A 113,872-nucleotide genomic window follows, 5' to 3' on the forward strand; every position below is an offset into this window, starting at 1 on the left:
GCGAGGTGGCGAAGAGCTTGCCCTGGCTGTCGAAATGCACGCCGACGATCGCCGCCTTGTTGACCCGCACCGCGGCGGGGACCGCCGGCATTTCGCGGATCTGGTGCTGGAGCGAGCCGCTCACGCGCGCCGCCCAATCGCTCCGCTCGTCACCGGCAGCGCGCGCCGGGGCGGCGGCGATCCCGAGGACCAGGGTTGAGGCGGCGACGGCACCGATGAAGGTGGCGATGGGTTGGCGAACATTCTGGCTGGCCTTGGCAAACATTGGGGGTTCTCCCTGAACCTTGGTGACTTTCACTGCCACTCTGCGGTGGTCGAACCATACTTTGCACGGCCCGTGCCAGTTTCATCGGCGACGGATTTCGGAGGGTTTCTGACGGCTTGTTCATCAATGATCCGAATTCGGTTGCGAAGGGTTGGCGTAATCCGCCATCATGCGGTGCATGGAGCGAACCGCCCCCGTCATCGGCCAGTCGACGGCCTTTCTCGATGCCCTTGAGCGTGCCAGCCGCGCCGCCGCGCTCGACCGTCCCGTCCTCGTCATCGGCGAGCGCGGGACGGGCAAGGAACTGGTCGCCGAACGTCTCCACCGCCTGTCCGGTCGCTGGACGCAGCCGCTGGTCATCATGAACTGCGCCGCGCTGCCTGAGACGCTGATCGAGGCCGAGCTGTTCGGGCACGAGGCGGGCGCGTTCACCGGCGCGGCCAAGGCGCGGGCGGGGCGGTTCGAGGAGGCCGATGGCGGCACCCTCTTCCTCGACGAACTCGGCACGTTGTCGATGGCGGCGCAGGACCGGCTGCTCCGCGCGGTCGAATATGGCGAGATTACGCGGATCGGCTCGTCTCGTCCGCTGCGCGTCGACGTCCGCATCGTCGCGGCCACCAACGAGCATCTGCCCGACCGAGTCGCCAAGGGAACGTTCCGCGCCGACCTGCTCGACCGCTTGTGCTTCGAAGTCGTCACTCTCCCGCCTCTCCGCGTCCGCAGCGGCGACATCCTCGTCCTCGCCGACCATTTCGGGCGGCGGATGGCCGCCGAGCTGGGCCGCGACCGCTGGCCGGGGTTCGGGCCGGAGGCGACCGAGATGCTGGAGACGCATCGCTGGCCGGGCAATGTCCGCGAGCTGCGCAACGTCGTCGAGCGCGCGGTCTATCGCTGGGAGCGCGAAGGACCGGTCGACATGATCCAGATCGATCCGTTCGATTCGCCGTGGCGGCCTGCCAGCAGCGGCGGCTTCGTGGCCGCCGGTACGGAAGAGCCGGCGGGCGAGGACGCCGTGGCAGCGCGGACTGCTCCGTCGGAGCCGCCGATCGAGGGCGATTTCCGCACGCGCGTGACGACCTATGAGCGCCGCCTGCTGACGCGCGCGATGGCCGAGCACCGTTACAACCAGCGCGCGACCGCCGAGGCGCTGGGCCTCACCTACGACCAGCTGCGGCATGCGCTGAGGAAGCACGGGCTGCTGTCGGGTTAGTCGATATCGGCGCTCCTCCACCGTCACCCCGGACTTGATCCGGGGTCCCGCTTTCTCTTGGCGGCGGAAAAGAAGCGGGATCCCGGGTCGAGCTTGGGATGACTGACGGGGTTGGGACTATGCTTGCCGGAAAGTTACGATAGGGTGCCGGCCCTCAGGTAAAGGGTGGGCGTGTGACGGATCGGAAGCTCAAGGGGTTTGCGCTGTTCAAGGCGGCGCTGACCAACCGCAAGACGGCGGCGATGCTGATCCTGGGGTTCGCCTCCGGGCTGCCGTTCACGCTGCTGATCGGCACGCTGAATGCGTGGTTGGGCGAGCTCAAGGTCAGCCTGGCGACGATCGGCGTGCTGTCGTGGATCGGCCTTGCCTATGCGTTCAAGTTCCTGTGGTCGCCACTGGTCGACCGGCTGCGGTTGCCCGTCATCGGCCGCTTGGGGCGGCGACGGTCGTGGCTGGTGCTGTGCCAGGCGCTGCTCGCCGCGGCGCTGTGGGGCCTGGCCGCGATCGATCCGCTGACCGCGATCGGGGCGTTCGCCGGCATCGCGGTGGTCGCCGCCTTCCTGTCGGCGACGCAGGACGTCGTGATCGACGCCTGGCGGATCGAGATCGCCGACGAGGAAGCGACGGTCGAGTTCCTGTCGGCGGTCTATCAGCTCGGTAACCGGCTGGCGGCGCTGGCGGGCGGGGCGCTGGCGCTCGTACTCGCCGCGCGGCTCGACTGGCCGAGCGTCTATGTCGGCTTCGGCTTCGTCATGCTGCTCGCGGTCGCGGTGACGATCTTCCTGCCCGAGGCAAAGCTCGATGCGGCCGATGCCGCCCGGCCGCTCGCGGGGCATGCAGTACCCGAGCGCGCCAAGCGCCGCATCGCGCTGGCGGTGGTGGCGATCTGCTGGGGCTGGGCGATCGTGACGCTGGGCGCGTTCATGGTCTCGGCGCTCCAGCCGCCGGTACCGGGCGTGCCGGGCCCCTCGGCCAGCGACTTCACGCGGATGACGGGGCCGTGGATCATCGTCGCGACCGTCATCATCCCGGCGCTGATCGCCGGCTGGACCCGCCGTCTGCCGCAGCATGAGGGCGGGGGCGAGGCGATGGGCGGCCTTCGCGCCGCCGCCGACCACAGCTATCGCGCGCTGATCCTGCCGCTGGCGGAGATCGTCGATCGCCTGAAATGGGGCGCGATCCTCGTGCTCGCGGTGATCCTCCTCTATCGCATCGCCGATTCGATCTGGGCGCCGTTCGCCTTTCCCTTCTATCTCGACTTCCTCGGCTATTCGAACGACGAAGTGGCGTTCGCGTCCAAGCTGTTCGGCGTGTGGATGACGATCGGCGGCGTGGCGATCGGCGGGTTCCTGCTCGCGACCTGGGGGCGGATGCCGACGCTGGTCGCGGGCGGCGTGGTCGCGGCGCTGTCCAACCTGCTCTATGCCGACATGGCGCTGGGCGGCGCCGGGATCGACGGGTTCGCGCGGCTGGTCGGGCTGGACAGCATCGGCGTCGATCCGCGGTTGATGCGCCTGCTGATCGCGATCTGCGGAGAGAACATCGCCGGCGGCCTCGCCGGCACGGCTTTCGTCGCCTACATCTCCTCGATCACCGCGCGCGAATACAGCGCGGTCCAGTACGCGCTGCTCTCCTCGATGACGTTCCTGGTCGGCGCGCTGGGACGCGCGGCGACGGGGGAGGCGATCGACGTCTATGGCTATGCCAACGTCTTCTTCGTGACCGCGGGGCTGGGCGGGATCGCCGTGCTGCTGGTGCTCGCCGAATGGTGGCGCGGCGCGGCGCGGGGGCCGGTCAAGGCGGAGGAGCCGGCGATCAGTCCCGTCTGACCGGCAGACCCAGGTCGGCGAACGCGCCGACCACGCCCGCCAGCGTGCAGGCAAGGTCGTCGGCCTGCCGCACCCCGATCAGGTCGGCGAGCAGCAGCGCCGATCGCACAGGATTCTCGCCGATCCCGCGCATCGCCTCGATCAGTATCGCCTCGGCATTGGTCATGCGCGGGCAGCACCATGGCGCGATCTGGATCGGCCGCGCCGCCCGCAGCGACATGTCGTGCATCAGCACGCGCAGCAGCATCAGCGGCCGGCGAAAATCGATCCCGAATGCGGTCAGGAAGGCGTTGGCGGCGGCGGCGTCGTACAACCCCTGCGCCCCCATCTGGCGAACGCCGAACAGGATCAGCCGCGTGGCCGGATCGGCCGGCTGAAGGTGTGGCAGGGGCGACGAGAAACTCTCAAGCGTGCGCGTCAAGGCAGGGTCCTTTCGCTGACCCAACCCTTGTCGCCACTCAGTTATTGCAAGTCAATATCAATAACTCGTCACGTCGGCGCTTCGTCGTTCAGAGCGAGCACCTGGCCGGCAAGGTAGAGCGAGCCGAGGATCAGCACGTCCCCGCGCCACCCGGACGCGCTCAGGCTGGCAAGCGCCGCGGGGACATCGACCGCCGACTCGGCAGGGAGGTCATGCGTCGCGGCGAGCCTCGCCAGCATCGCCGGCGCGTGATGGGGATGCGAGGGGACCGGCACCGTCCGGACAAGCGCGACATGCGGCGCGAGCGCGTCGAAGATACCGTCCGCATCCTTGTTGGCGAGCACGCCCAGCACCAGCGCCGGCTTCTCCTTGCGCGCGGCGAGCCAGGCCGCGGCGGCATCGGCGGCGTTGCGGTTGTGTGCGCCGTCCAGGAACACGTCGCCCGCGACACCGTCGGTCAGCGGCCCGCTGCCGAGCCGCTGCATCCGCGCCGGCCAGCGAACGCTCCGCGCCGCCTCCACGATCGCGTCGTCGGGCACCGGCAACCGGTCCTGCGCGCGCAGCATCGCCGCGGCGAGCGCGAGATTCTCGTGCTGGTGGGCACCCGCCAGCGCCGGCAGCGGCAGCGACAGCGACCCGCGCGCATCCTCCAGCTCGATCCGCTCGCCCTCGGTCCGCGAGTGCCACTCGTTCCCGCGCCGCTTGAGCACCGCGCCCGCCAGTTGCGCGGTGCGCGCGATCACCTCGGCACAGGATTGCGGCTGGTCGAGTGTGAAGAGCGGGATGCCCGGACGCGCGATACCGGCCTTCTCGCCCGCGATCGCCTCGATCGTGTCGCCCAGGAACGCCTGGTGGTCGAGCCCCAGACGCGCGATCCCGCCGACGAGCGAGGCTGGGATGACGTTGGTCGCGTCCAGCCGCCCGCCAAGCCCAACCTCGATCACACAGGCGTCGGCAGGCTCGCGCGCGAACGCCAGGAACGCGGCGGCGGTCGTCACCTCGAAGAAGCTGGCGCCGATATCGCCGCCGGCATCGAGGACTTCGCAGAGCAGCGCCGCCAGGCTCCGGTCGTCGATCAACGTCCCCGCCACGCGGATCCGCTCGTTGAAGCGGACGAGGTGCGGGCTGGTATAGGCGTGGACGCGGTACCCCGACGCCTCCAGGCTCCCACGCAGGAACGCGCAGGTCGATCCCTTGCCGTTGGTCCCGGCAACGTGGAATACCGGCGGCAGCGACAGATGCGGATCGCCGACCCGGTCGAGCAGCCGGGTGATGCGGTCGAGCCCCAGCGTATCGGCGCCGGGCCCGAGCGCGTTCAGCCGCTCGAACTGCCCCTGCACGAACGGATCGTCGGAACGGGCGTGATCGGCCATCAGCCCAGCGCCTCGACGATGCACGCCGCGGCGTCGACGGGCGCGATCGCGGTGGTATCGATAGTCAAGTTCGAGGGCGGCATCGCGGCGGTACGGGCCGTCATGCTCGGACGCAGTTCACGCAGCAGCGCGGAATCGGTCAGCTTGCCGAAGCGCGCCCGGTCCGTCGCCACCAGGCGGCGTTCCTGCTCCGCATCGTTGATCGTAAGCGCGACCGCCAGCACCCCGCCGCCGCGCGACCGTACCGTTTCGACCAGGCTCTCGATGAAGCCAGGCGTCACCGAAGCTTCGGGCGCATAGGTGAAGATCGTGTCGCGATCCGCTGCCGCCGCTTCGCCCAGCAGCGTCATCCACATCGCCTCTCGCAGCCGGACGAACGGCTCGCTGCCGAACGGGAACAGCGCCGCCACCGCGTCGACGACGAGATGGTTGTGGAACAGCGCGAACCCGGTCCGCTCTCCGACGATCCGTGCGATCGTCAGCTTGCCGCTGGCCGGCGGGCCGTGCAGCAGGACGAGCTTCAAGCCGCTGCCCGGTCGTGCGCCAGATAGTCGATCAGCCGCGCCAGCGTCGCGCGCAGCTCGCGCCGCTCGACCACCATGTCGATCAGGCCGTGATCGCGATAATATTCGCTGGTCTGGAAGTTCTCGGGCAGCTTCTCCCGGATCGTCTGCTCGATCACGCGGCGACCGGTAAAGGCGAGCGTCGCCTTGGGTTCGGCGATCTGGACGTCGCCCAGCATCGCATAGGCCGCCATCACCCCGCCCGAGGTCGGATCGGTCAGCACGACGATGTAGGGCAGACCGGCATCGTGCAGCATCTCGATCGCCACCGTGGTCCGCGGCATCTGCATCAGGCTGAGGATGCCCTCCTGCATCCGCGCGCCGCCCGACGCGGTGAAGATGATGAAGGGTGCGCGCGCCGCGATCGCCGCCTCGACCCCGGCGATGAAGCCTTCGCCCACCGCCTGGCCCATCGACCCGCCCATGAAGGCGAAGTTCTGGACGCCGACGACGGCCCGGCGCCCCTCGATCGATCCGCGCGCGGACACGAACGCGTCCTGGTCGCCGGTGTCGGTCCGCGCCGCCTTCAGCCGCGCGGCATAGGGCTTGGAATCGCGGAACTTGAGCGGATCGTCGGCGACGCGGGGCGAGGGAAGCGCCTTGCACGTGCCCTCGTCGAACAATTGCTCGAACCGCTGCTTCGGCCCGATGCGACCATGATGGTCGCACAGCGGACAGACGTAGAGGTTCTCCTCATATTCCTTGGTGAAGATCATCTGCCCACATCCCTTGCACTTGTGCCAGAGATTGTCGGGGGTCTCCTTGGCCGTGACGACCGAGGCGAGCGCGTTGCGAACGCGGTTGAGCCAGCTCATGCGGGAATCCTGGTGGTTTCGATCGCGCTCTTCAACGAGCGCACATAGTCGGCGACGTGGGGCGCTGCGGCGGCGCCATGCGCCGCCACGATCTCGACGATCGCCGAGCCGACGACGACGCCGTCGGCGACGCGGGCGATCGCCGCGGCCTGGTCGGGGGTGCGGACGCCGAAGCCGACCGCAATCGGCACGTCGGTCGCCGCCTTCAATCGCCCGACCGCGTCCTCGATCGACGCCTGCGCCGCCTGTTGCAGCCCGGTGATGCCCGCGACCGAGACGTAATAGACAAAGCCCGACGCGCCATCGAGCACCGCCGGGAGCCGCGCGACGTCGGTGGTCGGCGTGGCGAGGCGGATCAGGTCGAGGCCGGCGCTGCGCAGCGCCGGGCCGAGCGCATCGTCTTCCTCGGGCGGCACGTCGACACAGATCACGCCGTCGACGCCCGCCTTGGCGGCGGCGTTCGCGAACCACTCGGGCCCGCGGCGGAGCATCGGGTTGGCGTAGCCCATCAGGACCAGCGGCACGTCCGGGTGCCGCGCGCGAAAGCCGGTGGCGAGCGACAGGATGTCGGCTGTGGTCGTGCCCGCGGCCAGGCTGCGGATGTTCGCCGCCTGGATCGCCGGGCCGTCCGCCATCGGGTCGGTGAACGGCATGCCGAGCTCGATCACGTCGGCCCCGCCCGCGACCAGCGCGTCGAGGATCGCCGGGGTCGCGGCAGCGGTGGGGTCGCCAGCGGTCACGAACGCGACCAGCGCGGGATGATCCTGGGCAAAGGCGGAGGCGAGGCGGGTCATATAGCCCTCTCCCCTTCAGGGGAGAGGGTTGGGAGAGGGGCAAGTGTCACGGCGATGGCCGCCAGAACGCCCTCCAGGTTCGTCATCACGTCCTTGTTGGTGAAACGGATCACTCGATAACCTTGTTCTTCTAGAAAACGGGTTCGGCGCTCGTCATAGTCGATCTGCCCGGCATGGCTATCCCCGTCCAGTTCGACAACGATCATGGGATCGCGGGCGGCGAAGTCGACGATGTAAGTACCGACCACCTTCTGCCGACGAAACTTCACGCCATCGAAGCGCTTGCCACGTAAGGCGAGCCAGAGGCGCTGTTCAGGTTCGGTTGCTCGGCGGCGCATCGACTTCGCGTGGTGGATCAATTCGGCGTCGCGCATGCCCCTCTCCCAACCCTCTCCCCTGAAGGGGAGAGGGCTCTTTTAGATCGCCACCCCCAGCGCGTCGGCGACGGTGAAGATGTCCTTGTCGCCCCGGCCGCACAGGTTTGCCAGGATCACCTTGTCCCGCCGCATCTCGCGGGCACGCTTGGCAACGGCGGCGATGGCGTGGCTGGGCTCGAGGGCGGGGATGATGCCCTCGGTGCGGCAGAGCAGCTGGAACGCGTCCAGCGCCTCCGTGTCGGTGATCGACGTGTATTCGACGCGGCCGATTTCCTTCAGCCACGCATGCTCTGGGCCGATGCCGGGATAGTCGAGGCCCGCGGAGATCGAGTGCGCCTCGGCGATCTGGCCGTCCTCGTCCTGCAGCAGATAGGTCTTGTTGCCGTGGAGCACGCCCGGTGCGCCGCCCGCCAGGCTGGCGGCATGCTGCTTGTCCAGGCCGTGTCCCGCTGCCTCGACGCCCAGCATCGCGACCTCGTCGTCGAGGAAGGGATGGAACAGCCCGATCGCGTTCGACCCGCCACCGATCGCCGCGACGAGCAGGTCGGGCAGGCGACCGGTGCGCGCCAGCATCTGCGCGCGCGCCTCGCTCCCGATCACCGACTGGAAGTCGCGGACGAGCTCCGGATAGGGATGCGGCCCGGCGGCGGTGCCGATGATGTAGAAGGTGTCGTGGACGTTCGCGACCCAGTCGCGCAGCGCCTCGTTCATCGCGTCCTTGAGTGTCGCGGCGCCCGCGGTCACGGGCCGCACCTCGGCACCGAGCAGCTTCATGCGGAACACATTGGGCTGCTGGCGCGCCACGTCGGTCGCGCCCATGAAGATCGTGCAGGGCAGGCCGAAGCGCGCGCAGACGGTGGCGGTCGCCACGCCGTGCTGGCCCGCGCCCGTCTCCGCAATAATCCGCGTCTTGCCCATCCGCATCGCCAGCAGGATCTGGCCGACGCAATTGTTGATCTTGTGCGCGCCGGTGTGATTGAGCTCGTCGCGCTTGAACCACACTTCCGCGCCCATGCCGGGCTCCGCGCTCTCGCGAAGCGCCTCGGTCAGCCGCTCGGCATAGTAAAGCGGGCTTGGCCTGCCGACATAATGTTCGAGCAGGTCGTCGAACTGCGCGGCAAAGGCGGGATCGGCCTTGGCCGCGCGATACTCGCGCTCGAGCTCCAGGATCAGCGGCATCAGCGTCTCGGCGACATAGCGGCCGCCGAATACGCCGAAATGGCCGCGCTCGTCGGGTTGCTGGCGCAGGCTGTTGGGAGCGTTCATCGCCGCCACTTAGCGACGCGTGCGGCCTAGGGAAAGGGTCAGGCGGCGGCCACCGCGGCGAGGAAGGCGCGGATGCGGGCGGCGTCCTTCACCCCGGGCGCACGCTCGACGCCGGAGGAGACGTCGACGATCGGCGCGCGGGTCCGCGCGATCGCCTCGCCGACATTGTCGGGATCGAGCCCCCCCGACAGCGCCCACGGCGCCGGATGCACGAAACCGCTCAGCAGCGACCAGTCGAAACGAAGGCCCATGCCGCCTGGCAGCGCCGCCCCCTCCGGCGTTTTGGCGTCGTAGAGGATGCGGTCGGCCAGGCCGGCGAGCGGGCGGGCGGCGTCGAGGTCGGCACGCGTGCGAACCGGCACGGCGGCCCAGATCGAGAGGCGGGTGCGCGCCTTGATCGCGGCGACGCGCTCGGGCGCGGTCTTGTGGAGCTGGAGCGTGTCGAGGCGTCCCGCCGCGATCGCCTGGGTCAGCAGCGCATCGTCGGGGTTCACGAACACGCCGACCCGGCCGACCCGGTCGTTCGATCGCGCCGCGAACTCCGCGGCGCGATCGAACGACAGGTTCCGGGGCGAGGGGGCGAAGAACACGAAGCCGACATGGCTCGCCCCGCCGCCGATCGCGGCGTCGAGCGTCTCGGGCGTCGAAAGGCCGCAGATCTTGGCGGTGGTCATCGTGCCGTGGTTAGCGCGACTTTTCGGCGCCCGATAGGGGCGGTTCATCGGGCGTTAGCTTGGGCCTGCTATGACCGGCGTCGCAGAGGAGGTTCGTGATGCGGTTCCACCCCATCGCCCGCGCCCGATCACGCGGGTTTTTCATCGTCCTGGTTCTCGGCAGCTTCGCGCTCGCCGCGCTGTCGCTGCGCGCGGCCGAGGCGATCGCCAACTACGCCGCGGCGGTCTGATCTCAGCCGTCGATGCTCGCGCCGACCGCGGCGTTGACGAGCCCGCCGTCGACGGTGATCGTCTCCCCCACCACATAGTCGCCCGCGCGAGAGGCGAGATAGATCGCCGCCGCCGCCATGTCCTCGGCCGCACCGATGCGGCCCGCGGGGATTGCCTTGGCCACGCTGTCGCCATGGTCGCGCGCCGCCTTGTTCATGTCGCTGGCAAAGGCGCCGGGCGCGATCGAGGTGACGTTGACGTGATCGCGGATCAGCCGCGCGGCCATGCGTCGTGTCAGGTGGATCAGCGCCGCCTTCGACGCCTGATAGCTGTAGGTTTCCCACGCATTGAGCCGCAGGCCGTCGATCGAGGTGATGTTGATGACCTTGCCCGGACGCTCGGCACTCGCTTTCGCTTTGAGCAGCGGGTGCAGCGCCTGGGTGAGGAAGAAGGGCGACTTGACGTTGAGGTCCATGACCTTGTCCCAACCCGCCTCCGGGAAGCTGTCGAACCGTTCGCCCCAGGCAGCGCCGGCATTGTTGACGAGGATGTCGAGCGCACCTTCGCGTTCCTGAAGCTCGGCGGCGAGCGCGCGGCAACCCTCGACCGTCGACACGTCGGCAGGAAGCGCCACGGCGTTCGCGCCGATCTCTGTCGCGGTCGCCTCGCACGCGTCGGCCTTGCGCGAGCTGACATAGACGCGCGCGCCCATCCCGGCGAACCCGGTCGCGATCATCCGCCCGATGCCGCGACTGCCGCCCGTCACCAGCGCGACGCGGCCGTCCAGGCGAAACAGGGTGCTCGTGTCCATCGATGGAGTCCTTCTCGGAGGGTTCAGCGCGCCACGCGCGCGGCGTCGTTGACCTCGATCCGGTGCCCGTCCGGATCGCGGATATAGAGCTGGCGCACGCCGTCGGTGCGCAGCCGCTGGATCGTCGAGGGGCGATCCTGGAAATCTGTGAAGGGGATGCCGAGCGCCGCCAGGTTGGCGACGAACGCGTCGAAGTCCCCGACTGCAAACGCGATGTGGTTGGCGCGGTCGACCCCGACCGGCGCGGTCTTCTCGGGGATCAGGTGCAGCGCGAACCCGCCGCCCAGGTCCAGCCACCGGCGATTGACGACCGGCGCCCTGAGCTCGGCGAACCCGAACACGCGCTTGTAGAACTCGGCGCTCTTGTCGAGGTCGGTGACGGCGAGCGCGACATGATCGCCGCGCGCAGCGAACGACCGCGGCGCGGGTGTCTGCGCCATCGCGGTCGCCGGCAGGATCAGGGCCGCCACCGCGACCAGACAGGATTTCATCGGCATCATCCCCCTCGCTTCATCGTCTCGCGCGCGATGATGAGCTGCTGGATCTGGCTTGTCCCCTCATAGATGCGGAACAGGCGGACGTCGCGGTACAGCCGCTCGATGCCGTAATCGGCGATATAGCCCGCGCCGCCATGCACCTGCACCGCGCGGTCGGCGACGCGGCCGACCATCTCGCTGGCGAACAGCTTGGCGGCGGCGCTTTCGAGGACGACGTCGTCGCCGCGGTCCTTGGCAGCGGCGGTTTCGAGGACGAGCGCGCGCGCGGCGAGCGCCTCGGTCTTGGAATCGGCGATCATCGCCTGGATGAGCTGATGCTCGGCGATGGCTTTTCCGAACTGGCGACGTTCGGCGGCATAGGCGACGGTGTCGGCGATCAGCCGCTCGGCCACGCCGACGCAGACCGCCGCGATGTGAAGCCGCCCGCGGTCGAGCACCTTCATCGCGATGCGAAAGCCTTCGCCCTCCTCGCCCAGCCGGTTTGCGGCGGGGACGGGGACGTCGTCGAAATGCACGTCGCAGACATGCGCGCCGCGCTGGCCCATCTTCTTTTCGGGTGCGCCGACGCGGATGCCGGGCAGGTCGCGGGGCACGAGGAAGGCGCTGACCCCGCGCCCGCCCGCCTCCTCGCCGGTGCGTGCCATCACCGTGAACAGGTCGGCCTTGTCGGCATTGGTGATGTAGCGCTTGGTGCCGGACAGCCGGTACGTGTCGCCTTCGCGGGTAGCGCGGGTCCGGACGCTGCCCGAATCGCTGCCGACATCGGGTTCGGTCAGGGCGAAGCTGGTGACGATCTCGCCGCTGGCGATGCGCGGCAGCCACTCGGCTTTCTGTTCAGGCGTACCGGCGATGACGAGGCCCTGGCTGCCGATCCCGACATTGGTCCCGAACGCCGAGCGGAAGGCGGGCGTGGTCCGCCCCGTCTCCATCGCGACGCGCACTTCCTCGGCCATCGACAGCCCCAGGCCGCCAAATTCGGGCGCGATCGACAGGCCGAACAGTCCCATCTCGCGCATCTCGGCGACGATGTCGGCGGGGATCGCGTCGTCCGCCTCGACCGTCGCCTCCAGCGGGCGCAGCCGCTCTGCGACGAAGCGGCGCACGGCGTCGATCAGCGCATCGAAGGTGTCGGCGTCGAGCGCCATCGATCCTTGCTCCCACTCGCGCGCAAGCGGTACGGAGCCCGCGGCGTGCGCTTTCGTTATCGGCGCACAGGGCTAGGGCAAGGCGGGGTTGGATGGCAAGCCGAAACACATACCCGATCTTCCAAACTCGATACCGAACGGGTGCCAGCCGGTGAGCGGCGCGATACCCGACGCGCGAACCGGCGATCCGCACGCGCTGCCGCCGGTGCGCCGCGTGGCGACGGCGACGACGCTCGCCTATGGCTTCGGCGCGGTCGCTTACGGCGTGAAGGACAATGGCTTCGGCACCTTCCTGCTGCTTTTCTACAACCAGGTGATCGGGCTGCCGTCGGCGCAGGTCGGCTTCGTCGTCATGTGTGCGCTGCTGCTCGATGCGGTGATCGACCCAATGATCGGCGTCGCGTCGGACCGGACGCGCAGCCGCTGGGGACGGCGGCATCCGTGGATGTACGCCGCCGCATTGCCGATCGCGCTCGGCTGGGTCGCGCTGTGGAACCCGCCCGCGCTCGCCTCCGGCTGGACGCTCGCCTGGCTGTTCGGCGCCGCGGTCGTCGTGCGCACCGCCGTCTCCGCCTATGAGGTGCCGAGCCAGGCGCTGACGCCCGAGCTCACCGCCGACTATGACGAGCGGACGCGGATCACCGCCTATCGCTATATCTTCGGGTGGACCGGCGGGCTCCTGATGCTGCTCGCCGCGTACCAGCTTTTCCTGGTGCCGGAGGCGGGGCAGACCAACGGCCTGCTCAACCGCGAGGGCTATCGCGGCTTCGCGATCGCCGGCGCGGCGGCGATGTTCGTCGCCATCCTCGTTTCTGCCGCCGGTACCCACCGCGAGATCGCACGACTGCCCAAGCCCGAGATCGAGCCCGGCGGCGTTCGCACCGCGTTTCGCGAACTGACCGGCGCGGTGCGGAACCGGCCGTTCCTGATCCTGATGGCGGCGGGGCTGTTCGCCTATACCAATCAGGGGATCAGCTTCGCGCTCTCCAACTATCTCTACACCTTCGTGTGGAAGTTCGAGACCGCGACCTTCGCGTGGCTGGCGGCGGTGCTGTTCGCGGGCGTCGTCATCGCCTTCGTCGGCGCCCCCGCGATCGCGCGGCGCATCGGCAAGCCGCGCGCGGCGGCGTCGATGATCGTCTCGGCCGGGCTCCTTCAGGCGACGCCGTTCGCGCTGCGCCTCGCGGGCATCTTCCCCGAACCCGGCGAGCCGGCGATGCTGCCGATCCTGTTCGCCATCTACACGCTCAACACTGCGGTCAGCGTCGGCACCGCGATCCTGGGCGCATCGATGATGGCCGACGTCGTCGAGCATAGCGAGGTGCGGACCGGCAAGCGCAGCGAGGGCGTGTTCTTCGCCGGCGCTTTCTTCGTCCAGAAATGCACCAGCGGGATCGGTATCTTCGTCTCAGGCCTGATCCTCGCCGCGGTCGGCTTTCCGGAGGGCGCGAAGCCGGGACAAGTGGGCGCCGACACGCTCGACTGGCTGACGATCCTGTTCGCCGGCGCCTATCTGGTGCTCAGCTTCAGCGCGGCGTGGCTGTTCCTCCACTTTCCGTTCGGCGCGGCCGAGCACCGTGCGCGCGTCGCCAGCCTCGCCGCCGCGGACTGAACCATTGCCGCGGCGGCAGCGACGCAATAGGCAGAGCCCATGTGTGCTGTCCGCCGGCGAAGCTGGTCCGTTGCCGCCGCCGGCCTGATCGCGCTGACGCCCGCGGCCGCGTGGGCGCAGGACGGCGCGCGCCCTGCCGACGACGCCTTGCTCGATCCCGGCGATCCGCTCGCGCCCATGCCCGAGCTCGGCCTCGACTGGCCCGATCTTCAGGCCGATCCCGCCGACCCGACGGCGCCGGCCGACAGCGGGGTCCAGGTCGCTGCCGAAACCCGCTATCGCTACCGCGTCGAGGGAATGGACGCGATCTGGACCGACCTGATGCGCCAGCGCTTCAACGAGGCGTCGAGCCTGCGCCAGGGCGAGAACAAGCCCGCCAACGCCGCCCAGCTCGACCGCCGCGCGCGCGAGGATGCGGGCCTGCTCGACGAACTGCTCCGTGCCGAGGGCTATTACGACGCCGAGGTGCAGACCCGGGTCGAGGCGGCGGCGGGCGAGCTGACGGTGTTCCTGACCGCGGTGCCCGGTGACGTCTATCGCTTCGCCGGCGTGACGCTGGAGGGCGTCGAGACCGCCGGCGGAAAGGCCGACGAGCTGCGTAAGGCGTTCGCGGTGGAGCCCAAGGACCCCGTCAACGCCGACACCATCGCCGCGGCGGAGGCGAACCTCAGGCAGCGGATCGGGCGGGAGGGCTTTCCCTTTGCCGAGGTGGGCGAGCCGCGCATCGTCGTCGACCACGCGACCCGCACCGCCACGCTGGCGGTCAAGGTCGCGCCGGGCGAGGCGCTGCGCTTCGGCAAGATCACGACGCGCGACGACCGCGTGTTCGACGGCAAGCACGTCCAGGAGATCGCCCGCTTCGTCCCCGGCGAGCCCTATGACCAGGGATCGGTCGACGATCTGCGCCGCGCGATCGTCCAGACCGGCCTCGTCTCCGCCGTCCGTATCGAGCCGGTGAAGGGCACCGAGCCGGGCACCGTCGACCTGGCGGTCCGCATGGCACCGGCGCCGCCGCGGACGATCGCGGGCGAGATCGGCTATGGCACGGGCGAGGGCGCGCGCGTGGAGGCGAGCTGGACGCATCGCAACCTGTTCCCGCCCGAAGGCGCGCTGACATTGCGCGGCGTTGCCGGCACGCGCGAGCAGCTCGCCGGCGTCACCTTTCGCCGCAACAATTTCGGCCAGCGCGACCGTGTGCTGACGCTCCAGGCGACCGCCGCACATCTTCAGCGCGACGCCTATCAGGCCGACACGCTGCTGCTCTCGGGCACGCTCGAGCGGCAGACCAACATCTTCTTCCAAAAGGCGTGGATCTGGTCGCTGGGCGCCGAGCTCGCCGCCAGCCGCGAGCAGGACGTGATCGTCGCCACCGGCGAGCCGCGCATCCGGACCTATTTCATCGGCGCGCTGCCGACGAGCCTGACCCATGACGGCACCGACGACCTGCTCAATCCGACGCAGGGCTTCCGACTGGGCGGGCGCCTCTCGCCCGAGGTGTCGTTGTCCGGCGAAACCTTCGGCTATGCGCGGACGCAGATCGACGCGAGCGTCTATCGTCCGGTCGGCGAGCGGCTGGTCATCGCCGCTCGCACGCGGCTCGGCACCATTCTCGGCGCACCGCGCGACGCGATCGCGCCGTCGCGGCGCTTCTACGCCGGCGGCGGCGCGTCGGTGCGCGGCTATGGCTTTCAGTCGATCGGGCCGCGCGACGTCAACAACGATCCGATCGGTGGGCGCAGCCTGACCGAATTCTCGATCGAGGCGCGGGTGAAGGCGTTCGGCAATTTCGGTGTCGTGCCGTTTCTCGATGCGGGCAACATCTACACCTCGCCGCTGCCGCGCTTTTCCGGCTTTCGCTACGGCGCGGGCGTCGGCGTCCGCTATTACTCGAACTTCGGCCCGATCCGCGTCGACGTCGGCACGCCGATCAACCCGCAGCCCGGCGACTCTCGCATCGCCGTCTATGTCAGCCTGGGGCAGGCCTTTTGAGCGAGGAGGTCGCGCCCACGCCGGAGCCGCGCGCGCCGCGCCGTTGGTGGCGCTGGCTGCTGGGGCTGGTTGCGGCGCTGGTGCTGCTGGTGGGCGCAGCGCTGCTGCTGATCGACACGCAGCCCGGCCACCGCTTCATCGCCGACCGCATCGCCGCGCTCAGCCCGCGCGACGGCATGAAGTACCGCATCGGCCGGATCGAGGGATCGATCTATGGCCGCGCCACGCTGATCGACGTGACCATCCGCGATCCCAAGGGTCTGGTGTTCAGTGCGTCCCGTGCCGAGCTCGACTGGCGGCCGCTCGCCTGGACGCGCAACCGGCTCGACATCCGCAGCCTGGTCGTGCCGGCCGCGACGCTCCACAAGCTGCCGCAGCCCAACCCGACTGGACGGCGCGGACCGATCCTGCCCGGCTTCGACATCCTCGTGGGACAGCTTCGCGTCGACCGGCTCGAACTGACGCCGGCAGTCGCGGGACAGCGGCGGATCGCGCGGCTGATCGGCCGCGGCGACGTTCGCGACCGGCGCGCGCTGATCGACCTGGCGGGGCTGGTGCAGGGCAGCGACTTCGTCCGCCTCAAGCTCGATGCCGCCCCCGATCGCGACCGCTTCGACCTCGCCGCACGGGGCCGCGGTCGTCGCGACGGTGTCCTCGCGCGCGCGATCGGTGTGCGCAGTCCCGTCGCGTTCGCCGTCGAGGGCGACGGCAGCTGGGCACGCTGGCGCGGCGCCGCGCGGGCGCAGGTCGGGGCGGCGCGGATCGTCGACCTCCGGCTCGGCGTGGATGCCGGCCGCTATGCGCTCGAAGGATCGGTCGCCCCCGCCACGCTCCTGCGCGGTCGCCTCCAGCGCCTGTCGCAGCCATCGATCCGCGTCGTTGGCAATGCGACGCTCGCCGATCGGCGCCTAAACGGCCGGCTGTCGCTCCGCAGCGCCGCGGTGGCGATCGACAGCGTCGGCGGCGTCGATCTGGCGACCAGCGGCTGGCGCAATCTCGTCACCGACATCCGCCTGCTGCGTCCGCCCGCTTTGTTCCCCAACATGACCGGCCGCAACGTCCGTGCGCGGGTGGTGCTGGACGGCGCGTTCGACCGCGCCAGCTTCGACTATCGCCTGACCGCCGACCGCGCCGCGTTCGACCAGACCGGGTTCGAGGGGGTGCGTGCCGCCGGTCGCGGGCGATTGTCGAAGGCGCCGGTGATCGTGCCCTTGTCGCTCACTGCGGCGCGCGTGACGGGCGTGGGCGACGTCGCGGGCGGCATCCTGCGCAACCTGTCGGTTTCCGGACCGCTCAAGGTCACGAGCACGATGCTGACCGCCGATGCGCTTCAGGTGCGATCGGATCAGCTCAACGGCCGCATCATGCTGATGCTCGACCTGCGCACCGGCCGGTACGAGGTCGGGTTGGCAGGCGGCCTTCGGCGCTACCGCATCCCCGGCCTGGGCGTGGTCGAGGTCGATACGCGGCTGTCCGTGGTGCCGGGCGCGGGCGGGCAGGGGACGCGCATCGTCGGCACGGGCAGCGCGCGGATGCTGACGTTGGAGAACGCCTTCTTCCGCTCGCTGACGCAAGGATTGCCGCGGATCGTCACCCGGCTGGAGCGCGGGCCGGACCGCATCCTCCGCTTCACCGACCTTCGCCTCAGCTCGCCGGGCCTGAACCTTCGCGGCAACGGCTATCGCCGGATCGACGGCACCTTCGTGTTCGAGGGGCAGGGCGTCTCCAGCCAGTACGGCCCCGTCGTCCTCAGCCTGGACGGGCGGATCGACCGTCCGGCGCTGCGCCTGCGTCTCGCGCGGCCGCAGGAGGCGCTGGGACTCAGCGACGTGCGCGCGGTGCTCGATCCGGTGGCCGAAGGGTATCGCTACACGGCGGAGGGCGGGTCGCGGCTGGGGCCGTTCACCGGCGCGGGGACGATCCTGCTGCCGCGCGGCGGCACCGCGCGCATCGTCGTCGACCGGCTCGACGTCGCGGGCACGCGCGGCCAGGGCGCGCTCGACATCGTCGAGGGCGGTTTTTCGGGCGCGATCGACGTGGCCGGCGGGGGCCTGTCGGGTCGGATCGGCTTCGCGCCCGTCGGTGGCGTCCAACGTATCGACGGCGACCTCACCGCGCAGGCGGCGAGCCTGGCGGGGACGCGCGTGCGCACCGGTCGGCTGCGCTTCGGCCTCGCGCTCGATCCCGAAGGCACCGACCTCACCGCCGAAGCCTTTGCCCGCGGTTTGACGCGCGGCGCGCTCAGCCTTGCCCGGCTCGACGGACGGCTGCGGATGCAGGGCGGCGAAGGCACCGCATCGGTCACGCTGGCGGGATCGCGAGGTCGCCGGTTCGCGCTCGATTTCGCCGCGGCGATCGCGCCCGACCGCTATACGCTGACCGGCGGCGGGCAGGTCGATGGCCGCCCGCTCAAGCTGGTCACGCCCGCGGTGCTGACGCGCGAGGGCGATGGCTGGGCGCTGGCGTCGACCCGCCTGACCTTTGCCGGCGGTGAGGCGCAGCTCTCGGGCCGCACCGGCACCGACACCACCGCGATCGAGGCAAGCCTGACGCGCATGCCGCTCGGCGTGCTCGACATCGGCTATCCCGGGCTCGGCCTAGGCGGTTCGGCGTCAGGCAAGCTCAGCTTTTCGGCGAGCGGCAGCGGCGCGCCCACCGGCAGCATCGACATGACCGTCCGCGGGCTCAGCCGCGCCGGCCTCATCCTGTCGGCGACGCCGATCGACGTCGGCCTGCGCGGCGTGCTCCGCCCCGACCAAGCGGGCTTCCGCGCGGTCATGGCGTCGGGCGGCCGCGTCGTCGGGCGCGCGCAGGCGCGGATGGCACCGCTCGGGACCGGCACGCTCGTGGCCCGCCTCGCCAACGCCCCCCTGTTCGCCCAGCTTCGCTACGGCGGGCCCGCCGACACGCTATGGCGGTTGACCGGGATCGAGCTGTTCGACCTGTCCGGCCCCGTCCAGATCGGTGCCGACGTGTCGGGGCGCCTCGCCGATCCGCGCATCCGCGGGCTGGTTCGCAGCGACAATGCGCGGATCGCCAGCGGCGTGATGGGCACCGTTCTCACCCGGGTTCAGACGGCCGGCCGCTTCGACGGCTCGCGCCTGGTCATCGATCGCTTCGCCGCCAGCGATGGGCGGCAGGGGACGATCACCGGCGCCGGCGCCTTCGACCTTGCCGCCGCGCGCGGCTTCGGCATGGACCTTCGGCTAGAGGCGAAGAACGCGCTCGTCATCAACCGCGACGATATCGGCGCGTCGATCAGCGGCCCGGTGACGATCCGGAGCGACGGCGCCGGCGGCACGGTCGCGGGCGAGGTGACGCTCGACTCCAGCCGCTATCGCCTGGGCCGCGCCACCGCCGCCGCGGCGATCCCGCGGCTCAACATCACGGAGATCAACCTGCCCGAAGGCGAGGAGGAAACCCGCGCCGTCACGCCGTGGAAGCTCGACCTGCGCGCGCGGGCGCCGGGCGGCATGGCGGTCACCGGCCTCGGCCTCGACAGCGAATGGTCGGCGGACCTTCGCATCGACGGCGAGCCGACCAACCCGCGCATCCGCGGCCGCGCCGACCTGATCCGCGGCGATTACGAGTTCGCCGGGCGCGACTTCGACCTGGAGCGCGGTGTGATCCGCTTCGACGGCGCCGTCCCCGCCAACCCTGCGCTCGACATTCAGGCGAACGCCGATACGCAGGGCCTCAACGCGACGATCCGCGTAACCGGCACCGCGCTGAAGCCGGAGATCGGCTTCTCCAGCGTGCCTGCGCTGCCCGAGGACGAGCTGCTCTCCCGCCTGCTGTTCGGCACCTCGATCACCAGCCTGTCCGCGCCGGAGGCGTTGCAGCTCGCCGGCGCGGTGGCGGCGTTGCAGGAGGGCGGCGACGGCCTCAACCCGATCAATGCGCTGCGCCGGGCCGCCGGCCTCGATCGCCTCCGCATCCTCTCGGCCGATCCGCAAACGGGCCAGCAGACCGCGATCGCCGCGGGCAAGTTCATCACCCGCCGCGCCTATGTCGAGATCATCAGCGACGGCGCGGGCTACTCCGCCACCCGCGCCGAGTTCCAGTTCACGCGCTGGCTGTCGGTGCTGTCGACCATCTCGACGATCGGGCGGCAAAGCGTCAACGTGCGCGTCTCGCGCGATTACTGATCAGGAGTCGTTCCCATGCAGACCCACGTCCAGCGCATCGAAAAGACCGGCGGGCCGGAGGTGTTCAGCTTCGTCGGAACCGCGCTGCCGGAGCCTGGCCCCGGCGAGGTGCGGCTGCGCGCCACCGCGATCGGGCTCAACTATATCGACACCTATCACCGCTCGGGCCTCTATCCGATCGATCTGCCCGCGGTGCTGGGATCGGAGGGCGCGGGCGTGATCGACTCGCTCGGCGACGGCGTCGAGGGCTTTGCCGTCGGTGACCGGGTCGGCACCTTCACCACGCGCGGCGCCTATGCGACGCATCGCACGGCGCCGGCCGACCAGCTCGTCCGCCTGCCGGAGGACGTCAGCGACGAGGATGCGGCGGCGCTGATGCTGAAGGGCTCGACCGCGGCGATGCTCATCGAGGATTGCGCCAGGGTGCAGGCCGGGCAAACCGTGCTCGTCTATGCCGCGGCGGGCGGCGTCGGGCTGATCCTGACGGGCTGGCTCAAGGCGATCGGCGCAGAGGTGATCGCAGTCGTTGGGACCGAGGCCAAGGCGGAGCGCGTCCGCCAGGCGGGTGCCGCGCACGTCGTCCTGCACAAAACCGAGGATATCGCTGCGCGCGTGCGCGAGATCACCGGCGGCGCGGGCGTGCCGGTGATCTTCGACAGCGTCGGGCGCGCCACCTGGGCCGCATCGCTCGACAGCGCCGCGCCGCGGGGGCTGATCGTCAGCTTCGGGAATGCGAGCGGTCCTGTCGAGGGCGTCAATCTGGGCGTGCTGTCGGGCAAAGGCTCGCTGTTCGTCACCCGCCCCACGCTGTTCCACTACGCCACCACGCCCGAGGCGCGGCAGCGCTACGTCGACGACGTGTTTGCGATGCTCCGCAAGGGCGCGATCGGCGCAGAGATCGGCCAGCGCTTTCCGTTGGAAGCGGTGGCTGAGGCGCATGAAGAGTTGGAGGCGGGGACGACGGTCGGAAGTACGGTGCTGGTACCTTAAGGCTTATCCGTCACCCCGGACTTGTTCCGGGGTCCACTGGTCCGCGTAATTAGCGCGGCTTGGTTTGCGGAACGGTGGACCCCGGTATAAGTCCGGGGTGACGAAGAATTTAACCCGGATACGGCGCGTCCCTCAAAAGTCCTGCGAGGTGCGCGGCGTTCGATGCCACCATCTTGGCCGTCTTCGTCACCGTCTCAGGTGTCTCGTCCAAGTCTTTGAAATCGGTCGATCCCATTGCTTCACCGACCCAGTAGCAGGCAGCGACAGCGGGGATGGTGAAGCCCACGTCGTTGAGCGATTGAAAGAGCTGCGCCGAGGACCAGTGCGCGCCGTCCTCGTTACCGACGATCGCAGCGATCGCGACCTTCGAATAGCTCGGCATCCGGCCCTGATCGTCGGTCTCGTCGAGGAAGGCATCCATCCGCTCCAGCACGCGCTTGGCGACGCTGCCGATCTGGCCCATCCAGATCGGGCCGCCAAAGATCAGGATGTCGTGCGCCAGGATCTTCTCGCGGATTGCCGGCCAGGCATCGCCATCGCCCTCATCGCTGGTCACCCCGGGCTTCACATCGTGCGCGGCGACGCGGATCGTCTCGCTGATCGTCACGTCGTGCGCCTTGAACGCGTCGGCGAGCACCGCGATCATCGCGTCGGTCGAGGATTGCTGCGACTGATCCGCCTTGAGCGTGCAGTTGAGCGCGAGTGCGGTGAGGGCCATCCGATCTTCTCCTGAGACAGACAGCCACGACAATTCAACGGCTTCGCGGTTCCCGCGACAGGCGCGTCAGGTACGCGGCGTTCCGCAACGCCTGCCGCGGCAAACTGGAGAGGTCGAGCCATTCGCCCTCGGCATGCGCCTTGCCGACGACCGGGCCTAGCCCCGCCAGCGTCGGGACGATCGCCGCGACCCAGCCGGAATCCGCCGCCCCGCGCTTGGCCGGATCATATTCGGGCATCTCGGGCAGCTTGAGGTCGCGATTGACAGCATTGAGTGTCGCCAGGAGCGCGCGATTGCCCTCGCTCGGCGCCATCGGCGGCATGCCGTCGAAGAAGGTCAGCGTCGCGCCGGTGCGCGGCAGGTGCTTCTCGACGATCGCCGTCATCTTGCCTCGCACGCGCGCGTCCTGCTCGGGCGTCAGCGTGCGAAGGTCGCCGCGCGCGACGGTGGCTTCGGCGACGATGTTGGTCTTGCCGCTGCCGGTCGCGGTCACGCCGGCCGCGTCGATCGCCGCGGGCGTGCCGCCGGCCATCACCCCGACATTGTAGGTGAGGTTGGGCTCGGGCAACTCGCGACGGAAGCCATCGAGAATGCGCGCCATCTCGTAGATCGCGCCATAGCCGAGCGCGTCGCCGAAGACGCCGCTCGAATGACCGGTGACGCCGGTGGTCTTCAGCTCCCAACTGGTCGAGCTTCGGCGTGCGACGGTGCCGTATTCGGTGCCGTTCTCCGTCGCCAAATTCTCGTACTCGAGCGCGATGTCGCTCGCCTTTGCCGCGGCGACCAGCCCGGCCCGAGCCTTCTCCGCCGGCGCGCCGGCCCGTTCCTCGTCACCGGTGAGATAGACGGTGATGTCGGCGTTCTTCAGCGTCCCCGCCGCCTGCATCGCCCTCAGTGCGCCGATGATGACGACGATCCCGCCCTTGTCGTCGCCGACGCCCGGCCCGATCGCGCGTCCGCCCTCACGCTTGAAGCCCGTGAAGGGGGAGGACGGTTCAAACACCGTGTCGAGATGACCGATCAGCAGCAGCCGCTTGCCGCGCCCGCTGCCCTTGTGCCGCGCCACCAGATGCCCGGCGCGGCCGACCGCCGACTGATCCTCCCAGTTCACGGTAAAGCCGAGTGGTTCGAACTCGCTGCGAACAAGCTCGCCTACTGCCTTGACGCCGGGGAGGTTAAGGGTGCCGGAGTTCTGGACCACGAGCCGCTCGAGCAGCGCTTCGTTGCGGCTCGCGTCGGCCGCGACCGCCGTGCGCATCGCCGCGATCTCGGTGGGCGTTTGCGCGAACGCGGGAAGGGGCAGGGCGGCGAAGGCGATCGCGAGGGTCAGCTTGTGCATGACCGTACGCTAGGCGGAGCGCCGCCGCGCTGCCAAGCCGCTTATGCCTTGGCCGGCTTCGACATCAGCCGCTCCATGACGATCGCGGTCACGACCGACTGGAGGACGTGGACCGCCCAGCGCTCCGACGCCTTGCGCGGACCCGCGTTCGTCTCACCCTCGGTGATACCAATCAGCGGCGCGATCCCGGCGATGTTGACGAGGTAGAGGCCGGTGCCGAACAGCGCGCCCAGCGCCGCGGGCGGGGCGTCGGGGAATGCCTCGCGCAGCTTGGCATACAGACCGGCGAACGCAGCCGAGGCGCCAAGGTGGTTGCCGAACTCGACCAGGCTGGTGCCGGTGTCGCCGATGACCTCACGCGACCCGGTGGTATCGTCGATCCAGTCGACGGCGTCGCGATCGAGCGTCTTGCCGAGCACGCCGGACTTGCGCCCCGCCCACATCGCCGCGGTCGTCACCACGCCCGCCACCAGTCCGCCCACCATCGCCGCCGTCCGCGCCTGCATCGCCTGTCCTTTCAACGTTCAGGCGCGGAATGGACGGGGGCGGGCAGGGGTTCCCATGGGTTTGAGTGCCCATGTGGATGAGCGCCAGCGAAAAGGGCGCCCGGTCTGGCCGGACGCCCTTTCATTTGGCTCGCCGCGACAGAGCCGCGTCGTCGGTCGCTGACTTCGCCTGCGCTGGCCGACAGCGCCTGTCGCGCTGCGACCGGCGAGGACGCAGCCGCGCCTCAGGCGCTGTAGTACATGTCGTACTCGACCGGGCTCGGCGTCGTCTCGAAGCGGATGACGTCGGCCCACTTGATCTCGGCATAGGCCTCGATCTGGTCCTTGGTGAACACGTCGCCCTTCAGCAGATAGTCGTGATCCTCCTGGAGCGCGATCAGCGCCTCGCGGAGCGAACCACAAACGGTGGGCACGTTGACCAGCTCGGCGGGGGGCAGGTCATAGAGGTTCTTGTCCATCGCCTCACCCGGATGGATCTTGTTCTGGATGCCGTCCAGGCCGGCCATCAGGATCGCCGCATAGCAGAGATACGGGTTGGCCATCGCGTCGGGGAAGCGGAACTCGACGCGCTTCGACTTGGCACCCGTGCCGTACGGGATGCGGCACGACGCCGAGCGGTTGCGGCTCGAATAGGCGAGCAGCACGGGCGCCTCGAACCCCGGAACCAGCCGCTTGTAGCTGTTGGTCGTCGGATTGGTGAAGGCGTTCAACGACCGCGCATGCTTGATGACGCCGCCGATGAAGTAGAGGCAGGTATCCGACAGGCCGGCATAGCCGTCGCCCGCGAACAGCGGCTTCGAGCCTTCCCAGATCGAGAAGTGCGTGTGCATGCCCGAGCCGTTGTCGTCCTTGATGGGCTTGGGCATGAAGGTCGCCGACTTGCCATAGGCATGCGCGACCTGGTGCACGACATACTTGTAGATCTGCATGCGGTCGGCGGTGGTGACCAGCGTGCCGAACGTCAGGCCCAGCTCATGCTGCGCGGCGGCAACCTCGTGGTGGTGCTTGTCGCAGGGCAAGCCCATCTCGAGCATGGTCGAGACCATCTCGCCGCGGATGTCGACGGCGCTGTCGACCGGCGCGACGGGGAAGTAGCCGCCCTTGGCGCGCGGGCGGTGGCCCATGTTGCCGCCTTCATATTCCTTGGACGAGTTGCCCGGCAGCTCGATATCGTCGATCTTGTAGAAGCTCGACGAATAGGTGTTCTCGAAGCGGACGTCGTCGAACATGAAGAACTCGGCCTCGGGGCCGACATAGACGGTGTCGCCGATGCCCGTCGTCTTGACGTACGCCTCGGCGCGCTTGGCGGTCGAGCGCGGATCGCGGGCGTAGAGCTCGCCGGTCGAGGGCTCGACCACGTCGCAGAATAGGATCAGCATCGGCGTCGCCGAGAACGGATCGGTATAGACCGCGTCCAGGTCGGGCTTGAGCACCATGTCCGACTCGTTGATCGCCTTCCAGCCCTCGATAGAGGAGCCGTCGAACATCAGGCCGTCGGTCAGCTGGTCCTCGTCAAGCGCCGAGGCGACCATCGACAGGTGCTGCCACTTGCCCTTAGGGTCGGTGAAGCGCAGGTCGACCCACTCGATCTCTTCGTCCTTGATGCGCTTGATGATGCTGCCGGCGTCCGTGGCCATTCAAATCCCTTTCGTGTTCAGCAAGTCTGCGCGGCGAATCGCGCAAGGAAATGTCGGGGTCGTTTTTACCAAAGCGAGTTCGCTGCGCCGCGTCAAATCGCGTCGTCGTTCCGTTCGCCGGTGCGAATGCGAAGCGCGGTTTCGACGGGGATGACGAAGATCTTGCCGTCGCCGATGCGGCCGGTCTGCGCCGCCGCGGCGATCGCCTCGACCACGCGCTCGGCCAGACCGTCCTCGACCACCACCTCCAGCTTCACCTTGGGCAGGAAGTCGACGACATATTCGGCGCCGCGATAAAGCTCGGTATGGCCCTTCTGGCGGCCGAAGCCCTTGGCCTCGGTCACGGTGATGCCGGAGACGCCGACGTCGTGCAGCGCTTCCTTCACCTCATCGAGCTTGAACGGCTTGATGATGGCCTCGATCTTCTTCACGCGACGAATCCCCGCCAGTTGGAATCAATGGACCCAACATCCCCTGCGCGGGACTTTGCATCAAGTGTGCCAGCCGAAAACCACGCAAAAAGGAGGCAGAGCGCGCGCATCTCTGCGCCAACCTGCCTCAGAAAGATGCAACTGGCCCGCGGATGCCCGATCCGCGGGCAGTCGATCAGTCATAAGGCGGCTGGTGGAAGCCTGCGGGGCTGACGGTGAAGATCTCGCAGCCATCCTCGGTGATGCCGATCGAATGCTCGAACTGGGCCGACAAGCTGCGGTCGCGCGTCACCGCCGTCCACCCATCCTCGAGCAGCTTTACGTCGGGACGGCCGATGTTGATCATCGGCTCAATCGTGAAGATCATGCCGGGACGAAGCTCGGGGCCGGTGCCGGGCTTGCCGATGTGCACCACCTCGGGCGCGTCGTGGAACAGGCGGCCGACGCCGTGGCCGCAGAAGTCGCGGACCACGCCATAGCGGTGCTTTTCGGCATAGCGCTGGATGACATGCGCAACGTCGCCCAGCGTGTTGCCGGGCCTCGCCTGCTCGACCCCGAGCATCAGGCACTCGTAGGTGACCTCGACCAGCCGCCGCGCCTTCAGGCCGACGTCGCCGATCAAGTACATGCGGCTGGTGTCGCCATGCCAACCGTCCAGCAGCGGCGTGACGTCGACATTGACGATGTCGCCGTCCTTCAGGACGCGATCCGATGGAATGCCGTGACAGACGACGTGGTTGATCGAGATGCACGAGCTGTGCGTGTAGCCGCGATAGCCGAGCGTTGCGGGCACGGCGCCGCCCGCCAGCATCTTGGTGCGGATCGCATCGTCGATCGTCCGCGTCTCCGTGCCGGGCACCATCAGCGGCACGATCGCATCGAGGATCTCGGCCGCGAGGCGACCCGCGCGATGCATGCCGTCGAACGCGTCGCGGCCATAAAGGTGGATTGCGCCGCTGCGCGAAAGCGGCGTGTCGGGGGCAACGGTCACATAGTCGGTCATCGGGCGGACATAGCCTTTCGACCGGGATTTTGCGAGGGGGCGGGTCCGCGCTATGCCCGGGCCATGAGCGAACGCATCTGGACCGCTGCCCTCGTGGTCATCGGCGACGAGATCCTGTCGGGTCGGACACAGGACAAGAACATCGCCCAGCTGGCGACCTGGCTCAACGTGCAGGGCATCCGCCTTGCCGAGGTGCGCGTGGTGGCGGATCGCGAAGCGGCGATCGTCGAGGCGGTGGATACGCTGCGGCACCGCTGCGATTATTGCTTCACGACGGGCGGGATCGGGCCGACGCACGACGACATCACCGTCGACGCGATCGCCAAGGCACTGGGCGTCGCGGTGGTCGTTCATCCGGAGGCGCGCGCGATCCTCGAACGCTATTATGCGACGCGCGGCGGGCTGACCGACGCGCGGCTGCGGATGGCGCGCGTGCCGGACGGCGCCGAGCTCATCACCAATCGCGTGTCTGGCGCACCGGGCATCCGCCACGGCAACCTGTTCATCCTGGCCGGCGTGCCGCACATCACCGCAGGGATGCTCGAGGCGCTGACCGGCACGCTGGAGGGCGGGCGACCGCTGATCGCGCGAACGATCGGCTGCTGGGTGGGCGAGAGCGAGGTCGCCGAACTACTACGCGCGACCGAGCGGACCTATCGCGGCGACGGCGACGTCGCGGCGGTCGCGATCGGCAGCTATCCCTTCTTTCGCGAAGGGCGAACGGGCGCGAACTTCGTCGTTCGCGGGACCGATCCTGCAGTCCTTGATGCCTGTCTGGCGGCGCTGGTCGATGCACTGGAGACGGCGGGGCACGATGTGGTCGACGGCGGCATCTGAGCGTCCGCCGCGCCTGAATCGGACGGCTGAATCGAAAAGGGCACCCGCCGCGCGGGTGCCCTTTTTCAATCTGTCTCTGAAAGGCTCGGATCGACCCGCCAGGCGCGTCGATCCGAGACCCATTCAGGATTCAGAACGGACGAATGGTCTCGCCGTACACTTCCCGGAACAGGACGTCATACATGTTTTTTCTCCCAGCGGGGACGATCAGGCCCCGTCGACGTCCTTAACAAGAAATTAATCTTTCGTAAAGCGAACGACTTCGCTGGTCGGTGCCGTTGCGGCACATCTTTTGGGGTTAACCAGTTCTCAACGCCCTTGCCTTTATCGGGGAGGGGCAATGCCGCCCGACGCCCTCCCGACGCCGATCGTCGCCACCTCGCCCGTCGGTCTGCCGGCATGGCAGTTGCTGCTGCTGGCGCAGATCGGAAATTTCGGGGCGCTACGCCGGCATCTTGGCCGGTCACGAGCCGATTTTCTGGCGGACGACGTCGCGTCGGTGATGGCGCGGATCCTTCCGGGCGCGCGGATCATGCCGGTCGGGCGCACCACGCTCGAGATCGCGTTCGAGGGCGCGTTGCCGACCGAGGCGGACAGCGCCATTCGCCGTCTTCGCGACTGCTTCGCCCAGCCGCTCGACATCGACGGCGAGCCGCACCTTCTCGAACTCGTGATGGCGGGCGCGGCAATGCCGAGCCATGATCGCGATGATGTCCGCCTGGTCGAGGCTGCCGAGGCGGCGCTGGCGCAGGCGCGTACCGATCAGAAGGACGTCGTGCGCGACCTCAGCCGCGCCGAGCACGCATATGACCGGCTGTCGCTGATGCGCGACTTGTCGCGAGCGATCGGCAATGGCGAGATCTTCCTCCAGTACCAGCCGAAGGTGCATCTGCGCCGGCAGGAGATCACCAGCGTAGAGGCGCTGGTCCGCTGGCAGCATCCCCAGCGCGGACTGATCCTGCCCGGCGACTTCATTCCGCTTGCCGAGGAATGCGGCAAGATCGGCGCGCTGACGCTCTGGACGATCCGTCAGGCGATCGCCGACCAGCAGCTGCTGGCGGGGGCAGGGCACGACATCCCGATCTTCGTCAACATCTCCGGCGTGCTGCTCGCCGACGCCGATTTCGTCGATCAGGTCTGCACGATGGTGCGCGGCGTATCGGCGCAGGTCGGCTTCGAGATCACCGAGACCGCGGTGATCCGCGATCCCGAAAGCGCGATCCGGCATCTGCGCATGTTCGCCGAGATCGGCGTCACGCTGGCAATCGACGATTACGGCGCGGGCCTGTCGAGCCTTGCCTATTTGAAGCAATTGCCCGCGCGTGAGCTCAAGATCGACAAGATGTTTGTCCTGGAGTTGACGAGCAGCAACCGCGATCCGCTGATCGTCCGATCGACGATCGACCTTGCCCACGCGCTCGACATGGAAGTGACGGCCGAAGGCGTCGAGACGCCGGCGGCGATGGCACTGCTCAGCGTCATGGGCTGCGACATGGCGCAGGGCTTCCTCATCAGCCGCCCGATCGTGATCGGCGCGCTGCGACAGTTCCTCGACGAGGAGCGCCATCTGACCGCGACGGCGGCGATGCGGCCGAGCTTCGGCCGGCCCGAGAGCTTCTGGAAGCGCGCCTGACGCTCCCGTTGACGCGACCGCAAGGTTTTGCGGCGCAGAATGCGGCAATGCGCGCCGCGATTCGTCTCCTCCTGATGTTCGCCTGCCTGGTGAGTGGCGGCAGCGTGGTCGCGCAACCGACCGCCGTGAAGTTGCCGAATGCGGTCGCCAGTCCGCTCGCTTCTGCGCGCGCAGCGATGCTCGCCGATCCGGAAAACGCCTTCGCTCAAGCACAGGTGGCTGAGGGCGCCGCCATTGCCCTCGGGGATACGCGCCTTCGTCGTCTGGCGCTGGCGAACGCGCGCTGGCTTGGCGGAGAAGCGCTCATTCGGCTGGATCGCGCGACGGCGGCGGACCGCCTCGCGGCCGCCGCGAGCGAGCTGGCGCAAGGGATGGGCGACACCAAGCTGCTTGGCGACATCCAGCTTACCCGCGGCGGCATCCTCGCGCATCAGGTCAAGGTTGCCGACGCGCTCGCCGCCTATCAGCAGGCTTATCAAGCCTTCATCCGGTCCGGTGATGCGCGGGGGCAGGCCATTGCGCTGCAAAGCATCGCCAATCTTTACACCGATGGCCGCGATTTCGCGAACGCCGACCGCTACTATCGCCAGGCTGAAGAGGCCTATCCCGATGATCCGGTCCTGACGCTCGCGCTTTACAATAATCGCGCAACCGCGCTGATCTCACAGGAACGTTATCGTGAGGCAACGGTCGAACTAACCCGCGCTCTAAGTCTTGCGCGTGAGCGCGGGGTGGTGCCGCTGCAGGCGAGGATTCTCGGCAATCTTGCCAACGCCTATATCGAGTTGGACCAGCTGGAGGCTGCGGAACGTGCGCTGGGCGCGGCCTTGCCGCTGATCGCGCGTCCCGAAGCGCGAGCGGCTCGGTCGCAGATCGAAAGCGTCGCCGCGCAGCTCGCCCTGCGCCAAGGAAACCTGCTGGAAGCACAACGGCGGATCGCCCCCGTCTTCGAGGGCGTCGACCTGACCACGACCGCCGCCAGTTTCCGCGACGCGCACGTGGTCGCGTACGAGGTCTACAAGGCCGCGGGCGATGCGCCGCTCGCGCTGGCGCATCTTCAGGCGCTGCGGCGGCTGACCGATGAGGAAACGCGGCTCGCGGCGTCGACCAACACCGCGCTGATGGCGGCGCGGTTCGACTTCGCCAATCAGGAACTGCGGATCGCGCGGCTCAAGGCGGAGGAGCTGCGCGCCAGCGTCGCGCTCGAACGCTCGCGCGCCCGCTTCCAGCGCACCCTGACGATCGGCATCGTTTGCGGCGCCGCGGTGATCGTCGGCCTGCTGAGCTTCGGCCTCGTCACCATTCAGCGAAGCCGCAACCAGGTTCGCGCCGCCAATGTCGAGCTCGAGGCGACCAATGCCGCGCTCGGCAAGGCGCTCGCCGCCAAGACCGAGTTCCTCGCGACGACCAGCCACGAGATCCGCACGCCGCTGAACGGCATCCTTGGCATGACGCAGGTGATGCTCGCCGACCGCGGCCTGCCGCCGGCGCAGCGCAGCCGCGTCGAGGTGGTGCATGGCGCCGGCCTGACGATGCGCTCGCTCGTCGACGACATCCTCGACGTCGCCAAGATGGAGACCGGCCATCTGGAGGTCTTGCCGGAGCCGGTCGACCTGCGCGCACTGCTCGACGCCGCCGCGCGCATGTGGAGCGAGCAGGCGCGGACCAAGGGGCTGGACTTCAACCTTGACCTCTCGACCGCGCCGGGCTGGATCGTCACCGATCCGGCACGGGTGCGACAGGTCGTGTTCAACCTGCTGGGCAACGCGCTCAAGTTCACCAGCGAAGGCGCAATCGGGCTGTCGGCGCGCCGCGTGGGTGAGCGGTTTGCGATCGCCATTTCCGATACCGGCATCGGCATTCCCGCCGACAAGCATGCCGACATCTTCGAATCGTTCCGACAGGCCGATTCGACCACCACACGGCAGTTCGGTGGCACGGGCCTGGGCCTCACCATCTGCCGCAGCCTGGCCGAGGCGCTGGGCGGCACGATCGCGGTGGAGAGTCGCGAGGGCGTCGGGTCGACCTTCACCGTGACGCTGCCGCTAATTCCCGCCGAAGTGCCGGTCGCGGTCGCCGCCGCGGCGGAGGGCGGGGTCGGCGGACTCATCCTCCTCGAACGCAACCCGATCGCGCGCAGCATGCTCAAGACGCTGCTGGAGCCGCGTGCGGGCCGCGTTGTCCCCGTCGACGATGTCGACGCGGCGATCGCCGCCCTGGTGGGGGCGGAGCGGCTGCTCGTCGATGCGGGCCTGCTGGGTCCCGACGACGCGGAGCGCCTGTCCAATCTGGCCGACCTCGCGGCACGGGCGACGGAACGCGGCGCCCACACCTTTGTTCTTTGGAAACAGCCGGGTGACGGCGTCCCCGAGCTGGCGGAGAGGAACGCTGGCGTGACGGTGATCTTGAAGCCGATAGCAGGCCCTGCGCTTGCCGAGCGTCTCTTTGGAGTGACGACGGGCGATCCGCCCCTTGTCACCGAGGCGGCTTAGGCAGATAGGGCACCTATGGTCGCAAACCACATCCGTAACGTTTGTCAGCCGGAGAACCGGCGATGAACATCCTGTTCATCGAGGACGACGCGATGAATCGACGCGTCGTTCGCGATATGCTCGACGTCGCCGGCGCTCAAATGGCGGAGGCGGATCGAGCCGAAGAGGGACTTCGCCGCATCGATGACGAGGAGTTCGACGTCATCCTCGTCGACTTGCGCATGCCGGGCATGGACGGGTTCGAGGCAATCGAGCGCATCCGCGCACGCGGCGATGCCAAGGGCGAGTTGCCGATCATCGTCGTTACCGCGGACACGGCGCCCGATCTGACCGAGCGTTGCAAGCGCCTGGGCGCGGACGAGGTGCTGTTCAAGCCGGTGGCAATGGACGCGCTGTTCGAGGCGATCGGCCGCATCGTCGCGTCGAAGCCGGGCGAAGGCGACATCATCCTCGACTGACGCCCATTCCCGGCGGATCGCGGCGCTGGCGACTTGCCACGCGCCGCTTTCGCCGCTAGGGGGCAGGGCAACGTGCGAGGGGTATCCTTCGGCGACCCCATTGGCATTGCATTATTCAGTTCGGAGCAAGACGGCCTTATGCAAATCATCGTTCGCGACAACAACGTCGACCAGGCACTGCGCGCGCTCAAGAAGAAGCTGCAGCGTGAAGGCGTGTATCGCGAGATGAAGCTGCGTCGCCACTACGAGAAGCCCAGCGAGAAGCGCGCGCGTGAGCGCGCCGCCGCGGTCCGCCGCGCGCGCAAGCTCGAGCGCAAGCGCCTCGAGCGCGACGGCGCCCGTTAAGACGCTCCGGCCGGCCCGTCGCGGTCGGCCGTTTCGTTTCCCGCGCTGACCGGTTCGGCGGCGCGGCCTGTCGCCAGCCCCTTCGTTTCTGCTGGAAGCCCGAGTCATGTCGATCACCGCCGTCCCGATCGCGCCCGTCAAGCGCGGCTATCTCGTCTGGCTGTGGATCGGCATCGCCGCGGCGGCGCTGGTCGCGCTCGGCCTGGCGTGGAAGGGCACGGCGGCTGTCTTGGCCGATACCGGCACTAATGCGCAGTTCCTTTCCTGGAACGCCGGCCAGCCGGGCGTGACCCAGACCGCGAGCGGCCTTCAGTACCGCGTGCTCGACAAGGGTCGGGGCGGCGCGACGCCGACCGACAACGATCTCGTGCTCGTCAACTACAAGGGCACGCTGCGCAACGGCACCGTCTTCGACGAGAGCCGCCAGCCCACGCCGATGAGCCCCAAGGGCGTCGTCCCCGGCTTCTCCGAAGCGGTCAAGCTGATGCCCAAGGGCGCCAAGTACCGTTTCTGGCTGAAACCCGAGCTCGCTTACGGCGCGTCGCCGCAGACGAACCCCCAGACGGGCCAGGAAGTCATTCCCGGCGATTCGCTGCTGGTCTTCGACATCGAGATGGTCGACTTCGTGCCCGAGGCAGTCGTCCGCCAGATGCAGATGCAGCAGATGATGCAGATGCAGCAGGGCCAGGGCGCGCCGGGCGGCGCCGCACCGGGCGGACCGCCGCCGCAGCCCTGAGGCTGAGCGCAGCGGTGCTTTAGCGCGCCGATCGCGTTATCGTTCTATCGTGGATTGCCAGTGCTGTGTTCCCGTGAAAGCGGGAGCCTAGGGCGTTGGCGACGCACTCTGTTTCACCTTGCGTCGCGTCAATGCACGGCGACGTGGACGGGCAATTCGCCAAGCAGATCGGCGGCACGGTGACGATCGCCCGCAATCGTCACATGCGTATCGCCCCACCAGTCAGCGTCGACCATCGGCGTGTCGCCCACGGCGGATGCCGTGCGAAGCGGCGTCACCACCACCAGTGCTCGGTCACCAACCCGCCGTTCGAAGGCGAGCAGATGCTTCGCACGCTCGCCGGTAATGTCGAGTGGCGAAAGCGGCGCCTCGAACAACGTCGGTTCTGATGCGCGCAGCGCGAGCGCATGGGCGATCAGCGCCTGCTTGATGCGCCCGCTCGCCCAATCCGACAGGATCGAGGGATCGCCCCAAACCGCGATCGGCTGCCGCGCGGCATAATCGACGGGGCGCCGGTTGTCGGGATCGACGAGGCTCAAGTCCCAGAACTCGGTTCCCTGATAGCAATCCGGAACCCCCGGCAGCGTGCATCGCAGCGCCGCCTGCACCAGTCCGTTGAGCGCGCCGGCAGCCGCGATTTGCCCCCCAAGGGCGCCAACGCCCGGCGTACCGATCAGCGTCTCACCCACCGCGATCGCGCGCGCCTCATACGCCTCGTCGGGCTGCGTCCAGGATGAGCGCAGCTTCGCCTCGCGCAGCGCCTTTCGCGTCCAGTCGGCGATCCGCTCGGCAAAGTCGTCGGCCGGCGCGCTCGCCATCGGCCAGGCGCCGACGATCGTCTGGAGGATCATCAGCCGGTCGCCGGGGTCAATGTCGCTGTCGTCAAGGCCTTCGACCAACGCAGCCCAAGCATCGGGCACCTCGCTCAGCACCGCGAGCCGCGCGCGTACGTCCTCGCCGCGCTTGTGGTCGTGCGTGGCGGTGGCGAGCATTGCGTGGGGGAAGTTGCGCGTGCGGGCAGCGATGCGATCCAGGAACGCGGCGGGCGTTTGCGCGAACCGCGCCGGGTCGAAGCCCACGTCCGTGCGTGAGAGCAGGCGGCCGTAGCGATAGAAGGCGGTGTCCTCGACCGCCTTGGCCGCGAGTGGTGCGCTCAGTTGCTCGAAGCGCCGGGCGGCGTCGCGCGCCTCAGGCCGGGTCAGCATCCATTCGGCGAGGCGGCCGGGTAGCTCGGCCTCACCCGGCGCCGACGCGTCCGCCGCCGCGCGCGCCGCGGTTCGTAAGCGTTCGCCATTGTCTGCCTCGCTGCCGGCGTAGCTGCGGTAGGCGTCGAAGTGCAGCAGCATCCCGAACAGCGCGCGGCGGATCATGCCTTGCGTCAGGTCGCGCGTTTCTGCGTCGCTCATAGCGATCCCGTGGAACGCCGCCGCCGCCGCGTTGAGCTGGCCGGGGAAGGTGCGCTCCAGCGTCTCGATGCGGGCGCGATGCTCCTCGCTCGCGAAATCGCCCGCTCGGCCGGACACGCGCTGCCACAATTCGGTGAGCGGCGCTTCACCCGCGGGATCGTGGAGCAGCGCCGACACCTCGTTCATGAAGTCATAGCCGCTGGTGCCGTCGGTCTGCCAGCCGATCGGCAGCGCCTCGTCCGCGGCAAGGATTTTCTCGACGACGAGGTACCCGCCGGGTCGCAGCGCATCCATCGCCGCGCGGAGGCGCCGGCAGTAGCCCGCCGGGTCCGCAAGCCCATCGACATGGTCGATGCGCAGCCCGTCGATCAGCCCCTCACCATAGAGGCGAAGCGGCAGCGCGTGGACCGCGTCGAACACCGCCTGATCCTCGACCCGCAGCGCGGCGAGCTCGGTGATGTCGAAAAACCGCCGCCAGTTGATCTCGTCGCCCGCCGTGCGCCACCAGGCGAGGCGGTAATGCTGGCGCTCCAGCAGCGCGTGCAACTCGGCCGGGTCGTCGAAGCGGCGCGGATCGGCTTCGGTTTCGGCGCGGTCCTCGGGACGGATCGGAAAGCGATGCGCGTCGTGCGCGATCACCGCGGTGCCGTCGTCGCTCAGCTTCAGCGCGCCCGCCGCCAGCGCCTCGCCATAAGGCTGACCAAGGAAGGGGGCGAGGAGCTTGCCCGTTGGTTGCCAGTCGATGTCGAAGAAGCGGGCGTACGCGCTGCCCTCGCCATGTTCGAGCACGTCGAGCCACCAGCCATTCTCGTCGCCGCCGACGCCCATGTGGTTGGGCACGATGTCGATAATGATGCCGATCCCGCGCTCGCGCAGGGCTGCCGCCATCGCGCGGAAGCCGTCCTCGCCGCCGAGTGCGGGGTTGATCGTGGTCGGATCGACCACGTCATAGCCGTGCATCGACCCCGTCCGCGCGGTGGAAATCGGCGAGGCATAGAGGTGGCTGATGCCGAGATCGGCGAGATAATCGGCCTGCGCCGCGGCATCGGCGAAGGTGAAGCCGGCGTGGAACTGGATGCGATAGGTCGCGCGCGGGATCATGAGGGGCGTTGGTCCTTGATGCGGGCAATGCGCCGGCGAACGTCCGGGCGGGCGAACAGGTCGACGGCGGGAGCGGGCAGGCGGCGGCGCCAATTGGGATGCTCGTCGACGGTCCCGGGGAGGTTGGGCGCCTGATCGAGCCCGAGCAGATCCTCGATCGGCACGATCGCGAGCTGGCACGGGGTGGCGGCGACGAGAGCGATGGCGGCGTCGACGGCGAGATCCGGATCGTCCGGTGTGTCGCCGTCGGCGACCTCCGCCTCTGTCGCGCAGGCCGAGAGGCGCTCGCGATCGTCGGCGCGCTGCTCGCGCTGGCCGGTCGCATCCTCGCCACCGAGTTGCTCGCGCCAGTCGATGTCGGTGCCGCGCCACCAGCCCGCAACGGGGGCGAGGTCGTGCGTGCTCGTCATCGCCGCGGCGCCGGGCTCCCAATCGGCGGCGGGAATGAAGTCGCCCGCCTTGTCGCGCTCGAAGGGGAGGACGCGCATGCCGAGGATGCCACGCGCCGCCAGTGCCTCGCGCAGCCCCGATGGGACGACTCCCAGATCCTCACCGATGACGATTGCGTTCGCGCGCGCCGATTCGAGCGCGATCAGGCGCAGCAGCTCGGCTTCGGGCTGGCGCAGATATGCCCCATCGAGTGGCGAGGCGCCGTGCGGCACCACCCACAGCCGCCGAAGCCCGAGCGCATGATCGATGCGGATGCCGCCCGCATGGCGCATCGCGCCGCGCAGCAGGTCGATGAAGGGTCGGTAATGCTTGGTGCGCAGGGCCAGCGGCGAGAAGCTGGTGATGCCCCAATTCTGGCCCGCCGCCTGGAATGCGTCGGGCGGTGCGCCGATGCCGATGCCGAGCATCAGCTCGTCACCCTGCGCCCAGGCATGGCTGCCGCCTGCATCGATGCCGACAGCGATGTCGGCGACGAGGCCGATGCTCATGTCGCCGGCCGCGCGGGCGGCGTCGGCGAGGTCGGCTTCGGCCCGCCACTGCGCGAACAGGTGGAAGCGGATGTCGTCGCCATGGTCGCGCGCGAAGGCGGTGGCCGCGGACCCGGCGGGGTCGTGATAGGCGCTCGGCCAGTCCTGCCACCCGCGCGCGCCGCCCGCGCGATGGAAATGCGCGTGAAGCGCCTCGAACAGGGCATGGCGGCGGAGGCTCTCGTCGGCGGCGGCGACGTACTCGGCGAATTCGGGGGCGTCATGCTGCGCAGCATAGAGGTCACGCAGCGCCGCCATCTTGGCGGGAACGGCGCTTGGCCAGTCGATCAGCTCGGCATCGCTGCCCCTTGCTTCGGCCGTCGTGTACCAGGGATTCAGATAGTGGCGGCTGGAGGGGGAGTAGGGGCTGTAGCGCGTCGGATCGGCGGTGAAGAGCGCGTGGACGGGGCTGAGCATCAGCGCGTCGGCACCGGCGCGTGCCGCCTCGCCCGCGAAGTCGGCGAGGGCGCCGAAGTCGCCATACGGGCCGGAGCCTCGCAGCGAATAGAGCTGGACCGCGGTGCCCCAGAGCCGCGTCTCGGCGGGAAGCGTCGCGCCGCGATCGGGCGCGACGATCAGCTCGATCTCGCCACCACGATGCTCGAGCCGGTGGTAGCCAGGGGTCTCGATTGCGGGCGTGGCGGAGAGGTCGAGCGGGCGGGTGCCGCCGTCCTCAAGATGCAGCGTCGCCGGCCCGTGCAGCCCGCGGATCGGCTCGCCGACGCCGATCACGCGGCACGTCTCGGCAGCCTCGCCGGTCAGCCCGGCGAGGCTGTCGGCGCATTGGCCCGGCGTCGCGCAGTCGAGGCCGAGGCCGGTGAGCACCGCGCGCAGGCTTTCGATCGACACGCGCTGCGCCTTGCCGCCCGCATCCTCCCAGTCGACGAGCACGCCCGCCGCTTCGGCAAGCGCCAGGACCGATGCGTCGCTCATCGCAGCCAGGCGGCGAAGCTGGCGGGAGCGAGGCTATCGCGGGCCAAAGCATTTTCCGTCGTGTACAGCGGCTCGTCTTCGGGCGCCGCGAACGGCACCGAAGCTTCGCCGAGGTTGAGCGCAATCATCAGTTCTCGGTCGTTCAGCCGCCACCGCGCGGTTACCGCCGCTTCGCCAATGGCCTCGGCTCCGAGACCCTCGCCGTCGCTCAAGTGCGGCACGATCGCCTCGCGCCGGAGCGTCAGCAGTTCGGTGTAGAGCGCACGCCAATCTTCGGCATCCGGTCCCGGCAGGGGCCGCGACGCCTCGAACGTCGCGGTGGCATTGGGGTCCGGGATCGCCTCTCGCGCGTGCTCGTCGGAAAACCCCGGGAAGCTTGCGAATTCATTGCGGCGGCCTTCGCGCACCGCGTCGGCGAGGTCGTCGTGGAAGTCGGTGAAGAACAGGAAGGGCGCCTCTGACCCGACCTCGTCGCCCATGAAGGTCAGCGGCACTTGCGGACAGAGCAGCAGCAACGCCGTCGCCGCGCGCAGCCGGGCCGCGTCGGTCAGCACCGTCAGCCGCTCGCCCAGCGCGCGGTTGCCGATCTGGTCGTGGTTCTGGAGGAAGCTGACGAAGCGGATCGGCGATAGATGCCCGCTCGGAGCGCCCCGCGGCTTGCCCTTTTGGTTGGGCGAACCCTGGCCCTGATAGATGAAGCCTTCGGCCAGGCATCGCGCCAGCTTCTCGGCAGGCGCCTCGGCAAAGTCGCGATAATAACCGTGCGTCTCGCCGGTCAGCAGCACGTGGAGGACGTTGTGGAAGTCGTCGTTCCACTGCGCGTCATAGGCGCCGGTCAGCCGGTCGGGGTCGTTATGCTCGTTCTCGAGCACCAGATGGACAAGGCGATCGGGAAATGCGCCGCGCACCTCGCCGGCGAGCCGGTCGAGAAAGGCGTTGTCGCCGATCGCGTGGACGGCATCCAGGCGGAGGCCATCGAACCGGAACTCGCCCAGCCAGTAAAGCGCATTGTCGATGAAGAGGCGAGCGACGGGCTCCCGTGCGAAATCGATCGCGCCGCCCCAGGGGGTGTTCACGTCCGCCTTGAAGAAGTCGGGCGCGGTGGCGGGGAGGTAGTTCCCGTCCGGGCCGAAGTGATTGTAGACGACGTCGAGCAGCACCATCAGCCCGCGCGCGTGCGCCGCATCGATCAGCGCCTTCAGTTCGTCCGGCGAGCCATAGGCGGCGGTGGGCGCATAGGGCAGCACGCCGTCATAGCCCCAATTGCGCATGCCCCCGGTGGCGGCGAGCGGCATCAGCTCGATCGCGGTGAACCCCGTCGCGGCGATGTCGTCCAGCCGCTCGGTCAGGCCCGCATAGCCGCCTGCCGCGCCGACATGCACTTCCTGGATGACCGCCTGGTGCCACGGCCGCCCGCCCCAGTCATGCTGCCAGGTATAGCGCTCCGGCTCGGCGACAACGCTCCAGCCGTGCACGTCGCCCGCCTGCGCACGCGACGCGGGGTCCGGCACGGCCGTCCCGTCGGGCAGGGCGAAGCGATAGCGCGTGCCCGGCCCGGCGGCGGTGTCGAGCCCGAACCAGCCATCGGCCTCCGGCAGCATCGGCTCCGGGGCCATGCCGTCGATCTCGACCGCGAGCGCCTCGACCCCCGGCGCCCAGATCGCGAAGCGCGTGCCACCATCGGCAAGCGGCTGCGGCCCCCATTTCATTCGACCGGACCCTTGGCATAGATCAGCACCGCGGCGCGGTCCTTCACCTCGACCTCCGGCTCGGTCAGGTCGTATTCGCCAAGCTCCGTATCGGCGCTGTCGACCAGCAGGCGGCGGTAATGATGCGGTTCGGGCAGGTGGAAGCGCAGGCTCGCCTCCGACCCGTTCATCAGCATCGTGATCGCCTCGAACGATCCGTCTTCGCACAGTCGCGCGCGCCGCATCGTCAGCGCCTTGCCCAGCGGGTTCTGCCAATCCTCGGGCGACAGCGGCTGACCGCGTTCGTCAAACCAGTCGATGTTGCGCAGCCCCGGCGCGATCTCCTCGCCATAGAGGAACGCCGCCGATCGGACGAGCGGGTAGTGCTTGCGGATCAGGATCAACCGACGGACGAAATGGGTGAGGTTCTGCCCCTCGTCGCTCGCCGCCTGCTTCCAGTCGAGCCAGCTGATCTCGTTGTCCTGGCAATAGGCGTTGTTGTTGCCGAACTGCGTACGCCCGAACTCGTCGCCCGCCAGCAGCATCGGCGTGCCGAGCGAGGCGAGCAGGGTGATGAGCATCGATCGGCGGACCCGGTCGCGGACGGCGTTGATCGCAGGATCGTCGGTCGGTCCCTCGACCCCCCAGTTGCAGGAGAGGTTCTCCGAATGGCCGTCGCGATTATCCTCGCCATTCGCCTCGTTGTGGCGGTGTTCGTAGCGGGTGATGTCGGTCAGCGGCTGGCCGTCATGGCTGGCGACGAAGTTGACGCTCGCCCAGGGGCGCCGCGCGCGGCGATCGAACAGGTCCCCCGAGCCGAGGATACGCGCGGCGAACTCCGGCCGCATTCCTTCATCCCCGCGCCAGAAGCGGCGCGTGGAATCGCGGAACTTGTCGTTCCATTCGGCAAAGCCCGGCGGGTGGTTGCCGAGCTGATAGCCGCCCGGCCCGATGTCCCAGGGCTCGGAGATCAGCTTGACGCGGCCGAGCACCGGATCCTGGCGTAGCGTGTCGAAGAAGCTCGCGCCCGGATCGAACGCGCCATCGCCCGTGCGGCCGAGCGTCGCGCCCAGGTCGAAGCGGAAGCCGTCGATGCGATAGCTCTCGACCCAGTGCCGCAGCGAATCGGTGACGAGCTGGAGAACGCGCGGCTGGTCGAGGTTGAAGGTGTTGCCCGTGCCGGTGTCGTTGACGCAGTAGCGCGGATTGTCCTTTTGCAGCCGGTAGTAGGTCGCGTTGTCCAGCCCGCGAAAGCACATCGTCTGGCCAAGCTCGCTGCCCTCGGCCGTGTGGTTGTAGACGACGTCGAGGATCACCTCGATCCTCGCGGCATGGAGCCGCCGGACCGCAAGCCGCAGATCGTCGGCATCGCCGCGGCCCAGATACCGCCCCTCCGGCGCGAAGAAGGCGAGGCTGTTATAGCCCCAGTAATTGACCAGTCCCTTCTCCTTCAGGAACCGGTCCTGGACGAAGCCGTGGACGGGCATCAGCTCGACCGCGGTGATGCCCAGCCGCTGGAGATGCGCGATGACGTCTGGGTGGCTGAGTGCGCGATAGGTGCCGCGCTCCGCGCCGGGCACGCTTTCCATCAGGCGGGTCAGCCCCTTGACGTGCGCCTCATAGATGATCGTCTCCGACCATGGGATGTTGGGCCTACGATCGTCGCCCCAGTCGAAGCCGTCGGCGACGACAACTGACTTGGGCATCGACGGCGCGCTGTCGCGGCGGTCGAAGGAGAGGTCCGCGCGCGGGCTCGCGACGCGATAGCCGTGAAGCGCATCACTCCACCGCACCCGGCCGAAGGTGCGCTTGGTGTAGGGATCGAGCAGCAGCTTGTTGGGGTTGAAGCGATGCCCCTGTTCGGGCTCGTACGGCCCATGCGCGCGAAAGCCGTAGAGGAGGCCGGGCCGCGCATCGGGCAGGTAGCCGTGCCAGATCTCGTCGGTCCATTCGGGCAGCTCCAGCCGCGCGATCTCCTGCCGCCCGCTTTCGTCGAACAGGCACAGCTCGATCTTCTCGGCATGGGCGGAAAAGACGGCGAAGTTGACGCCCAGCCCGTCAAAGGTTGCGCCCAGCGGATAGGGAACGCCGCTGTCGAGGCGGTCGGGAATTCGGGTCAAGGCCTCAGGCTCCTTGGTGGCGCAGGATCAGCGTGGCGAGCGGCGGCAGCGTCAGCGACAGCGAATGCTCGCGGCCATGTGCGGGCACAGCCTCGGCCTCGATCGTCGCGGGATGGTCGAGCCCGCTGCCGGCATAGCGGGGATCGTCGGAGTTGAACGCGGTGGTCCAGCAACCGGCATCGGCGACGCCGACGCGATAGCCATGGCGCGGCACCGGCGTCATGTTGACGACGCACAGGAGCGGCGGCGCGCCATAGGGCGAGCGGCGCAGGAACGCGAACACGCTGTTGCCGGCATCGTCGCCGACCACCCACTCGAACCCGCGCTCGTCGGCATCGCTCTGGTGCAGCGCGCCCTCCGCGCGGTAGAGCGCGTTGAGGTCGCGGACGAGCGCCTGGACGCCGGCATGGTTGGCGTCGCCAAGCGCGGCCCAGTCGATCTGGCCGTCATGGCTCCACTCGTGCCATTGGGCGAGTTCGCCGCCCATGAACATCAGCTTCTTGCCGGGATGCGCCCACATGAAGCCGAGATAGGCGCGCAGATTGGCGAACTTCTGCCAGGTGTCGCCCGGCATCTTGCCGATCAGCGACCCCTTGCCGTGCACCACCTCGTCATGGCTGAGCGGCAGGATGAAGCGCTCCGAAAAGGCATAGACGGGACCGAACGTGACGAGCCCGTGATGCCAGCGGCGGTTGATCGGATCCTCCTCCATGTAGCGGAGGGTGTCGTTCATCCACCCCATGTTCCACTTGAAGGTGAAGCCGAGGCCGCCATGCTCGGGCGCGGCGGTCACGCCGGGAAAGGCGGTCGATTCCTCGGCGATCGTCATCGCGCCGGGGCAGCGCTCTCGCACGGCGGCGTTCATGCGCCGGAGGAAGTCGATCGACTCCAGATTCTCGCGCCCGCCATGGACGTTGGGCACCCATTCGCCCTCTCGCCGACTGTAGTCGCGATAGAGCATCGACGCGACGGCATCGACGCGAAGCCCGTCGATGTGGAACCGCTCCAGCCACCACAGCGCCGAGGCGATCAACATCCCCGACACCTCGCGGCGGCCGAGATTGAAGATCAGCGTGTTCCAATCGGGGTGATAGCCCTCGCGCGGGTCCTGATGTTCGTACAGCGCGGTGCCGTCGAACTCGGCGAACCCGTGCGCGTCGGAAGGGAAGTGCGCCGGCACCCAGTCGAGGATGACGCCGATCCCGGCCGCATGACAGCGATCGACGAACCGCGCGAACTGCTCGGGCGAGCCGTAGCGAGCGCTCGGTGCAAATTGCGACAGCGGCTGATAGCCCCAGGAGCCGCCGAACGGGTGCTCGGCGATCGGCATCAGCTCGACATGGGTGAAGCCCATGTCGGTAAGATAGGGGATCAGCTGGTCGGCAAGTGCGTCCCAGTCATGCGCCTCGCCATCCCAGGGGCGCCGCCACGATCCGGCGTGCAGCTCGTAGATGCTGATCGGTGCGCCCGGATGATGGCGATCGCCGCGCCCGGCCATCCAGCCATCATCGCTCCACGCAAAGTCGGGGGCTGGGGCGACGATTGAGGCGGTAGCGGGGGGCTGTTCGGTCGCGCGGGCGAGCGGGTCGGCCTTTTCGCGAACGATCCCGTCCGCTCCGGCGATGGCGAACTTGTAGCGCGCGCCTGCGCCGATGCCGGGCACGAACAGTTCCCAGACGCCGCCGTCATGGCGCAGCCGCATCGGCAGGCGGCGGGGGTCCCAGCTACAGAAATCGCCGACCACGCCGACCCATTGCGCATTCGGTGCCCAAACGGCGAAGCGCGTGCCCGCAACCCTCGCGACCGTGTCCGGATTGGCACCCAGGCGAAGGGGCAAGTCCCAGTGCGACCCTTCGCGCAGCAGATGCAGGTCGAGATCGCCGAGCTGCGACGGAAAGGCGTAGGGATCGGCCGCTTCCGACCGGCCGCAGCCCAGCCAGTCAATGCGCAGACGATAGTCGCCGGCAGGCGCATCCCCGACGAATAGGCCTTCGGGCTGGACGGGCCGAAGCAGCCATTCCTCGCCGCCGGAGACGACCGCGACCCGCTCGGCCCCCGGCTGGAAGGTCCGCAGCACGCCTTCATGCACGCCCAGAAACGCAAAGGGATCGCGCAACCAGTCAACCGACGCGTTCGATGCGTGCTCCAAGCCGTCCCCCATGCCCTGAGCCGCTTCGAACGCCGCACGTGCGAAGAAGTGCCACAGTCCCTGATTTATCGTGACAGCCATGGAACTTGCGGCGGTCGCCCGCGCTTCAACGCCGTCAGGCGAGGGGAGCGCAGAATGCCGCCAAGTGCAACGTTGAGGGGTCTCGTCACGCGTCAGGCGATGGCGATTGTGCTGGCCGGTGGCCGCGGCAGTCGCCTGATGGAGCTGACCGACAGCCGGGCCAAGCCCGCGGTCTATTTCGGCGGCAAGACGCGCATCGTCGACTTTGCGCTGTCCAACGCCTTGAACTCCGGCATCCCGCGGATCGGCGTGGCGACGCAGTACAAGGCGCACAGCCTGATCCGCCACCTTCAGAACGGCTGGAGCTTCTTTCGCAACGAGCGCAACGAGAGCTTCGACATTCTCCCCGCCAGCCAGCGGGTATCGGAAGAGAACTGGTATCTCGGCACCGCCGACGCGGTGTACCAGAATCTCGACATCATCGGCAGCTATGCGCCCAAGTACATCCTCGTCCTTGCCGGCGACCATATCTACAAGCAGGATTACGGCGTGATGCTCGAGGAGCATTGCGAGACCGGCGCCAGCGTCACCGTCGGCTGTGTCGAGGTGCCGCGGATGGAGGCGACCGGCTTCGGCGTGATGCACGTCGACGACCAGGACCGCATCGTCGATTTCCTCGAAAAGCCCGCCGATCCGCCGGCGATGCCCGGCCACCCGGATCTCGCGCTCGCCAGCATGGGCATCTATGTCTTTGAGACCGAGTTCCTGGCGCAGGTGCTGCGCGAGGATGCCGCCGATCCGAACAGCAGCCACGATTTCGGCAAGGACATCGTTCCCAAGCTGGTGCGCGACGGCAATGCGCGCGCGCATCATTTCAGCCGGTCGGCGCTGCGATCGGGGCCGGAGGCGGAGCCCTATTGGCGCGACGTCGGCACGCTCGACGCCTATTTCGCGGCCAATATCGACCTGACCAACACGGTGCCCGCACTCGATCTATACGATCGCGAATGGCCCATCTGGACCTATTCGGAGATGACCGCGCCGGCCAAGTTCGTCCATGACGAGGATGGACGCCGGGGTGAGGCGGTGTCCTCGCTCGTGTCGGGCGACTGCATCGTCTCGGGCGCGTCGCTCCGCCACTCGCTGCTGTTCACCGGCTGCCGCATCAACAGCTATTCGCAGATCGAGAATGCGGTGCTGATGCCGCGGGTCAAGGTCGCGCGATCGGTCAGCCTCAAGAACGTCATCGTCGATCGTGGCGTTGAGATCCCGGAGGGCCTCGTCGTGGGTGAGGACCCGGTGCTCGACGCCAAGCGCTTTCGCCGGACCGACAACGGCATCTGCCTCATCACCGCCGACATGATCGCGAAGCTCGATCGGTGACGTCTATCCGGCTGCTGTCGGTCGCCTCTGAAATCTATCCGCTGGTCAAGACCGGCGGGCTGGCCGACGTCGCCGGCGCGCTGCCCGGCGCGCTGGCGGGGGAGGGGGTGGCGACGACGACGCTGATCCCCGGCTATCCGGCAGTGATGGCGGCGATTGAGGGTGGCGAGCGTCTGCACGCCTATGCCGAGCTGATGGGCGGCCCGGCGACGCTGATGCGCGGGCGTGCGCACGGCCTCGACCTCATCCTTCTCGATGCCCCGCATCTGTTCGACCGGCCCGGCAACCCGTATCTGGGGCCCGACGGTCTCGACTGGCCCGACAACGCGCTCCGCTTCGGTGCGTTCGCGCGCGCCGCCGCCGATCTGGCGGGTGGACGCGTGGCGGGGTTCGAGGTCGATGTCATCCAGCTTCACGACTGGCAGGCGGGGTTGGCGGCCGCCTATCTCCACTATGACCCGCCGGTGCGGCGACCGGGGGTCGTCACGACGATCCACAATCTCGCGTTTCAGGGCGTGTTCCCCGCCTGGATGCTCGGCCCGCTCGGGCTCCCGGCACAGGCGTTCGCGCTCGACGGGCTCGAATATCATGGACAGATCAGCTTCCTGAAGGGCGGGCTGATCTTCGCCGATCGCATCACCACCGTCTCGCCGACCTATGCGACCGAGATCATGGGCGAGGCGGGCGGGATGGGGCTCCACGGCCTGCTCGGCGGCCGGAGCGACGTCGTGTCGGGCATCCTCAACGGCATCGACACCGCGGTCTGGGACCCGGCCACCGATCCCGCGCTCGCCGCACCGTTCGATGCTTCCAACCTTGGCGCAAGAGCCGCGAACAAGGCGGCGCTCCAGCGCAGCTTCGGGCTTGAGGAAGACCCCGCCGCCTTCCTGATCGGATCGGTCGGCCGGCTGACCGAGCAGAAGGGCATGGACCTCGTGCCCCCGCTCATCCCCGACCTGGTCGCCGCCGGCGCGCAGTTCGCGCTCTTGGGCAGCGGCGATCGGGAGCTGGAGGATGCCTATCGCACGCTCGCCACCGCCTATCCGGCCCGCGTCGGCGTCCGTATCGGCTATGACGAGGCGCTGGCGCATGCGATCGAGGGCGGCGCCGACGCCTTCCTCATGCCCAGCCGCTTCGAGCCGTGCGGCCTCACCCAGATGTATGCGCTGCGGTATGGCGCGGTCCCGATCGTCGCGCGGGTGGGCGGTCTGGCGGACACGGTGATCGACGCGAGCCCCTATGCGCTGGCTCAGGTTGTCGCGACCGGCTTCCACTTCGCCGCCGGGTCGGCGGCGTCGCTGCGCGCGGCGCTCACCCGCGCGATGGCCATGCACCGCGACGAGCCGGGCGCCTGGAGCCGCCTTCAGCGCAACGGCATGGCGACCGACTGCTCCTGGGGCAGCGCGGCGCGTCAGTACGCCGCGCTGTTCGCCGCGATCATTCCCCCGCCTTCTTCGGCTTGAGCGTCCGCGGGGCGCGCGCTCGCTTGACCGCGCCCGTCTCGGGCTCGGCGGGCTTGCGCGGCGCCCGCTTGGCCTTGGGCGTTTCGGTCGAGCCGCGCTCGGCGGCGGGCACCGCCTCGGGCTCGGCACCGGCGATCGGGTCGGCGTCGATCAGCCGGGCGGCGTCGTGCCAATGTTCCTCGTGCCGGCCGGCGGGGCGGCCTTCCTGCTCCCAAAGCTGATAGGCGCGCTCGCGCACGCGGCTGTCGCGATCGGGACCCTGCTTGTCGCTCATTCGCCTTGCCTTTCCGAAGGTTGGCCCGTGCCACGCAACAACCGGCAGCCCGGCCAAGCGTTGCACCGTCGACCCCGCCCGACACGCTTTCGTCGCACGCGTCAACGCCGAAGCGGCGCTTCATTGTCATCAGTTGAGAGAAGCGCGGCTCGATTGCCGGGCATGACAGTTCGGAGGCCCAGAAACGGCAAACGCCCGGGCCGCTTGTGCAGCCCGGGCGCCTGCGTGACGATCGCTCGTCAGCCCCCTAAAGTTGGCTCCGTCCACTCGCCTTTACCTTACGGCTTGGCGGGACTGGAACCTCCCCGAACCACGGCCTGTTTGCCTGAGCTTCGTGAGATTGTGGTTAGGCTTGTCGTCACCGGCTGTCATTCGGAAAGCGGGTGGGCGAATCCGAATCGCTTCACCCTGTGTTCATTAGGCAACAGCCCTGATTGCGCCGGTCCGCAACGCTGCTAGAGCGGGCAGGAATGATCGTTTCAACCAAGGCTTTCCTATGATCCTGTCGCGCTACGAGCGCTTGATCGCGCGGCGATATCTGCTGCCCGGACGGGGGGAGGCGTTCATCTTCCTCGTCGCCGGAATCAGCCTGGTCGCGGTGATGCTGGGCGTCGCCGCGCTCGTCATCGTGATGAGCGTGATGAACGGTTTCCGCGCCGAGCTGTTCGACAAGATCGTGGGGCTCAACGGCCATGCTGTGGTGCAGGGCTATGCGGGACAGCTGCGCGACTGGCGCCAGGTGCTGGACGACGCGAAGCGGACGCCGGGCGTCACCAGCGCCACGCCGCTGATCGAACAGCCGCTGATGACCGACTTCAACGGCCGGACCGAGGCGGTGCTGCTGCGCGGGATGCGGGTGGAGGACATTCGCGGCAACCCGACGATCCGCGACAATGTGATCCTGGGCAAGCTCGATCAGCTGACGCCAGGCAGCGGCAACATCGCGATCGGCTCCCGCCTGGCGCAGTCGCTGGGCGCGACGGTCGGCAGCGAAATCTCGCTCATCAGCTTTCAGGGCGTGTCGACGCCGATGGGGACGGTGCCGCGCATCGTCGCCTATCGGATCGCCGCGATCTTCGAGGTCGGCGTCTACGACTATGACAAGGCGTTCGTCGTCATGCCGATGGAGGATGCGCAGACGCTCCTTCTGATGGGCGATTCGGTCGGCATGATCGAGATCGACACCGTCGACCCGGACAAGGTCGAGCAGATCCTCCAGCCGCTCGCCGCCAAGGTGGTGTCCAAGGGTCAGCTCAACGACTGGCGGCGGCTCAATTCGGAGATCTTCGAGGCGCTTCAGGTCGACCGGCTGGTGACGTTCACCGTGCTGTCGATCCTGATTCTGGTCGCGGTGTTCAACATCCTGTCCTCGCTCATCATGCTCGTCCGCGCCAAGACGCGCGACATCGCGATCCTGCGGACGATGGGGGCGACCCGGGGCGGTCTGATCCGCATCTTCGTCACGGTGGGCACGACGATCGGCTCACTGGGCATCATCGCCGGGCTCATCATGGGGTTCATCCTGCTCTACTTCCGTCAGCAGGTGCTCGGCTTCCTCGGCCTCGTCACCGGGCAGCAGATCTGGGATCCCTCGATGCGCTATCTGACCGAATTGCCGTCCAAGACCGATCCGATGGAGATCGCCGGCATCGCGCTGATGGCGTTCGTGTTCAGCTTCCTCGCCACGCTCTATCCCGCATTCAAGGCGGCGAGCACCGACCCCGTTCAGGTGCTCCGCTATGAGTGAGGCGGTCCTTTCCACTCACGATCTCAAGCGCAGCTTCACGCAGGGCGGCGCGACGATCGAGGTGCTGCGCGGCGTCGATCTGCACGTCGGCCCGGGCGAGATCGTCGCGCTGCTCGGCCCCTCCGGATCGGGCAAGTCGACGCTCCTCCAGGCGGTCGGGCTGCTCGAGGGCGGGTTCGAGGGATCGATCCGCATCGCGGGACAGGAGGTCGCCAAACTCGACAGTGCGGGCCGCACCGAAGTCCGCCGCGACCGGCTGGGTTTCATCTACCAGTTCCACCACCTCCTCCCCGACTTCACCGCCGCCGAGAATGTCGTGTTGCCGCAGCTCATCCACGGTGCGAGCGAAAGCCAAGCGGCGGACCGTGCCGAGCGGTTGCTGTCGGTGCTCGGCCTCGGCCACCGCCTGACGCATCGGCCGAGCCAGCTCTCGGGCGGCGAGCAGCAGCGCGTCGCCGTGGCGCGCGCGCTCGCCAACCGGCCCGCGCTCGTGCTTGCGGACGAGCCCACCGGCAACCTCGACGAAGCGACCGCCGACATCGTCCTCGCCGAATTCCTGCGGCTTGTCCGCGGCGAAGGCTCGGCGGCTTTGGTGGCGACGCACAACGAGCGGCTAGCGAGCCGGATGGACCGCGTCGTGCGGCTGCATGAAGGAGTGCTCGAATGACCGATCTCTATTCGATCCCCGTCAAGGCCGCCGACGGCAGCGAGGGCGACCTGTCGCCCTATCGCGGGCGCGTGCTGCTGATCGTCAACGTCGCTTCCAAATGCGGATTCACGCCGCAGTATGAGGGGCTGGAGGCGCTCTACCGCGCGCATGAAGGGGCAGGCCTCACCGTGCTCGGCTTCCCCTGCAATCAGTTCGGTGCGCAGGAGCCCGGCGACGCCGCGGAGATCGCGACCTTCTGTTCGACCAGCTATGACGTCACCTTTCCGATCCTCGCCAAGGTCGACGTCAACGGCCCCGATGCCGCGCCGTTGTGGCGGCACCTGAAGCATGAGGCGCCGGGGCTCCTGGGCAGCGAGGCGATCAAGTGGAACTTCACCAAATTCCTGGTCGGCCGCGACGGCCGCGTGATCGAACGCTATGCCCCGACCACCAAGCCGGAGGCGATCGAGGTCGACATCCAGAAGGCGCTTCAGCGCTGACGGGGCTATCCCGCGACGCCCCCAAGCCCTAGATTGACCGTGATGGACGAGATGGGTTTCGATCTGGGCGAACCGCCCGCGCCGCCGGCCGCAAAGGGCGAGGCATATCGCGTCCTGGCGCGCAAATATCGGCCGCAGACCTTTGCCGAGCTGATCGGCCAGGATGCGATGGTCCAGACGCTGGGTAACGCGATCCGGCGTGACCGGCTGGCCCATGCCTTCCTGCTGACGGGCGTGCGCGGGGTCGGCAAGACCTCAACCGCGCGGCTGATCGCCAAGGCGCTCAACTGCATCGGCCCGGACGGGCAGGGCGGGCCGACGATCGATCCGTGCGGCGTCTGCGAGCCCTGCCGCGCGATCGCCGAGGGGCGCCACATCGACGTGATCGAGATGGACGCCGCCAGCCACACCGGCGTCGACGACGTCCGCGAGATCATCGAGGCGTCGCGCTATGCCGCCGTGTCCGCGCGCTACAAGATCTACATCGTGGACGAGGTCCACATGCTGTCGAAGAACGCGTTCAACGCGCTTCTGAAGACGCTTGAAGAGCCGCCCGCGCACGTCAAGTTCCTGTTCGCCACGACCGAGGTGAACAAGGTTCCGATCACCGTGCTGTCGCGCTGTCAGCGGTTCGACCTGCGCCGGATCCCGGCCGAGAAGCTTGCCGCGCATTTCGCGCATGTGGTCGACGCCGAGGGGTTCGAGGCCGAGCCCGAGGCGCTGGCGCTGATCGCGCGCGCCGCGGAAGGGTCGGCGCGCGACGGGTTGTCGATCCTCGATCAGGCGATCGCGCATGCCGGCATGGAGGGCGGCGGGGTCCGCGCCGACGCGGTGCGCGAGATGCTGGGCTTGTCCGACCGCGGCGCGGTGAGAGAGCTCCTGGCGCTGCTGCTGGCGGGCGATGCGCCGGGGGCGCTGGCGGCGCTCCGGCGGCAATACGACCTGGGCGTCGATCCGCAGGCGGTGCTGCGCACGCTGCTGGAGACGGTCCACGGCGTGACTTTGGTGAAGGTCGGCACCCCCGCCGATCCCGCGCAACCCATTGAGGCACGCGAGGCGCTGGCCGACTGGGCGTCGCGGCTGTCGTTCCCGCTGCTTCACCGGCTGTGGCAGCTGCTGCTCAAGGGACATGAGGAGGTCGGGCGTGCGGCGCTTCCGATCGAGGCGTGCGAGATGGCGCTGCTGCGCGTGATCCACGCCGCGCAGCTTCCCGACCCGGGCGAGCTGGCGCGTCAGATCCGCGAGGGCGGCGTGCAGGTCGCCCCCGCCGCTCCCGCTCCCGCTGCCGCGACACCGCCGCCGGCTGCCGCCGCGCCGGCGCTTCCGGCGACGCTGGAGGCGATCGGCGACACGATCGCGCAAACCGGACGCGTGGCGCTTGCGGAGGCATGGCGCAACCATGCGCGGCCGGTGCGGATCGAGCCGCCCGAAATCGTGCTGTCGACCGCGCGGCCGATCCCGTCCGACTTCCCGCGCGAGCTGATGGACGCGCTGAAGACCGCGACCGGTGCGCGGTGGAAGGTGACGACGAGCGACGCGGCCGGCGAACCTTCGCTGCGCGAAATGGAACGCGCGGACGACGAAGCGTTTGAACAGTCCGTACGCGAACACCCCGTGGTGGCCGCCGCGCTCGCCGCCTTTCCCGGCAGCGAGCTGGTCGGCCCCAAGACCAGACGGAGCATGACATGAAGAATCTCGACGACATCATGGCGATGGCCCAGAACGTCCAGAACGAACTGACCAAGGCACAAGCGGCGCTCGACACCATCGAGGTCGAGGGCGTTTCGGGCGGCGGCCTGGTCAAGGTGCGTGCCAGTGCCAAGGGCCGAATCATCGGCGTGGATATCGATGAATCGCTGCTGAAGCCCGAGGAAAAGGGCGTGATCGAGGACCTGGTCGCCGCGGCGCTCAACGACGCACGCGCGAAGGCGGATACGGCAAGCTCGACCGAGATGTCGAAGCTGACCGCCGGCATGCCGCTCCCGCCGGGCTTCAAGCTGCCGTTCTAAGGCAATCTTCGTCACCCCGGCCTTGAGCCGGGGTCCCGCTGCCTTGGAAGAGAGAAGAAGCGGGATCCCGGATCAGGTCCGGGAAGACGGATTATGCGACTGAAGCTCCGAAAGTCATGCCGGACTTGTTCCGGCATCCACCGTCCCGCGTACTCACCGGCCACTTGGTCCGCGGAACCGTGGACCCCGGAACAAGTCCGGGGTGACGGCTGGAGATCAGCGCCGTCGCTCGACCAACGCGGCCAGATGCGCCCGCAACGTCTCGGCGTTCCGGTTCCAGGTGAAGCGGCTCGCCGCCTCGCGCACGGCGGCCGGCTCGGACGGATCCGCCAGCAACTCGCCGATCGCCGCCGCGAATGCCTCAGGCGACCGCTCGACGATCCGCCCCGCCTCTGCCCGGTCGAGCACCTCGCGCGCGCCGCCGGCGTCGGGGATCACGATCGACGTCCCGCTGGCAAGCGCCTCGACCCATGCATTGGCAAGCCCCTCGGATGAGGAGGCAAGCGCCATCACGTCGGCGGCAGCCAGCAGCGGTGGCAGCGAATCATGTGGCACGGGCCCGAGCAGTACGACCCGACCGCCGATGCCCAGCCGGTCGATCTGCGCCTGTAGCGCGGCCCGCTCCGGACCATCCCCCGCGATGCGCAGCGCCACGCCAGGGAGCCGCGCAACCGCATCGATGACGATGTCGTGACCCTTGCGCGGGATCAACGCGCCGACCGAAACGACCAGCGGACCGTCGATGCCAAGCGTTGCCTTGGCCCCCGCATCGGGGCGAAAGCGCGCCTGGTCGACTCCGGTGTAATGCACCACGATCCGATCGCCGGGCATGCCGAGCGCGATCATGTCGCCGCGCATCGCCTCGCTGACCGTGAGCAGTCCGTCGGCCGCGCGGCCCGCCTCCCGGACGGCAGCGCTCGTCGCGGGCGCACGCCCCCAATGATGAATGTCCGCCCCGCGCGCCTTGATCGACACCGGCACGCCAAAGCGCTTGCCGAGCGCCACCACAGCCGGGCCGTCGGGAAAGAAGAACGATGCGTCGATCACGTCGAACGCGAACTCGCGGCGAACACGCGTCAGCAGCGGCGCCAGCGCTCGCGCGAGCATCGCCGCGTGCCAGCGCCCGTTCGTGCCGGGCAGGTTGAGGAAGCGCGGCCGATCGACGGCGAGCCCCTTCCACGTCTCCGCGCGCGGCAGTTCGGATAGCCCGCGATAGACCGCATGGCGCGACAGCGGGAAGGGCGGCAGACCCACCGGCGCCACCACGCGCACCTCGGTATCGGAAAGCGCCGCCAGCCCGAGCGTCTGCCGCTCGACGAACACGCCGAAGTTCGGCCGCGTCGCATCGGGAAACAGGGTCGAGAGCGTGAGAACGCGCAGCATCGCCGCGGCTTAGCGCGGGAAGGTTAAGCGATCCGCCACCTTCCCGCGCTGGTCGATCAACCGTTCAGCGTATGCTCCAGCGTGATCTCGGCATTGAGAACCTTCGAGATCGGGCAGCCGGCCTTGGCCTCGCCGGCGATCTTCTCGAACTCGTCCGCCTCGATACCGGGCACGCTGGCGGTCAGCACCAGGTCCGAACGGGTGATCTTGAAGCCGGGACCGTCCTGCTCCAGCTTGACCTTCGCCGTCGTCTCAAGCGTGCCGTCGCTATACCCGGCCTGCGCGAGCGCGAAGCTCAGCGCCATGGTGAAGCACGAGGCGTGGGCGGCGGCGATCAGCTCTTCAGGATTGGTGCCGGGCTCGTCGGCGAAGCGGGTGTTGAAGCCATAGAATTGGTCGGTCAGCACACCCGACTGGAGCGAGACATGGCCCTTGCCCGCCTTGCCCAGGCCTTCATACTTCGCGCTCGCGCTACGGGTCGTCATCGTCGCAATCTCCTTTGACGTGAATCAGTCGCCCAAACGAAAAGGGCGGGCATTGGATGCCCGCCCTTCGTTACACCTTTGCGCGATCGAAATCAGCGGCAGCGGCTGCGGCTGCCGCTCCGCTCGATCTCGCGGCCGGCTAGCGCGCCCGCGCCCGCACCGAGCAGCGTCCCGAGCGTGCGGTCGCCGCGCGTGTCGATCGTGCGGCCGACCAGCGCGCCGGCGACGCCGCCCACGAGGAGTCCAGTCGTGCCATCGGGCTTGCGGCAATATCGGCGGCCGTCACGACCGCGCCACTCGCGATACTTGTAGCGCTTCTGCGCCGAAGCCTCGGCCTTGTCGGTCGGGATCACGGCAGTGGCAGGAACAAGCAGGCCGGCGGCGGCAACCGCCATCATCAGATTACGCATGGTTCAAACTCCCTAGTTCAAAATCTCGCCCCTCTGAACGCCAGTTTCGGAAGAGAGTTTCATGAACGAAACGTTCAGCCGATCCGGCGTTCCCGGACCGCCCGTCTAGGAGTTCGAGCCTGAATGGAATGTGGGAGCGTCGTTCATCTAGCGCGCAGGTTCGCCGGCCAATGTCTTGAGTTTGTAGAGCGCCTCCAATGCCTCGCGCGGTGACAGCGCGTCGACGTCGATGGCGGCGAGCGCTTCGCGTAACGCATCGACCGCCTGCGCCTCCTGCTCCGCCGCGGCGGCGAAAAGCGGCAGGTCGTCCAGGCCGGCGGCGAGCCCGCCGGTCTTCTGGCGCCCGGCCTCCAGCTTCGCCAGCACCGCCTTTGCCCGCGCGATCGTCGCCGGCGGAAGGCCCGCAAGCCGGGCGACGGCAAGGCCATAGCTGCGGTCGGCAGGGCCGGGAGCGAGTTCGTGCAGGAGGACGAGATCGCCCTTCCATTCGCGCGCGCGGACATGGTGGAGGCGAAGCGCATGGCAGCGCTCGGCCAGCCGGGTCAGCTCGTGATAGTGGGTCGCGAACAGACAGCGGCAGCGATTGACCTCATGGATCGCTTCCACCACCGCCCAGGCGATGGCGAGCCCGTCATAGGTCGAGGTGCCGCGGCCGACCTCGTCCAGGATGACGAAGCTGTTCGGCCCCGCCTGCGCCAGGATCGCGGCAGTTTCGACCATCTCGACCATGAACGTCGATCGACCGCGCGCCAGGTTGTCGCTCGCGCCGACGCGGCTGAACAGGCGATCGACCAGGCCAATGCGCGCGCGCGTGGCGGGCACATAGCTTCCCGCCTGCGCGAGCACCGCGATCAGCGCGTTCTGGCGCAGGAAGGTCGACTTGCCGCCCATGTTCGGTCCGGTGACGAGCCACAGGCGCGAATCCTCGCCCAGCGCGCAGTCGTTGGCGACGAAGCGCTCGCCTGTTCGGGCCAGCGCCGCCTCGACCACCGGGTGTCGCCCGCCCTCTATCTCGAAGCATGGCTGTTCGGTCAATTGCGGGCGAGCCCAGCCGCCCTCCGCCGCGCGCTCGGCAAGCCCAGCGGCGACGTCGATGCGCGCGAGCGCATCGGCGGTGCGGGCGATCGGCTCACGGCAGGCGAGCGCTTCCTCGACCAAGGATTCGAGGTGCGCGGCTTCGGCGGCGAGCGCGTGGCTGCCCGCCTGCGTCACCTTGAGCGCGGCCTCGTGCAGGTCGGGCGCGTTGAAGCGGACGACGCCCGCCAGCGTCTGGCGATGGGTGAAGCCGCTGCCGTCCGCCATCAGCTTGTCGGCGGCGCGAGCGGGCACCTCGACATGATAGCCGAGCACGCCATTGTGCCGGATCTTCAGTGCTGCGATGCCGGTGCGCGTGCGATACTCGGCCTCGAGCGCGGCGATCGCGCGTCGTCCGCCGGCACCCGCCGCGCGAAGATCATCGAGCGCGGCGTCGAAGCCCTCTGCGATGTAGCCCCCTTGCGCGGTCTCGATCGGCGGTGCGGGAACGAGCGCGCGCTGGAGCAGGTCGATCAGCGCGCCGTGTCCCTGAAGGCGAGGGGCGAGGTCTGCGAGCAGCGGCGGCGGCGCGGCAATCTGCGCCAGGCTCTCGCCGAGCTGCCACGCGGCGTCGAGCCCATCGCGAAGCTGGCCGAGGTCGCGCGGACTGCCGCGACCGGCAACGAGGCGGCCGAGCGCGCGGCCGATGTCGGGCAGCGCGCGCAACTTGGCGCGGACGCGTTCGCGAAGCGCGCTCTCGTCATGAAAGCGTTGGACGAGGTCGAGCCGCGCACCGATCGCGGCTGCGTCCATCAGTGGCGCCGAAAGATCGGCAGCGAGCAGGCGCGCGCCGGCCCCGGTGACGGTGCGATCGACGGCGTCGAGCAGGCTGCCCGCGCGGGTACCGCCCTGCGTGCAGGTAAGCTCCAGGCTCTCTCGCGTAGCCGCGTCGATCGCCATCGTGGCGCCGCCGGCATGGAGCACGGGCGGGCGCAGGAAGGGGAGGGCACCCTTGGCGGTATGCTCCAGATAGGCGATCAGGCCGCCCGCCGCGGCTAGCCCGGCACGGCTGAACTGGCCGAATCCATCGAGCGTCGCGACGCCGTAGAGCGCCTTCAGCCGCGCCTCGCCACGCGCGCTGTCGAAGTCCGCGCGAGGGCGATAGGTGGTGGCCTCGATCGCCGCGCCCTCGACCGCAACGATTTCGGCCGGCGAGAGGCGGGCGAGGGTGGCGCCTAAAGAGGCCGCGTCGGTCTCGAACAGCTCGAACCGGCCGGTCGACACGTCCGCGGCGGCAACGGTGACGCCGCCCGCCGCTTCGCCGACCGCGACGCACCAGTTGGCGGCCCGCGCGTCGAGCAGTGCCTCTTCGGTCAGCGTGCCCGCGGTGACCAGCCGGACGATGGCGCGTGAGACCAGCGCCTTCGACCCGCCGCGCTTCTTGGCCTCCTCCGGCGTCTCGACCTGTTCGGCGATGGCGACGCGGTGTCCGGCCTTGATGAGCCGCTGGAGATAGGCGGTCGCCGCGTGGATCGGCACGCCGCACATCGGAATGCGCTCACCCTCGTGCTCGCCGCGCCCGGTCAGCGCGATGTCGAGCACGGCGGACGCGACGCGCGCATCGTCGAAGAACAGCTCGAAGAAGTCGCCCATGCGATAGAAGAGCAGGCAGTCGCCCGCCTCTTCCTTGAGCGTCAAATACTGCGCCATCATGGGGGTGGGGGCATTATTACTCATCGGGGCGGCGGGCGCCGTGACGAACTCGCAGGATCAGAACCTCGTCTCCCAGAACCAGATATCGAATGATGTACGGGCGCAAAGTGACCAACTCCCTGGCACCATTGCTGGCCGGACGACCACGATTTGGAAACTCGGATAGGCTCTCTCCGAGCGCGTAAAGGCTTGCGGCCAGCCGTTCGGCCGCGGTGGGATCGAAAACGCGGACATAGGCAGCGATCTGGTCGATTTCGACGATCGCCGGCCTCAACCAGACGACTTTAGCCATTCGTCGAAGGGCTTGAAGTCGGGATCGCCCCAGGTTCGCAGCCACTGCTTGACGACCGAATGGGGGTAAGAGCGGCCAGCGCGATAGTCGGCCATCGCACGCGCATCGGCCTCAGCGTCGGCTTCTTCGTCGCGAGTCTCAAAGATGCCGGGCTCATGCTCCATCCCCCGAACATAGCCGGCACGCCCATGCTTGCCTAGGCTTGCCCTTCGCGGCCTGAGCGGCCAAGAGCCCTAGCGTCACCCGCCCCTTCGCCAAGGACGCTGCGCAGCATGACCGACGAACCCGCCGACCAGTTCACCGAGCGCGAGGCGCTGCGTTTCCATGCCGAGGGCCGGCCGGGCAAGATCGAGATCGTCGCATCCAAGCCGCTGACGACGCAGCGCGACCTGGCGCTTGCCTATTCGCCCGGCGTCGCGGTGCCGGTGAAGGCGATCGCGGAGGATCCGGCGACTGCTTATGACTACACCGCCAAGGGCAATCTCGTGGCCGTCATCTCGAACGGCACCGCGATCCTGGGTCTCGGCAATCTGGGCGCGCTCGCCTCGAAGCCGGTGATGGAGGGTAAGGCGGTGCTGTTCAAGCGCTTCGCCGATGTCGATTCCATCGATATCGAGCTCAAGACCGAGGACGTCGCGCGCATCATCGACGCGGTCGAGCTGATGGAGCCGAGCTTCGGCGGCATCAACCTTGAGGACATCAAGGCGCCCGAATGCTTCATCATCGAGCAGACGCTGCGCGAGCGGATGAACATCCCGGTCTTCCATGACGACCAGCACGGCACCGCGATCATCACCGCGGCGGGGCTCATCAACGCCTGCCTGCTGACCGGCCGCCGGCTGGGCGACATAAAGGTCGTGGTCAACGGCGCGGGCGCCGCGGCGATCGCGTGTACCGAGCTCATCAAGGCGATGGGCGTGCGCCACGACAACGTCATCATGTGCGACCGCACGGGTGTCATCTATCAGGGCCGCGACGGCGTGAACCAGTGGCAGTCGGCGCATGCCGCCGCCACGGACCGCCGCACCCTGGTCGAGGCGCTGCACGGCGCCGACGTGTTCCTGGGCCTGTCGGCAGCGGGCGCGCTGAAGCCCGAGATGGTCAAGGACATGGCGCCCGCGCCGATCATCTTCGCGATGGCCAATCCCGAGCCCGAGATCCGGCCCGAGCTCGCCAAAGCCGCCCGGCCCGACGCGATCATCGCCACCGGCCGCTCGGACTATCCGAACCAGGTCAACAACGTCATCGGCTTCCCCTTCATCTTCCGCGGCGCGCTCGACGTGCGCGCGACGGGGATCAACGACGAGATGAAGATCGCCGCCGCAAACGCGATCGCCGAACTGGCGCGCGACCGCGTGCCCGACGAGGTGGCGACGGCTTACGGCGTGCAGCACGTCTTCGGCCCCGAATATATCATTCCGGCGCCCTTCGACCCGCGGCTGATGGAGGTCGTCTCGGCCGCTGTTGCCAAGGCAGCGATGGATTCGGGCGTGGCGACGCGGCCGATCCTCGACATGTCGGCGTATCGCGAAAGCCTGCGCGCGCGGCTCAACCCGACGACGGCGGTGCTCAGCCTTGCGTACGAGGGCGCGCGCGCGCGGCCGAAGCGCGTCATCTTCGCCGAGGGTGAGGAGGAAGTGGTGCTTCGCGCCGCGATCGCCTTCCGCGACGGCGGCTACGGCACGCCGGTGCTGGTCGGCCGCGACGACGTACACGACCGCCTGAAAGCGCTGGGCGTCAGCGATCCGGAAGGATTCGAGGTCCACAACAGCCGCGTCTCGCCGCTCGTCCCGGCGATGGTCGACTTCCTCTACGCTCGGCTCCAGCGGCGCGGCTTCCTTCGCCGCGAATGCGAGCGGATGGTCAACCAGGACCGCAACATCTTCGGCGCGCTCCTGCTCCAGCTGGGCGAGGGCGACGCGATGATCACCGGCGTGACGCGCGCCTATGCCCAGTCGATGCGCGAGATCAAGCGCGTGATCGACCCGGCGCCGGGCCGCACGCCGTTCGGCATCCACGTGCTCGTCGGCCAGACCCACACCGTCTTCATCGCCGACACCACGGTCAACGAGCGGCCGACCGGCGAGGAACTGGCCGACATCGCCGAGGCGACGGCACAGGTCGCGCGTCGCATGGGCCACGAGCCGCGCGTCGCGTTCCTCAGCTATTCGACCTTCGGCAATCCCGAGGGCAAGTGGCTCGACAATCTGCGCGAGGCTGTGACGGTGCTCGATCGCCGCCAGCCCGGCTTCGAATATGAGGGCGAGATGGCGCCCGACGTCGCGCTCAATGCCAAGCAGCTCGCCAACTATCCGTTCGCGCGGCTTTCGGGTCCGGCGAACGTGCTCATCATGCCGGGGCTTCAGTCGGCCAACATCTCGGCCAAGCTGCTTCGTGAGCTGGGCGGTGACCAGATGATCGGCCCGATGCTGATCGGCATGGAGAAGAACGTGCAGATCGCGCCGATGACGGCGACGGCGAGCGACCTCGTCACGCTGGCGGTGCTGGCGGCTGGAGGCATGGCGCGCTGAGCGCGATGCTGACGCGGCGGGGATTGATCGGGGGCGGGGCGGCCCTCGCGCTTGCCCCGCGCGTCGCGGCGGCGCGGGAGCCGGCGGTCGTTCGCGTGCGGATCGTCACGCCGGTGGGCGCGATCATCGTCGCGCTCGACGCGCGGCGCGCGCCCGCGACGACGGCGAACTTCCTCGCCTATGTCGACGACGAACGGTTCGACGGCACGCGCTTCTATCGCGCTGCCCGGTCGAAGGCGAAGCCGGGCACCGGCTTCATCCAGGGCGGCATCCAGACCGATGCGCGGCGGATCCTGCCGCCCTTTCCGCTGGAAACCACCGACAAGACCGGCATCCGCCATGTCGACGGTGCAATCTCGATGGCGCGGGGGGCCAGCCCCAAGGCGGCGGGCGGCAATTTCGTGCTGTGCGTCGGCGCCTCACCGCAGATGGACGCGCGGCCCGGTTATTTGGGCTATGCCGCGTTCGGCAAGGTCGTCGCCGGCATGGCGGTCGCCAAGCGCATCCTGGCGGTGCCGACCGGCGGTGGCTTCGACGCGATGAAGGGGCAGATGATCCTGCGCCCGATCCCGATCATCCGTGTCGAGCGGATGGACGGCGTGAAGAAGCCGACCGGTCGGCCGCGCCCCTGGCTGCTGATCCCGCGGCGCCCCTGAGCGATTACCGCTTCGGCACGCGCCACAGATAGATGCGCCGGCCGCCGATGTCGCGCTCGGCCTCGGGTGTCCAGTCGCCCATGCGGAAGGCGTGGCTGACGATGCGGGTGCCGGGCTTCAGCGCCATGATCCGCGGCCGCAGCTTCTCGTTGAGCGAATCGAGCAGGTAGAGCGTGACGACGGTCGCATCCGAGAAATCGGTCGTGAAGATGTCGTCCTGGCGGAACGCGACCTTGCCCTCGACACCCTGCGCCTTGGCGTTCGCGCGGGCTTCGGCAATGCGCTCGGGATCGATGTCGATGCCCGTCGCCTTCTTAAGCCGGTTGCGCTTCACCGCGGCGATCGGGATGCGGCCATCACCCGAACCCAGATCGTAGAGAACATCGCCGTCGCGCACTTCCGCCAGGTCGAGCATCGCCGCGACCACTTCCGGCGGCGTGGGGACGTAGATGACGTCCGGCGATCGCGCGGGCGCGGCTTGCGGCGCGGGCGAAGGCTTGGTCTGGGCGCTGGCGGGGCCGGCGGCGAGGGTGAGGGCTAGTCCGACGATCAGAGGCTTCATGGCAGGCTCTCCTCGGGAACGGGCTTCAGGAAGACGAGCAGCAATCCACCGACCGCCAACACGCCGCAACCGGCGAGCGCGCCCCAACCCGTATAGGCAAGGCTCGACCAGAGGAGGAACGCGGTGGTGAGGCAAAAGATCGCCGGCGTGACCGGATAAAGCGGCACGCGGAACGGGCGCTCGATCGCCGGATGGCGGCGGCGCAGGATGAACAGCGACAATCCGGTCAGCAGCAGGAACAGCCAGAACACCGGCGCGGTATAATCGACGACCAGCGCGAAACCGTCGCGGGTGAATGCACCCGCCACGACCAGGATCAGCGCCACGATCGCCTGGGCGATCAGCGCGTTGCCCGGCGTGTCGCGCCGCTCGTCCCAGCGACCCAGCCAGCCGAGTGCGGGGAAGGTCCGCCCGATCGCACAGCTCGTCCGCGCGCCGGTGATGGCAGTGGCGTTGGCGGAGGTGAGCGCGGCGATCGCCACGGCGGCGGCGATCAGTCCCGCGCCGGTCGAGCCGAACGCGGCGCGCGCGACCTCCGCGGCGACAGCCTCGCTCCTCGCCACGCCGGCAAGCCCCAGCGCGTTGACGAAGGCGAGGTTGGCGAGGACGTAGAGCGCCGTCACCAGCGCGAGGCCGCCGACGAGGATGATGCCGATGCGCCGCTTGCTGCCGCGCACTTCGGCGGACAGATACGCCGCCTCGCTCCACCCGCCATAGGTGAGGAGGACATAGACGAGCATCAGGCCGACCGACCCCCTCGCGCTGCTGCCCGACGTTTCCGGCGCGCGATCGACCCAGAAGCCGGCGACGATCAGCAGCACCAGCCCGCCGACCTCCGCCAGGGTCAGCCAGCGCTGCGCCGCGGCGCCCTCTCGGATGCCGGCCCAGTTGAGCGCGCTGATGGTGACCACGGCGAACCCCGCCCACAGGCTGGCGCCATAGCTGCCGAGCGGCAGCAGCATCTGGAGATAGTCGCCGCACACATAGGCGAGAAGCGCCAGCGAGCCGGTCTGGATCACGGCAAGCCGCGCCCAGCCGTAGAGAAAGGCGACGCGCTCGCCATAGGCTCGGCCGAGGAAGTGATAGTCGCCGCCGACATGGGGGAAAGTCGCAGCGAGCTCGGCATAGCAGAGCGCACCGATGATCGAGAGCAGCCCGCCCGCGACCCATACGGCGACCAGCGCGAGTTCGCTGCCCGCCATTCCCGCGACTAGGGCAGGCGTGCGGAAGATGCCCGCGCCGATGACGATGCCGACGATCAGCGCGAGCATGTCGACCAGGCCGAGCGTCTGGCGCGGACGCCCGAGCGAGGCCTCGCTTTGCGGTGCGCTCAAGGCATCAGGCCTCGACCTGGCGGACGCGGCGGATACGCGGCTCGCGTTCCAGGCCCGCCGCATCCTTGATCGACTTGCGCATCTCGTCGCGCTTCTCGTGGATCGAGGCGATCACCGGCCCGACGCCGACGCCCAGGTCGACGAGCAGCGCCTCGGAGAGCTGTAGCGAGCTTTCCAGCGTCTCCGGCACCGCATCGGTCGCGCCCGCGCGATAGAGCGCGGCGGCATGCGCGGCGTCGCGCGCGCGGACGATGATGGGGAGTTGCGGCACCCAGCCGCGGACGCGCTTGGTCAGGCGGACGCTGAGCACGGGATCGTCCATGGTGATGACCAGCGCCTTAGCATGGCCAAGATTGAGGCGGTCGACCATGTCGGACCGGGCGACGTCGCCGAACTGAACGTTGTAGCCCTCGCGCCGCGCCGTGTTGACGACGTCGATGTCCGCTTCGATCGCGAGATAGGGTTTCTCGTGCGCGCGGAGCATGTCGGCGATCGTGCGGCCGACGCGCCCGAAGCCGATGACGACGGTGCCGTTGGACGCGACTGCCGGCTCGATCGGCTCCGGCCCGCCGACGCGTGCCTCGATCCGGCGGGCGACGAGGCGCCCCCCCTTTGCGAGAAGCGGCGTGATGGTGAGGCCGATCGCGGTGACGGTGGTCCAGAAGGCCGCGGTCGAGGGCTGGATCAGCCCCGCGGTGCCGGCCGCGCCGAGCACGATCAGCGTGGTTTCGGAGGGGCTGGCCATCAGTACGCCCGTTTCCGCCGCGACGCCCGGCCGCGTGCCGGAGAAGCGGAGGAGCAGCGTCGTCACCACCGCCTTGACCAGCATGACTCCGCTGATCGCCGCAAGCAGCTCGGGCCAGTAACGCGCGACCAGCCGCAGATCGAGCGACATGCCGACCGAGATCAGGAACACACCCAGCGCCAGCCCCTTGAACGGCGCGGTGATGGCGTCGACTTCCTCATGATAATCGGTCTCGGCAATCAGCAGCCCGGCGAGCAGCGCGCCGACGATCGGCGACAGGCCGGCGGCGGCGGTCGCCAAACTTGCGACGATGACGACGAGCAGGCTGGCGGCAAGGAAGAGTTCCGGGCTCTTGGTGCGAGCCGCCTGGCCGAACATGCGCGGCAGCATGAAGCGGCCGGCGAGGTAGAGCGCGACGACGGTGACGCCGCCGGCGATCGCGACGTCGGCAAGGCCGGTCCAACCCTCGTCGGTGGCGGTCGGCGCCAGCGCGCCGAGCATGAAGATGATCGGGACAAGCGCCAGATCCTCGAACAGCAGCATCGCGAAGGCGCCGCGCCCGATCGCGCTGGTCGTGCCCGCCAGTGGCAGTACGATCGCGGTCGAGGAAAGCGCGAGCGCGAGGCCCAGCCCGACTGCGCCGCTCGACGCCTGTCCCATCAGATAGAGCGCCGCGCCGATGACCAGGCCCGAGATCAGCAGTTCGGCCGCGCCCAGCCCGAACACCTGCGCTCGCATCGCCCATAATCGCCGGAACGACAGCTCCAGTCCGATCGAAAAGAGGAGGAGGATGATCCCGAACTCGGCGAACGGCTCGATCGCGTGCGTGTTCGAGATGGTGACGAAGTAGAGCCACGGATAACGATCGACCATCGATCCGAGCGCGTTGGGCCCGACCAGGATGCCGACCAGGATGAACCCGATGACCGGGCTGATCTTGAACCGCGCGAACGCCGGAATCACCAATCCCGCCGAACCGAGGACGACGAGGGCATCGGAAAGCCCGCTGTTCCGGATGTCTAGCGCCATGGCGGCATCTAAGCGGCGGGGGCGGGGCGTGTCAGCCGTTAATGCAGTGAGCCGGGTGGATTATTTCGCGGGCGTGCCGGCAACCCGTAATCGTCACCCCGGACTTGATCCGGGGTCCCGCTTCCGTTTCCGTGCATGGACAAGAAGAAGCGGGATCCCGGATCAAGTCCGGGATGACGGTTCACCTATCCGTTCGTCCTCAGCTTGTCGAAGGACGTGTACCGGGAGGATCGCTCTGGACACGTGCTTCGAAAAGCTCAGCACGAGCGCAGGGATTTCACCGCGCCAACCGCGCCGCCGCACCCGCGCGCGTTTCGACATCGGCCAGCGCGCCGCCCGTCACCCAGCTTCCGCCGACGCACAGCACCGGGTCGAAGGCGAGCCAGTCGGGGGCGGTCACTTCGGAAATGCCCCCGGTGGGACAGAAGCGCGCTTCGTAGAAGGGCGCGGCCAGTGCCTTCAAGGCCTTGAGCCCGCCCGATGTTTCGGCGGGGAAGAACTTGAAGTGGCGCAGGCCCAGCGCATAGCCGCGCATGATGTCGCCCGCCGTCGCCACACCCGGCAGGTACGGCACCTGCGAGTTGACGATCGGCTCGGCCAGCGCCTCGGTCAGGCCAGGGGAGACGATGAACTCGCTGCCTGCGGCGATCGCCTGCTCGAACTGCTGGGTCGAAACGACGGTGCCGGCGCCGACGATCGCGCCCTCGACCTTCCTCATCTCGGCGATAGCATCGAGCGCGGCGGGGGTGCGCAGCGTCACCTCCAGCACCTTGAGCCCGCCCTTGACCAGCGCCTCGGCCAGCGGGCGGGCGGTGGCAGCGTCGTCGATCACCAGCACGGGGATGACCGGGCTGGCGCGCATGATGTCTTCGATGTTCATTGCGTGTGCTCCTGCGCAAAGGCGGCGGCGGCGCCATAGAGGCCCGGCTGCGGATAGGTGATGAGCTTGACTGGGATGGAGGCCATCAACCCCTGGAACCGACCCTTGGCGACGAAGCGCGAGGCAAAGCCGGAGGTGAGGAGATGGTCCTTGAGGCGCAGTCCCAGCCCGCCGGCGATCACCACGCCCTTGGGCCCGTGCGCCAGCGCCAGGTCCCCCGCGACCGCACCCAGCGACAGGCAGAAGCGGTCCATCGCCGCCGCGGCCAGGCTGTCGGTACCCTCGAACGCCATCGTCCAGATCGCCTTGTCGTCGATCTGGTGGATCGATCGATGCTCGATCCCGGCCAGCGTCTCGTAGATCGCCTTGATGCCCGGCCCCGAGCACACCCGCTCGACCGACACGCGGGTATAATCGCGGCGCAGGCGCTTGAGCAGCGCATCCTCGATCCCGTCGAGCGGGGCGAAATCCATGTGGCCGCCCTCGGTCTCGATCACGTGATAGCGTTCACCGGTGCGGAACACCTGCGCGACGCCCAGGCCCGTGCCCGGACCGCAAACGGTGATCGATCCCTTGTCCGGCAGCCCGCCTTCGGGCCCGCAGATGTGGATGAAATGCTCGTCGGGAAGCTGCGCCACCGCATGGCCGACCGCGCCGAAATCGTTAATGAGCGTCCAGTCGTCGACTTCCAGCCGCTCGCGGATCAGCGGCGGGCGGATGATCCACGGATTGTTGGTCAGCTTGATGAGGTCGGGGTTGATCGGCGAGGCGACCGCGATCGCGGCGGCGCGGGGCAGGGGCCGGCCGGCGGCTTCCCCGAACGCCTGCCAGGCGAGCTGGAGGCTGCCATGCTCGGCGGTCTTCTGGGTGACGGGATCGTCGATGCGCACGACGCGGCCGCCCTCGACCTCGGCGATGGCGAAGCGGGCATGGGTGCCCCCGATATCGACTGCGACGACTTCCATTTTCTCTCCCCAACTTCGCTTCGAGGCGCGATCATTCCAGCAGAGGCCGGAACGGCGGACCCTCCAAACCCCGTTCGTGCTGAGCCTGTCGAAGCACGTGTCCGAGGCACAGCGTCCCTGACACGTCCTTCGACAAGCTCAGGACGAGCGGATCGTCGTTACAGCCCCGCCGCCGCCAGCATCGCGCTCGCGCCCTTCTCCGCTTCGTCGGCGCCCGTGTTCATCATGCGGAACAGCTCGCGGCCGGTGCCGTCGGCCATCGGCGGCGTCTCGGCGAGCGGGCGCGCGGCCCATTCGGCGGGATCGACCAGCGCCTCGAGCACGCCTGCCTCGGCATCCAGCCGGACGATGTCGCCGTCGCGCAGCTTCGCCACCGGACCGCCGCCGAACCCCTCGGGCGAGAGGTGGATTGCCGCCGGCACCTTGCCGCTCGCCCCCGACATGCGCCCGTCGGTGACGAGCGCGACGCGGAAGCCGCGGTTCTGGAGCACGCCGAGCGGCGGGGTCAGCTTGTGCAGCTCGGGCATCCCGTTGGCGCGCGGCCCCTGGAAGCGGACGACGACCACCACGTCGCGGTCGAGCTCGCCCGCCTTGAACGCTTCCTGCACCGCGGCCTGGGTCGAGAAGACGCGGGCCGGCGCCTCGATCGTCCAGCGGTCGCGATCGACCGCCGACACCTTGATGCACGCGCGGCCGAGATTGCCCTGAAGGATGCGAAAGCCGCCCTCGGGCGAGAAGGGGGCCTCGATCGTGCGGACGATGCTGTCGTCACCCGATTGCGCGGGCAGGTCGGGCCAGGCGAGCGCGTCGCCCTCGATCGCGGGCTTGCGGCCATATTGGGCAAAGCCGCCCTCGGCGATGGTCAGGATGTCCGAATGGACGAAGCCGCCGCGCATCAGCTCGCGCAGCACGAAGGGCGGCCCGCCCGCATCCTCGAACGCGTTCACGTCGGCGGAGCCATTGGGATAGACGCGGGTGAGGAGCGGCACCGCCTTGGACAGATTGTCGAAATCCTCCCAGTCGATGACGATCCCCGCGCTCCGCGCGATCGCGGGCAGGTGGATCAGGTGGTTGGTCGACCCGCCGGTCGCGAGCAGCGCGACCGCGGCGTTGACGATCGCGCGCTCGTCGACGCAGTGGCCGATCGGGCGATAATCGTCGGTGCCCCAGCCGATCTGCGGCAACCGCTGGACGGCGGCGCGCGTCAGCTCCTGGCGAAGCTTGGTCCCCGGATTGGCAAAGGCGGCGCCGGGAACGTGGAGACCCATCGCCTCCATCATCATCTGGTTGGAATTGGCGGTGCCATAGAAGGTGCACGTGCCCTTGCCGTGATAGGCGGCGATCTCGCTTTCGAGCAGTTCCTCGCGCGTCGCCTTGCCCTCGGCATAGCGTTCGCGGACCGCGGCCTTTTCCTTGTTGGCGATGCCGGTGCGCATCGGCCCGCCCGGGATCAGCACCATCGGCAAATGGCCAAAGCGCAGCGCGCCGATCAGCAGCCCCGGCACGATCTTGTCACAGATGCCGAGCAGTGCCGCGCCCTCGAACGTCCGGTGGCTGAGCGCCACCGCGGTGGCGAGCGCGATGGTGTCGCGGCTGAACAGCGACAGCTCCATCCCCTGATAGCCCTGCGTCACGCCGTCGCACATCGCCGGCACGCCGCCCGCCACCTGTGCCGTCGCGCCGACCTCCAGCGCCCAGACCTTCATCTGTTCGGGATAGCGGTAGTAGGGCGCATGCGCCGACAGCATGTCGTTATAGGCGGTGACGATGCCGATGTTCATCGACATGCCGTCCTTCATCCGGTCGCGCTGCTCGTCGGTCCCGGCATAGGCGTGGGCGAGGTTCGCGCAGCCGAGCTTGGGCCGGTCGAACCCCGACGCCCGCTCCCGCTCGATCAGGTCGAGATAGGCGGCGCGGCCGGACCGCGACCGTTCGATGATGCGATCGGTGACGGCGGCGATGGTGGGATGGAGCGTCATGGCGACCTAAAGTCCCCGTTCGTCCTGAGCGTGTCGAAGGACGTGTTGCTGGTCACGTGCGTCGACAGGCTCGGCACGAACGGTTGAAAGGCGAGACATCACGCTGCCCAGTGGATGTCCACCGGCAACTCCGCATCGGCCAGGACGCGGCCGATGGGGTAGGGGGAGCCCGCGCCCTCGGCGATCGCCGCCTCGATCACGTCGCGCTTCGCCTGACCAGTGACGGCGATCATCACCGCCTTGGCCGAGACGATCGCGGCGCGGGTCAGCGACACGCGCGCCACCGGCGCTTCGGGCGGCAGCGGGTCGGGCATGACGCCCAGCGCGCGGCGGTCCTTGGGGCCATTCAGCGCCTCGTCGAAATCGGCGCCTGGGAAGATCGAGGCGGTGTGCCCGTCGCCGCCGACACCCAGCAGACACAGGTCGAGCGGCCAGTGCAGGTCCTGAAGCCGCGCATCGGCGGCCTTGCCCGCGGCCTTGTAGTCCTTGGCCGCCTCGCTGGTGATCGGGAACACGCGCGCGCCCTTGGGGACGAACAGCTTGCCGAGCGCGGTGACGTTGGACAGCGGATCGCCCATCGGCACCAGCCGGTCGTCCGTGGGGACGATCGTCACCCGCTTCCAGTCGAGCTTGGCCGCGGCGAGCTTTTCATAGGCCGGGAAGGGCGTCTTGCCGCCCGCCAGCGCAACCACCGCACTGCCGCGCGCGTCGATTGCGCTTTCGATGACGAACTGGACGTCGCCGGCGATGGCCTCCGCCAGCTCGTCCGCGTCGTCATAATCCCACCATTCGATCTCGGTCATCAGCGTTCCAATTTATCCGTTCGTCCTGAGTAGCCATTGAGCGAAGTCGAAATGGCGTATCGAAGGACTGTCTCGCACAAAGTGCTTCGATATGAGGCTTCGACAAGCTCAGCCTCTACTCAGCACGAACGGGAGGGGGCCGGTTTGGCTCCCTTCCCGCGTCACTCGTTCCAGGTCACGCCGTCGCGTTCGGTCAGCGCGATGCTCGACGACGGGCCCCAGCTTCCCGACTGATAGTTCTTGGGCTTCACGTCGCTCGCGTCCCAGCCGGCGCGGATCGCATCGATCCATTGCCACTGCGCTTCCACCTCGTCGCGGCGGACGAACAGCGTCGGATCGCCCTCGATCAGGTCGAGCAGCAGCCGCTCATAGGCGATGCGCCGCCGCGTGCCCGCGAACTCCTGGTCGAGGCCGAGGTTTAGCGGCACCTCGCGCAGGCGGATGCCGTCGCGGTCGAGGCCGGGCTGCTTTGCCATGACCAGCAGCCGGACATATTCCTCGGGCTGAAGGCGGATGACGAGGACGTTGGGCTGGAGCACGCCGCCGCGATCGGCGAAGATCGAATGCGGCACCGGCTTGAACTGGATGACGATCTCGCTGCGCCGCTCGGGCATCCGCTTGCCGGTGCGCAGGTAGAAGGGGACGCCCTGCCAGCGCCAATTGTCGACATGCGCCTTCAGCGCGACGAACGTCTCGGTCCGCGAATCCTTGCCGAGCTCCTCGTCATAGCCGCGGACGATCTCACCCTTGATCGCGCCGGCGTCATACTGGCCGGTGACGGTCAGGTGCGGCACGTCGGCGACGCTGATCGGTCGGAGCGAGCGCAGCACCTTGACCTTCTCGTCGCGGATCGCGGTGCCGTCGAAGCTGGCCGGTGGCTCCATCGCGATCAGCGCGAGCAGCTGGAGCATGTGGTTCTGCACCATGTCGCGCAGTGCCCCCACCTCGTCATAATAGCCCGCGCGGCCCTCCAGCCCCACGGTTTCCGAGATGGTGATCTGGACATGGTCGATGCCGCGCGCGTTCCAGATCGGCTCAAACAGCGAATTGCCGAAGCGGAGCGCCAGGATGTTCTGGACCGTCTCCTTGCCCAGATAATGGTCGATGCGGAACGTCCGCTCCTCCGGGAAGGCGGCGGCGACGATGTCGTTGATCTCGCGGCTCGAGCCGAGGTCCTTGCCCAGCGGCTTCTCCAGGCCGATGCGGACATTGTCGCCCGCCAGGCCCGCCGATTGCAGCCCCTTGATCGTCGGGCCGAACAGCCAGGGCGCGGTCGACAGGAAGATGGCGAGCCCGCCCGACACGTCACCGATCTTGGCGGCGAGCGCATCGAACCCCTCGATCGTCGAGGCGTCGAGGGGCTGGTAGTGGAGCCGCGCCAGGAACCCCTCGATCGCCTCCTCGCCCTTGCGGTCGTCGGGCAGATGGGTGTCGAGCGCCTGCTTGGTGAAAGCGCGGAATTCCTCGTCGCTCTGCTCGGATCGCGCGGTGCCGGTGATGGTCAGGCCGTCGGGCAGCAGGCCGTCGGCATGAAGGCCGTAGAGCGAGGGCAGCAGCATCCGCTGCGACAGGTCGCCGGTGGCGCCGAACAATAACAGCTTGCCCACCGCGTCGCGCATGTCGTGCCGTCTCCCTCGTTTCCGATGCGCGCGGGGTAGCGGATGGGGCGCGGCGCGCAACCCGTGCATAGCTATTCTATGGCGTTTTCGGCGCCGCCCGGCGTTTGCGGGGAGACGGAGCGGGATCCCGGATCAAATCCGGGGTGACGGCGAAAGATCGGCCGGCCTTCCCGATTCCGTCATCCCGGACTTGATCCGGGATCCCGCTCCTTTCTTACGATTGAGGCTGCACCGGCTCCCGCCGCGTGGCTTCCGGCGCGTTCTCCCAGCCGCCGCCCAGCGCGCGGAACAGGCTGACCTGTGCCTCGGCCAGCGCCGCGTCCGATTGCGCGCGGCCGGCGCGCGCGTCGGCACGCTGGCGCTCCGCCTCGATCAGCTGGAGGAAGCTCTCCGCGCCATAGTCGAAGCGCAAGCGCGACAGCCGCGCGGCCTCACCCGCGGCGCGCTCGGCGCGGCGGAGCGAGCGGTTGCGGTCCAGTTCGCCGGCATAGCGCGCCAGCGCCTGCTCGGTCTCGCGCAACGCCGTCAGCACGACGCCGTCGAACGCCGCGAGGCTGCCCTCCGCCGTCGCTTCGGCCTGGCGTAGGCGGCTGCGCGCGGCGGTCTGGTTCGGGAAGCTCCACGAGATGAGCGGCCCCAGCGAGAAGTTGATGCTGTCATTGTCGACGAGGCTGTCCAGCGTGGTCGAAGCGAGGCTGACCGAGCCGAGCAGCGAGATCGACGGATAGAGCGCAGCCGTTGCCACGCCGACACGCGCGGTGTCGGCGGCAAGCTGGCGCTCGGCCTGGCGAACGTCCGGGCGGCGGCGGAGCAGCGAGGCGCCGTCGCCGATCGGGATCGCCTGCGACAGCTGGGGCAGGCGCGTGCAGGTCGCGGCGGCGGCGTCCGCCTCTGCCGGCGGGCGGCCGGTCAGCGTCGCGAGCGCATAGAGCGCGGCGCGGCGCTCCGCCTCCAGCGCCGGCACCTGCGACTGGGTCGAGGCGAGCAGCGCATCCGCCTGCTCGACGTCACGGCGCTGACCGCGGCCCGCCTCGAAGAGCCGGCGGGTGAGCGCCAGCGTCTGTTCCTGAAGCCGCACCGTCTCCCGCGCGACGGTCAGCTGCGCGGCGTTGGAGCACACCAGCGCATAGGACCGCGTCGTCTCCGCCGCGACCGATACGCGGGCGGCGTCGATCTGCGCCGCGGCCGCCTGGACATCGCCGCGCGCCGCCTCGATCGCGCGGCTGACGCCGCCGAACAGGTCGAGCTCGTAATTGGCGTTGAAGCCGGTGGTGAACAGGTCGGTCTCGAACGACGGGATCGCCTGCGTCCCGCCGAACTGCGCGCCGAAGCTGTTCGAGCCCGTGCGCTGGCGCGTGTACTGCGCCGTCGTTTCGGTGGTCGGCAGCCGTCGTCCGCGCGCCTCGCCCAGCACGGCGCGGGCGCGCTGGAGGTTGGCGGCGGCTTGGCGAATGTCGGTGTTGTGCGCCAGCGCCTCGTTCACCAGCCGGTCGACATTGGCGTCGTCATAGAGACGCCACCATTTCTCCGGCAACTCGGCGGCGTTGACCGCGGACAGGCGCGCGCCCTCGACGAACGCGCCCTCGGCGCTGAGGCCGCCCGGCGTCGCGGGCTTCTGATAGTCGGGCCCCACCGCGCAGGCGCCGAGCGCCAGCGCGAGGGTCAGGGTGGCAAGCTTCTTCATGCCGGAGCTCCCGGTTCGGTGACGGGGGCATGGCGGTCGCCCTTCGGCTTGCGCCGGAACGTGCGGCCTGCCCAGTCGCCGAACTTGCGGCTGATGACGTAGAAAGCGGGGGTGAAGACGAGGCCGAACACGGTCACGCCGATCATGCCGAAGAACACCGCGACACCAAGGGCACGCCGCATCTCCGCACCCGGACCCGAGCCGATGACGAGCGGCAGCACGCCCAGGATGAAGGCGATCGACGTCATCAGGATCGGGCGCAGACGCTGGGCGGCGGCGTGGCGTGCGGCCTCCAGCAGTTCCTGGCCTTCCTCTTCGTTCTGCTTGGCGAACTCGACGATCAGGATCGCGTTCTTCGCGGCCAGACCGATGAGCACGACCAGGCCGATCTGCGTCAGGATGTTGTTGTCCATCCCCATCAGATTGACGCCCAGCATCGCCGCCAACAGACACATCGGCACGATCAGGATGACCGCCAGTGGCAGGACCAGGCTTTCGTAGTTCGCCGCGAGCAGCAGGAACACGAAGAGTACGGCCAGGGCAAAGGCGATCAGGCCGGTATTGCCCGCCTGCTTCTGCTGGAAGGCAAGCTCCGTCCACTCGAACGACATGCCCTCCGGCAGCGTCTCGGCCGCGATCTTCTCCATCGCCGCCAGGCTCTGCCCGCTCGAGAAGCCGGGGACGGTGTCGCCCTGAAGCTCCGCGGAGGGATAGAGGTTGTAGCGCACCACGCGGTACGGCCCGCTGTCGTCGCGGATCGTCATCACCGCGTCGAGCGGCACCATCGCCCCCGACGCCGATCGCGTGCGAAGCCGACCGATGTCGGACGTATCGTTGCGATAGGGCGCATCCGCCTGTGCCGTCACGCGGAAGGTGCGGCCGAGGAAGTTGAAGTCGTTGATGTAGGACGAACCGAGATAGGTCCCCATCGTCGAGAAGATGTTGCTGACCGGCACGCCGAGTTGCTCGGCACGCTCGCGATCCACATCGGCGAACAGGCGCGGCGTGCGCGTGTTGAAGAGGGTGAAGGCACCGGCGATGCCGGGGGTCTGATTTGCCTTCATCATCATGCCGAAGGTCGCGGCCTCAAGCGCCTTGTAGCCGCGGTTCTGCCGATCCTCGACCATCATCTTCCAGCCGCCGCCGGTACCGATGCCCTGGACGGGCGGCGGCGGGATGACCAGCAGCAGCCCTTCGGTGAACTGCGCCATCGCGCCGCGCATCTGGTTGGCGATGGTGTCAGCGTCGGCGCGCTCGGCATGCGGCTTCATCGTCACGAACATCGCGGCAGTGTTGGGCGCGGTCGAGAAGCTGGTGCCGTCGAGGCCGACGAGCATCACCGTGTCGAGCGTGCCGGGCACCTGCCGCGCCGCCTTTTCGGCGCGCAGCATCATGTCGGTGGTGCGCTGGAGCGAGGCACCTGGCGGCAGCTGCGCCGCGGCGATCAGATAGCCCTGGTCCTGCGACGGAATGAACCCGGTCGGCGTCGCATAGAAGCGCCAGCCGGCCAGCCCGATCAGCAGCACATAGGCGATCGCGATCACGCCCAGCATCCGGATGGCGCGCGCGGTGAAGCGGCCATAGCGATCCGCCAGCCAGTCAAACCCGCGGTTGAAGCCGCGCGCGAACCGGCCCGGCAGGCCGCGCCAGCCGCGCCGCGGCTCGGCATCGTGCGCTTTGGGCTTCAGGATCAGCGCGGCCATCGCCGGCGACAGCGTGAGCGAGACGATCGCCGAGATGGCGGTCGCCGACACGATCGTCAGCGCGAACTGCTGATAGAATTGGCCCGAGATGCCCGGGATGAACATGGTCGGGACGAACACGCCGCAGAGGACGAGCGCGATCGCGATGAGGGCGCCGGCGACCTCGTCCATCGTCTCGTGCGCGGCCTCGCGCGGCGACATGCCGCGCTCTTCCATCAGGCGTTCGACATTCTCGACGACGACGATCGCGTCGTCGACGACGATACCGATCGCCAGCACCATGCCGAACAACGACAGGTTGTTGAGGGAGTAGCCGAAGCCCGCCAGGATCGCGAGGCTGCCCAGCAGCGACACCGGGATCGCGATGATCGGGATAATCGCCGCGCGCCAGCTCTGGAGGAAGATCAGCACGACCAGCGCGACGAGGATGATCGCCTCGACCAGCGTGTCGACTACCGCCTCAATCGAGGCGGAGATATATTCGGTGGGATTGTACGGGATCGAATAGGTCATCCCCGGCGGGAACGACTTCTTGGCCTCGTCCAGCTCCTTGATGACCGCCTCAGCCGCGTCCAGCGCGTTCGATCCAGGAAGCTGGCTGATCGCCACCGCCGTGACCGGCACGCCGTTCAGATAGGCGTTGACCGCATAGGTCTCCGCGCCGAGCTCGATGCGGGCGACGTCGCGCAGCCGGGTCATCGCGCCATTCTCGTTGCGCTTGACGATGATCTGGCCGAACTGCTCGGGCGTGGTCAGCCGTCCCTCGGTCTGCACGCCGAGCTGGAAGGCGGAGCCCGTGCCGGCGAAAGGCGGCTGGCCGACGGCGCCCGCCGCGACCTGAGCATTCTGGCCGCGGATCGCCGTGACGATCTCGTCGACGGTCAGGTTGCGGGCAGCGGCCAGATCGGGATCGATCCAGACGCGCATGTTGTAGTCGCGCCCACCGAAGCTCTGCGCGTTGCCGACGCCGGGCACGCGCGCCAGCCGGTCGATGACCTGGGTGCCGACATAGTTCGACACATATTCCTGGCTCAGTGATCCGTCCGGCGACGAGAACATCGCCACCATCAGGAAGTCGGGCGAGTTCTTGAGCGTGGTCACACCGATCTGACGCGTCTGCTCGGGCAGGCGCGGCTCGGCGGAGGCGACGCGGTTCTGGACGAGCACCTGAGCCTGATCGGCATCGACACCCTGGGCAAAGGTAACGGTGATCTGAAGCGCGCCATCACCCGTCGACGACGATGACATGTAGATCATGTTCTCGACGCCGTTGATTGCCTCTTCCAGCGGACCGGCGACCGTCTCGGCCAACGTCTCGGCGCTGGCGCCCGGGAATTGCGCGGACACGACGACGGTCGGCGGCGCGATCTCCGGATACTGCGTGACCGGCAGCGTCGGCAGCGCGACCGCGCCGAAGACGAGGATCAGGATCGAGAGGACCGCCGCGAAGATCGGGCGGTCGATGAAGAAATGCGGAAAGCGCATGTCAGTTCGCCTGGCTGGCGTCGGCGGCGGGCGGGGTCGAGAGCGCCTGCGACGAAGGCGCGTCGCCCTTCGGCTTGGCCTGGATGCGGGTCAGCTTGGCCTGGACCTGCATGCCCGGCTGGAGCGTGGTCAGCCCCTCGATGACGACGCGGTCGTTGGGCTTCAGACCCTCCTTGATGACGCGGAGGCCGTCGGCGGGCGGACCCGTGACGACGGGACGCGGCGCGACCTTGCCATCCTGGCCGACGACATAGACGATCTTGCGCGCCTGGTCGGTGACGACCGCCGCATCGGGGATGAGGAGCGCGCGATAGGTGCCCGATCCGAGCAAGCGCGCGCGGCCGAACATGCCCGGCGTCAGGAAGCCGTCGGGGTTCGAAATCCGGGCATGAGCGCGGATCGTGCCCGAATTGGGATCGATCGCGTTGTCGACGAAGTCCATCCGTCCGCGCCAATTATAGCCGCTCTCGTCGGCCAGCTGGACCTCGACCGGATTGCCCGTGTCGCGCGAGGACGCGCGCTCCCCGCGCGAATCCTGACGGCGATACTTGAGGTAGAAGGCCTCGGCGCCGTCGAAGCTGAACCAGATCGGATCAACCGAAACGACTCGCGTCAGGACGGTCGTCCCTTCCTGGACGAAGTTGCCGCGGCTGACTGCGCGGCGCGAGACGCGGCCGGCGATCGGCGAGCGGACGGTGGTGAAGCCCAGGTTGAGCTCCGCCGTCTGCACCTGCGCGCGTGCCGCCTCTAGGTCGGCATTGGCGGTGCGGACGTTGGCGACGTTCTGCTCATATTCCTCGCGGCTGACCGCCTGCGCCTGGAGCAGCGACTGCGACCGGGCCGCGACCGAGCGGGCGTTGGCGAGCGTCGCTTGCGCGCGCAGCACCTGCGCCCGCGCATTGGCAAGCGCGGCGCGATACGGGCGCGGGTCGATCTCGAACAGCGGCTGGCCCTGCGACACGCGCTGGCCATCGGTGAACAGGACGGCCTGGATCGTGCCCGACGCGCGCGGACGGATCTCTGCATCCTGCAGCGCCTCGAACCGGCCGACATACTCGTCCCAGTCATAGACTTCGCGCTGGATCGGATTGGCGACCTGCACCGTCGGCGGGGGCGGGGCGGGCGGCGCCTGGCCCCCACCGCAGCCAGCCAGCGTCAGCGCGATGAGCGCGGTGGCGGCAGCTCGGCCAGCGGAAACCCGGGGAAGAACGGGGAACGGTCGCATGCGGAAATCCCTTTGTGGGCGCGCTCTGACGGCGCCTTGAGCGGGGGCATAGGTGCGAGACCGTTCATCCGTTTGCAAGGGAGCGGCAGCACTTTTTTGTACGCAGTCGTTCAAAAGGTGTGCAACGCAACATACTCAGACGGAAAGGCCGCCGCCAGACCTTGCAGGCAAGCGGTTGAGGCGCGGTGGTAAAGACAAACTGTCTTGCGCCAGCGCGCTCCGACGATCATGTCGCGGCCATTCTGCGCCCTTTGCGCATCCTTGTCACGGAGCCTTGGTCTTGAACGCGCCCGTCCGCCTGCCGATCGTCCAGCCGCCCCACGCCGCCTTCGAATCCGTGAAGGTCCTTTGGGTGCGCCACTGGAACGAGCATCTGTTCAGCCTGGCGGTCGAGCGTCCGCAATCCTTCCGATTCCGGTCGGGCGAGTTCGTGATGCTCGGCATGGAGGTCGAGGGCAAGCCGCTGATGCGCGCCTATTCGATCGCCAGCCCCGCCTGGGCCGAAGAGGTCGAGTTCCTGTCGATCAAGGTCGAGGACGGCCCGCTCACCTCGCGTCTTCAGGGTGTGGTCGAGGGCGACGAGCTCTATTTGGGGCGCAAGCCGACCGGCACGCTCGTCACCGATGCGCTGCGGCCCGGCAAGCGGCTGTTCCTGCTTTCGACCGGCACTGGCCTTGCCCCGTTCCTCAGCCTGGTGCGCGATCCCGACACCTATGAGCGGTTCGAGCAGGTGATCGTCGTCCATTCGGTGCGCCGCGTCAGCGATCTCGCCTTCCGCGAGGAGCTGTCGGCAAGCTTCGCGGAGGATCCGCTGGTGGGCGAGCAGTCGGCCGAGCAACTCCATTACCTCGCGACCTGCACGCGGGAGCCCTACGAGAACGAGGGCCGCATCCAGGCGCTGATCGAAAGCGGCAAGATGTTCGCCGATCCGATCCAGGGCCCGGCCCAATTCGACCCGGCCGAGGACCGCATCATGCTGTGCGGATCGACGGCGATGATCAACGACTTCGCCAAGCATTTCGAGTCGCTCGGCTTCGAGGAAGGATCGAACGCGCGGCCCGCCGACTTCGTGATCGAGCGCGCGTTCGTCGGCTGACCCGGTCGGCAAGCGGGGCGAGGGCAAAAAAATGCACTCGTCCCCGCTTGCGCGATCCGAAAGGGCGTTGCTATAGGCGCGCCTCCGAAACGCATGGCGCTTCGGAAAGATGGTGATCCCTGATAGCTCAGCGGTAGAGCTCTCGACTGTTAATCGAGCGGCCGTAGGTTCGAATCCTACTCAGGGAGCCACTTCGCGCGACTAGCGCTGTTTCCCCCCAGCTTGCATTACGATCGGCGCGCGATCCGGCGATCCGCGATGCGATAGGCGATGACCGTCGCCGCACAGGCGACCGGCACCATCAGCAAGCCATGGGCGAGCCCGTTCGCCGCGCCCCAGCCGACTGCCGCGTCGCTGATCGCGCCGACCAGGAGCGGGCCGAGAGCCGGACCGATCAGGCTCGACGCGATCATGGCGAGGCTCGACGCGATCGCCTCTCGGCCCGGCCCGGCGACCAGGTGCGCGGCGCCAAACGCGTAGGGTAGGGTGAAGGCGAAGGCGAACATCGCCGGCGTCATCAACGCGACCGACAGCCACGACACCTCGACGAACAGCGCTGCGACGGTGGCGACGCCCGCTACGGCAAAGGCGAGCATCGGCACGCGCAGCAGCGCCGGCGTGCCGTTCCGCACCGCACGATCGAAGCTGCGCCCGCCGACCACCGTGCCGATCGCCCCGAGCGCGCCCTGCAGTAGCCCGAAGACGAGACCCGCCTGCGCGGTGCCGAACCCGTGCGCGCGCATCAGGAACGGCGCGGCAAAGGCATAGAAGGGGGCTGCCGCGAAGCCGATGCAGACCGCCAGCACCAGCAGCGCCCGGAACGCCGGGTTGGCGAGCAGGCCGGCGCTCTCCTGCTTGAACGATGCCGACCCCTTGGGCCTTTCGACTGGCGGGGTGGGGCCGGTCGCGACCGCTGCGACGATCGCCACCAGCGTGCCGAACAGACCCGCCGCGATCAGCGCCGTTCGCCATCCGAACCGCTCGCCGATCCAGCCGCCCAGGCCGAAGCCCAGCATCGTGCCGATCGGAATGCCCATCGAGAAGATGCCGATCGCAAAGCCGCGCCGTGCGGGGGCGATGCGGCGGGCTATGATCGCATGGCTGGACGGCACCGCGCCCGCTTCGCCCAGCGCCACGCCTAGCCGGGTGGCGGCGAGGGTGGCGAAGCCGGTAGCCGCGCCGCCCAGCGCCGTCATCCCGCTCCACACCAGCATGCACGCGAGCAGTACCCCGCGCGGCGACCCGCGATCGGACATTCGTGCCATCGGCAGCGACAGGAGCACATAGCAGAGCGCAAAGGCGATGCCCGTCAGCAGCCCGATCTGCGTGTCACTGAGCGACAGTTCCGCCTTGATCGCCTCGGCCAGGATGAACGGCAGGATGCGATCGACCTGTGCGAACACGCTGACGAGGAACAGCGCGGCGAGCAGCATGCCTGCGCGCGACTCCGTCAGCGTCGTCGCGCCTGCGGTGGCCGGCACCGTCACGTCGTGACGCGGTGGAAGGTCAGCGTCCGGCCGAGCATCGGCGTCCCCATATAGCCGCGCATCTCCAGCTTGCCGTTCACCAGCCGCATGTGCGCCGACAGCGACCGGCCCGAGGTGCCATCATAGAAGTCGCCGCCCTTCCATCGCCGCTCCCGCGCGTCCCATTTCAGGTTCTGGAGGATCGTGATCCCCTCGAGCGAGCGGCTGCGCAGTCGCGGATCGGGATTGTGGACGTCGCGCTTGAAGGTGCGGCCATCCGCCTCCATCGCACGCTGGCCCCAGAGAAGCCGCCCGGCATAGGTGCCGCCGGTCTCGAACAGCTCGATCCGGGTCCGTCCATCATCCGACTGCCAGACCCCGGTGACGGAGGGCGGGCCGGCGACCTGCATCGGCGACGAGGGCTTGGGCATCGGCGCGCGCGGTGCCGACAGGAGCATGAGCGCGGTGGTCATCAGGGGCATGGATCGTCCTTTCCGGTTCGGCGCTCAAGCGGCCACGGGGCGGATGAGCGGCGCGTCGGGGGCGAGGGTCACGCCGGCAAGCGCCTCCGACACCGCCCAGAGCTGTGCGGCGGACGTGCGATCGAGCGCCTGGGGCGGCACCTTGGCGAGCGTCGGATAGCCGCGCATCCCGCCCATACGGTCGGGTCCGTAATAGGCGCCCGGTTGCGCTTGTGGCGCGGTCGCCGCGTACAGGCTGGGCAGCGCGCCCTGCGCGGCGGGCTGAAACAGGAAGGGCATCAGCGACCGAATGCGCCCCTCGATGCTGCGCGGCCCCGCGCCATTGTGGATCAGGTCGGTGCGCGAGATGCCCGGATGCGCGGCGATGCTCGTCAGGCCCCAGCCGTTCGCCGTGCTCTTCCGCTGAAGCTCGAACGCGAACATCAGGCAGGCGAGCTTCGACTGCGCATAGGCATGCATCGGCCGATAGTCGCGCTCGAACTGGAGGTCCTCGAACTGGAGCGCGCCGCGCGGCGCCGCCAGGCTGGAGAGCGAGACGACACGCGATCCCTCGGTCGCCCGAAGCAGCGGCAGGAGGTGCGCGGTCAGTGCGAAATGGCCGAGATAGTTGGTCGCGAACTGAAGCTCGAACCCGTCGACCGTCACCTCTCGCCGGGGCGGCACCATCACCGCGGCATTGTTAACGAGGATGTCGAGCCGCCCGACCCGCTGCCTGAGCGTTTCCGCAGCGGTCGCAACGGAGGTGAGGTCGGCAAGGTCGAGCGGCTCGAACCCGACCTTGGCACCACCGACGGCGCGCAGGATCCTGTCGGTCGCGAGCGCGCCCTTCGTCGGGTTCCGCCCGGCGATGATCGTGGTCGCGCCGGCGCGGGCCAGGCCCAGTGCGGCTTCGAACCCGATCCCACCCGTGCCGGTGACGACCGCCACGCGGCCGGAAAGGTCGGGAATGTCGGCAGTTGTCCAGCGCGCCATGGTTCGATCTCCTTCGTCGCAACGCCTTTCGGCTGATGCGACGAAGCTACGGTCGGGGCGCTGGAAGGCCATGCCCGAACCGGCAAGATACTTGCCCGATCCTACACGATCGCGCGGGTCAGCGCGGGACGGCCTGGGCCAGCAATGCGCGAAAGTTCATGACGTCGCGTTTGGGCGCGGTACCGAAGGACCGGGTATATTCGCGGCTGAACTGCGACGCGCTTTCATACCCGACCTGGTACGCCGCTTCCGACACGTTCGCCGCATCCGACAGCATCAGCCGCCGCGCTTCGAGCAGGCGGATCTGCTTCTGATACTGAACAGGAGTCATCGACGTCATCGCCTTGAAATGGGCGTGAAACGAGGAGGGGCTCATCCCCGCGACGTCGGCAAGCTGCTCGACCCGCAGCGGCTGGTTATAGTGATCGCGCACATGGTTGATCGCGCGCGCGACGCGCTCGGCATGCGTTTCCGGCACCGCCAGCTTGGCCAGCTCGCCGCCATAGGGGCCGGTGAGCAGCCAGTAATAGAGCTCGCGCATGATCGCGGGGAACAGCACCGGGATCGCCGGCGGATTGCGCATCAGGCGCACCATTCGCGTCAGGCAGTCGGCAAGCTGTTCGTCGACGCTGCCGACGAAGACGCAGGTGCTGAGCCTAGAGCTGGGCACCGGCGGATCGGGCAGCTGCTGGAGCACGTCGCGCAGGATCGCGGTGTCGAACTCGATCGTCATGCCGAGATAGGGGCGCTCGGTCGATGCGCCGACCATCCGCCCGATCGCCGGCACTTCGACGCTGACGACCAGGCATTCCATCTCGTGATAATTGAGCGTCGTCTCGCCGAACAGGATCTCCTTCTGCCCCTTGAACACGACGCACAGCGACGGCCGGTACATGTTGGCCACGGGGATGAAGGTCTGGAACGAGCGCATCAGGCTGACGCCCGCCATCCCCGTCTCGAACCGTCCCTGACCCCCGCCGCGCGATTCGATCAGATCCATCGCCGCATTGAACAGCGCCGGCGGCGTCGACGGACGCTCGTCCGACGTGCGTGGAGGAAAAGGCAAGATTTCTGCGGTATTCGGCATTCTGGTCATCGATCGATCCTTCTAGCTTGAGCGTGCCAGAACAAGCCAGGTCGTAGAGCTATGCCATCAATCGAGAACAGGTCAAGCCCGGAGCACAAATCTGGGCGCTCGACCATGAGAGAAGCGGCGACAAATCATCGGGCCTGGCGCCTCGTATTTGTCTATCCCAGCTTCTTTCTGCTTTCGCCACTCGCCGAAAACTCAATCCTCGATCGAATGACATCAGTGCAGCCCGAAGATTTATCGGCGCCGATCATCGGCAATATTGATGCATTGTCGGTCGTTGCTCTTCAGGCGCTGCCATCGGGCGACGCCGCCTAAAGGTCGCACGATCGGAACAGGTTGGATTTCGCTCGGACGCCGGATCCCTCCCCGGCGGCCCGCGGCCACCATGGACGGCCTTGTCCCCCGTGCCGTCCATGGTGGCAACCCCCCGGTAAACAAGGAAGAACCAGCATGCGCCGTCCATTCCGCGCCGCGATCGCGCTCGCGTTGATCCCGTCCGTCGCTGCCGCCGCACAGGAGGCGCCGGACGACGGGCCCCATGGCCAGGTGGCGATCGGCGCCGGGGTAGCGCCCGACTATGACGGTGCCGACAGCGTCCGCGCGATCCCGTTCGTGCTGGGCGACGTCCGCTATGGCGGCGTCACGGTCGAGCTGCGCGGCCTGCGCGGCCGGGTCGACGTGGCGGCCGACCCGCGCCTGTCGATTGGCCCGGTGATCGGCGCGCGCCTGGACCGCCGCAACGTCGACGGACCCGTGGGCCTGCTGCCGGAGATCGACATCGGCGTCGAAGCGGGCGGCTATGTCGGCTATCGCTTCGGCGGCGATGCGCTGGGCGAAGGATCGATCCAGACCGAGCTGACGCTGCTCCACGACGTCTCGCGCACCAGCAACGGAGTGATTGCCATCGCGAGCGCCGGCTACACGGCGCTGCGCCGCCGCGACAGCTTCGCCGCGTTCGACGTGCAGGCGAGCTGGGCCGATGCCGACCACATGCGAACCTATTTCGGCATCTCCGCCGCCGATTCCGCTGCCAGCGGCCTTGCCGCCTATCGCCCCGGATCGGGGTTCCGCGACGTCGGGCTCGGGATCACCGCCGGACATTATTTCAGCCGCCACCTGGGCGTGCTCGGCCGCATCGGCACCAGCTATCTGATCGGCGATGCAGCCGACAGTCCGATCACGGAGGCGGGCAGCCGTTGGCAGCCGATCGGCGGGCTGACGCTGTCCTACCGGTTCTAAGGGAGGCGCGCGTCATGGATACCGCCATCTGCTCGCTCCCTGCTGAGACCCGCCGGTTCGGCGACCGGCTCGTCTTCCTGGCTCGCTGGCTTCGCGATCCCGGCGGCATTGCCTCGATCACGCCGTCCGGCGCGGCGCTGGCTGCGCTGATCACTTCCGAGATCGAGCGCGGGCCGGTGCTGGAACTCGGCAGCGGCACGGGCGCGTTCGTCCCCGCGCTCCTCGCGCGCGGAATCGCCGAGCGCGACCTGGTCCTGGTCGAGCGCGACGTGCCGCTCGCCGACCGCCTCCGGCACCGTTACCCGCGCGCTCGGGTGATCGCCGGCGACGCTGCCGAGATCGGCACGGGCGAGCCGTTCGCCGCCGCCGTCTGCGGGCTGGGGCTGCTCAACATGCGGACCGAGACCGTCGAGGCGATCCTGCGCGCCGCCTTCGACCGGATCACGCCGGGCGGGCGGCTGTACCTCTTCACCTATGGCCGGCGCTGTTCGGTCGGCGACGCCAGCCTCGATCGCCTGGGGCTCGAGTCGCGGCGTGTCGGGCGGACGTGGCGCAACCTGCCGCCTGCCACCGTCTTCTGCCTTTCGCGAGCGATCGATGCGGGGGCAGGGCGATGAGCGCCGAGGCGGCCGGGCTGCGGGTCGCGAACCTGCTCGGCCTGGTCGTGCTACCGTTCCTGTGCGGAACGAGCGGCTTCGGGCTGCTCGCCGCGCTTGCGATCGCGGCCGCCGCCGGCTTCGCGCTGATCCTGATCGAGGAGCCGGGCCATGCCCGCTCGCTGCACCGGCGCGACGTCCGCGCCTATGTCGTCGTGCGCGTCGCGCTTGGCCTGGTCGCGGCGGCGCCGTCATACTGGCTCGGGCGCGTGATCGGATGAGCCGAATGTGGAAGGAAGCCGCTCATGGCCTTTGAGCTCAACGTCAACGGCAAGGTCGCGCGCGTCGAGGATGACGGCGACACGCCGCTCCTCTGGGTGCTGCGCGACACGCTGGGCCTGACCGGCACCAAATATGGCTGCGGCATCGCGCAGTGCGGCGCCTGTACCGTCCATGTCGACGGCCAGCCGATGCGGTCATGCGCGCTGCCGCTCGCCGACGTCGCGGGATCGGCGGTGACGACGATCGAGGCGGTCGCGGGGCCGGAGGCCGATGCGATCCGCACCGCCTGGGTCGCGCGCGACGTGCCGCAATGCGGCTTTTGCCAATCGGGCCAGGTGATGAGCGCGGTCGCGCTGCTGAGGGCGCAGCCGTCGCCCAGCGACGCGGACATCGACCTGGCGATGAGCGGCAATCTGTGCCGCTGCGCCACCTACAACCGTATCCGCGCCGCCATCCACGACGCGGCGCGCGGCGCAGGGGAGCGGGCATGAGCGCGCGCCCACGGCGCCGGTGGCGGATCGGCTGCCTGCCGATCCTGGCGGTGCTCGTCGCCGCGCTCGTCCTGACGATCGCACTGTTGCTCAGGCCCCGGACGATGCCGGAACCGAGCACGATCGCCGCCGTGGTTGCCAGCAAGCCGCGCGTGCCGCTCCGCCCCGTCGGCGCGTTCGACGCGATCGCCGATCCCGACGCACGTTCGGTCGCCTTGTTTCGCGAGGCCGGGCGCGTGATCCAGCATCCACGCTGCCTCAATTGTCACCCCCGCACCGACCGCCCCAACCAGACCGAGGCGATTCGCCCGCATCGGCCGCTGGTGATGCGCGGCCCCGATGGCGGCGGCGAGCCGGTGCTGCGCTGCACGACCTGTCACCACGACCGCAACGTCGATGCCGCAGGCGTACCGGGCAATCCCAAGTGGCGGCTCGCCCCCATCGAGATGGCGTGGGAGGGCAAGTCGCTCGGCGAGATCTGCCGCCAGCTGCTCGACCCCGCACGCTCGCACATGAGCCGCGCCGAGCTTCTGAACCACATGGCGCATGACGAGCTCGTCGGCTGGGCCTGGCATCCCGGCGGCAAGCGCGTCCCGGCGCCCGGCACCCAGGCCGAGTTCGGCGCGCTGATCGAGGCATGGCTCGCCACCGGCGCGCGGTGCCCGGCATGAAGGACACGCCCATGATCGATCCATCGCCGACCAAGCCGCGGTTCGCCATGACCCGCCGCCGGATGATCCTGGGCGGGTCGCTGGCCGGCGGCGCGCTGATCGTGGGCTATGCCGCGACCCACCCGGCAGAGATCGGCGGCGTGCTGCTCTCGGGCGGCGGCGAGGATCCGCCGCCCAGTGCCTTCGGCTCCTTCATCCGCATCGCGCCCGACGGCTGGGTCACCGTGGTCAACAAGCAGCAGGAGCTTGGCCAGGGCATCCACGCCGGCATCGCCGCGATCGTCGCGGAGGAACTCGACGCCGATTGGGACCGCGTCCGCGTTGTCGACGCGCGCAGCAATTTCCGCGCTTATGGCATGCAGGGCTCGGCCGGTTCGCGATCGATGGCCTCCAATTGGGACGGCATGCGCGCGGCGGGCGCGGCGGCGCGGTCGATGTTTGTCGATGCTGCCGCGCTCCGCTGGCAGGTGCCCCGCCGCCTGATCGAGGTCCGTGACGGCGTGGTCTCGCACCCGGCCTCGAACCGCCGGGCGACGTTCGCCGATCTCCTCGCCGACGCCGCACGCCAGACGCCGCCGCAGTCGCCGCGGCTGAAGCCGGCGAGCGAGTACCGGCTGATCGGCACCGACCGCGTCCGGCGCAAGGACAGCCTGCCCAAGTCGACCGGCGCGCAGGTCTATACGCAGGACGTCCAGCGCCCCGGCCTGCTCGTCGCGATGGTGGCGCACAGCCCGCGCTTCGGCGGCCGGGTGGCGCGCTACGACATATCCGATGCGATGAAGGTGAAGGGCGTGGTCGACGCCTTCGCCATCGATACCGGCATCGCCGTGGTGGCGGAGAACACGATCGCCGCCCGGCGCGGACGCGACGCGCTCCGCATTGAATGGGACGACAGCACGGCCGAATGGCGATCGAGCGCCGACCTGTTCCGCCACTATCACGATGTCGCGGCCGGCAAGTCCGACCTCTCGGCAGAGGATTTCGCGACCAGGGGCGAGGGAGCGGGCGAATGGACCGGCGAAATGGCCGAGTTCGCCTTCGACTTCCCCTATCTCGTCCACGCGCCGATGGAGACGCTCGACTGCGTGGCGCGGGTCGATGGCTGGAATGTGTCGATCACCTCGGGCTCGCACCTGCCGATCGTCGATCAGGTGCAGGCCGCGCGCGTCGCGCTGACCGTGCCTGGCAAGGTCGATGTCGAGGTGATTCCCGCAGGCGGATCGTTCGGCCGCCGCGGGGTCGTGTCGGCGGATTACGTCGTGGAGACGGTCCGGATCGCCAAGCGGACCGGCGGCCGGCCGGTCAAGCTGATCTGGACGCGCGAGGACGAGATGACCGGCGGCTATTACCGACCGATGTCGCATCACCGCGTCGCCGTGTCGCTCGGGTCCGACGGCCTGCCCGATCGCTGGCGCTTCCGCTCGGTCTGCCAGGCGCTGCTCCCCGTGGGCGGCAACGCGCAGGCGGTCGAGGGGATCGTCGGCTCCCCCTATCTGGCGACCGCCGCGCATGTGGAGGGCAAGCTGTACAGCCCCGACATCGGCGTTCCCGTCGCGTTCTGGCGGTCGGTCGGCAACGCGCACACGGCGATGGTGATGGAGCACGTCATCGACCAGCTCGCCCGCCGGGCAGGGCGCGACTCCGCCGCCTATCGCCGCGCGCTGTACGCACGAGCAGGCGCGGCGAAGCGGATCGCAGTGCTCGATGCGCTGTGTGCCAGCGGCGGCTGGGGCACGCCGATCGAGCCCGGCTGGGCTCGCGGCATAGCGGTGCACGAGGCGTTCGGCACGACCGTCGGCCAGATCGCCGAAGTCCGCCTCGATGGCGACCGCCCGGTCGTCCGCCGCGTCGTCGCCGTCGTGGATTGCGGGATCGCCGTCGCCCCCGATCAGATCCGCGCGCAGATGGAGGGCGGCATCGGCTTCGGCCTCTCGGCCGCGCTCTATGGCGCGACGACGCTCAAGGACGGCATCGTCGAGCAGGCCAATTTCGACACGCATCCGATGCTTCGCATGAACGAGATGCCGGCAGTCGAGACGCACATCCTGCCGACCACGACGCCGCCGACCGGCATGGGCGAACCCGGTGTGCCGCCGATCGCCCCGGCGGTCGCCAACGCACTCCTGGCGCTGACGGGGCGGGGGACGACGTCGTTGCCGTTCGTACGTGGCTGATCCGGCGTCGGTTATGGGGCGCGGCAGAGGCTCTTCGCCACCGCTTCCGCCACCTTGATTCCGTCGACCGCGGCGGAGAGGATGCCGCCGGCATAGCCCGCGCCCTCGCCCGCGGGGAACAGGCCGCGGGTGTTCAGGCTCTGGAAGTCGTCGCCACGGGTGAAGCGGACGGGGGAGGAGGTGCGCGTCTCCACCCCCGTCATGACGACGTCTGGATGGTCGTAATCGGGGATCTGGCGGCCGAACACGGGCAGCGCCTCTCGCATCGCCTCGACCGCGAAGTCGGGCAGGCACTCGGCAAGGTCGGTCGGGGTCACGCCGGGCTTGTAGGAGGGCACCACCGATCCCAGCGTCGTCGACGGCCGCCGCGCCATGAAGTCGCCCAGCCGCTGCGCCGGCGCCCGGTAGTTGGAGCCGCCCGCGACGAACGCGCGCTGCTCCCAATGGCGTTGGAGCGCAAGGCCGGCGAGCGGATCGCCCGGAAAGTCGCGCGCCGGATCGATCGCCACGACGAAGCCCGAGTTGGCGTTGCGCTCGTTTCGCGAATATTGGCTCATGCCGTTGGTAGCGACGCCGCCTTCCTCCGACGTCGCGGCGACCACCGTCCCGCCCGGGCACATGCAGAAGCTGTAGACGGTGCGCCCGTTCGAGCAGTGATGCGAGATGTGGTACTCGGCCGCGCCCAGCACCGGATGCCCGGCATTGGCGCCGAAGCGCGCGCGGTCGATCCAGGATTGCGGATGCTCGATGCGGACGCCGATCGAGAAGGGCTTGGCCTCGACATGCACGCCCGCCGCGTGAAGCATGCGGAACGTGTCGCGCGCGCTGTGGCCGATCGCCAGCACGACATGCTCGGCCTCCAGATACTCGCCGGTGTGGAGGTGGAGGCCGCGGACCCGGCGCTCGCCCGACCCGTCGGCTTCGACGTCGATGCCGTCGACGCGCTTCTCGAAGCGATACTCGCCGCCCAGCGCCTCGATCGTCTCACGCATGCTCTCGACCATCGTCACCAGGCGAAAGGTGCCGATGTGCGGATGCGCCTCGGTCAGGATCTCGGGCGGGGCGCCGGCCTTCACGAACTCGATCAGCACCTTGCGGTCGAGGTGCCGCGGGTCCTTGATCCGGCTGTAGAGCTTGCCGTCGGAAAAGGTGCCCGCGCCGCCCTCGCCGAACTGGACGTTCGACTCGGGGTTGAGCACGCTTTTGCGCCACAGCCCCCAGGTGTCCTTGGTCCGCTCGCGCACCACCTTGCCGCGGTCGAGGATGATCGGGCGAAAACCCATTTGCGCCAGGATCAGCCCGGCAAACAGCCCGCATGGGCCCGCGCCGATCACCACCGGCCGCGGCGCGTCCGCGGGGGCGGTCGCGACGTGGCGATAATGCGTATCCGGCGTCCGCTGGACGTCCCGGTCCTTGCGAAACCGCGCGAGCACCGGTGCCTCGTTCCGGAGCGTCACGTCGACGGTATAGACGAGGAGGATGTTCGACTTGTCGCGCGCGTCGTTGCCGCGGCGGACGATCTGGTGGCGCACCACCTCGCGGGGGCTGACGCGCAGCCGCTTGAAGATGGCGGCGAGCAGCGCTTCGTCGGCGTGGTGCAGGGGCAGGGTCAGGTTGGTCAGGCGCAACATGCGCCGTCTTTAGCGATCCGAAGCGCCGAGAAACACCGTCCTTCGCACGTCGCGCGTCAGCGGGGGACGGTGGCGATGAACCGCCAGTCCGCTAGCACCGCAAAGCGGTGAGGCTTCGCCAGCCGGACATAGGTGTCGGTGTCGATGATGCGGCGGAAGTCGGCGAAGGCCGGATAGCGGACGAGCACGATCTCGTCCCAGTCGTCGTCGGTGCCGGATAGGACGCCGGCGGCGCGCGGGCCGGCATAGATCAGCTCCGGCACCACCTCGACCTCGGCACAGGCCGCGCGGAAGCCGCCGACATAGCCCTCGTAATAGCCCTGCCGCGCATCGGCGTAGGTTGCCTCGAAGCCGGCGGGATAGTCCGTCGTGTCGCGAAAGCGCAGCAGGTTGACCATGACGACGGGGCCGTCGCCGATCGCCGCGGCTGCCGCGTCGAGGTTGGCTTCGGTCAGTTCGAGTTCGTGGGTCATGCCGCATCTCCTTGTTGCCGGTGCGGTATGTCCAACTGCAGCCACGTCGTGTAGCCGGGTCGCTCAACAGGACTGAGTTGCCATCATGTCAACACCAGCGGGCTTTCAGCGTCTCATCAACCTCTTGCACTTCGCGCGGGTCGCCGAGGCGGGGTCCTTTGCAGAGGCGGCGCGGCGCGCGGGCACGACCACCTCGGCGCTGTCAAAGGCGGTGTCGCGGTTCGAGCAGGCGCACGGCGTCCGCCTGCTCCATCGCACCACCCACGCGATCTCCCTGACCGCAGAGGGCGAGCGGCTGCTGGAGGGAACGCGCGACTTGCTGCGCGAGGCGGAGCGGCTGGAGGCGACGCTCGATCGGGCGGCCGCGAGCGGGGCTGGGGGCCGCATCCGACTGAGCGCCCCCGCCACGCTGATCCGTGCGCGGCTGGTGCGGCAGCTGCCGGCGCTGCTGCGCGCGAACCCGGACATCGAACTGGAGATCAAGGTCGACGACGGGACGCTCGACCTGGCGGCAGAGGGGATCGACATCGCGATCCGGTTCGGCGACCTGTCCGGGCAGCCGGGCCTCGTGGCGACGCCGCTCGGCAGCTTCCCGCATGTGCTCTGCGCGACGCCGCGCTATGTCGAGCTGGTCGGCGAGCCGCGGTCGCCCGCCGACCTGGAGGCGCACCGTCAGATCGGCTTTCGCGATCCCGGCAACGGGCGGCTGCTCGCCTGGCAGTTCGCCGATCCCGCGGATGGCCGCGTCGTCCGCCTGCTGCCGCGACCGCGGATCGTGGTCGAGGATTTGGGAGCGATCTGGTCGATGATGCGCACCGGGCTCGGCCTTGCCTGGGTGCCCGCCTGGGTCGGGCTGATCGAGCTGCGCGCGGGGCGCGTCGTCGAGCTGCTGCGCGACTGGCGCGTGGCCGAGACGCCGATGCACGCGGTCCGCCTGGAGCGGCGCCAGACCCCCCGCCGCGTCCGCCGCCTGCTCGACGACCTGCGCGAAGCGGCGGTCGAGTGGCGGTACGACGCGTCCCCGCCGAGCTCATGATGACAGCCGATCGGGCGGTCGGCTATTCCCCCTTTATGAACGACCCTAATCCGAACCCGTCGTATGGCGCCGGGGCCCCGCCGCGCGGTCACATGGACAGACACGGCCAGAACGACTGGGGATCCGTTCGGTACGACGCCCGCTTCGACGAATATTGGATCCCCGCCGGCGCGGCCCGGCAATCCTTGTTCTTTTGCCCTTGGTGCGGCGAAGCACTGCCGCCATCGAAGCGCGACGCCTGGTTCGAAGCCGTCGAAGCGCTCGGGCTCGACCCCTGGAAGGATGAAGTGCCCGAGCCCTTTCGATCCGACGCCTGGTGGCGATCTCGCGACCCTTCGGGCTGAGCGGCGCTCCGGCTTCAGCCGGCAGGCCGCAGCAGTTCGGGAAAGCCGATGCGGTCGAGGAACTGCTCGCGAACGCGATCGATGACGGCGAAGCTGACCGCCGAGCCGTCGCTGGCGGGATCGATCATCGTGCGCAGCGGACGCGTGCCGGTAGGCAGGTCGACGATGCGGGCGACGGCGCGCGCGACCTCGCCCGGATCTGCGTCGTCGGGGATCGTCGCCGCGAGGGCATCGCGCATTCGGTCGAAGAAGCCGTCCGGATAGCCGGCGGCATAGGTGTCGGCCACGTCGCGGTTCGCCGGCTCGCCGGCATGGGCGAAGTGATTGGTCCCCTTGGTGAACGCGCCCGGGACCACGATCGCCGTCTCGATCCCGAACGGCGCCAGTTCCTTGGCATAGCAGACGGCGAGCGCATCCATCCCCGCCTTGGCAGCGAAATAGGGGCCGAGGAGCGGGGGCACGCCGCCCGCGACGCTGCTGCTCGACACCCAGATGAGCAAGCCCGCGCCGGCGCCGCGCATGTGCGGCAGCACCGCCTGGTTGACGCGGTGTGTGCCGAGCACGTTGACGTCATAATGCTGCGCGAGCTGCTCCACCGAAAACGCTCCGGTGGGGCCATAAACCATGTGCCCGGCGTTGTGGACGAGCACGTCGATCCGGCCATGCTCGGCGACGATCGCCTCCACCGCCGCCGCGATCGACGCCTCGTCCTGAACGTCGAGGTCGACCGTGCGTAGGTCGATCGCCTCGCGCTTCGCCTGCTCTGCGATCTCGGCGACAGTGGCGGCGTTCTTGCCCGCCGTCTCGCGCATCGAGGCGTAGGCGGTGTGGCCGGCATGGGCCAAATCGCTGGCGATCAGGCGGCCGAAACCGCTCGACGCACCGGTGACGAGCGCGATCTTTGCCATAATAGACCTCCCTGAAACCGACGTCAGTCGTGCCCGGTCTCGGTCGCCGGCGTGTTGAGCGCCGCCAGCGCCTTGTCGAAGCGGCCCTCGCGCTCGGCATCGCGCAGGAAGCCGACGCGCTGCACCAGGATCTCGCTCGGGGTCGGCGTCTGGCCGAACAGCGTCATCACCTCGTCGATGAAGTCGGTAAGCGGCAGATAGCCCTCGCGCGTTTCCTGGCCGGGGGTCAGGCCCGTCTGTACCGCGGGCGGCACCAGCTCGATCACCTCTACCCGCCCTGCCAGGACCTGGCGCAGAGACACGGTATAGGAATGGATTGCCGCCTTGGTCGCGTTGTAGGTCGGCGTGGCGACCAGCGGCACGAACGCGAGCCCGGAACTGACGTTCACGATCGCCGCGTCGAGCTGCTTCGCCAGATGGTCGATCAGCGCGTCGATCAGCCGGATCGGGCCGAGCAGGTTGGTGGTGATCGTCGCCTCGGCATCGGAAAGGTCGCGCGACCGGCCGAGCGGTTCGGGCCGCATGATGCCGGCATTGTTGATGAGTATGTTGACGTCGGGATGCTCGGCGATCAGCCGCTGCGCGAAGTCGGCGATCCCATCGGCGCTGGCCACGTCGAGTTCGATGCCGTGGATATCGCTACGCCCGCCGATCGTCTCCTCCAGCGCCGCCCGCCGCCTTCCGGCGACGATGACCTTGTTGCCGGCATCGGCGAAGCGGTGCGCCAGCGCCTGGCCGATGCCGGAGCCGCCGCCGGTGATGAGGATGGTGTTGCCGCTGTTCTTCATCGATCGTCCTTTTCGGGCTCGCGGCCAGCGTCAGTCCGGCAGGCCGGGGAGCAGCTTGTCGAGCGTGATGGGAAAGTCGCGGACGCGGACGCCGGTCGCGTTGTAGATCGCGTTGGCGACCGCCGCGCCCGCGCCGCAGGTGCCGAGCTCGCCGACGCCCTTGATCATCAGCGGATTGGCGAGCGGATCGCGCTCGTCGAGGAACAGCACGTCGATCGCGGGAATGTCGGCGTGGACGGGGACATGATATTCGCCCAGGTCGCGGTTCACGACCTTGCCCGTGCGCGGATCGTGGATCAGCTCCTCGGTCAGCGCGGCGCCGATGCCGAAAACGATGCCGCCGATCGCCTGCGAGGTCGCCGTCCTGGGGTTGAGAATGCGCCCCGCGGCGAACACGCTGTTCCACCGCGACAGCCGCGTCTCGCCGGTCACGGCATTGACCCGCACCTCGCAGAAATGGGCGCCATACGCGGTCTGGTCGTATTTGGCGTTGCTCTCGCCCGGCTCGACATTGCCCTCGACGCTCATGCCCTCGCCGACCAGTTCGGCGATCGGATAGCGTTCGCCGCGGACGATCAGCGCATCATCGGCAAAGGTCGCCTCGTTGACGTCGATGCCCACCGCCGCGATCAGCGCCGCGCGCAGCTTTTCGCAGGCGGCATAGACCGCCGAGCCTGCGGTCGCCGCGCCCCAGCTCCCGCCCGAGCCGGCACTGCGCGGATCGTCCGTGTCGCCAAGGCGTACCTCGATCCGGTCGATCGACACGCCGAGCAGGTCGGCGACGATCTGCGTCAGGATCGTGTAGGTGCCGGTACCGATATCGGTCATCTCGCTCTCGACGACGACCCGGCCGCCGGCGCCGATCGACACGCGGGCGGCGGTCGGGCCGAACAGGTTGCCGCGCGAGGAAGCTGCCATACCGTGCCCGATCAGCCATTCGCCGTCGCGCGTCGCGCCCGGCACGCGGTTGCGCGCGTCCCAGCCGAACCGCTCGGCGCCGGTCCGCATGCAATCGACCAGCGCCCGGGTGGAGAACGGCTTGCCTTCCTCGGGGTGCGTCAATGGCTCGTTGAGGATGCGCAATTCGATCGGGTCGACGCCCAGCCGCTCGGCAAGCTCGTCGACCGCGCATTCCAGCGCGAGCTGGCCCGCGGCTTCGCCGGGCGCGCGCATCGACACGCCGAGCAGCTTGTTCACGCGCACGACCTTGTGGTCGACCACGCGATTGGCGCCGGCATAGAGCGAGTGGGTCGCGATCCCTGCGGGCTCGAAGAACATCTCGCCTTCGAGCTGGTCGGTGATCGTCTCGTGCCCGATCGCGGTCAGCTTGCCCGCGGCGTCGGCACCCAGCCGCAGCCGCTGGTGCGTCGCGGGGCGGCGGCCGGTGGTTTCGATGACGTTCTGGCGCGTCATCGCGACCTTGACCGGGCGGCCGATCTGCTGCGCCGCAATCGCTGCCGCGACGGCCTCCGGCATCAGCCCCAGCTTGCCGCCGAACCCGCCGCCGACGAAGGGCGAGCAGATGCGGACCTTGTCGGCTTCGATGCCGAGCACCGTGGCGAGCTGATCGCGCGACGTGACGGGCGACTGGTAGGAGGCGTGGAGGGTCAGCCGGTCGCCCTCCCACACCGCTATCGCCGCGTGCGGCTCCATTGCGGAGTGGCTGTGGCTGGGCGTCGTCCAGATCGCATCGACGCTCGCCTTGGCCTCAGCCATCGCGGCATCGACGTCGCCCTGTTCGGTGTGGATCAGGAACAGGCCGAAGATGTCGTTGGTCGGCGGTTCGGCCGTGTCCAGCGCCGCTTCCATGTCGAAGACGCCGGGTTCCGCCGCATGCTCGATGCCGATGCAGAGGGCAGCGGCGCGGGCCTGTTCGAAGCTCTCGGCGACGACGACGCCGATCGGCTGGCCGAAATAGGCGACGTCCTCGACCCCTTGCACGGGGGCTTCCGCACCGGCGAAGTCGCCGCCATTGCGGGTCAGTCGCTCGTCGGTGACGATCGCGATGACGCCCGCCATCGTGCTCGCCGCATCGGTGTCGAGCCGCGTGATCCGCCCCTTGCCGATCGGCGCGCGAAGCAGGAAACCGTGCGCCAGGCGGTCGGGGAAATGCTCGGCGGCATAGCGCGCCCGGCCGGCGATCTTCAGCGGGCCGTCGACGCGGGCGACGGGCTTGCCGACAAGGGGCGCGGCCGCCGTGTCGAGCAGGCTCTGCTCGAACGGGGCATCCATCTTGATCGTCGCCTTCATGCCCGGGTCTCCTCCGTCAGCGCGGTCAGGGCGGCGGCGAGCGTCCGCCTGAACAGGGGCAGCTTGAAATCGTTGCTGCCGCTCCCGCGAGCGCCGGTCAGCACGGCATCGGCGACGCGCGCGAACAGGCCCGCGCCGGGTGCCTGACCGACGAGCAGCGTCTCCGCCGCGCGGTCGCGCCAGGGCATGGTGCCGATCCCGCCGAACGCGAGCGCGGCGTGGCTGATGCGGCCATTCTCGACCGCGACGATGCCGGCGACCGACACCAGCGCAAAGGCATAGGAGGCGCGGTCGCGGACCTTGCGATAGCTTTGCCGGCCGGGCGGGGGCGGGGGCAGCGTCACCGCGGTGATGAGTTCGCCCGCGCCGAGCTGCGTCTCCAGATGCGGCGTGTCGCCCGGCAGGCGATAAAGCTCGTCGAGCGTCAGCGAGCGCCGTTCGCCCGCCGGTCCGGTCGTCTCGACCACGGCGCCCAGCGCACGCATCGCCACCGCCATGTCGGACGGGTGCGAGGCGATGCACGCCTCCGAAGTGCCGACGATCGCCATGATCCGGTTGACGCCGCCGATCGCGCTGCACCCCGACCCCGGCTCACGCTTGTTGCAGGGGGTGGCAGGGTCGTAGAAATAGAAGCAGCGCGTCCGCTGGAGCAGATTGCCCGCGGTCGTCGCCTTGTTGCGAAGCTGCGCCGACGCGCCCGCCAGGATCGCGCGCGAGAGCACGGGATAGCGGGCGCGCACGCGGCGGTCGGCGGCAAGCTCGGCATTGGTGACGAGCGCACCGATGCGAAGGCCGCCCTCCGCCGTCTCCTCGATCACGCGGAGGTCGAGGCTGCCGATATCGACCAGGTGGCGGGGCCGCTCGATGCCGAGCTTCATCAGGTCGAGCAGGTTGGTGCCGCCCGCGATGAAACGCGCGGCGGGACGCTCGCGCGCGGCGCCGAGCGCGTCCACGATCGAGGCGGGGCGGGCATAGTCGAACGCGATCATGCCGCGGCCTCCGCCCGGTCGCGCGCCACGCTCGCGATCGCCTCGACGATGTGCGGATAGGCGGCGCAGCGGCACAGGTTGCCGCTCATCCGCTCGCGGATCTGCTCGGTGTCGGCGACGGCGGGCGCGTCCAGGTCGTCGCTGACATGGCTGGGCCAGCCCGCCTCGATCTCGCCGAGCATCCCCATCGCCGAACAGATCTGGCCGGGCGTGCAATAGCCGCACTGGAACCCGTCCGCCGCGACGAACGCGGCCTGCAGGGGGTGCAGCGCCTCCGGCGTGCCGATCCCCTCGATCGTGGTGATCGCGTCGCCCTGATGCATCAGCGCCAGGCTGAGGCAGCTGTTGATCCGCCGCCCATCGACCAGCACCGTGCACGCGCCGCACTGGCCATGGTCGCAGCCCTTCTTGGTGCCCGTCAGGTGCAGATGCTCGCGCAGCGCGTCGAGCAGAGTCACGCGCGCATCGATCGTCAGCCGATGCTCGGCGCCGTTGATCGTCAGCGCCAGTTCGGTGGTGGCGTTCGCCTCGATCCAGTCCACAAGCCCTCCCTTGGTCCGGTTTCCCGACATATCGCCCCTCGTCCCCGCCGGTTGCGCGCCGATTTGTCGGCCCAGCGGGGACGGTGAGGAGATGATCGCGTCAGTCGCGCCTGCCGGGCGGAACCGGCTTGGCCAGCGCCGCGCTGAATGCGGCATTGTCGAGGAAGGCGGTGACCGCGACGACGCGGTCGCCCTTGACCGTCATGATCCAGAGGTAGCTGTTGCGATAGGTCGAGCCGTCGGCCATCGGCGCGCTCCCGTCCCAATGGACGATGACGTCGTCGCCATCGGTCCAGATCCGCCGCACCACCGGCGTGAGCGGCCCGGCGAGCCGTGCGCGCAGCGGCTGCGACGTGGCGTCGAGCAGCGCTTGGCGCGAGCGATAGGTGGTGGCGACCGCCGGATCCTGTCCGGTGATGTGCCAGGTCGCATCGTCGGCGAGCAGGCTGAAGATGTCGGCCTCCCCCTTGGCCCAGCGGGCAAAGGCGCTCTCGATCAGCGTGCGGTTGGTGGCCTGATCGACGGGTGGTTGTTGAACGACGGGCGCGGGCAGCAACAATGCCGCGGCGACGAACAGGTTGGTGGTCGGTAGCAAATCGGATTCTCCGGCTGGTCGCCCGGCATAACCCGTCGCCCGCGTGCCGGTTCGTCGCCGAAATGTCGCCGCTGCACGGACGCCGCCGGTCAGGCGGACAGGCGGGTCCGTACGAACGCCATGAACGCCTCCAGCGCGGGCGAGCGGTGAACCTCGTTGGGCGTATAGAGATAGGCGGGCCAGCGGAGGCAGTTCCACTCCGGCAGGATCTCGACCAACTCGCCACTGCGCAGATGCGCCTCCGCCACGACGTCGAGCAAGCGGACGATCCCGTGGTCGCACCGCGCGGCGGCGACCAGCGATCCCGCGTCGTTGACCGTCAGGCCGCAATCGGGCGCGATCGTGTGCGCCTCGCCGGCCGCGTTGATGAAGTTCCAGACGTGCGGCCGGCCCGTCACATCGTCGATCAGGCGGACGCAGCGGTGATGCTGGGCGATATCCTCGGGCCGCTCCGGCATCCCGTGCCGGTCGATATAGCCCGGACTGGCACAGGTCAAAACACGGCTTTGCAGCAACAGCCGCTTGTCCAGGCCGCGCGCATCCGGCTCGCCAAAGCGAAGCGCCACGTCGAACCCGTCGCTCAGCAGATTGTCGATCCGGTCGCGCACCAGCACGTCCAGCTTGACGCGCGGATGTTCGGCCAGGAAGTCGGGGAGGATCGGGATCAGCACGTCGGGTCCGAACGCGCCGTCGGTCGAGATGCGGAGCCGCCCGCGCACCTCGTCCGGCGTCGCCGGCGTCGCGATCCGCCCCAGCGCCTCGAGCATCGGGCTCGCTTCCTCAAGGAAGGTGCGGCCCTGGTCGGTGAGCTTCAGCGCGCGGGCGTTGCGATCGAACAGGCGAAGTCCGGTGCGCTCCTCCAGCCGCCCGATCGCCTTGCCCACGCCCGACCGCGACAGGCCGAGCTGCTCGCTCGCGCGGGCATAGCTGCCGGTGCGGGCGACCGCGACGAACACCGTGATGCCGGCAATGATCCGCCCGTCGAACAGCAAGCCCGTCCCCTTCGTTACGCAGCCATATCCTATATCAATCCGCTGTACGAGATCGGCAGCGGCGCGGTGGCGCCGATCGGTCGCGCCAGCGACGACGTTTTGGCGAAGAACCGCGCGCCGGCGCGCTCGTTGCTGCGCCCGAACGCGACCTCCAGCGAAAGGCGTGCCATGAAGCACTATGTCCTCTTCCTCGATTTCAGCGACACCTATGAGGCGCGGCGGGCCGAGTTCCGCGACGCGCACCTGACCCGCGCCTGGGCCGCGGCGGATCGGGGCGAGTTGATCCTGGCGGGCGCGCTGACCGATCCGCTCGACACCGGGCTGATCCTCTTCAAGGGCGAGAGTGCCGAGGTGGTGGAACGCTTCGTCCGCGAGGATCCTTATGTGAACAACGGCCTCGTCCGCGACTGGCGCATCCGCGAATGGGCGACGGTGGTCGGCCACGAAGCCGCTTCCATCCTGCGGCCCGCGTGACGCGATATAAGGAGAGCTGACATGCTGACACGGCGCACACTCGGGCGGACGGGCCTGGAGGTATCCTCGCTCGGCCTCGGCTGCATGGGAATGAGCCATGCTTATGGCGAGCCCGACGATGCCGAATCGATCGCGACGATCCACCGCGCGATCGAGCTCGGCTGCACCTTCTTCGACACGGCCGAAGTCTATGGCCCGTTCACCAACGAGGAACTGCTCGGCCGCGCGCTGAAGGACCGCCGCGAGGGCGTCCAGATCGCGACCAAGTTCGGCTTCGTCATCGGCCAGGGATCGTTCGCGGGCGCCGACAGCCGGCCCGAGCATATCCGCGAGGTGGTGGAGGCGTCGCTCAGGCGGCTCCAGACCGACCGCATCGACCTGCTCTACCAGCACCGCGTCGATCCCAAGGTCCCGATCGAGGACGTCGCGGGTACCGTCCGCGACCTGATCGCAGAGGGCAAGGTGCTGCATTTCGGCCTGTCCGAAGCCGGCGTCGACACGATCGGGCGCGCCCACGCGGTCCAGCCGGTCGCCGCGCTGCAGAGCGAATATTCGATCTGGGAGCGCAATCTGGACGACCGGATCCTGCCGCTGCTGGACGAACTCGGCATCGGGCTCGTCCCTTTCAGCCCGCTCGGCCGTGGCTTCCTGACGGGCACGGCCAAGCGCGCCGAGGATTATCCCGAGGGCGACTTCCGGGCCAAGGGCGACCCGCGGCTCCAGGGGGCGAACTTCGACGCCAACATGCGCATCGCCGACCTGGTGCGGGCGATCGCCGCGCCGCATGGCGCGACGCCGGGTCAGGTGGCGCTCGCCTGGCTGCTCCAGAAGCGTGCAGACATCGTGCCGATCCCCGGCACCAAGCGGCGGACCTATCTCGAAGAGAATCTTGCCGCCGACGACATCACCCTCTCGGTCGAGGAGGTGGCGCGGCTCGACGGTGCGCTCTCGACCTTTGCGGTGTCCGGAGAGCGTTATGGCGAGAAGGCGCTGTCGATGGTCGATCGCTGAGCCAAGGCAAATCGCGCATGGCTCCGTCTTCATGGTCGAACCATGGGGACTTCGGCAATGCGCCGCGACGGCAGCGAGGCAGGGATCATCGACCGCGGTCGCGCGGGGGAGGAGTCGCTCGACTTTCCCCCGCGCGACGCGGTCGCTAGAAGGCCGGGCTTCCCGCCACGGATCGTCCGCCACGCCATGCCACCCACCGGCCTCGAAGTCGTCTTTCTGGCTAATCGCGACAAGCTCATCCGCTTCCTTCGGGCACGCGGCGCCGGGGACGCTGCCGAGGATCTGGTGCAGGATCTGTGGATCAAGGTCCGCTCGCAACCCGGCGGGCCGATCGCCAATCCCGCCGCCTATCTCTATCGCGCCGCCGACCTCCTGATGATCGACCGCTATCGCTCGCGCCGTCAGGCCGAGCGCCGCGACCAGGCCTGGGAGGACGATCGCCACCAGCCCGGCAGCTCGGTGCCCAGCCCGGAACGCGAAGTCAGCGCCCGGCAGGAGACGCTGCGCGTCGCTGCGGTGCTGGCTGCGATGGGCGAGCGAAAGGCGTCGATCTTTCGCCGCGTCCGTGTCGATGGCGAGCCGCAGCGCAAGGTGGCCGAGGCGTTCGGCGTCAGTCTCAGCACCGTCGAAAGCGACCTGCGCGAAGTGGCGCGCGCCCTGTTGAAGCTGAAGGATGAGATCCGATGAGCGCGTCCGGGGGCAACGGCAAGGCGCATGAGCCGATCGACGAGGAGGCGCTCGATTGGGTCCTGCGCATGGCCGAGCCCGATGCCGACTGGGACGCCTTCACCGACTGGCTGGAGGCGGATCCCGACCGGTCGGCGCGCTACGATCGCGCCGCGCTCGCGCTCGACCAGGCTGCAGCTGCGATGCCGCGACCCGCGCCGACGCCGCCGCCGGTCGTCGAGGATCGCCTTGCGTTCAGCCGGCCGGTGGCACCGGCGCGGCGGCGCTGGCTGGGCGGCGCGATCGCCGCGGTGCTCGTCGGCGGCGTCGGCTTGGGCGCCTGGAGCCAGCGGGACCAAAGCTATACCGTCCTGACGGCTCCCGGCGAGCAACGGACGGTGGCGCTGGCGGATGGCAGCAGCATCGTGCTGGCGGGTGGATCGCGCGTGCGCCTGGACGCCGCCGATCCGCGCACCGCCGCGGTCGAGGCGGGCGAGGTGCTGTTCAACGTGCGCCACGACGATGCCGCGCCGTTCCGAGTGCGCGCGGGCGAGCTGTCGCTCGTCGACCTGGGTACCGTGTTCGACGTACGCCTTGCCGGATCGCGGACGCGCGTCGCCGTTGCCGAGGGGGCGGTGATGGTCCGCGGCGGCGGGGCGGAGGTTCGGCTCGACCCCGGCCAGGCGGTCGTCGCCGATGGCCGCAGCCTCCAGCGCCAGCGTCAGGACGCGGCGCTGGTCGGAAGCTGGCGCGAGGGCCTGCTCAGCTTTAATGACGCCACCATGCGTGACGTCGCGGAAGCCTTGTCCCGCAACCTCGGCCTCCGGATCACCGCCGCGCCCGCGATCGAGGGACAGGTGTTCAACGGCACGGTCGAGCTGAAGGCGCTGCGCGCCGACCCGGCGCTGATCGGCGAATTGCTCGGCGTCGAGGCACGGCGGGACGCGAACGGCTGGACGCTGGATCGGCGGCGGTGAAGCGGATCGCCGGCGGCATGGTCGCGGTCGCGGTGCTGGCGATGATGCCGGCGGCGCGCGCCGATGCGCAGGCGCTCGACCTGCCTGCGGGCACGCTGGGTCAGCAGGTGACGACGCTGGGGCGGCAGGCGCGCATCAGCATCGTCGTGCCGGACGCGACCTTGTGGAAGCGCCGGGTACCGGCACTTCGAGGAAGCATGACCCCCGAGGCGGCGCTCGCGGAGATCGCGCGGCGCGCGGGCGCGCGCGTCGAGCGGATCGGCGCCGTCGGCTGGCGGCTGACGCCCGCACCCAAGCCCGAGCCGCGGCCACGCGTCCGGCCGGTCGCGAGGCCCACGCCGCCGGTGCCGACCCCGACGACACCCACCGACATCGTCGTCACCGCCAGCAAGCGCGACACGACCCGCGACCATTTCGCCGGCCAGTTCGCCAGCGTCTCGGGCGAGGAGCTTGAGCGCGGCGGGGCGGGCGGGACCGACCGCCTGGTCCAGCGACTGACCAGCGTCACCTCGACCTATCTCGGCGCGGGCCGCAACAAGCTGTTCATCCGTGGTATCGCGGATTCGAGCTTCACTGGCCCGACCCAGGCGACGGTTGGCCAATATTATGGCGACCTGCGCCTCAGCTACAACGCGCCCGATCCCGACCTCCGCCTGACCGACCTCGCCGCGGTCGAGGTGCTGGAGGGGCCGCAGGGCACGCTGTACGGCGCCGGGTCGCTGGGCGGCCTCATCCGGCTCGTCCCGAACGCGGTCGATCTGAACGCGCTGACGGGTACCGCGACGCTGGGCACGTCCGCCACCACGCACGGCCGGCCGAGCTATGACTTGCAGGGCGTCGTCAACCTGCCGATCCTCGGCGATCGCGTCGCGCTTCGCGTGGTCGGCGGTCACAGTGTCGAGGGTGGCTATATCGACAAGCCGCTGCTCGGACGAAGGGACGTCAACCGAACCGAGATCGACAGCGGCCGGGCGACCCTGCACGTCGAGCTGGGCGGGGCGTGGAGTGCCGAGCTGATCGGCATCGGCCAGCGCATCCGCGGCGCCGACAGCCAATATGCCGACCGCTTCGGCGAACCGCTGACCCGCTCCGCTCCGGTCGTCGAGGGGTTCAGCGCCGATTACGCGCAAGGCCAAGTGGTGGTGTCGGGCGAGGTCGCCGGCATCAAGATCCGCTCGACCACCGGCATCACCGCCCACGATCTGGTCGAGCGCTATGACGCGACGCCCCCCGGCGGCCCCGATCGCCTGTTCGAGCAGTCGAACCGTACGCGGATGCAGGCCAACGAGACGCGCGCCTGGCAGACCGCCCGCGACGGATCGGGCTGGCTCGCCGGGATCAGCTACATCCACAATCGCTCGCGGTTGTTGCGGCTGATTGGCACGCCGGACCAGCGCACGCCCACGACGGGCGTCGACAATGGCGTGACCGAGTGGACCGTTTATGGCGAGGGCAGCCTGCGCCCGGTCCGGCCGCTGCTGGCGACCGTCGGCCTGCGCGCCACGCGTTCCATGCTGAGCGGGCGGGCGGTCGACGTGCTCGCGATCAACCGCACCGCCGCGCTTGCCGAGGCGGAGGCCGAGCGGGCGCAGACCATCGTCCTGCCGGCGGCATCGCTGCTGTTCGATGCCTCGCCCCGCCTCAAGCTGTTCGCGCGGTACCAGGAGGGCTTTCGCCCTGGTGGCCTCGCGATCGAGGGCGAGAGCGTCCGCCAGTTTCGCAACGACCGCGTTAGGACGATCGAAGCGGGGGCGCGCTACACCGCGCCGCTGTTCGACCTGCGCCTGACCGGCGCGCGGGCGGCATGGCGCAACATCCAGGCCGACTTCATCGACGGATCGGGGCTGCCGAGCACCGCCAATATCGGCAATGGCGACCTCTGGACGGTCGAAGCGGCGGCTGGCGTCCGGCCAATCGAGGGTCTGCGGGTCGAAGGCGCGCTGTCGCTCAACGACGGCCGGATCGACGAGCCGTCGACGTCGCTGATCGCGCTGGCCGATCGGACCAGCAGCGAGCCCGGCGCGCAATCCGCGCGGGCCGTCGCGCTCGCCCGGCTGGCGCAGATCCCCAACATCGCCGGCATCACCACGCGCCTCGGCGCCATCTATCAGGCGCCGGTCGGGCGCGGCGACCTGACCATCGACGGATGGGCACGCTATATCGGCTCGTCGCGGCTGGGGGTGGGGCCGGTGCTCGGCCAGCGCCAGGGCAGCTACATGGATACGGAAGCGACGGCGCGTTTCGCGATCGGCGGGGTCGGCATCTCCGCCACGGTCAGCAACATCCTCGACACGCGCGGCAACCGCTTCGCGCTCGGCACGCCGTTCACCACCGGCCGCGACCAGGTGACGCCGCTGCGCCCGCGCACGTTCCGCATCGGCATCGACGCCGCGTTCTAGCGACCAAGGGTTTGCGGGCGCGGCTCCGTCTGCCCGAGGATGGATCAGCAATCCCGCCGAACTCTGGGCGCGGGGCGCGGGGCGAGCCCCGTCCTCCTCGACGTCACCCGCCTGATCTCGCTTCGCTGGACCGCAAGGCCCGCGAACGGGATCGACCGCGTGTGCCTAGAATATCTCCGCTATTTCGAGGGTCGCGCATTGGCGGTCGTCCAGCATCGCGGGCTGATCCGCGTGCTCGACCGCGCCGCCTCTCGCCGGCTGTTCGCCGAACTCGATTGCGAGCAGGCCATTGGGGCTCGGGCGCGGCTGGCGATGCGTCTGGCCGGCGCGCTCGCCAGCGCGCATCAGCCGGAGCCGGGCAGCCTCTACCTCAACGTCAGCCACACCGACTTCGACCTCGCCGTCCACCACGACTGGACCAAGCGGCATGGCCTTCGCCCCGTCTATCTGATCCACGACCTCATCCCGATCCTCCATCCTGAATATTGCCGCCCGCACGCGGTCGCGCGTCATGCCGGCCGCGTGGAGGGCGCGCTTGGCCGGGGTGCAGGCATCATCGTCGGCAGCGCCGCGGTCGCCGCTGACCTGCGAGCGCATGCCGCCAAATCTTCGCTCGACTGTCCGCCGGTCGCCGTGGCGCCGCTGGCCGGCGCTCGGCTGCCGGTCGCCGCGCGCTTCCCGTCGGTGCCCGCTCCCTATTTCCTGTGTGTGGGCACGATCGAGCGCCGCAAGAATCACGCGCTGCTGCTCGACGTCTGGGACCGGCTGATCGCGAGCGGCATGCCGCAGCCGCCCCGCCTAATCATCGTCGGTCGCTGGGGCAGCGGGAGCGCAGAGGTGCGCTCGGCGCTGGAGGCCTCGCGCATGGCCGGCGGGCGCATCGAGATCATCGAGGATTGTGACGACGCCGCGCTCGCCGCGCTGATGCAGGGTGCGCGGGCGGTGCTGATGCCGTCGATGGCGGAGGGGTTCGGCCTGCCGATGGCAGAGGCGCTGACGCTGCGCGTCCCGGTGATCGCCAGTGACCTGCCATGCTTTCGCGAAGTGGGGCAGGGGATCCCCGCACTGCTCGACCCGCACGACATCGATGCCTGGACCGACCGGATCGCGGCGTTCGACGACGCGACGGCGCTGCGCCAGCGCCGGATCGATGCCCTGCGCGGCTATTGCCCGCCGAGCTGGGACGAGCATTTCGAGCGGATCGATCCGTGGTTGGCGACGCTGGGCGACGCCCGCGTTCCCGTCGCCGCGCCGCGCGGCCCGGCCACCGGACGCGCGCTTCGCCTGGGGATGCAGCCCTAGTGCGATTGCTTGCCAACCGGCCGTCGCCGCTGTTCATCACCTGCGTGATCGTCCCGACGATCGCGGCGATGCTGTATTTCGGGTTGTTCGCCAGCGACATCTACGTGTCCGAGGCGCGGTTCGTCGTGCGCAGCCCCAGCAAGGCGGCGGTCACCTCTCTGGGCCAGGTGCTGGGCGGCGCGGGGCTGGGCGGGGGCGCGACCGAAGAGAGCAATGCCGTCGTCGAGTATCTCGAATCGCGCGCGGCGCTGACCGATGCCGACAAGGACAAGCTGCTGACCCGCGCCTATAGCGCGGGCACCGTGTCGCGCTTCGATCGGTTCGGCGGGCTGCTGCCGGCCAATCTCGAGCGGTTCTTCGACTATTATCTCGGCAAGGTAGAGGTCGAGCCCGACACGACGACACAGGTGCTGCACCTGTCGGTGAGCGCCTTTGCGCCGAACGATGCCCGCGCGATCAACGAGCGGCTGCTCGAACAGTCGGAGGCGCTGGTCAACCGCCTGTCGACGCGCGCGCGAAGCGACGCGGTCGACGCGGCGCAGGACGATGCGCGGGCGGCGCAGACCCGGGCACGGGACGCGGCCGTCCGCCTTGCGGCCTATCGCAACCGCGCCGGGATCATCGATCCGGAGAAGGAAGCCGAGGCGCGCCTGCAGGGCATCTCGAAGCTGGAGGACGAACTCGCCAGCGCCCGCACGCAGCTCCAGCAGATGGAATCCTTCACGCCGGAGGCGAGCCAGATCCCCTATCTCCGCACGCAGGTCGCAAGCCTTCAGCGAGAGATCGCGCGGCGGCGGTTGGGCGTGGCGGGCGGGCGCAACTCGCTGTCGGCGGCGGCGGCGCGCTATCAGGTGCTGCTGCTCGACAGCGAACTCGCCGCCAAGAACCTCGCCGCGACGCTCGTGTCGCTCCAGGACGCGCATGCCGAGGCGCGGCGCAAGCGGGCGTATGTGGAGCGGATCGCGCCGCCCAGCCTGCCCGACTATCCGATCCGTCCGCGGCGGCTTGGCGGCATCGTCGCGGTGTTCGTGCTCGGCCTGCTCGCCTGGGGCATCCTCACCGTGCTGCTCGCCGGCGTTCGCGAGCATCGCGAGGGATGAGCACCGCCGCACATGGCTTTCGCGCCAGCCTGGGCGTTCAGGGGCGCGTCCTCCACGCATTGCTGCTGCGTGAGATGCTGACGCGCTATGGCCGGCACAATATCGGCTTCCTCTGGCTGTTCGTCGAACCGATGCTGTTCACGCTCGGCGTCGCGGCGCTGTGGACCGCGGCGAAGGCCTATCATGGCAGCGACCTGCCGATCGTGGCGTTCGCGCTGACCGGCTATTCGAGCGTGCTCCTGTGGCGCAACATGCCGGGGCGCTGCATCGGTGCGCTGTGGAGCAACCTGTCGCTACTCTACCACCGCAACATCCGCGTCCTCGACATCTATGTCGCACGCGTCCTGCTTGAATTCGGCGGCGCGACCATGTCGTTCGCGGGGCTCAGCATCCTGTTCATCACGCTCGGCTGGATCGATCCGCCGCGCAACATTCTGGAGGTCGTCGGCGGCTGGCTGCTGATCGCCTGGTTCGGCGCCGCGCTCGCCATCACCCTGGGCGCGCTCAGTCACCAGAGCGAGCTGGTCGACAAGCTGTGGCACCCGGCATCGTATCTGATCTTCCCGCTGTCGGGGGCGGCGTTCCTGGTCGATGCGCTGCCGACCGCTGCGCAGGAATATGTCCTCTACATCCCGATGGTTCACGGGACGGAGATCGTTCGCGAGGGCTTTTTCGGCACCCGCGTCCACGCCCATTACGACCTGGCCTACGTCATCCCGTTCTGCCTGGCGCTGACGTTCGTCGCGCTGTTCACCGTGCAGCATACCGCGCGGCGGGTGGTGCCCGAATGATCCGGCTGAGCGACGTTCGGAAAGTCTATCGCACGCGGTCGGGCGACAATGTCGTGCTCGACGGCGTGGGGTTCGAGCTGGCGATGGGTGAGCGGCTGGGCGTGCTCGGCCGCAACGGCGCGGGCAAGTCCACGATGGTCCGTCTCATCAGCGGCGCCGAGCGGCCGAGCGCGGGCCGGGTCGAGCGGCACATGTCGGTTTCCTGGCCGCTCGCCTTTGGCGGCGCGTTCCAGCCGACGCTGTCCGGCATCGACAATATCCGCTTCATCAGCCGCATCTATGCCCAGGATTTCGAGCGCAACCTCGCCTTCGTCGCCGACTTCTCGGAGCTGGGTACCTACCTGCGCGAACCGGTGCGCAGCTACTCCTCGGGCATGCGGGCGCGGCTCGCCTTCGCCATCTCGATGATCATCGAATTCGACTGCTTCCTGATCGACGAGATCGGCGCAGTGGGCGACGCGCGCTTCCACGACCGCTGCAACCACGAGCTGTTCGGCAAGCGCGGCGACCGGGCGATGGTGCTGATCTCGCACGATCCGGGCTATCTGCGCGACCATTGCAACCGGTTCGCGCTGCTCCATGGCGGGCGCCTCGCGCTGTTCGACGACTTCGACGAGGCGTATGATCGGTTCCGAGAGGCGATCGGCCTCGCCGGCGCGCCGGTGATCGACCGCGCCGCCGCCCCTGACCGTGCCGCGCTGATCGAGGTGGCGCAGCACCGCGCGCTCGGCGACGAGCGGTTCCGGATGCTGGTACGCGAAGGCGACTGGCGACGCGACGCGGGCGACTGGGGCGCGGCGGAAGAGCGCTACAGCGCAGCGCTGGCGCTCCACCCCTATCAGCGATCCTATTGGGTCCAGCTCGGCCATGTCGCCAAGGAAGGTGGCCACTTCGCCCGCGCGGAAATCGCTTATCGCACCGCCTGCGCGATGGGCGAGCCCGCCGCCGACGTCGCCGAGCATCTCGCCTTCGTCGTGGCGCAGGGCGGCGGGGATCCGGCGAACTGGCCGATCCACCCGTTCGAAAAGGACGCCACGCACCTTCAGGTACCGGGCCGCCCGGACGTGGAGGCGATGGCGCGGCTGCTCTGGGCCGGCACCGCGCCGACCGAAGCCGAGATGCTGTCGCTGCTCCGCCGCCACGCCACCTGCGACGCCCTGGTCGCCGCGCTGGTCGAGGATCGCCGCTTCGCCAGCGGCGCAATCGATCGGGACGCGCATGGCGAGGTGATCCGTGTCCTCGCGCTGGGCCACCTAGCCCCGAACGATGCCGAGGTTGTGCTGGCAGAGATGGCGAACAGCGGGTCCGCCTGGCCGATCGCCGCGGATACGGGCGCCTTCCGCGACTGGCCGCTGACGCAAAGGGCGCTATTCGGATGAAGCACGTCCTGATCGACGGCTACAATCTCGGGCTGGAGAAGGGCACCGGGGTCGCCACCTATGCCCGCAACCTCAGCCGCGAGGTGGGTGCACTCGGCCATCGCACGTCGGTACTCTATGGCGACCGCCTGCCATCGCCCCGCCAGCCGCTGCTGCGCGAGATCGCCTTCTTCGATGCCGAGGCGCAGCCGCGCCGCAACCGTCTTCGCGACGCGGTCGGCATCCTCTCGCCCGCAGCCTCGCGCGCCGAGGCGATCCCGCTCAGCGGTCAGGTCGTCACGCGGCAGTTCGCCGCGCGCCTGCCGCATCACGACACGCTCTACAGCGCGCCCGACTTCTACCGCCGCGCGCACGGGCGCTTTCAGGCATGGGAAAAGAGCACCGCCGTGCAGGTCCCGAGCCGACCCGATCTCGCGCACTGGACCTATCCACTGCCGGTCCGGGTGCCGGGTGCGGCGAACCTCTACACGCTGCACGACCTGGTGCCGCTCCGGCTCCCCTACACCACGCTGGACAACAAGCGGCGGTATCTGGCGCTGATCCGAATGCTGGCGCGGACCGCCGACCATCTCGTCACCGTGTCCGAATGCTCGCGACGCGACATCATCGAACTGGCCGGCGTCGCACCGGATCGCGTCACCAACACCTATCAGTCGGTCGACATTCCCCAGCGACTGCTCGACCTTTCCGAGGATCAGGTCGCGCGCGAGGTCGAGGGGGCGCTGGGCGCGCCGTACAAGGACTATTTCCTGTTCTGGGGATCAATCGAACCCAAGAAGAATGTTGGCCGCATCGTCGAGGCGTACCTCGCGAGCGGCGTCACCACGCCGCTGGTCGTCGTCGGCGCGCGTGCCTGGCGGGCCGAGGCGGAGCTTCGGCTGCTCGACGCGTTCGGCGCGGGCAAGCCGATCCGCGGCGACGTCCGCCGCGGCCGGATCATCCAGCTGCCCTATGCGCCCTTCGGCCTGCTCGTCAGCCTGATCCGCGGTGCCAAGGCGGCTTTGTTCCCCTCGCTCTACGAAGGGTTCGGCCTGCCGGTGCTGGAGGCGATGCTGCTCGGCACGCCGGTGCTGTGCTCGAACACCTCGTCCCTGCCGGAGGTGGCAGGCGAGGCGGCGCTGTCGGTCGATCCCTACGACACCGCCGCGATCGCCGCCGGGCTCCGCGCGCTCGACGCCGACGCCGGTCTTCGCGCCGACCTATCGACCCGCGGCCTTGCCCAGGCCGCGACCTTCTCCCCCGAACGCTATCGCGCGCGCCTGGACGCGCTCTACCGGAGGTTCCTGTGATGTCGCCGACTTCGCCGCGCCGGGGCGCCGCGCTCCTGGCCTGCCTGCTCGCCGGATGCACGACGATGAGCGCGTCAGGCCCCTCGTCAAAGGCGATCGTCCGCGCGAGCGCGCCCACCGACGCGCAGGGCATCAGCATCGTCGCGCTCGACGAAGCCGCTGCGCAGCGATCCGCTTCCTATGCCCGTTCGCAGCTTTTCGCCGACGTGTTCGGGGCGACGGCGGCGAGCGGCACGGTGATCGGCACCGGCGACGTGCTCGACATCGCGATCTGGGAAGCGCCCCCCGCGGTGCTGTTCGGCGCGACCCCGCCGGGCGCGGCGATCGGCGGCGCACTCGCGCAAAGCGCGGGCATCCCGCAGCAGGTGGTGGGCGAGGACGGCACCGTCTCGGTTCCGTTCGTCGGAACGCTGGCGGTACGCGACCGCACGCCGCAGGAGGTCGGGCGGATGATCGTCCAGCGGCTCACCGGCCGCGCGCACAGTCCACAGGCGATCGTGCGGCTCGCTCAGAACGATAGTCGCGCCGTCACCGTGATGGGCGAAGTCGGCGCGACCCGCCGCGTCCCCCTGACCCCGCGCGGCGAGCGGGTGCTCGACGCCGTGGCCGCCGCGGGCGGATCGCGCCAGCCGATCGCCAAGACGACGGTTCAGCTCACCCGCGGCGACCGCACCGCTGCGATGCCGCTGGACGTCGTGATGCGCGATCCGGCGCAGAACATCGTGCTTCGCCCGGGCGACATCGTCACCGCCGTATTCCAGCCCTACAGCTTCGTCGCGCTGGGCGCCGTCGGTCAGAATGCCGAGGTGCCGTTCGAGGGCGGCGGCATCACCCTCGCGCAGGCGCTCGGTCGCATCGGTGGGCTGCGCGACGATCGCGCCGATGTGCGCGGCGTGTTCGTCTTCCGCCTGGAGCAGCCCGACGCGCTCGATCCCGCCATCGCAACGGGCGCGCGGCGAACGGCGGCGGGGCTGATCCCGGTCGTCTATCGCCTGGACCTGGGGCAGGGGGCGGCGTTCTTCACCGCGCAGGATTTCGGCATCCGCGACCGCGACGTCATCTATGTGTCGAACGCGCCGATCGCCGACCTGCAGAAGTTCCTGAACATCGTCTCGAGCGCCGCCTTCTCGGTCACCGGCATCAACAACGCGGTGCGCTGACGGGCGCGCCGTGCCAACCGTCTGCATCGATTGCCGCTACATCGGTCCGCGGCCGAGCGGCATTGCCGAGGTTGTGCGCGGACTGATCGACCATCTGCCCGCGCTCGCCCCCGACCTCCACTTCCGGCTGCTGCGCCATCCCGCGCATCCCGGCGCGTTGAGCCGGGCGCCCAACGTCAGCGAACAGGTGGTGGCGGCGGCCGCCAATGGGCCGGCGACGATGTGGTGGCTGCCGCGCGCCGCCGACCTGAGCGGCGTCGACCTGTTCCACGCCACCTTCAACACGATGCCGGCCGGACTGGGGATGCCGTGCGTTGTGACCGTCCACGACATCATGCGCCTGACCCACCCGGCCTGGTGCCGCCCCGGCGTTCGCGGCGGAGTGGAGCGCGCCTTCTACGGCCACGGGCTCAGGCGCGCGATCCGGTCGGCCGACGCGATCGCGGCGGTCAGCGCTGCCACGGCAGCAGCGATCGCGAGCTACCATTCTCCGGCGGCAGCGCGCACTGCCGTGACGCTGTCGGGCGTGTCCGACCGCTTCAGACCGCAGCCGCCAGAGCCCGAGCGGATCGCGACGCTAGGCCTGTCGCCCTGGCGTCCCTTCGTCCTGACCGTGGGACAGCATGCGCCCTACAAGAACCAGGGCGCGGCACTCCGCGCCTTCGCACTCGCCTTCGCCGACGATCCGGGGATCGATCTCGTCCTCGTCCAGCGTCAGGGCGCAGGCACCCGGCCACTCGAGCGGCTGGCGCGATCGCTCGGCATCCGCGACCGGGTGCGGTTCCTGCCGACCGTCGACGCGGACGATCTCGTCGCGCTCTACGGCGCGGCCAGGGTGCTGCTGCACCCCTCCTTTGCGGAGGGCTTCGGCAATCCGGTGGCGGAGGCGATGGCATGCGGTTGCCCCGTCGTCACCAGCACGACCTCCGCGATGCCCGAAGTCGCGGGCGGCGCGGCGCTGCTCGCCGACCCACACGACCCCGCCGCGATCGCGCGCCAGTTGCTCGCGGCGGTGCGCGATCCCGTCCAGGCGGCGGCGATGCGAGAGGCGGGCCTCGTCCGCGCTCGCGCGCTCCGGTGGCGCGACTTCGCCGCCGCAAACCTCGCGATCTACCGCCGCGTGCTTTCGTCACATCATCGTCAAGGGATCGCGCCGGCCGCTCCGTCAATGTCCTGACCCAGCCAGCGGGACGATCGCCGTGCCAAAGATCTTCATCATCTTCTCCAGCGCCGCCACGGCGGAAACCCGCGTCGCGGGCGTGCCCGCCGCCGCGCGCGCCGCGCAGGCGATCGAGGCGCTGAGGGCGAGCGGCGACGTCGACGGATGCGCCATCATCGCCGCATCCGGCTGGTCTCCGAGTGCCGAAGTCGTCGCGGAGTGCGCGCGGCTCGCGCCGCGACTGCCGGTGACCTTCACGGGATCGGCGCGAGGCGAGGACGTGGTGCGAATCCGCGGCGAGCGCTTCGTCGCCGCCGCCGCGCGCCATGCGGGCGATCCGCGCCGCGACACGATCCTGCCCGCGCTCCTGTCGGCGATGATGAACCCGAGCGCCTCTCCGGTCGACGACGCCGCAGGGCTCGCCGACCTGCGCCGCGCGGGCCGCACGATCCTGACGATGACAGGGAAGGCCGGCGACGGGATCGTCTCACGCTACTTCAATCGCCCGATCTCTCGCGCGATCAGCAGCGTGCTGCTCATGGTGCCCGGCCTCACCCCAACGCACGCCAGCATCGGCACCGCCGTGCTCGCGATCGCGATGACGTTGGCGCTGGTCCTGGGCGACGGCACCGGCCTCATCATCGGGGCGATCCTGTTCCAGGCGGCCTCGATCTTCGACGGCGTCGATGGCGAGATGGCACGCGCGACCGCCCGCACGTCGGAGGAGGGCGCGACACTCGACAGCGTGATCGACGCCTTCACCAATCTGGGCTTTCTGGTGGGCGTCACCTTCAACGTCGGACTGGCCGGCGACCTGTCGGGTGCGCTTGCCGGCGCGATCGCGCTGGTGACGGTCGCGTCGGGCCTGTGGATGATGAGCGTGCGCGTCAGCGCGAGCGGCGAGCCGCTTAATTTTGACATCGTGAAGAAACATTTGCGTAAGAACGGTGACTCCCACATCGTGGTCGAATGGCTGATCCACCTGACCATGCGCGACTTCTTCGCGGCGGCGAGCGCGATGATGATCGTGGCGGGTCTGACGCATCAGCTGCTCATCATGTTCGCGGCGGCGGCGCTCGGCTGGTTCGCGGTGACCGCGGCCACGCTCCACTTGGCCAGCCGACGCCGATCAGCGCCGCCGCTGCTCGAGATTTCGGAATGCAGCTAGCGGCCGGCGGCACGCTTTCCGGCGTCCGCGGCGACGGATCGCGCGATCCCCGGATCGAGGATGTCTCCAATCTCTACCTGATCCATCCGCTCGCGCGTGCGCTGCTGCCGACGGCGCTGCGCCTCGGGATCTCGGCCAATGCGGTGTCGCTGATCGGGCTGGCGCTGGGCGCGGTCGCGGCGGCCAGCTATGCCGAGTGGGGGAGTAGTGCGATGGCGCTGCTCGGCCTCGTCTTCTCGATCGGCTGGATGGTTGCCGACGGGTTGGACGGCATGGTCGCCCGCGCGACCGGCACCGCCAGCGCCACCGGCCGCTTCCTCGACGGACTGTGCGACCACGGCGTCTTCATCCTCATCTATGTCACGCTTGCCGCTTCGATCGGCAGCGCTCAGGCCTGGGCGCTCGCAATCGTCGCCGGCGTCTGCCACGCGGTCCAGTCGAGCCTTTATGAAGGGGAGCGTGCGCGCTTTCACCGGCGCGCCAAGGGACTCGCCCAGCCGGCGCTGCCCGTCCTGACGGGCAATCCACTGGTGCGCGCCTATGATCGCGTGGCGACTGGCGTCGACCGCTTTGCGCTGCCCTTCGAGCGGCGGATGGCGAGCGATGCCGATCCGGTCGGCTTCGGCCGCGACTATGCCCGCCGGGCCGCGCCGGTGCTCCGCTGGATGACGCCGCTCAGCGCCAATTGCCGCGTCGCCGCGATCTTCGTCGCCTGCCTGGCGGGCGATCCGGCGCTGTTCTGGCTGTTCGAGATCGTCATCCTCTCTCCGCTCGCCGTCATCACGCTCGCCGCCCATCGCCGGGTCGAGCGGCGCTTCGCGGCGCTTGCCACCATCCGTCCGTCCCCCGCGCCGTTCGCGGCGGCGGCCAACAAGGAACCAGAATACCGATGAACGCCATCAGGATCGCCGTCGTCGGCGTCGGCAACTGTGCAAGCTCGCTTGTCCAGGGCCTCGAATATTACCGCGCCGGCAGCAACAATGCCGTCGGGCTGATGCATCACGAGGTCGGCGGGTATCGCCCGTTCGACATCAAAGTCGTCGCCGCCTGGGACGTCGATGCGCGGAAGGTCGGCCGCGACGTGGCCGAGGCGATCTTTGCCAAGCCCAATTGCACGCTCGCCTTCGCACCCAACGTGCCCGCGACGGGGACGATGGTGCGCATGGGCCCCGTCCTGGACGGCGTGGCCGACCATATGGCCGAGCATGGCGAGGACCGCACCTTCGTCGTCGCCAACGACCCCGAGCCCAGCCGGGAAGACGTCGTCGCGGCCCTTCGCGAGGCGGGGGTCGAGGTGATGCTCAACTACCTGCCCGTCGGCAGCCAGAAGGCGACCGAATTCTATGCCGAATGCGCGCTGGAAGCCGGCGTCGCCTTCGTCAACAACATCCCGGTTTTCATCGCGTCGGACCCGGTCTGGGCCAAAAGGTTCGAGGATGCCGGCGTGCCGATCATCGGCGACGACATCAAGGCACAGCTCGGCGCGACGATCGTCCACCGCGTGCTCACCGACCTTTTCGCCAAGCGCGGCGTCAAGCTCGAGCGAACCTATCAGCTCAACACGGGCGGCAACACCGACTTTCTCAACATGTCGAACCACCGCCGACTGGCGTCGAAGAAGATCAGCAAGACCGAAGCGGTCCAGTCGGTCGCCGCCGAGCGCCTGTCGGACGAGAACGTCCATATCGGCCCGTCGGATTACGTGCCGTGGCAGAACGACAACAAGGTCTGCTTCCTCCGCATGGAAGGCTCGATGTTCGGCGGCGTGCCGATGAACCTGGAACTGCGCCTCTCGGTCGAGGATTCGCCTAATTCGGCGGGCGTCGCGATCGACATGATCCGCTGC

General features: G+C 69.1%; 102 protein-coding genes and 1 tRNA gene (2 of these 103 only partly in view). 48 read left to right on the forward strand and 55 right to left on the reverse strand.

The genetic code is table 11. The features are described 5' to 3' along the window. Positions 1 to 265, reverse strand: partial view of a TonB C-terminal domain-containing protein gene (locus tag RS883_RS08100; protein WP_315764707.1) — the 5' portion only. The gene continues 242 nt to the left of window position 1, outside the view; 265 of the gene's 507 nt are visible here — the first part of the coding sequence; it begins with the start codon at positions 263 to 265; its stop codon lies off the left edge, out of view. Between the two features lie 178 nt (positions 266 to 443). Here RS883_RS08100 and pspF point away from each other — a divergent pair, with 178 nt between their 5' ends. Further along, complete coding sequence (pspF, locus tag RS883_RS08105; protein ID WP_315764709.1) at positions 444 to 1,475, forward strand: phage shock protein operon transcriptional activator; 1,032 nt, start codon at positions 444 to 446, stop codon at positions 1,473 to 1,475. A gap of 173 nt (positions 1,476 to 1,648) precedes the next feature. Next, complete coding sequence (locus RS883_RS08110; protein WP_315764711.1) at positions 1,649 to 3,304, forward strand: AmpG family muropeptide MFS transporter; 1,656 nt, start codon at positions 1,649 to 1,651, stop codon at positions 3,302 to 3,304. Here the strand turns inward: RS883_RS08110 and RS883_RS08115 are convergent. From RS883_RS08115 to RS883_RS08150, 8 genes are all read right to left on the reverse strand, one after another. After that, the gene (locus RS883_RS08115) at positions 3,291 to 3,725 is read right to left on the reverse strand and encodes a DUF6628 family protein (protein ID WP_315764713.1); all 435 of its coding nucleotides are present in this window, start codon (positions 3,723 to 3,725) and stop codon (positions 3,291 to 3,293) included. The genes RS883_RS08110 and RS883_RS08115 overlap by 14 nt on opposite strands. 68 nt (positions 3,726 to 3,793) lie before the next feature. Continuing rightward, positions 3,794 to 5,098 carry a folylpolyglutamate synthase/dihydrofolate synthase family protein gene (locus RS883_RS08120; protein WP_315764715.1) on the reverse strand — a complete coding sequence of 435 codons (1,305 nt, stop codon included), beginning with the start codon at positions 5,096 to 5,098 and terminating at the stop codon, positions 3,794 to 3,796. Then, complete coding sequence (locus tag RS883_RS08125; RefSeq protein WP_315764717.1) at positions 5,098 to 5,622, reverse strand: shikimate kinase; 525 nt, start codon at positions 5,620 to 5,622, stop codon at positions 5,098 to 5,100. Before RS883_RS08125 ends, RS883_RS08120 begins: the two co-directional genes overlap by 1 nt. Beyond that, a complete protein-coding gene (gene accD, locus RS883_RS08130) occupies positions 5,619 to 6,476 on the reverse strand; it encodes an acetyl-CoA carboxylase, carboxyltransferase subunit beta (protein WP_315764720.1) in 858 nt (285 codons plus the stop codon). The genes RS883_RS08125 and accD overlap by 4 nt, the downstream gene beginning before the upstream one ends. Next, positions 6,473 to 7,270 carry a tryptophan synthase subunit alpha gene (gene trpA / locus RS883_RS08135; protein ID WP_315764723.1) on the reverse strand — a complete coding sequence of 266 codons (798 nt, stop codon included), beginning with the start codon at positions 7,268 to 7,270 and terminating at the stop codon, positions 6,473 to 6,475. The genes accD and trpA overlap by 4 nt, the downstream gene beginning before the upstream one ends. After that, positions 7,267 to 7,644: an endonuclease domain-containing protein gene (locus tag RS883_RS08140; RefSeq protein ID WP_315764725.1), complete on the reverse strand. Its 378-nt coding sequence runs from the start codon at positions 7,642 to 7,644 to the stop codon at positions 7,267 to 7,269. Before RS883_RS08140 ends, trpA begins: the two co-directional genes overlap by 4 nt. 42 nt (positions 7,645 to 7,686) lie before the next feature. After that, positions 7,687 to 8,913, reverse strand: coding sequence for a tryptophan synthase subunit beta (gene trpB, locus RS883_RS08145; protein ID WP_315764728.1), 1,227 nt, complete (start codon positions 8,911 to 8,913; stop codon positions 7,687 to 7,689). Between the two features lie 38 nt (positions 8,914 to 8,951). Next, complete coding sequence (locus RS883_RS08150; RefSeq protein ID WP_315764731.1) at positions 8,952 to 9,587, reverse strand: phosphoribosylanthranilate isomerase; 636 nt, start codon at positions 9,585 to 9,587, stop codon at positions 8,952 to 8,954. Between the two features lie 98 nt (positions 9,588 to 9,685). Between RS883_RS08150 and RS883_RS08155 the strand changes: the two genes are divergently transcribed. Then, positions 9,686 to 9,817 (forward strand): hypothetical protein, encoded by a 132-nt coding sequence (locus tag RS883_RS08155; protein WP_315764734.1) that lies wholly within the window; start codon positions 9,686 to 9,688, stop codon positions 9,815 to 9,817. Between the two features lie 2 nt (positions 9,818 to 9,819). Here the strand turns inward: RS883_RS08155 and RS883_RS08160 are convergent, their stop codons facing one another. Genes RS883_RS08160 through RS883_RS08170 form a run of 3 tightly spaced genes read right to left on the reverse strand, consistent with a single transcriptional unit; the run spans position 9,820 to position 12,250 of the window. Next, a complete protein-coding gene (locus RS883_RS08160) occupies positions 9,820 to 10,608 on the reverse strand; it encodes an SDR family oxidoreductase (RefSeq protein WP_315764736.1) in 789 nt (262 codons plus the stop codon). 23 nt (positions 10,609 to 10,631) lie between these two features. Then, entirely contained in the window at positions 10,632 to 11,099 is a 468-nt protein-coding gene (locus RS883_RS08165; protein ID WP_315764739.1) for a VOC family protein, read from the reverse strand. Positions 11,100 to 11,104: 5 nt separating this feature from the next. Beyond that, positions 11,105 to 12,250: an acyl-CoA dehydrogenase family protein gene (locus RS883_RS08170; RefSeq protein WP_315764741.1), complete on the reverse strand. Its 1,146-nt coding sequence runs from the start codon at positions 12,248 to 12,250 to the stop codon at positions 11,105 to 11,107. Positions 12,251 to 12,401: 151 nt separating this feature from the next. On the opposite strand from RS883_RS08170, the gene RS883_RS08175 reads away from it, so the two are divergent. Genes RS883_RS08175 through RS883_RS08190 form a run of 4 tightly spaced genes read left to right on the forward strand, consistent with a single transcriptional unit; the run spans position 12,402 to position 20,989 of the window. Then, positions 12,402 to 13,862 (forward strand): MFS transporter, encoded by a 1,461-nt coding sequence (locus RS883_RS08175; protein ID WP_315764744.1) that lies wholly within the window; start codon positions 12,402 to 12,404, stop codon positions 13,860 to 13,862. A 39-nt stretch (positions 13,863 to 13,901) separates the two neighbouring features. Beyond that, the gene (locus RS883_RS08180; protein ID WP_315764746.1) at positions 13,902 to 15,851 is read left to right on the forward strand and encodes an autotransporter assembly complex family protein; all 1,950 of its coding nucleotides are present in this window, start codon (positions 13,902 to 13,904) and stop codon (positions 15,849 to 15,851) included. Continuing rightward, positions 15,848 to 19,999 carry a translocation/assembly module TamB domain-containing protein gene (locus tag RS883_RS08185; protein WP_315764749.1) on the forward strand — a complete coding sequence of 1,384 codons (4,152 nt, stop codon included), beginning with the start codon at positions 15,848 to 15,850 and terminating at the stop codon, positions 19,997 to 19,999. Before RS883_RS08180 ends, RS883_RS08185 begins: the two co-directional genes overlap by 4 nt. A 15-nt stretch (positions 20,000 to 20,014) precedes the next feature. Further along, entirely contained in the window at positions 20,015 to 20,989 is a 975-nt protein-coding gene (locus tag RS883_RS08190; RefSeq protein WP_315764751.1) for a quinone oxidoreductase, read from the forward strand. A gap of 109 nt (positions 20,990 to 21,098) precedes the next feature. Here the strand turns inward: RS883_RS08190 and RS883_RS08195 are convergent, their stop codons facing one another. From RS883_RS08195 to map, 6 genes are all read right to left on the reverse strand, one after another. Beyond that, entirely contained in the window at positions 21,099 to 21,707 is a 609-nt protein-coding gene (locus RS883_RS08195; protein WP_315764753.1) for a flavodoxin family protein, read from the reverse strand. Positions 21,708 to 21,741: 34 nt separating this feature from the next. Beyond that, the gene (locus tag RS883_RS08200; RefSeq protein WP_315764755.1) at positions 21,742 to 23,046 is read right to left on the reverse strand and encodes a M20/M25/M40 family metallo-hydrolase; all 1,305 of its coding nucleotides are present in this window, start codon (positions 23,044 to 23,046) and stop codon (positions 21,742 to 21,744) included. Between the two features lie 41 nt (positions 23,047 to 23,087). Next, positions 23,088 to 23,552: a hypothetical protein gene (locus RS883_RS08205; RefSeq protein WP_315764757.1), complete on the reverse strand. Its 465-nt coding sequence runs from the start codon at positions 23,550 to 23,552 to the stop codon at positions 23,088 to 23,090. A 224-nt stretch (positions 23,553 to 23,776) separates the two neighbouring features. Further along, complete coding sequence (gene glnA, locus RS883_RS08210; RefSeq protein WP_315764759.1) at positions 23,777 to 25,189, reverse strand: type I glutamate--ammonia ligase; 1,413 nt, start codon at positions 25,187 to 25,189, stop codon at positions 23,777 to 23,779. Positions 25,190 to 25,281: 92 nt separating this feature from the next. Beyond that, a complete protein-coding gene (locus RS883_RS08215; protein ID WP_315764764.1) occupies positions 25,282 to 25,620 on the reverse strand; it encodes a P-II family nitrogen regulator in 339 nt (112 codons plus the stop codon). A 175-nt stretch (positions 25,621 to 25,795) separates the two neighbouring features. Further along, positions 25,796 to 26,623: a type I methionyl aminopeptidase gene (map, locus tag RS883_RS08220; protein ID WP_315764766.1), complete on the reverse strand. Its 828-nt coding sequence runs from the start codon at positions 26,621 to 26,623 to the stop codon at positions 25,796 to 25,798. A 63-nt stretch (positions 26,624 to 26,686) separates the two neighbouring features. Here map and RS883_RS08225 point away from each other — a divergent pair, with 63 nt between their 5' ends. From RS883_RS08225 to RS883_RS08250, 6 genes are all read left to right on the forward strand, one after another. Then, entirely contained in the window at positions 26,687 to 27,460 is a 774-nt protein-coding gene (locus RS883_RS08225; protein ID WP_315764767.1) for a competence/damage-inducible protein A, read from the forward strand. Between the two features lie 340 nt (positions 27,461 to 27,800). Next, on the forward strand, positions 27,801 to 29,093 hold the full coding sequence (locus tag RS883_RS08230) for an EAL domain-containing protein (protein WP_315764769.1): 1,293 nt from the start codon (positions 27,801 to 27,803) through the stop codon (positions 29,091 to 29,093). Between the two features lie 47 nt (positions 29,094 to 29,140). After that, positions 29,141 to 31,585: an ATP-binding protein gene (locus RS883_RS08235; protein ID WP_315764771.1), complete on the forward strand. Its 2,445-nt coding sequence runs from the start codon at positions 29,141 to 29,143 to the stop codon at positions 31,583 to 31,585. A 62-nt stretch (positions 31,586 to 31,647) separates the two neighbouring features. Continuing rightward, entirely contained in the window at positions 31,648 to 32,043 is a 396-nt protein-coding gene (locus RS883_RS08240; protein WP_315764774.1) for a response regulator, read from the forward strand. A 138-nt stretch (positions 32,044 to 32,181) separates the two neighbouring features. Next, positions 32,182 to 32,388 (forward strand): 30S ribosomal protein S21, encoded by a 207-nt coding sequence (gene rpsU, locus RS883_RS08245; RefSeq protein ID WP_034160206.1) that lies wholly within the window; start codon positions 32,182 to 32,184, stop codon positions 32,386 to 32,388. Positions 32,389 to 32,494: 106 nt separating this feature from the next. Next, positions 32,495 to 33,124 carry an FKBP-type peptidyl-prolyl cis-trans isomerase gene (locus RS883_RS08250; protein ID WP_315764777.1) on the forward strand — a complete coding sequence of 210 codons (630 nt, stop codon included), beginning with the start codon at positions 32,495 to 32,497 and terminating at the stop codon, positions 33,122 to 33,124. A 128-nt stretch (positions 33,125 to 33,252) separates the two neighbouring features. Here RS883_RS08250 and treY read toward each other — a convergent pair whose 3' ends face one another. The 5 genes from treY to glgB are packed head-to-tail and all read right to left on the reverse strand — an operon-like array spanning position 33,253 to position 43,510. Then, the gene (gene treY / locus RS883_RS08255) at positions 33,253 to 35,631 is read right to left on the reverse strand and encodes a malto-oligosyltrehalose synthase (RefSeq protein WP_315764779.1); all 2,379 of its coding nucleotides are present in this window, start codon (positions 35,629 to 35,631) and stop codon (positions 33,253 to 33,255) included. Continuing rightward, positions 35,628 to 37,541, reverse strand: a complete 1,914-nt coding sequence (gene malQ / locus RS883_RS08260; protein WP_315764781.1) for a 4-alpha-glucanotransferase — start codon at positions 37,539 to 37,541, stop codon at positions 35,628 to 35,630. Before malQ ends, treY begins: the two co-directional genes overlap by 4 nt. Then, entirely contained in the window at positions 37,538 to 39,250 is a 1,713-nt protein-coding gene (treZ, locus tag RS883_RS08265; protein ID WP_315764784.1) for a malto-oligosyltrehalose trehalohydrolase, read from the reverse strand. Before treZ ends, malQ begins: the two co-directional genes overlap by 4 nt. Further along, on the reverse strand, positions 39,247 to 41,349 hold the full coding sequence (glgX, locus tag RS883_RS08270) for a glycogen debranching protein GlgX (RefSeq protein ID WP_315764786.1): 2,103 nt from the start codon (positions 41,347 to 41,349) through the stop codon (positions 39,247 to 39,249). The genes treZ and glgX overlap by 4 nt, the downstream gene beginning before the upstream one ends. Before the next feature lie 4 nt (positions 41,350 to 41,353). Further along, positions 41,354 to 43,510, reverse strand: a complete 2,157-nt coding sequence (gene glgB / locus RS883_RS08275) for a 1,4-alpha-glucan branching protein GlgB (RefSeq protein ID WP_409977412.1) — start codon at positions 43,508 to 43,510, stop codon at positions 41,354 to 41,356. Positions 43,511 to 43,633: 123 nt separating this feature from the next. Between glgB and glgC the strand changes: the two genes are divergently transcribed. Next, on the forward strand, positions 43,634 to 44,902 hold the full coding sequence (gene glgC, locus RS883_RS08280; protein WP_315764790.1) for a glucose-1-phosphate adenylyltransferase: 1,269 nt from the start codon (positions 43,634 to 43,636) through the stop codon (positions 44,900 to 44,902). Beyond that, positions 44,899 to 46,365 carry a glycogen synthase GlgA gene (gene glgA / locus RS883_RS08285; RefSeq protein WP_315764792.1) on the forward strand — a complete coding sequence of 489 codons (1,467 nt, stop codon included), beginning with the start codon at positions 44,899 to 44,901 and terminating at the stop codon, positions 46,363 to 46,365. The genes glgC and glgA overlap by 4 nt, the downstream gene beginning before the upstream one ends. On the opposite strand, the gene RS883_RS08290 is transcribed toward glgA, so the two are convergent. Beyond that, the gene (locus tag RS883_RS08290; RefSeq protein ID WP_315764794.1) at positions 46,340 to 46,639 is read right to left on the reverse strand and encodes a DUF2934 domain-containing protein; all 300 of its coding nucleotides are present in this window, start codon (positions 46,637 to 46,639) and stop codon (positions 46,340 to 46,342) included. The genes glgA and RS883_RS08290 overlap by 26 nt on opposite strands. 496 nt (positions 46,640 to 47,135) lie before the next feature. Here RS883_RS08290 and RS883_RS08295 point away from each other — a divergent pair, with 496 nt between their 5' ends. The 5 genes from RS883_RS08295 to RS883_RS08315 are packed head-to-tail and all read left to right on the forward strand — an operon-like array spanning position 47,136 to position 51,544. Then, entirely contained in the window at positions 47,136 to 48,386 is a 1,251-nt protein-coding gene (locus tag RS883_RS08295; RefSeq protein WP_315764796.1) for a lipoprotein-releasing ABC transporter permease subunit, read from the forward strand. Continuing rightward, positions 48,379 to 49,053, forward strand: coding sequence for an ABC transporter ATP-binding protein (locus RS883_RS08300; protein ID WP_315764798.1), 675 nt, complete (start codon positions 48,379 to 48,381; stop codon positions 49,051 to 49,053). The genes RS883_RS08295 and RS883_RS08300 overlap by 8 nt, the downstream gene beginning before the upstream one ends. Continuing rightward, on the forward strand, positions 49,050 to 49,535 hold the full coding sequence (locus tag RS883_RS08305; RefSeq protein ID WP_315764800.1) for a glutathione peroxidase: 486 nt from the start codon (positions 49,050 to 49,052) through the stop codon (positions 49,533 to 49,535). Before RS883_RS08300 ends, RS883_RS08305 begins: the two co-directional genes overlap by 4 nt. 42 nt (positions 49,536 to 49,577) lie before the next feature. After that, a complete protein-coding gene (locus tag RS883_RS08310) occupies positions 49,578 to 51,224 on the forward strand; it encodes a DNA polymerase III subunit gamma/tau (RefSeq protein WP_409977406.1) in 1,647 nt (548 codons plus the stop codon). Next, a complete protein-coding gene (locus RS883_RS08315; protein ID WP_315764801.1) occupies positions 51,221 to 51,544 on the forward strand; it encodes a YbaB/EbfC family nucleoid-associated protein in 324 nt (107 codons plus the stop codon). The genes RS883_RS08310 and RS883_RS08315 overlap by 4 nt, the downstream gene beginning before the upstream one ends. A gap of 216 nt (positions 51,545 to 51,760) precedes the next feature. On the opposite strand, the gene RS883_RS08320 is transcribed toward RS883_RS08315, so the two are convergent. From RS883_RS08320 to RS883_RS08345, 6 genes are all read right to left on the reverse strand, one after another. Next, positions 51,761 to 52,927, reverse strand: a complete 1,167-nt coding sequence (locus RS883_RS08320; protein ID WP_315764802.1) for a glycosyltransferase — start codon at positions 52,925 to 52,927, stop codon at positions 51,761 to 51,763. A 56-nt stretch (positions 52,928 to 52,983) separates the two neighbouring features. Further along, on the reverse strand, positions 52,984 to 53,412 hold the full coding sequence (locus RS883_RS08325) for an OsmC family protein (protein ID WP_315764803.1): 429 nt from the start codon (positions 53,410 to 53,412) through the stop codon (positions 52,984 to 52,986). A 92-nt stretch (positions 53,413 to 53,504) separates the two neighbouring features. Next, a complete protein-coding gene (locus RS883_RS08330; protein WP_315764805.1) occupies positions 53,505 to 53,822 on the reverse strand; it encodes a glycine zipper 2TM domain-containing protein in 318 nt (105 codons plus the stop codon). Between the two features lie 147 nt (positions 53,823 to 53,969). Beyond that, a complete protein-coding gene (mutS, locus tag RS883_RS08335) occupies positions 53,970 to 56,549 on the reverse strand; it encodes a DNA mismatch repair protein MutS (protein WP_315765034.1) in 2,580 nt (859 codons plus the stop codon). Between the two features lie 16 nt (positions 56,550 to 56,565). Next, entirely contained in the window at positions 56,566 to 56,841 is a 276-nt protein-coding gene (locus tag RS883_RS08340) for a type II toxin-antitoxin system RelE/ParE family toxin (protein ID WP_315764807.1), read from the reverse strand. Then, positions 56,820 to 57,005, reverse strand: a complete 186-nt coding sequence (locus RS883_RS08345) for an antitoxin (RefSeq protein WP_315764809.1) — start codon at positions 57,003 to 57,005, stop codon at positions 56,820 to 56,822. Before RS883_RS08345 ends, RS883_RS08340 begins: the two co-directional genes overlap by 22 nt. Positions 57,006 to 57,113: 108 nt before the next feature. On the opposite strand from RS883_RS08345, the gene RS883_RS08350 reads away from it, so the two are divergent. Together RS883_RS08350 and RS883_RS08355 are read left to right on the forward strand one after the other, a co-directional pair. Beyond that, positions 57,114 to 59,372, forward strand: a complete 2,259-nt coding sequence (locus RS883_RS08350) for an NADP-dependent malic enzyme (protein ID WP_315764811.1) — start codon at positions 57,114 to 57,116, stop codon at positions 59,370 to 59,372. Between the two features lie 5 nt (positions 59,373 to 59,377). Then, positions 59,378 to 60,028, forward strand: coding sequence for a peptidylprolyl isomerase (locus RS883_RS08355; RefSeq protein WP_315764813.1), 651 nt, complete (start codon positions 59,378 to 59,380; stop codon positions 60,026 to 60,028). A 4-nt stretch (positions 60,029 to 60,032) separates the two neighbouring features. On the opposite strand, the gene RS883_RS08360 is transcribed toward RS883_RS08355, so the two are convergent. From RS883_RS08360 to RS883_RS08410, 11 genes are all read right to left on the reverse strand, one after another. Then, positions 60,033 to 60,590 (reverse strand): class I SAM-dependent methyltransferase, encoded by a 558-nt coding sequence (locus RS883_RS08360; RefSeq protein WP_315764816.1) that lies wholly within the window; start codon positions 60,588 to 60,590, stop codon positions 60,033 to 60,035. Then, positions 60,587 to 61,924 (reverse strand): APC family permease, encoded by a 1,338-nt coding sequence (locus RS883_RS08365; protein WP_315764819.1) that lies wholly within the window; start codon positions 61,922 to 61,924, stop codon positions 60,587 to 60,589. Before RS883_RS08365 ends, RS883_RS08360 begins: the two co-directional genes overlap by 4 nt. 4 nt (positions 61,925 to 61,928) lie before the next feature. Next, positions 61,929 to 63,698, reverse strand: a complete 1,770-nt coding sequence (locus RS883_RS08370) for a cation:proton antiporter (RefSeq protein WP_315764822.1) — start codon at positions 63,696 to 63,698, stop codon at positions 61,929 to 61,931. A 277-nt stretch (positions 63,699 to 63,975) separates the two neighbouring features. After that, positions 63,976 to 64,578: a bifunctional 4-hydroxy-2-oxoglutarate aldolase/2-dehydro-3-deoxy-phosphogluconate aldolase gene (eda, locus tag RS883_RS08375; protein WP_315764825.1), complete on the reverse strand. Its 603-nt coding sequence runs from the start codon at positions 64,576 to 64,578 to the stop codon at positions 63,976 to 63,978. Then, positions 64,575 to 65,543 (reverse strand): glucokinase, encoded by a 969-nt coding sequence (gene glk / locus RS883_RS08380; protein ID WP_315764828.1) that lies wholly within the window; start codon positions 65,541 to 65,543, stop codon positions 64,575 to 64,577. The genes eda and glk overlap by 4 nt, the downstream gene beginning before the upstream one ends. 158 nt (positions 65,544 to 65,701) lie before the next feature. Then, positions 65,702 to 67,522: a phosphogluconate dehydratase gene (edd, locus tag RS883_RS08385; RefSeq protein ID WP_315764831.1), complete on the reverse strand. Its 1,821-nt coding sequence runs from the start codon at positions 67,520 to 67,522 to the stop codon at positions 65,702 to 65,704. Positions 67,523 to 67,620: 98 nt separating this feature from the next. After that, positions 67,621 to 68,325, reverse strand: a complete 705-nt coding sequence (gene pgl, locus RS883_RS08390; RefSeq protein ID WP_315764833.1) for a 6-phosphogluconolactonase — start codon at positions 68,323 to 68,325, stop codon at positions 67,621 to 67,623. Positions 68,326 to 68,486: 161 nt separating this feature from the next. Then, on the reverse strand, positions 68,487 to 69,944 hold the full coding sequence (gene zwf / locus RS883_RS08395) for a glucose-6-phosphate dehydrogenase (RefSeq protein WP_315764836.1): 1,458 nt from the start codon (positions 69,942 to 69,944) through the stop codon (positions 68,487 to 68,489). Positions 69,945 to 70,158: 214 nt separating this feature from the next. Continuing rightward, positions 70,159 to 71,628, reverse strand: a complete 1,470-nt coding sequence (locus RS883_RS08400) for a TolC family protein (protein ID WP_315764839.1) — start codon at positions 71,626 to 71,628, stop codon at positions 70,159 to 70,161. After that, positions 71,625 to 74,816, reverse strand: coding sequence for a multidrug efflux RND transporter permease subunit (locus RS883_RS08405; protein WP_315764841.1), 3,192 nt, complete (start codon positions 74,814 to 74,816; stop codon positions 71,625 to 71,627). Before RS883_RS08405 ends, RS883_RS08400 begins: the two co-directional genes overlap by 4 nt. A gap of 1 nt (position 74,817) precedes the next feature. Next, positions 74,818 to 76,041: an efflux RND transporter periplasmic adaptor subunit gene (locus RS883_RS08410; protein WP_315764843.1), complete on the reverse strand. Its 1,224-nt coding sequence runs from the start codon at positions 76,039 to 76,041 to the stop codon at positions 74,818 to 74,820. 280 nt (positions 76,042 to 76,321) lie between these two features. Between RS883_RS08410 and RS883_RS08415 the strand changes: the two genes are divergently transcribed. After that, the gene (locus RS883_RS08415) at positions 76,322 to 77,137 is read left to right on the forward strand and encodes a ferredoxin--NADP reductase (protein ID WP_409977407.1); all 816 of its coding nucleotides are present in this window, start codon (positions 76,322 to 76,324) and stop codon (positions 77,135 to 77,137) included. A 116-nt stretch (positions 77,138 to 77,253) separates the two neighbouring features. Further along, positions 77,254 to 77,328 (forward strand) — tRNA-Asn (locus tag RS883_RS08420). Between the two features lie 36 nt (positions 77,329 to 77,364). Here the strand turns inward: RS883_RS08420 and RS883_RS08425 are convergent. The 4 genes from RS883_RS08425 to RS883_RS08440 form a co-directional block, all read right to left on the reverse strand. Next, entirely contained in the window at positions 77,365 to 78,624 is a 1,260-nt protein-coding gene (locus RS883_RS08425) for an MFS transporter (protein WP_315764846.1), read from the reverse strand. Continuing rightward, positions 78,621 to 79,076: a DUF2147 domain-containing protein gene (locus RS883_RS08430; protein WP_315764848.1), complete on the reverse strand. Its 456-nt coding sequence runs from the start codon at positions 79,074 to 79,076 to the stop codon at positions 78,621 to 78,623. Before RS883_RS08430 ends, RS883_RS08425 begins: the two co-directional genes overlap by 4 nt. A 33-nt stretch (positions 79,077 to 79,109) precedes the next feature. Beyond that, positions 79,110 to 80,057 carry an SDR family oxidoreductase gene (locus RS883_RS08435; RefSeq protein WP_315764850.1) on the reverse strand — a complete coding sequence of 316 codons (948 nt, stop codon included), beginning with the start codon at positions 80,055 to 80,057 and terminating at the stop codon, positions 79,110 to 79,112. Positions 80,058 to 80,175: 118 nt separating this feature from the next. Beyond that, a complete protein-coding gene (locus RS883_RS08440) occupies positions 80,176 to 81,057 on the reverse strand; it encodes an AraC family transcriptional regulator (protein ID WP_315764853.1) in 882 nt (293 codons plus the stop codon). A 147-nt stretch (positions 81,058 to 81,204) separates the two neighbouring features. On the opposite strand from RS883_RS08440, the gene RS883_RS08445 reads away from it, so the two are divergent. The 7 genes from RS883_RS08445 (at position 81,205) to RS883_RS08475 (ending at position 86,603) form a co-directional block, all read left to right on the forward strand. Continuing rightward, positions 81,205 to 81,465, forward strand: coding sequence for a hypothetical protein (locus RS883_RS08445; RefSeq protein WP_315764856.1), 261 nt, complete (start codon positions 81,205 to 81,207; stop codon positions 81,463 to 81,465). A gap of 135 nt (positions 81,466 to 81,600) precedes the next feature. Next, positions 81,601 to 82,389, forward strand: a complete 789-nt coding sequence (locus RS883_RS08450; RefSeq protein WP_315764859.1) for a MipA/OmpV family protein — start codon at positions 81,601 to 81,603, stop codon at positions 82,387 to 82,389. Between the two features lie 14 nt (positions 82,390 to 82,403). Next, the gene (locus RS883_RS08455) at positions 82,404 to 83,006 is read left to right on the forward strand and encodes a class I SAM-dependent methyltransferase (protein WP_315764861.1); all 603 of its coding nucleotides are present in this window, start codon (positions 82,404 to 82,406) and stop codon (positions 83,004 to 83,006) included. Continuing rightward, positions 83,003 to 83,266 (forward strand): hypothetical protein, encoded by a 264-nt coding sequence (locus tag RS883_RS08460; RefSeq protein ID WP_315764864.1) that lies wholly within the window; start codon positions 83,003 to 83,005, stop codon positions 83,264 to 83,266. Before RS883_RS08455 ends, RS883_RS08460 begins: the two co-directional genes overlap by 4 nt. Positions 83,267 to 83,290: 24 nt before the next feature. Then, positions 83,291 to 83,758 (forward strand): (2Fe-2S)-binding protein, encoded by a 468-nt coding sequence (locus tag RS883_RS08465; RefSeq protein WP_315764867.1) that lies wholly within the window; start codon positions 83,291 to 83,293, stop codon positions 83,756 to 83,758. Beyond that, complete coding sequence (locus tag RS883_RS08470) at positions 83,755 to 84,429, forward strand: Isoquinoline 1-oxidoreductase subunit (RefSeq protein ID WP_315764870.1); 675 nt, start codon at positions 83,755 to 83,757, stop codon at positions 84,427 to 84,429. Before RS883_RS08465 ends, RS883_RS08470 begins: the two co-directional genes overlap by 4 nt. A gap of 11 nt (positions 84,430 to 84,440) precedes the next feature. After that, the gene (locus RS883_RS08475) at positions 84,441 to 86,603 is read left to right on the forward strand and encodes a xanthine dehydrogenase family protein molybdopterin-binding subunit (RefSeq protein ID WP_315764872.1); all 2,163 of its coding nucleotides are present in this window, start codon (positions 84,441 to 84,443) and stop codon (positions 86,601 to 86,603) included. 11 nt (positions 86,604 to 86,614) lie between these two features. On the opposite strand, the gene RS883_RS08480 is transcribed toward RS883_RS08475, so the two are convergent. Both RS883_RS08480 and RS883_RS08485 read right to left on the reverse strand, forming a co-directional pair. Next, on the reverse strand, positions 86,615 to 88,234 hold the full coding sequence (locus RS883_RS08480; protein WP_315764875.1) for an NAD(P)/FAD-dependent oxidoreductase: 1,620 nt from the start codon (positions 88,232 to 88,234) through the stop codon (positions 86,615 to 86,617). A 56-nt stretch (positions 88,235 to 88,290) separates the two neighbouring features. After that, entirely contained in the window at positions 88,291 to 88,707 is a 417-nt protein-coding gene (locus RS883_RS08485) for a hypothetical protein (protein WP_315764876.1), read from the reverse strand. Positions 88,708 to 88,792: 85 nt separating this feature from the next. On the opposite strand from RS883_RS08485, the gene RS883_RS08490 reads away from it, so the two are divergent. Further along, entirely contained in the window at positions 88,793 to 89,743 is a 951-nt protein-coding gene (locus RS883_RS08490) for a LysR family transcriptional regulator (RefSeq protein WP_315764880.1), read from the forward strand. Beyond that, on the forward strand, positions 89,740 to 90,087 hold the full coding sequence (locus tag RS883_RS08495) for a DUF6980 family protein (RefSeq protein ID WP_315764883.1): 348 nt from the start codon (positions 89,740 to 89,742) through the stop codon (positions 90,085 to 90,087). The genes RS883_RS08490 and RS883_RS08495 overlap by 4 nt, the downstream gene beginning before the upstream one ends. Before the next feature lie 14 nt (positions 90,088 to 90,101). On the opposite strand, the gene RS883_RS08500 is transcribed toward RS883_RS08495, so the two are convergent. From RS883_RS08500 to RS883_RS08535, 8 genes are all read right to left on the reverse strand, one after another. After that, entirely contained in the window at positions 90,102 to 90,995 is an 894-nt protein-coding gene (locus tag RS883_RS08500) for an SDR family oxidoreductase (protein ID WP_315764885.1), read from the reverse strand. A gap of 23 nt (positions 90,996 to 91,018) precedes the next feature. Beyond that, entirely contained in the window at positions 91,019 to 91,783 is a 765-nt protein-coding gene (locus tag RS883_RS08505) for an SDR family oxidoreductase (protein WP_315764887.1), read from the reverse strand. A gap of 30 nt (positions 91,784 to 91,813) precedes the next feature. Further along, complete coding sequence (locus RS883_RS08510) at positions 91,814 to 94,033, reverse strand: xanthine dehydrogenase family protein molybdopterin-binding subunit (RefSeq protein ID WP_315764889.1); 2,220 nt, start codon at positions 94,031 to 94,033, stop codon at positions 91,814 to 91,816. Further along, on the reverse strand, positions 94,030 to 95,022 hold the full coding sequence (locus RS883_RS08515) for a xanthine dehydrogenase family protein subunit M (protein WP_315764892.1): 993 nt from the start codon (positions 95,020 to 95,022) through the stop codon (positions 94,030 to 94,032). Before RS883_RS08515 ends, RS883_RS08510 begins: the two co-directional genes overlap by 4 nt. Then, a complete protein-coding gene (locus RS883_RS08520; RefSeq protein WP_409977408.1) occupies positions 95,019 to 95,594 on the reverse strand; it encodes a 2Fe-2S iron-sulfur cluster-binding protein in 576 nt (191 codons plus the stop codon). The genes RS883_RS08515 and RS883_RS08520 overlap by 4 nt, the downstream gene beginning before the upstream one ends. Positions 95,595 to 95,664: 70 nt before the next feature. Continuing rightward, positions 95,665 to 96,159, reverse strand: a complete 495-nt coding sequence (locus tag RS883_RS08525; protein ID WP_315764897.1) for a nuclear transport factor 2 family protein — start codon at positions 96,157 to 96,159, stop codon at positions 95,665 to 95,667. Between the two features lie 89 nt (positions 96,160 to 96,248). Next, a complete protein-coding gene (locus tag RS883_RS08530) occupies positions 96,249 to 97,151 on the reverse strand; it encodes a LysR family transcriptional regulator (protein WP_315764900.1) in 903 nt (300 codons plus the stop codon). 29 nt (positions 97,152 to 97,180) lie between these two features. After that, positions 97,181 to 97,321 (reverse strand): hypothetical protein, encoded by a 141-nt coding sequence (locus RS883_RS08535; protein WP_315764902.1) that lies wholly within the window; start codon positions 97,319 to 97,321, stop codon positions 97,181 to 97,183. Here RS883_RS08535 and RS883_RS08540 point away from each other — a divergent pair. The 15 genes in view from RS883_RS08540 to RS883_RS08610 are tightly spaced (at most 42 nt apart) and all read left to right on the forward strand, a layout consistent with a single transcriptional unit that may run on beyond the window. Further along, on the forward strand, positions 97,320 to 97,625 hold the full coding sequence (locus tag RS883_RS08540) for a YciI-like protein (RefSeq protein ID WP_315764905.1): 306 nt from the start codon (positions 97,320 to 97,322) through the stop codon (positions 97,623 to 97,625). The two genes, RS883_RS08535 and RS883_RS08540, sit on opposite strands and share 2 nt — an antisense overlap. 21 nt (positions 97,626 to 97,646) lie before the next feature. Then, positions 97,647 to 98,636 (forward strand): aldo/keto reductase, encoded by a 990-nt coding sequence (locus RS883_RS08545; RefSeq protein ID WP_315764908.1) that lies wholly within the window; start codon positions 97,647 to 97,649, stop codon positions 98,634 to 98,636. A gap of 42 nt (positions 98,637 to 98,678) precedes the next feature. Next, on the forward strand, positions 98,679 to 99,323 hold the full coding sequence (locus RS883_RS08550) for an RNA polymerase sigma factor (protein ID WP_315764911.1): 645 nt from the start codon (positions 98,679 to 98,681) through the stop codon (positions 99,321 to 99,323). Beyond that, entirely contained in the window at positions 99,320 to 100,279 is a 960-nt protein-coding gene (locus tag RS883_RS08555) for a FecR family protein (RefSeq protein WP_315764914.1), read from the forward strand. Before RS883_RS08550 ends, RS883_RS08555 begins: the two co-directional genes overlap by 4 nt. Then, entirely contained in the window at positions 100,276 to 102,678 is a 2,403-nt protein-coding gene (locus tag RS883_RS08560; protein ID WP_315764916.1) for a TonB-dependent receptor, read from the forward strand. Before RS883_RS08555 ends, RS883_RS08560 begins: the two co-directional genes overlap by 4 nt. A gap of 39 nt (positions 102,679 to 102,717) precedes the next feature. Then, positions 102,718 to 103,980, forward strand: coding sequence for a glycosyltransferase family 1 protein (locus RS883_RS08565; RefSeq protein WP_315759791.1), 1,263 nt, complete (start codon positions 102,718 to 102,720; stop codon positions 103,978 to 103,980). Further along, complete coding sequence (locus RS883_RS08570) at positions 103,980 to 105,080, forward strand: hypothetical protein (RefSeq protein ID WP_315759792.1); 1,101 nt, start codon at positions 103,980 to 103,982, stop codon at positions 105,078 to 105,080. The genes RS883_RS08565 and RS883_RS08570 overlap by 1 nt, the downstream gene beginning before the upstream one ends. Next, positions 105,077 to 105,871, forward strand: a complete 795-nt coding sequence (locus RS883_RS08575) for an ABC transporter permease (RefSeq protein ID WP_315759793.1) — start codon at positions 105,077 to 105,079, stop codon at positions 105,869 to 105,871. Before RS883_RS08570 ends, RS883_RS08575 begins: the two co-directional genes overlap by 4 nt. Then, positions 105,868 to 107,250 carry an ATP-binding cassette domain-containing protein gene (locus tag RS883_RS08580; protein ID WP_315759794.1) on the forward strand — a complete coding sequence of 461 codons (1,383 nt, stop codon included), beginning with the start codon at positions 105,868 to 105,870 and terminating at the stop codon, positions 107,248 to 107,250. Before RS883_RS08575 ends, RS883_RS08580 begins: the two co-directional genes overlap by 4 nt. Next, positions 107,247 to 108,539, forward strand: a complete 1,293-nt coding sequence (locus RS883_RS08585; protein WP_315759795.1) for a glycosyltransferase family 1 protein — start codon at positions 107,247 to 107,249, stop codon at positions 108,537 to 108,539. Before RS883_RS08580 ends, RS883_RS08585 begins: the two co-directional genes overlap by 4 nt. Continuing rightward, positions 108,539 to 109,699: a polysaccharide biosynthesis/export family protein gene (locus RS883_RS08590; RefSeq protein WP_315759796.1), complete on the forward strand. Its 1,161-nt coding sequence runs from the start codon at positions 108,539 to 108,541 to the stop codon at positions 109,697 to 109,699. Before RS883_RS08585 ends, RS883_RS08590 begins: the two co-directional genes overlap by 1 nt. Positions 109,700 to 109,709: 10 nt before the next feature. Beyond that, complete coding sequence (locus RS883_RS08595) at positions 109,710 to 110,876, forward strand: glycosyltransferase family 1 protein (RefSeq protein WP_315759797.1); 1,167 nt, start codon at positions 109,710 to 109,712, stop codon at positions 110,874 to 110,876. Between the two features lie 22 nt (positions 110,877 to 110,898). After that, a complete protein-coding gene (locus RS883_RS08600; RefSeq protein ID WP_315759798.1) occupies positions 110,899 to 112,026 on the forward strand; it encodes a CDP-alcohol phosphatidyltransferase family protein in 1,128 nt (375 codons plus the stop codon). Continuing rightward, positions 112,017 to 112,919 carry a CDP-alcohol phosphatidyltransferase family protein gene (locus RS883_RS08605; RefSeq protein ID WP_315759799.1) on the forward strand — a complete coding sequence of 301 codons (903 nt, stop codon included), beginning with the start codon at positions 112,017 to 112,019 and terminating at the stop codon, positions 112,917 to 112,919. The genes RS883_RS08600 and RS883_RS08605 overlap by 10 nt, the downstream gene beginning before the upstream one ends. Beyond that, positions 112,916 to 113,872, forward strand: the 5' portion of a protein-coding gene (locus RS883_RS08610; RefSeq protein WP_315759800.1) for an inositol-3-phosphate synthase. It continues 135 nt past the right edge of the window; 957 of the gene's 1,092 nt are visible here — the first part of the coding sequence; its start codon is at positions 112,916 to 112,918; its stop codon lies off the right edge, out of view. The genes RS883_RS08605 and RS883_RS08610 overlap by 4 nt, the downstream gene beginning before the upstream one ends.

The sequence above is a fragment of the Sphingomonas sp. Y38-1Y genome, assembly GCF_032391395.1.
Classification (GTDB): Bacteria; Pseudomonadota; Alphaproteobacteria; order Sphingomonadales; family Sphingomonadaceae; genus Sphingomonas.

What these genes read in the sequence shown, in the direction of transcription:
- RS883_RS08225 (WP_315764767.1), top strand. Translation starts at nt 26,687, where the DNA reads ATGAGCGAACGCATCTGGACCGCTGCCCTCGTGGTCATCGGCGACGAG.
- RS883_RS08545 (WP_315764908.1), top strand. Translation starts at nt 97,647, where the DNA reads ATGCTGACACGGCGCACACTCGGGCGGACGGGCCTGGAGGTATCCTCG.
- RS883_RS08430 (WP_315764848.1), bottom strand. Translation starts at nt 79,076, where the DNA reads ATGACCACCGCGCTCATGCTCCTGTCGGCACCGCGCGCGCCGATGCCC.
- RS883_RS08465 (WP_315764867.1), top strand. Translation starts at nt 83,291, where the DNA reads ATGGCCTTTGAGCTCAACGTCAACGGCAAGGTCGCGCGCGTCGAGGAT.
- RS883_RS08485 (WP_315764876.1), bottom strand. Translation starts at nt 88,707, where the DNA reads ATGACCCACGAACTCGAACTGACCGAAGCCAACCTCGACGCGGCAGCC.
- RS883_RS08405 (WP_315764841.1), bottom strand. Translation starts at nt 74,816, where the DNA reads ATGCGCTTTCCGCATTTCTTCATCGACCGCCCGATCTTCGCGGCGGTC.
- RS883_RS08240 (WP_315764774.1), top strand. Translation starts at nt 31,648, where the DNA reads ATGAACATCCTGTTCATCGAGGACGACGCGATGAATCGACGCGTCGTT.
- RS883_RS08505 (WP_315764887.1), bottom strand. Translation starts at nt 91,783, where the DNA reads ATGAAGAACAGCGGCAACACCATCCTCATCACCGGCGGCGGCTCCGGC.
- RS883_RS08565 (WP_315759791.1), top strand. Translation starts at nt 102,718, where the DNA reads ATGGATCAGCAATCCCGCCGAACTCTGGGCGCGGGGCGCGGGGCGAGC.
- RS883_RS08500 (WP_315764885.1), bottom strand. Translation starts at nt 90,995, where the DNA reads ATGGCAAAGATCGCGCTCGTCACCGGTGCGTCGAGCGGTTTCGGCCGC.
- RS883_RS08200 (WP_315764755.1), bottom strand. Translation starts at nt 23,046, where the DNA reads ATGCACAAGCTGACCCTCGCGATCGCCTTCGCCGCCCTGCCCCTTCCC.
- RS883_RS08165 (WP_315764739.1), bottom strand. Translation starts at nt 11,099, where the DNA reads ATGAAATCCTGTCTGGTCGCGGTGGCGGCCCTGATCCTGCCGGCGACC.
- rpsU (WP_034160206.1), top strand. Translation starts at nt 32,182, where the DNA reads ATGCAAATCATCGTTCGCGACAACAACGTCGACCAGGCACTGCGCGCG.
- RS883_RS08510 (WP_315764889.1), bottom strand. Translation starts at nt 94,033, where the DNA reads ATGAAGGCGACGATCAAGATGGATGCCCCGTTCGAGCAGAGCCTGCTC.
- RS883_RS08315 (WP_315764801.1), top strand. Translation starts at nt 51,221, where the DNA reads ATGAAGAATCTCGACGACATCATGGCGATGGCCCAGAACGTCCAGAAC.
- treZ (WP_315764784.1), bottom strand. Translation starts at nt 39,250, where the DNA reads ATGAAATGGGGGCCGCAGCCGCTTGCCGATGGTGGCACGCGCTTCGCG.
- pgl (WP_315764833.1), bottom strand. Translation starts at nt 68,325, where the DNA reads ATGACCGAGATCGAATGGTGGGATTATGACGACGCGGACGAGCTGGCG.
- trpA (WP_315764723.1), bottom strand. Translation starts at nt 7,270, where the DNA reads ATGACCCGCCTCGCCTCCGCCTTTGCCCAGGATCATCCCGCGCTGGTC.
- RS883_RS08550 (WP_315764911.1), top strand. Translation starts at nt 98,679, where the DNA reads ATGGGGACTTCGGCAATGCGCCGCGACGGCAGCGAGGCAGGGATCATC.
- map (WP_315764766.1), bottom strand. Translation starts at nt 26,623, where the DNA reads ATGACCGACTATGTGACCGTTGCCCCCGACACGCCGCTTTCGCGCAGC.
- RS883_RS08450 (WP_315764859.1), top strand. Translation starts at nt 81,601, where the DNA reads ATGCGCCGTCCATTCCGCGCCGCGATCGCGCTCGCGTTGATCCCGTCC.
- RS883_RS08150 (WP_315764731.1), bottom strand. Translation starts at nt 9,587, where the DNA reads ATGACCACCGCCAAGATCTGCGGCCTTTCGACGCCCGAGACGCTCGAC.
- accD (WP_315764720.1), bottom strand. Translation starts at nt 6,476, where the DNA reads ATGAGCTGGCTCAACCGCGTTCGCAACGCGCTCGCCTCGGTCGTCACG.
- glnA (WP_315764759.1), bottom strand. Translation starts at nt 25,189, where the DNA reads ATGGCCACGGACGCCGGCAGCATCATCAAGCGCATCAAGGACGAAGAG.
- RS883_RS08230 (WP_315764769.1), top strand. Translation starts at nt 27,801, where the DNA reads ATGCCGCCCGACGCCCTCCCGACGCCGATCGTCGCCACCTCGCCCGTC.
- RS883_RS08520 (WP_409977408.1), bottom strand. Translation starts at nt 95,594, where the DNA reads ATGTCGGGAAACCGGACCAAGGGAGGGCTTGTGGACTGGATCGAGGCG.
- RS883_RS08410 (WP_315764843.1), bottom strand. Translation starts at nt 76,041, where the DNA reads ATGCGACCGTTCCCCGTTCTTCCCCGGGTTTCCGCTGGCCGAGCTGCC.
- RS883_RS08205 (WP_315764757.1), bottom strand. Translation starts at nt 23,552, where the DNA reads ATGCAGGCGCGGACGGCGGCGATGGTGGGCGGACTGGTGGCGGGCGTG.
- RS883_RS08435 (WP_315764850.1), bottom strand. Translation starts at nt 80,057, where the DNA reads ATGGCGCGCTGGACAACTGCCGACATTCCCGACCTTTCCGGCCGCGTG.
- zwf (WP_315764836.1), bottom strand. Translation starts at nt 69,944, where the DNA reads ATGCGCGACGCGGTGGGCAAGCTGTTATTGTTCGGCGCCACCGGCGAC.
- RS883_RS08460 (WP_315764864.1), top strand. Translation starts at nt 83,003, where the DNA reads ATGAGCGCCGAGGCGGCCGGGCTGCGGGTCGCGAACCTGCTCGGCCTG.
- RS883_RS08490 (WP_315764880.1), top strand. Translation starts at nt 88,793, where the DNA reads ATGTCAACACCAGCGGGCTTTCAGCGTCTCATCAACCTCTTGCACTTC.
- RS883_RS08580 (WP_315759794.1), top strand. Translation starts at nt 105,868, where the DNA reads ATGATCCGGCTGAGCGACGTTCGGAAAGTCTATCGCACGCGGTCGGGC.
- RS883_RS08355 (WP_315764813.1), top strand. Translation starts at nt 59,378, where the DNA reads ATGCTGACGCGGCGGGGATTGATCGGGGGCGGGGCGGCCCTCGCGCTT.
- RS883_RS08170 (WP_315764741.1), bottom strand. Translation starts at nt 12,250, where the DNA reads ATGGCGCTCGACGCCGACACCTTCGATGCGCTGATCGACGCCGTGCGC.
- RS883_RS08555 (WP_315764914.1), top strand. Translation starts at nt 99,320, where the DNA reads ATGAGCGCGTCCGGGGGCAACGGCAAGGCGCATGAGCCGATCGACGAG.
- trpB (WP_315764728.1), bottom strand. Translation starts at nt 8,913, where the DNA reads ATGAACGCTCCCAACAGCCTGCGCCAGCAACCCGACGAGCGCGGCCAT.
- RS883_RS08160 (WP_315764736.1), bottom strand. Translation starts at nt 10,608, where the DNA reads ATGGACACGAGCACCCTGTTTCGCCTGGACGGCCGCGTCGCGCTGGTG.
- RS883_RS08290 (WP_315764794.1), bottom strand. Translation starts at nt 46,639, where the DNA reads ATGAGCGACAAGCAGGGTCCCGATCGCGACAGCCGCGTGCGCGAGCGC.
- RS883_RS08575 (WP_315759793.1), top strand. Translation starts at nt 105,077, where the DNA reads ATGAGCACCGCCGCACATGGCTTTCGCGCCAGCCTGGGCGTTCAGGGG.
- glk (WP_315764828.1), bottom strand. Translation starts at nt 65,543, where the DNA reads ATGGAAGTCGTCGCAGTCGATATCGGGGGCACCCATGCCCGCTTCGCC.
- RS883_RS08180 (WP_315764746.1), top strand. Translation starts at nt 13,902, where the DNA reads ATGTGTGCTGTCCGCCGGCGAAGCTGGTCCGTTGCCGCCGCCGGCCTG.
- glgC (WP_315764790.1), top strand. Translation starts at nt 43,634, where the DNA reads ATGCCGCCAAGTGCAACGTTGAGGGGTCTCGTCACGCGTCAGGCGATG.
- mutS (WP_315765034.1), bottom strand. Translation starts at nt 56,549, where the DNA reads ATGATGGCGCAGTATTTGACGCTCAAGGAAGAGGCGGGCGACTGCCTG.
- RS883_RS08350 (WP_315764811.1), top strand. Translation starts at nt 57,114, where the DNA reads ATGACCGACGAACCCGCCGACCAGTTCACCGAGCGCGAGGCGCTGCGT.
- RS883_RS08445 (WP_315764856.1), top strand. Translation starts at nt 81,205, where the DNA reads ATGCCATCAATCGAGAACAGGTCAAGCCCGGAGCACAAATCTGGGCGC.
- RS883_RS08605 (WP_315759799.1), top strand. Translation starts at nt 112,017, where the DNA reads ATGCAGCTAGCGGCCGGCGGCACGCTTTCCGGCGTCCGCGGCGACGGA.
- RS883_RS08120 (WP_315764715.1), bottom strand. Translation starts at nt 5,098, where the DNA reads ATGGCCGATCACGCCCGTTCCGACGATCCGTTCGTGCAGGGGCAGTTC.
- RS883_RS08585 (WP_315759795.1), top strand. Translation starts at nt 107,247, where the DNA reads ATGAAGCACGTCCTGATCGACGGCTACAATCTCGGGCTGGAGAAGGGC.
- RS883_RS08235 (WP_315764771.1), top strand. Translation starts at nt 29,141, where the DNA reads ATGCGCGCCGCGATTCGTCTCCTCCTGATGTTCGCCTGCCTGGTGAGT.
- RS883_RS08400 (WP_315764839.1), bottom strand. Translation starts at nt 71,628, where the DNA reads ATGAAGAAGCTTGCCACCCTGACCCTCGCGCTGGCGCTCGGCGCCTGC.
- malQ (WP_315764781.1), bottom strand. Translation starts at nt 37,541, where the DNA reads ATGAGCGACGCATCGGTCCTGGCGCTTGCCGAAGCGGCGGGCGTGCTC.
- RS883_RS08325 (WP_315764803.1), bottom strand. Translation starts at nt 53,412, where the DNA reads ATGACGACCCGTAGCGCGAGCGCGAAGTATGAAGGCCTGGGCAAGGCG.
- RS883_RS08300 (WP_315764798.1), top strand. Translation starts at nt 48,379, where the DNA reads ATGAGTGAGGCGGTCCTTTCCACTCACGATCTCAAGCGCAGCTTCACG.
- RS883_RS08155 (WP_315764734.1), top strand. Translation starts at nt 9,686, where the DNA reads ATGCGGTTCCACCCCATCGCCCGCGCCCGATCACGCGGGTTTTTCATC.
- RS883_RS08320 (WP_315764802.1), bottom strand. Translation starts at nt 52,927, where the DNA reads ATGCTGCGCGTTCTCACGCTCTCGACCCTGTTTCCCGATGCGACGCGG.
- RS883_RS08190 (WP_315764751.1), top strand. Translation starts at nt 20,015, where the DNA reads ATGCAGACCCACGTCCAGCGCATCGAAAAGACCGGCGGGCCGGAGGTG.
- RS883_RS08295 (WP_315764796.1), top strand. Translation starts at nt 47,136, where the DNA reads ATGATCCTGTCGCGCTACGAGCGCTTGATCGCGCGGCGATATCTGCTG.
- RS883_RS08535 (WP_315764902.1), bottom strand. Translation starts at nt 97,321, where the DNA reads ATGGCACGCCTTTCGCTGGAGGTCGCGTTCGGGCGCAGCAACGAGCGC.
- RS883_RS08310 (WP_409977406.1), top strand. Translation starts at nt 49,578, where the DNA reads ATGGACGAGATGGGTTTCGATCTGGGCGAACCGCCCGCGCCGCCGGCC.
- RS883_RS08140 (WP_315764725.1), bottom strand. Translation starts at nt 7,644, where the DNA reads ATGCGCGACGCCGAATTGATCCACCACGCGAAGTCGATGCGCCGCCGA.
- RS883_RS08250 (WP_315764777.1), top strand. Translation starts at nt 32,495, where the DNA reads ATGTCGATCACCGCCGTCCCGATCGCGCCCGTCAAGCGCGGCTATCTC.
- edd (WP_315764831.1), bottom strand. Translation starts at nt 67,522, where the DNA reads ATGACGCTCCATCCCACCATCGCCGCCGTCACCGATCGCATCATCGAA.
- RS883_RS08330 (WP_315764805.1), bottom strand. Translation starts at nt 53,822, where the DNA reads ATGCGTAATCTGATGATGGCGGTTGCCGCCGCCGGCCTGCTTGTTCCT.
- treY (WP_315764779.1), bottom strand. Translation starts at nt 35,631, where the DNA reads ATGATCCCGCGCGCGACCTATCGCATCCAGTTCCACGCCGGCTTCACC.
- RS883_RS08345 (WP_315764809.1), bottom strand. Translation starts at nt 57,005, where the DNA reads ATGGAGCATGAGCCCGGCATCTTTGAGACTCGCGACGAAGAAGCCGAC.
- glgB (WP_409977412.1), bottom strand. Translation starts at nt 43,510, where the DNA reads ATGGGGGACGGCTTGGAGCACGCATCGAACGCGTCGGTTGACTGGTTG.
- RS883_RS08195 (WP_315764753.1), bottom strand. Translation starts at nt 21,707, where the DNA reads ATGGCCCTCACCGCACTCGCGCTCAACTGCACGCTCAAGGCGGATCAG.
- RS883_RS08370 (WP_315764822.1), bottom strand. Translation starts at nt 63,698, where the DNA reads ATGGCGCTAGACATCCGGAACAGCGGGCTTTCCGATGCCCTCGTCGTC.
- RS883_RS08515 (WP_315764892.1), bottom strand. Translation starts at nt 95,022, where the DNA reads ATGATCGCGTTCGACTATGCCCGCCCCGCCTCGATCGTGGACGCGCTC.
- RS883_RS08305 (WP_315764800.1), top strand. Translation starts at nt 49,050, where the DNA reads ATGACCGATCTCTATTCGATCCCCGTCAAGGCCGCCGACGGCAGCGAG.
- RS883_RS08455 (WP_315764861.1), top strand. Translation starts at nt 82,404, where the DNA reads ATGGATACCGCCATCTGCTCGCTCCCTGCTGAGACCCGCCGGTTCGGC.
- RS883_RS08480 (WP_315764875.1), bottom strand. Translation starts at nt 88,234, where the DNA reads ATGTTGCGCCTGACCAACCTGACCCTGCCCCTGCACCACGCCGACGAA.
- RS883_RS08540 (WP_315764905.1), top strand. Translation starts at nt 97,320, where the DNA reads ATGAAGCACTATGTCCTCTTCCTCGATTTCAGCGACACCTATGAGGCG.
- RS883_RS08470 (WP_315764870.1), top strand. Translation starts at nt 83,755, where the DNA reads ATGAGCGCGCGCCCACGGCGCCGGTGGCGGATCGGCTGCCTGCCGATC.
- RS883_RS08475 (WP_315764872.1), top strand. Translation starts at nt 84,441, where the DNA reads ATGATCGATCCATCGCCGACCAAGCCGCGGTTCGCCATGACCCGCCGC.
- RS883_RS08340 (WP_315764807.1), bottom strand. Translation starts at nt 56,841, where the DNA reads ATGGCTAAAGTCGTCTGGTTGAGGCCGGCGATCGTCGAAATCGACCAG.
- RS883_RS08360 (WP_315764816.1), bottom strand. Translation starts at nt 60,590, where the DNA reads ATGAAGCCTCTGATCGTCGGACTAGCCCTCACCCTCGCCGCCGGCCCC.
- eda (WP_315764825.1), bottom strand. Translation starts at nt 64,578, where the DNA reads ATGAACATCGAAGACATCATGCGCGCCAGCCCGGTCATCCCCGTGCTG.
- pspF (WP_315764709.1), top strand. Translation starts at nt 444, where the DNA reads ATGGAGCGAACCGCCCCCGTCATCGGCCAGTCGACGGCCTTTCTCGAT.
- RS883_RS08495 (WP_315764883.1), top strand. Translation starts at nt 89,740, where the DNA reads ATGATGACAGCCGATCGGGCGGTCGGCTATTCCCCCTTTATGAACGAC.
- RS883_RS08590 (WP_315759796.1), top strand. Translation starts at nt 108,539, where the DNA reads ATGTCGCCGACTTCGCCGCGCCGGGGCGCCGCGCTCCTGGCCTGCCTG.
- RS883_RS08440 (WP_315764853.1), bottom strand. Translation starts at nt 81,057, where the DNA reads ATGGATCTGATCGAATCGCGCGGCGGGGGTCAGGGACGGTTCGAGACG.